At 61.7% G+C, this 115,343-nt stretch carries 95 protein-coding genes, 3 tRNA genes, 1 other RNA gene and 2 pseudogenes (1 of these 101 only partly in view); 42 read left to right on the top strand and 59 right to left on the bottom strand.

Translation table 11 applies throughout. The features are described from left to right. The 3 genes from BLV20_RS18495 to kdgD all read right to left on the bottom strand — a co-directional run. A protein-coding gene (locus BLV20_RS18495) for an MFS transporter (protein WP_092303882.1) crosses the window boundary here: on the bottom strand, positions 1-142 show its start. It extends 1,220 nt beyond the left edge of the window; the window shows 142 of its 1,362 coding nt (coding positions 1-142); the start codon lies at positions 140-142; the stop codon falls past the left edge of the window. A gap of 99 nt (positions 143-241) precedes the next feature. Further along, complete coding sequence (locus BLV20_RS18490) at positions 242-1,687, bottom strand: aldehyde dehydrogenase family protein (protein WP_092303880.1); 1,446 nt, start codon at positions 1,685-1,687, stop codon at positions 242-244. A gap of 66 nt (positions 1,688-1,753) precedes the next feature. Further along, positions 1,754-2,665, bottom strand: coding sequence for a 5-dehydro-4-deoxyglucarate dehydratase (kdgD, locus tag BLV20_RS18485; protein ID WP_009046979.1), 912 nt, complete (start codon positions 2,663-2,665; stop codon positions 1,754-1,756). 235 nt (positions 2,666-2,900) lie between these two features. Here kdgD and BLV20_RS18480 point away from each other — a divergent pair, with 235 nt between their 5' ends. Continuing rightward, positions 2,901-4,538, top strand: a complete 1,638-nt coding sequence (locus tag BLV20_RS18480; RefSeq protein WP_092303878.1) for a phospholipase — start codon at positions 2,901-2,903, stop codon at positions 4,536-4,538. 13 nt (positions 4,539-4,551) lie between these two features. Then, complete coding sequence (locus tag BLV20_RS18475; protein WP_092303876.1) at positions 4,552-4,743, top strand: hypothetical protein; 192 nt, start codon at positions 4,552-4,554, stop codon at positions 4,741-4,743. A 347-nt stretch (positions 4,744-5,090) separates the two neighbouring features. Here the strand turns inward: BLV20_RS18475 and BLV20_RS18470 are convergent, their stop codons facing one another. From BLV20_RS18470 to BLV20_RS18455, 4 genes are all read right to left on the bottom strand, one after another. Beyond that, complete coding sequence (locus tag BLV20_RS18470; RefSeq protein ID WP_092303874.1) at positions 5,091-5,840, bottom strand: FadR/GntR family transcriptional regulator; 750 nt, start codon at positions 5,838-5,840, stop codon at positions 5,091-5,093. Between the two features lie 67 nt (positions 5,841-5,907). Next, entirely contained in the window at positions 5,908-7,635 is a 1,728-nt protein-coding gene (locus tag BLV20_RS18465) for an ABC transporter ATP-binding protein/permease (RefSeq protein WP_092303872.1), read from the bottom strand. Between the two features lie 96 nt (positions 7,636-7,731). Further along, positions 7,732-8,292 carry a response regulator transcription factor gene (locus tag BLV20_RS18460; RefSeq protein ID WP_009046975.1) on the bottom strand — a complete coding sequence of 187 codons (561 nt, stop codon included), beginning with the start codon at positions 8,290-8,292 and terminating at the stop codon, positions 7,732-7,734. Then, positions 8,285-9,547, bottom strand: a complete 1,263-nt coding sequence (locus BLV20_RS18455; protein ID WP_092303870.1) for an ATP-binding protein — start codon at positions 9,545-9,547, stop codon at positions 8,285-8,287. Before BLV20_RS18455 ends, BLV20_RS18460 begins: the two co-directional genes overlap by 8 nt. Positions 9,548-9,944: 397 nt before the next feature. Here BLV20_RS18455 and BLV20_RS18450 point away from each other — a divergent pair, with 397 nt between their 5' ends. From BLV20_RS18450 to BLV20_RS18400, 11 genes are all read left to right on the top strand, one after another. Further along, the gene (locus BLV20_RS18450) at positions 9,945-10,661 is read left to right on the top strand and encodes an SIMPL domain-containing protein (protein WP_092303868.1); all 717 of its coding nucleotides are present in this window, start codon (positions 9,945-9,947) and stop codon (positions 10,659-10,661) included. A gap of 242 nt (positions 10,662-10,903) precedes the next feature. Continuing rightward, positions 10,904-11,467, top strand: coding sequence for a helix-turn-helix domain-containing protein (locus BLV20_RS18445; RefSeq protein ID WP_092303866.1), 564 nt, complete (start codon positions 10,904-10,906; stop codon positions 11,465-11,467). Positions 11,468-11,736: 269 nt separating this feature from the next. Next, positions 11,737-12,174, top strand: coding sequence for a hypothetical protein (locus BLV20_RS18440; RefSeq protein WP_092303864.1), 438 nt, complete (start codon positions 11,737-11,739; stop codon positions 12,172-12,174). A gap of 113 nt (positions 12,175-12,287) precedes the next feature. After that, the gene (locus BLV20_RS18435) at positions 12,288-13,913 is read left to right on the top strand and encodes an ABC transporter substrate-binding protein (RefSeq protein WP_092303862.1); all 1,626 of its coding nucleotides are present in this window, start codon (positions 12,288-12,290) and stop codon (positions 13,911-13,913) included. 306 nt (positions 13,914-14,219) lie between these two features. Continuing rightward, the gene (locus tag BLV20_RS18430) at positions 14,220-15,821 is read left to right on the top strand and encodes an ABC transporter substrate-binding protein (RefSeq protein WP_092303860.1); all 1,602 of its coding nucleotides are present in this window, start codon (positions 14,220-14,222) and stop codon (positions 15,819-15,821) included. A gap of 173 nt (positions 15,822-15,994) precedes the next feature. Further along, a complete protein-coding gene (locus tag BLV20_RS18425) occupies positions 15,995-17,413 on the top strand; it encodes an OprD family porin (RefSeq protein ID WP_092303858.1) in 1,419 nt (472 codons plus the stop codon). 81 nt (positions 17,414-17,494) lie between these two features. Then, on the top strand, positions 17,495-19,090 hold the full coding sequence (locus BLV20_RS18420; protein WP_092303856.1) for an ABC transporter substrate-binding protein: 1,596 nt from the start codon (positions 17,495-17,497) through the stop codon (positions 19,088-19,090). A 73-nt stretch (positions 19,091-19,163) separates the two neighbouring features. Continuing rightward, positions 19,164-20,174, top strand: a complete 1,011-nt coding sequence (locus BLV20_RS18415; RefSeq protein WP_092303854.1) for an ABC transporter permease subunit — start codon at positions 19,164-19,166, stop codon at positions 20,172-20,174. 11 nt (positions 20,175-20,185) lie between these two features. Further along, a complete protein-coding gene (locus BLV20_RS18410) occupies positions 20,186-21,112 on the top strand; it encodes an ABC transporter permease subunit (protein ID WP_092303852.1) in 927 nt (308 codons plus the stop codon). 10 nt (positions 21,113-21,122) lie between these two features. Continuing rightward, positions 21,123-22,091, top strand: coding sequence for an ABC transporter ATP-binding protein (locus BLV20_RS18405; RefSeq protein ID WP_092303850.1), 969 nt, complete (start codon positions 21,123-21,125; stop codon positions 22,089-22,091). Beyond that, on the top strand, positions 22,091-23,062 hold the full coding sequence (locus BLV20_RS18400) for a peptide ABC transporter ATP-binding protein (protein WP_009042157.1): 972 nt from the start codon (positions 22,091-22,093) through the stop codon (positions 23,060-23,062). Before BLV20_RS18405 ends, BLV20_RS18400 begins: the two co-directional genes overlap by 1 nt. A 117-nt stretch (positions 23,063-23,179) precedes the next feature. Here the strand turns inward: BLV20_RS18400 and BLV20_RS18395 are convergent, their stop codons facing one another. Then, positions 23,180-23,440, bottom strand: a complete 261-nt coding sequence (locus BLV20_RS18395) for a hypothetical protein (RefSeq protein WP_092303848.1) — start codon at positions 23,438-23,440, stop codon at positions 23,180-23,182. 314 nt (positions 23,441-23,754) lie between these two features. Next, entirely contained in the window at positions 23,755-25,338 is a 1,584-nt protein-coding gene (locus BLV20_RS18390; protein WP_092303846.1) for a peptide chain release factor 3, read from the bottom strand. A gap of 522 nt (positions 25,339-25,860) precedes the next feature. Between BLV20_RS18390 and BLV20_RS18385 the strand changes: the two genes are divergently transcribed. From BLV20_RS18385 to BLV20_RS18365, 5 genes are all read left to right on the top strand, one after another. Further along, a complete protein-coding gene (locus BLV20_RS18385; RefSeq protein WP_009042154.1) occupies positions 25,861-26,577 on the top strand; it encodes an ABC transporter permease in 717 nt (238 codons plus the stop codon). A 20-nt stretch (positions 26,578-26,597) separates the two neighbouring features. After that, a complete protein-coding gene (locus BLV20_RS18380; protein ID WP_092303844.1) occupies positions 26,598-27,491 on the top strand; it encodes a glycine betaine ABC transporter substrate-binding protein in 894 nt (297 codons plus the stop codon). A gap of 12 nt (positions 27,492-27,503) precedes the next feature. Beyond that, entirely contained in the window at positions 27,504-28,157 is a 654-nt protein-coding gene (locus BLV20_RS18375; protein ID WP_092303842.1) for an ABC transporter permease, read from the top strand. Further along, positions 28,154-29,311, top strand: a complete 1,158-nt coding sequence (locus BLV20_RS18370; RefSeq protein WP_092303840.1) for an osmoprotectant ABC transporter ATP-binding protein OsmV — start codon at positions 28,154-28,156, stop codon at positions 29,309-29,311. Before BLV20_RS18375 ends, BLV20_RS18370 begins: the two co-directional genes overlap by 4 nt. Before the next feature lie 725 nt (positions 29,312-30,036). Further along, the gene (locus BLV20_RS18365; protein ID WP_092303838.1) at positions 30,037-31,200 is read left to right on the top strand and encodes a type III PLP-dependent enzyme; all 1,164 of its coding nucleotides are present in this window, start codon (positions 30,037-30,039) and stop codon (positions 31,198-31,200) included. A 466-nt stretch (positions 31,201-31,666) separates the two neighbouring features. On the opposite strand, the gene BLV20_RS18360 is transcribed toward BLV20_RS18365, so the two are convergent. Then, complete coding sequence (locus BLV20_RS18360) at positions 31,667-32,455, bottom strand: tetratricopeptide repeat protein (protein ID WP_092303836.1); 789 nt, start codon at positions 32,453-32,455, stop codon at positions 31,667-31,669. Positions 32,456-32,458: 3 nt separating this feature from the next. After that, the gene (locus tag BLV20_RS18355; RefSeq protein WP_092303834.1) at positions 32,459-33,139 is read right to left on the bottom strand and encodes a Fe2+-dependent dioxygenase; all 681 of its coding nucleotides are present in this window, start codon (positions 33,137-33,139) and stop codon (positions 32,459-32,461) included. A 207-nt stretch (positions 33,140-33,346) separates the two neighbouring features. Here BLV20_RS18355 and BLV20_RS18350 point away from each other — a divergent pair, with 207 nt between their 5' ends. Together BLV20_RS18350 and BLV20_RS18345 are read left to right on the top strand one after the other, a co-directional pair. Beyond that, positions 33,347-35,620 (top strand): TonB-dependent receptor, encoded by a 2,274-nt coding sequence (locus BLV20_RS18350; protein WP_092303832.1) that lies wholly within the window; start codon positions 33,347-33,349, stop codon positions 35,618-35,620. A gap of 375 nt (positions 35,621-35,995) precedes the next feature. Beyond that, a complete protein-coding gene (locus BLV20_RS18345; RefSeq protein WP_092303830.1) occupies positions 35,996-38,521 on the top strand; it encodes a PepSY domain-containing protein in 2,526 nt (841 codons plus the stop codon). 101 nt (positions 38,522-38,622) lie between these two features. Here BLV20_RS18345 and BLV20_RS18340 read toward each other — a convergent pair whose 3' ends face one another. From BLV20_RS18340 to ptsP, 5 genes are all read right to left on the bottom strand, one after another. Next, positions 38,623-40,164, bottom strand: coding sequence for an alkaline phosphatase D family protein (locus BLV20_RS18340; protein ID WP_092303828.1), 1,542 nt, complete (start codon positions 40,162-40,164; stop codon positions 38,623-38,625). 221 nt (positions 40,165-40,385) lie between these two features. Continuing rightward, complete coding sequence (locus BLV20_RS18335; protein WP_092303826.1) at positions 40,386-40,769, bottom strand: hypothetical protein; 384 nt, start codon at positions 40,767-40,769, stop codon at positions 40,386-40,388. 1,029 nt (positions 40,770-41,798) lie between these two features. Beyond that, positions 41,799-43,541 (bottom strand): PTS fructose-like transporter subunit IIB, encoded by a 1,743-nt coding sequence (locus BLV20_RS18330; RefSeq protein WP_092303824.1) that lies wholly within the window; start codon positions 43,539-43,541, stop codon positions 41,799-41,801. An 11-nt stretch (positions 43,542-43,552) separates the two neighbouring features. Next, positions 43,553-44,494 carry a 1-phosphofructokinase gene (pfkB, locus tag BLV20_RS18325; RefSeq protein ID WP_092303822.1) on the bottom strand — a complete coding sequence of 314 codons (942 nt, stop codon included), beginning with the start codon at positions 44,492-44,494 and terminating at the stop codon, positions 43,553-43,555. Next, positions 44,494-47,355 (bottom strand): phosphoenolpyruvate--protein phosphotransferase, encoded by a 2,862-nt coding sequence (ptsP, locus tag BLV20_RS18320; RefSeq protein ID WP_092303820.1) that lies wholly within the window; start codon positions 47,353-47,355, stop codon positions 44,494-44,496. Before ptsP ends, pfkB begins: the two co-directional genes overlap by 1 nt. Positions 47,356-47,651: 296 nt before the next feature. Here ptsP and cra point away from each other — a divergent pair, with 296 nt between their 5' ends. Continuing rightward, positions 47,652-48,647, top strand: a complete 996-nt coding sequence (gene cra, locus BLV20_RS18315; protein WP_092303818.1) for a catabolite repressor/activator — start codon at positions 47,652-47,654, stop codon at positions 48,645-48,647. A 2-nt stretch (positions 48,648-48,649) separates the two neighbouring features. Further along, positions 48,650-49,438 carry a TatD family hydrolase gene (locus tag BLV20_RS18310; protein WP_092303816.1) on the top strand — a complete coding sequence of 263 codons (789 nt, stop codon included), beginning with the start codon at positions 48,650-48,652 and terminating at the stop codon, positions 49,436-49,438. A 1-nt stretch (position 49,439) separates the two neighbouring features. Here the strand turns inward: BLV20_RS18310 and BLV20_RS32100 are convergent, their stop codons facing one another. The 4 genes from BLV20_RS32100 to BLV20_RS18290 all read right to left on the bottom strand — a co-directional run bounded on the left by BLV20_RS32100 (position 49,440) and on the right by BLV20_RS18290 (position 55,346). Further along, positions 49,440-50,144, bottom strand: a complete 705-nt coding sequence (locus BLV20_RS32100; RefSeq protein ID WP_371914327.1) for a methyl-accepting chemotaxis protein — start codon at positions 50,142-50,144, stop codon at positions 49,440-49,442. A gap of 1,541 nt (positions 50,145-51,685) precedes the next feature. Continuing rightward, on the bottom strand, positions 51,686-52,522 hold the full coding sequence (ampE, locus tag BLV20_RS18300; protein ID WP_092303812.1) for a regulatory signaling modulator protein AmpE: 837 nt from the start codon (positions 52,520-52,522) through the stop codon (positions 51,686-51,688). Continuing rightward, positions 52,519-53,079, bottom strand: coding sequence for a 1,6-anhydro-N-acetylmuramyl-L-alanine amidase AmpD (ampD, locus tag BLV20_RS18295; RefSeq protein WP_092303810.1), 561 nt, complete (start codon positions 53,077-53,079; stop codon positions 52,519-52,521). The genes ampE and ampD overlap by 4 nt, the downstream gene beginning before the upstream one ends. Before the next feature lie 62 nt (positions 53,080-53,141). Next, the gene (locus BLV20_RS18290; protein ID WP_092303808.1) at positions 53,142-55,346 is read right to left on the bottom strand and encodes a DUF1631 domain-containing protein; all 2,205 of its coding nucleotides are present in this window, start codon (positions 55,344-55,346) and stop codon (positions 53,142-53,144) included. A 349-nt stretch (positions 55,347-55,695) separates the two neighbouring features. On the opposite strand from BLV20_RS18290, the gene nadC reads away from it, so the two are divergent. Then, on the top strand, positions 55,696-56,544 hold the full coding sequence (gene nadC, locus BLV20_RS18285; protein ID WP_092303806.1) for a carboxylating nicotinate-nucleotide diphosphorylase: 849 nt from the start codon (positions 55,696-55,698) through the stop codon (positions 56,542-56,544). Between the two features lie 58 nt (positions 56,545-56,602). Here the strand turns inward: nadC and BLV20_RS18280 are convergent, their stop codons facing one another. Then, positions 56,603-56,899 carry a DUF6388 family protein gene (locus tag BLV20_RS18280; protein ID WP_037005092.1) on the bottom strand — a complete coding sequence of 99 codons (297 nt, stop codon included), beginning with the start codon at positions 56,897-56,899 and terminating at the stop codon, positions 56,603-56,605. A 338-nt stretch (positions 56,900-57,237) separates the two neighbouring features. Between BLV20_RS18280 and BLV20_RS18275 the strand changes: the two genes are divergently transcribed. Continuing rightward, complete coding sequence (locus BLV20_RS18275) at positions 57,238-58,251, top strand: hypothetical protein (RefSeq protein ID WP_092303804.1); 1,014 nt, start codon at positions 57,238-57,240, stop codon at positions 58,249-58,251. A 103-nt stretch (positions 58,252-58,354) separates the two neighbouring features. Here the strand turns inward: BLV20_RS18275 and BLV20_RS18270 are convergent, their stop codons facing one another. The 4 genes from BLV20_RS18270 to BLV20_RS18255 all read right to left on the bottom strand — a co-directional run bounded on the left by BLV20_RS18270 (position 58,355) and on the right by BLV20_RS18255 (position 62,630). Further along, complete coding sequence (locus BLV20_RS18270) at positions 58,355-59,479, bottom strand: agmatine deiminase family protein (RefSeq protein ID WP_092303802.1); 1,125 nt, start codon at positions 59,477-59,479, stop codon at positions 58,355-58,357. Positions 59,480-59,561: 82 nt separating this feature from the next. Further along, positions 59,562-60,665 carry an extracellular solute-binding protein gene (locus BLV20_RS18265; protein ID WP_092303800.1) on the bottom strand — a complete coding sequence of 368 codons (1,104 nt, stop codon included), beginning with the start codon at positions 60,663-60,665 and terminating at the stop codon, positions 59,562-59,564. A gap of 2 nt (positions 60,666-60,667) precedes the next feature. Next, positions 60,668-61,576 (bottom strand): N-carbamoylputrescine amidase, encoded by a 909-nt coding sequence (aguB, locus tag BLV20_RS18260; protein ID WP_092303798.1) that lies wholly within the window; start codon positions 61,574-61,576, stop codon positions 60,668-60,670. Between the two features lie 4 nt (positions 61,577-61,580). After that, on the bottom strand, positions 61,581-62,630 hold the full coding sequence (locus tag BLV20_RS18255; RefSeq protein ID WP_092303796.1) for an agmatine deiminase family protein: 1,050 nt from the start codon (positions 62,628-62,630) through the stop codon (positions 61,581-61,583). A gap of 133 nt (positions 62,631-62,763) precedes the next feature. Here BLV20_RS18255 and BLV20_RS18250 point away from each other — a divergent pair, with 133 nt between their 5' ends. Beyond that, a complete protein-coding gene (locus BLV20_RS18250; protein WP_092303794.1) occupies positions 62,764-63,624 on the top strand; it encodes a LysR substrate-binding domain-containing protein in 861 nt (286 codons plus the stop codon). A 136-nt stretch (positions 63,625-63,760) separates the two neighbouring features. On the opposite strand, the gene BLV20_RS18245 is transcribed toward BLV20_RS18250, so the two are convergent. From BLV20_RS18245 to rlmE, 16 genes are all read right to left on the bottom strand, one after another. After that, positions 63,761-63,836: transfer RNA gene (locus BLV20_RS18245), tRNA-Thr, on the bottom strand. Between the two features lie 137 nt (positions 63,837-63,973). After that, entirely contained in the window at positions 63,974-66,079 is a 2,106-nt protein-coding gene (gene pnp, locus BLV20_RS18240) for a polyribonucleotide nucleotidyltransferase (protein WP_092303792.1), read from the bottom strand. A gap of 195 nt (positions 66,080-66,274) precedes the next feature. Next, positions 66,275-66,544: a 30S ribosomal protein S15 gene (gene rpsO / locus BLV20_RS18235; protein WP_009042128.1), complete on the bottom strand. Its 270-nt coding sequence runs from the start codon at positions 66,542-66,544 to the stop codon at positions 66,275-66,277. A gap of 140 nt (positions 66,545-66,684) precedes the next feature. Continuing rightward, positions 66,685-67,602, bottom strand: coding sequence for a tRNA pseudouridine(55) synthase TruB (gene truB / locus BLV20_RS18230; protein ID WP_007920884.1), 918 nt, complete (start codon positions 67,600-67,602; stop codon positions 66,685-66,687). A 3-nt stretch (positions 67,603-67,605) separates the two neighbouring features. After that, complete coding sequence (gene rbfA, locus BLV20_RS18225) at positions 67,606-68,001, bottom strand: 30S ribosome-binding factor RbfA (protein ID WP_007920881.1); 396 nt, start codon at positions 67,999-68,001, stop codon at positions 67,606-67,608. Positions 68,002-68,160: 159 nt separating this feature from the next. After that, entirely contained in the window at positions 68,161-70,674 is a 2,514-nt protein-coding gene (infB, locus tag BLV20_RS18220; RefSeq protein ID WP_092303790.1) for a translation initiation factor IF-2, read from the bottom strand. Between the two features lie 26 nt (positions 70,675-70,700). Next, positions 70,701-72,182: a transcription termination factor NusA gene (gene nusA, locus BLV20_RS18215; protein WP_007920878.1), complete on the bottom strand. Its 1,482-nt coding sequence runs from the start codon at positions 72,180-72,182 to the stop codon at positions 70,701-70,703. A 47-nt stretch (positions 72,183-72,229) separates the two neighbouring features. Continuing rightward, positions 72,230-72,688 carry a ribosome maturation factor RimP gene (gene rimP, locus BLV20_RS18210; protein WP_007920877.1) on the bottom strand — a complete coding sequence of 153 codons (459 nt, stop codon included), beginning with the start codon at positions 72,686-72,688 and terminating at the stop codon, positions 72,230-72,232. Positions 72,689-72,818: 130 nt separating this feature from the next. Then, a tRNA-Met gene (locus tag BLV20_RS18205) sits at positions 72,819-72,895 on the bottom strand. 96 nt (positions 72,896-72,991) lie between these two features. Then, a tRNA-Leu gene (locus BLV20_RS18200) sits at positions 72,992-73,077 on the bottom strand. 29 nt (positions 73,078-73,106) lie between these two features. Further along, entirely contained in the window at positions 73,107-73,490 is a 384-nt protein-coding gene (secG, locus tag BLV20_RS18195; protein ID WP_009042126.1) for a preprotein translocase subunit SecG, read from the bottom strand. Positions 73,491-73,494: 4 nt separating this feature from the next. Further along, complete coding sequence (tpiA, locus tag BLV20_RS18190) at positions 73,495-74,250, bottom strand: triose-phosphate isomerase (protein WP_063428307.1); 756 nt, start codon at positions 74,248-74,250, stop codon at positions 73,495-73,497. Between the two features lie 66 nt (positions 74,251-74,316). Beyond that, the gene (gene glmM / locus BLV20_RS18185) at positions 74,317-75,654 is read right to left on the bottom strand and encodes a phosphoglucosamine mutase (RefSeq protein ID WP_092303788.1); all 1,338 of its coding nucleotides are present in this window, start codon (positions 75,652-75,654) and stop codon (positions 74,317-74,319) included. A 16-nt stretch (positions 75,655-75,670) separates the two neighbouring features. Beyond that, positions 75,671-76,522, bottom strand: coding sequence for a dihydropteroate synthase (folP, locus tag BLV20_RS18180; protein ID WP_092303786.1), 852 nt, complete (start codon positions 76,520-76,522; stop codon positions 75,671-75,673). A gap of 8 nt (positions 76,523-76,530) precedes the next feature. Next, positions 76,531-78,435 (bottom strand): ATP-dependent zinc metalloprotease FtsH, encoded by a 1,905-nt coding sequence (gene ftsH, locus BLV20_RS18175; protein ID WP_092303784.1) that lies wholly within the window; start codon positions 78,433-78,435, stop codon positions 76,531-76,533. A gap of 202 nt (positions 78,436-78,637) precedes the next feature. After that, positions 78,638-79,267, bottom strand: coding sequence for a 23S rRNA (uridine(2552)-2'-O)-methyltransferase RlmE (gene rlmE / locus BLV20_RS18170; protein ID WP_007920869.1), 630 nt, complete (start codon positions 79,265-79,267; stop codon positions 78,638-78,640). A gap of 106 nt (positions 79,268-79,373) precedes the next feature. Here rlmE and BLV20_RS18165 point away from each other — a divergent pair, with 106 nt between their 5' ends. Further along, positions 79,374-79,682 (top strand): YhbY family RNA-binding protein, encoded by a 309-nt coding sequence (locus tag BLV20_RS18165; protein ID WP_007920867.1) that lies wholly within the window; start codon positions 79,374-79,376, stop codon positions 79,680-79,682. Positions 79,683-79,694: 12 nt separating this feature from the next. On the opposite strand, the gene BLV20_RS18160 is transcribed toward BLV20_RS18165, so the two are convergent. The 8 genes from BLV20_RS18160 to grpE all read right to left on the bottom strand — a co-directional run bounded on the left by BLV20_RS18160 (position 79,695) and on the right by grpE (position 90,173). Continuing rightward, positions 79,695-80,099: an MFS transporter gene (locus BLV20_RS18160; protein WP_092303782.1), complete on the bottom strand. Its 405-nt coding sequence runs from the start codon at positions 80,097-80,099 to the stop codon at positions 79,695-79,697. A gap of 28 nt (positions 80,100-80,127) precedes the next feature. Continuing rightward, entirely contained in the window at positions 80,128-80,604 is a 477-nt protein-coding gene (greA, locus tag BLV20_RS18155; RefSeq protein WP_092303780.1) for a transcription elongation factor GreA, read from the bottom strand. After that, positions 80,601-83,822 carry a carbamoyl-phosphate synthase large subunit gene (gene carB / locus BLV20_RS18150; protein WP_092303778.1) on the bottom strand — a complete coding sequence of 1,074 codons (3,222 nt, stop codon included), beginning with the start codon at positions 83,820-83,822 and terminating at the stop codon, positions 80,601-80,603. Before carB ends, greA begins: the two co-directional genes overlap by 4 nt. 104 nt (positions 83,823-83,926) lie before the next feature. Further along, positions 83,927-85,063: a glutamine-hydrolyzing carbamoyl-phosphate synthase small subunit gene (gene carA, locus BLV20_RS18145; RefSeq protein ID WP_092303776.1), complete on the bottom strand. Its 1,137-nt coding sequence runs from the start codon at positions 85,061-85,063 to the stop codon at positions 83,927-83,929. A gap of 258 nt (positions 85,064-85,321) precedes the next feature. Next, a complete protein-coding gene (gene dapB, locus BLV20_RS18140) occupies positions 85,322-86,128 on the bottom strand; it encodes a 4-hydroxy-tetrahydrodipicolinate reductase (RefSeq protein ID WP_092303774.1) in 807 nt (268 codons plus the stop codon). A 10-nt stretch (positions 86,129-86,138) separates the two neighbouring features. After that, the gene (gene dnaJ / locus BLV20_RS18135; RefSeq protein WP_009042118.1) at positions 86,139-87,263 is read right to left on the bottom strand and encodes a molecular chaperone DnaJ; all 1,125 of its coding nucleotides are present in this window, start codon (positions 87,261-87,263) and stop codon (positions 86,139-86,141) included. Positions 87,264-87,587: 324 nt separating this feature from the next. Further along, positions 87,588-89,504: a molecular chaperone DnaK gene (gene dnaK / locus BLV20_RS18130; protein ID WP_092303772.1), complete on the bottom strand. Its 1,917-nt coding sequence runs from the start codon at positions 89,502-89,504 to the stop codon at positions 87,588-87,590. Positions 89,505-89,606: 102 nt separating this feature from the next. Beyond that, positions 89,607-90,173: a nucleotide exchange factor GrpE gene (gene grpE, locus BLV20_RS18125; RefSeq protein WP_007920848.1), complete on the bottom strand. Its 567-nt coding sequence runs from the start codon at positions 90,171-90,173 to the stop codon at positions 89,607-89,609. 254 nt (positions 90,174-90,427) lie between these two features. Here grpE and recN point away from each other — a divergent pair, with 254 nt between their 5' ends. Next, entirely contained in the window at positions 90,428-92,101 is a 1,674-nt protein-coding gene (gene recN / locus BLV20_RS18120; RefSeq protein WP_092303770.1) for a DNA repair protein RecN, read from the top strand. Between the two features lie 90 nt (positions 92,102-92,191). On the opposite strand, the gene fur is transcribed toward recN, so the two are convergent. Next, a complete protein-coding gene (gene fur, locus BLV20_RS18115) occupies positions 92,192-92,596 on the bottom strand; it encodes a ferric iron uptake transcriptional regulator (protein ID WP_007920840.1) in 405 nt (134 codons plus the stop codon). A 98-nt stretch (positions 92,597-92,694) separates the two neighbouring features. Here fur and BLV20_RS18110 point away from each other — a divergent pair, with 98 nt between their 5' ends. Continuing rightward, the gene (locus tag BLV20_RS18110; RefSeq protein WP_007920839.1) at positions 92,695-93,222 is read left to right on the top strand and encodes an outer membrane protein assembly factor BamE; all 528 of its coding nucleotides are present in this window, start codon (positions 92,695-92,697) and stop codon (positions 93,220-93,222) included. A 58-nt stretch (positions 93,223-93,280) separates the two neighbouring features. Here BLV20_RS18110 and BLV20_RS18105 read toward each other — a convergent pair whose 3' ends face one another. From BLV20_RS18105 to BLV20_RS18095, 3 genes are read right to left on the bottom strand one after another with little or no spacing between them, the layout of a single operon-like run. Continuing rightward, entirely contained in the window at positions 93,281-93,601 is a 321-nt protein-coding gene (locus tag BLV20_RS18105; protein WP_175540227.1) for an RnfH family protein, read from the bottom strand. Further along, positions 93,594-94,028, bottom strand: a complete 435-nt coding sequence (locus BLV20_RS18100; RefSeq protein WP_092303768.1) for a type II toxin-antitoxin system RatA family toxin — start codon at positions 94,026-94,028, stop codon at positions 93,594-93,596. The genes BLV20_RS18105 and BLV20_RS18100 overlap by 8 nt, the downstream gene beginning before the upstream one ends. A 7-nt stretch (positions 94,029-94,035) precedes the next feature. Further along, positions 94,036-95,439: a sodium-dependent transporter gene (locus tag BLV20_RS18095; protein WP_092303766.1), complete on the bottom strand. Its 1,404-nt coding sequence runs from the start codon at positions 95,437-95,439 to the stop codon at positions 94,036-94,038. Between the two features lie 116 nt (positions 95,440-95,555). Here BLV20_RS18095 and smpB point away from each other — a divergent pair, with 116 nt between their 5' ends. Then, positions 95,556-96,038, top strand: coding sequence for an SsrA-binding protein SmpB (smpB, locus tag BLV20_RS18090; RefSeq protein ID WP_009042112.1), 483 nt, complete (start codon positions 95,556-95,558; stop codon positions 96,036-96,038). Between the two features lie 82 nt (positions 96,039-96,120). On the opposite strand, the gene BLV20_RS18085 is transcribed toward smpB, so the two are convergent. Beyond that, entirely contained in the window at positions 96,121-96,888 is a 768-nt protein-coding gene (locus BLV20_RS18085) for an FCD domain-containing protein (protein ID WP_092303764.1), read from the bottom strand. Positions 96,889-97,149: 261 nt separating this feature from the next. Between BLV20_RS18085 and BLV20_RS18080 the strand changes: the two genes are divergently transcribed. The 8 genes and pseudogenes from BLV20_RS18080 to BLV20_RS31780 all read left to right on the top strand — a co-directional run. Beyond that, on the top strand, positions 97,150-98,835 hold the full coding sequence (locus BLV20_RS18080; RefSeq protein WP_092303762.1) for a lactate permease LctP family transporter: 1,686 nt from the start codon (positions 97,150-97,152) through the stop codon (positions 98,833-98,835). A 144-nt stretch (positions 98,836-98,979) separates the two neighbouring features. Further along, positions 98,980-99,804: a (Fe-S)-binding protein gene (locus BLV20_RS18075; RefSeq protein WP_092303760.1), complete on the top strand. Its 825-nt coding sequence runs from the start codon at positions 98,980-98,982 to the stop codon at positions 99,802-99,804. Continuing rightward, positions 99,801-101,255, top strand: coding sequence for a LutB/LldF family L-lactate oxidation iron-sulfur protein (locus BLV20_RS18070; RefSeq protein WP_092303758.1), 1,455 nt, complete (start codon positions 99,801-99,803; stop codon positions 101,253-101,255). Before BLV20_RS18075 ends, BLV20_RS18070 begins: the two co-directional genes overlap by 4 nt. Beyond that, on the top strand, positions 101,255-101,926 hold the full coding sequence (locus BLV20_RS18065; protein ID WP_092303756.1) for a LutC/YkgG family protein: 672 nt from the start codon (positions 101,255-101,257) through the stop codon (positions 101,924-101,926). Before BLV20_RS18070 ends, BLV20_RS18065 begins: the two co-directional genes overlap by 1 nt. Then, entirely contained in the window at positions 101,923-104,733 is a 2,811-nt protein-coding gene (locus tag BLV20_RS18060) for an FAD-binding and (Fe-S)-binding domain-containing protein (protein ID WP_092303754.1), read from the top strand. The genes BLV20_RS18065 and BLV20_RS18060 overlap by 4 nt, the downstream gene beginning before the upstream one ends. A 273-nt stretch (positions 104,734-105,006) precedes the next feature. Next, entirely contained in the window at positions 105,007-105,294 is a 288-nt protein-coding gene (locus tag BLV20_RS18055; RefSeq protein WP_092303752.1) for a hypothetical protein, read from the top strand. 79 nt (positions 105,295-105,373) lie between these two features. After that, positions 105,374-105,765: a transfer-messenger RNA gene (gene ssrA / locus BLV20_RS18050) on the top strand. Between the two features lie 112 nt (positions 105,766-105,877). Continuing rightward, positions 105,878-106,046 (top strand): annotated as a pseudogene (locus tag BLV20_RS31780) (integrase); the annotation flags it as partial. Positions 106,047-106,115: 69 nt separating this feature from the next. On the opposite strand, the gene BLV20_RS18045 reads toward BLV20_RS31780, so the two are convergent. After that, positions 106,116-106,814 (bottom strand): hypothetical protein, encoded by a 699-nt coding sequence (locus BLV20_RS18045; protein ID WP_092303751.1) that lies wholly within the window; start codon positions 106,812-106,814, stop codon positions 106,116-106,118. 291 nt (positions 106,815-107,105) lie between these two features. Here BLV20_RS18045 and BLV20_RS31775 point away from each other — a divergent pair. Both BLV20_RS31775 and BLV20_RS18035 read left to right on the top strand, forming a co-directional pair. Next, positions 107,106-107,327, top strand: a pseudogene (locus BLV20_RS31775) (hypothetical protein); the annotation flags it as partial. Positions 107,328-107,875: 548 nt separating this feature from the next. Beyond that, positions 107,876-108,259 carry a DUF6124 family protein gene (locus BLV20_RS18035; RefSeq protein WP_092303749.1) on the top strand — a complete coding sequence of 128 codons (384 nt, stop codon included), beginning with the start codon at positions 107,876-107,878 and terminating at the stop codon, positions 108,257-108,259. Between the two features lie 141 nt (positions 108,260-108,400). On the opposite strand, the gene BLV20_RS18030 is transcribed toward BLV20_RS18035, so the two are convergent. Then, positions 108,401-109,639, bottom strand: a complete 1,239-nt coding sequence (locus BLV20_RS18030) for an SGNH/GDSL hydrolase family protein (RefSeq protein ID WP_092303747.1) — start codon at positions 109,637-109,639, stop codon at positions 108,401-108,403. A gap of 106 nt (positions 109,640-109,745) precedes the next feature. Between BLV20_RS18030 and BLV20_RS18025 the strand changes: the two genes are divergently transcribed. Both BLV20_RS18025 and BLV20_RS18020 read left to right on the top strand, forming a co-directional pair. Further along, positions 109,746-110,651, top strand: coding sequence for a LysR family transcriptional regulator (locus BLV20_RS18025; protein WP_092303745.1), 906 nt, complete (start codon positions 109,746-109,748; stop codon positions 110,649-110,651). A gap of 288 nt (positions 110,652-110,939) precedes the next feature. Beyond that, the gene (locus tag BLV20_RS18020; protein WP_092303743.1) at positions 110,940-112,040 is read left to right on the top strand and encodes a polyamine ABC transporter substrate-binding protein; all 1,101 of its coding nucleotides are present in this window, start codon (positions 110,940-110,942) and stop codon (positions 112,038-112,040) included. 56 nt (positions 112,041-112,096) lie between these two features. Here BLV20_RS18020 and BLV20_RS18015 read toward each other — a convergent pair whose 3' ends face one another. Together BLV20_RS18015 and BLV20_RS18010 are read right to left on the bottom strand one after the other, a co-directional pair. Continuing rightward, a complete protein-coding gene (locus BLV20_RS18015) occupies positions 112,097-112,978 on the bottom strand; it encodes an alpha/beta fold hydrolase (RefSeq protein ID WP_092303741.1) in 882 nt (293 codons plus the stop codon). A gap of 2 nt (positions 112,979-112,980) precedes the next feature. Then, positions 112,981-114,057, bottom strand: coding sequence for a sugar phosphate isomerase/epimerase family protein (locus BLV20_RS18010; protein ID WP_092303739.1), 1,077 nt, complete (start codon positions 114,055-114,057; stop codon positions 112,981-112,983). 131 nt (positions 114,058-114,188) lie between these two features. On the opposite strand from BLV20_RS18010, the gene BLV20_RS18005 reads away from it, so the two are divergent. Further along, the gene (locus BLV20_RS18005; RefSeq protein WP_092303736.1) at positions 114,189-114,794 is read left to right on the top strand and encodes a TetR/AcrR family transcriptional regulator; all 606 of its coding nucleotides are present in this window, start codon (positions 114,189-114,191) and stop codon (positions 114,792-114,794) included. Between the two features lie 99 nt (positions 114,795-114,893). Here BLV20_RS18005 and BLV20_RS18000 read toward each other — a convergent pair whose 3' ends face one another. Then, a complete protein-coding gene (locus BLV20_RS18000) occupies positions 114,894-115,238 on the bottom strand; it encodes a hypothetical protein (protein WP_092303734.1) in 345 nt (114 codons plus the stop codon). Between the last annotated feature and the right edge of the window lie 105 nt (positions 115,239-115,343).

Here is a 115,343-nt window from a genome sequence, read left to right as displayed (position 1 = left end):
TGACGGCGTCGATGCCGAGGTCTTTTTGCAGGCTGGAGCCCGCGATGGCGATGGTAGCGCGGTCGGCATAGTTGATCGTGGTCACCAAAAACAGCATGAACAGGATCAGGTAGCGGACGCGAGTCGGCTTGGTCGCTTGCATATGGATGTACTCCCACTAGTTATTTTTATGCGGGTAAAACATGCGTTTTCATCGCCCCCGCCGAGCCTCAGGCACAGGCTGGCGGGGGTACAGCGGGGTTTACGATCCGATGTAGGAAGTCTTCACCACGGTGTAGAACTCCTGCGCGTAGCGACCTTGCTCGCGGGAACCATAGGATGACCCTTTGCGACCACCAAAAGGTACGTGGTAATCGACGCCGGCCGTCGGCAGGTTGACCATGACCATCCCCGCCTGGGAATGGCGCTTGAAGTGGTTGGCGTATTTCAGCGACGTGGTGGCGATGCCCGCCGACAGGCCGAATTCGGTGTCGTTGGCCATGACCAGCGCCGTCTCGTAGTCGGCAACCCGCACCACGTTGGCCACCGGGCCGAAGATCTCCTCGCGGCTGATGCGCATCGAGGCCTGGCTGTCGGCGAACAGGGTCGGTGCGAGGAAATAACCTTCGGTATCGCATGTCACCAGGCCACCGCCGCTAACCAGCCGCGCGCCTTCGGACTGGCCGATATCGATGTACTTCAGGTCCTGCTCGAGCTGCGCCTGGGACACCACCGGGCCGATATCGGTCCCGGCCCGCAGCGCATGGCCGACCTTGATCGAGCGCATGCGCTCGGCCATGGCCTCGACGAACCGGTCGTGGATGCCCGCCGTGACGATCAGGCGGCTGGAGGCAGTGCAGCGCTGCCCGGTGGAATAGAAGGCACTCTGTACCGCCAGCTCCACCGCCTGCTTGAGGTCGGCATCGTCGAGGATGATCTGCGGGTTCTTGCCGCCCATCTCCAGCTGCACCTTGGCCTGGCGCGAGACACAGCTGACGGCGATCTGCCGGCCCACGCCCACCGAACCGGTGAAGCTGATGCCGTCGACTTTCGGGCTGTTGACCAGGGCCTCGCCGACCAGCCGGCCGCTGCCCATCACCAGGTTGAACACACCCGCCGGGAAGCCGGCACGGGAGATGATTTCCGCCAGGGCCCAGGCACAGCCCGGAACCAGCTCGGCGGGCTTGAGCACCACGCAGTTGCCATAGGCCAGGGCCGGGGCGATCTTCCACGCTGGGATGGCGATCGGGAAGTTCCATGGGGTGATCAGCCCGACCACGCCCAGGGCTTCGCGGGTCACTTCGACGTTGACGCCCGGGCGCACCGACGGCAGGTAATCCCCCGACAAGCGCAGGCATTCGCCGGCGAAGAACTTGAAGATGTTCCCGGCACGCGTCACCTCGCCGATGGCTTCAGGCAGGGTCTTGCCCTCCTCCCGGGCCAGCAGGTTGCCGAGTTCCTCGCGACGGGCGAGGATCTCGCTGCCGACCTTGTCCAGGGCATCGCTGCGCGCCTGGATACCGGAGGTCGACCAGGCCGGGAAAGCGGCTCGCGCCGCGTCGATCGCCGCATGCACCTGCGCCAGGTCGGCCTTGGCGTATTCGCCAATGACATCGGACAACTCGGACGGGTTGATATTGGTCGAGTAGTCGGCACCGGCCAGCCACTGGCCACCGATGTAGTTATCGAAGCGTTTTACCTCTGCCACGCGCCCTCTCCTTATACAAAAGCCTTACGCAAAAGGCCGCTGATTGCTCAGCGGCCCCGCAATGGATTACTGCGCGCCCTGGGCGTCGATCAACGCCGCCAGCGCTTCATATTCTTCTGGCAACAAGTCGGTCAGCGGCGCCCGCACCGGGCCTGCGTCATGGCCGACAATGCGGGCCCCGGCCTTGACGATGCTCACGGCATAACCGGCCTTGCGGTTGCGAATGTCCAGGTAGGGCAAGAAGAAGTCGTCGATGATCTTGCCGACCGTGGCGTGATCTTCGCGGGCGATGGCGTGGTAGAAATCCATCGCGGTCTTGGGGATGAAGTTGAACACCGCCGACGAATACACCGGCACACCCAGGGCCTTGTAGGCCGCCGCATAGACTTCGGCGGTCGGCAGGCCGCCCAGGTAGCTGAAGCGATCGCCCAGGCGGCGACGGATCGACACCATCAACTCGATGTCGCCCAGGCCATCCTTGTAGCCGATCAGGTTCGGGCAGCGCTCGGCTAGGCGTTCCAGCAACGGCGCGGTCAGACGGCAGACGTTGCGGTTATAGACCACCACCCCGATCTTCACCGATTTGCACACGGCCTCCACATGAGCGGCGACCCCATCCTGGCTCGCCTCGGTCAGGTAGTGCGGCAACAACAGCAAACCCTTGGCGCCCAGGCGCTCGGCCTCCTGGGCGTACTCGATGGCCTGGCGGGTCGAACCGCCGACGCCGGCCAGGATCGGCACGCTGGTGGCGCAGGTGTCGACTGCGGTCTTGATGATTTCCGAATACTCGCTGGCCGCCAGGGAGAAAAACTCACCGGTGCCGCCCGCGGCGAACAGTGCCGAGGCGCCGTAAGGGGCCAGCCATTCCAGGCGCTTGATATAGCCCGCGCGATGGAAATCGCCCTGGGCATTGAAATCGGTCACCGGGAAAGACAGCAGGCCGGAGGAGAGGATGGACTTCAGTTCTTGTGGATTCATTATTCGAACACCCTGGACGCACATTGTGATGAAAAACACATCAGCCTTGGCCGAAGTTATAAGTCATCGTACAACTTAAAAAACAATCGTCAACCGCAATTCGTCAGCCACCACAAAAAATGCGCGGCAAAAAATGCCTGCTTGACGCTTCGAGATTTTGCTTTATGCTCAAAAACAACTGTATATGCATACAGTTAATTATCCGAACTACCTACGACATATCAAGGAGCTAGAAATGTCAGGTCTACCTACTCAGCAGCGGGAACAGCTGCAACACAAAAGCCAGGTCGTAGCCGATCTGGACAGCCTTTTCAGCGAACGCGGCATTGCCATTGCCGGTGATGGCGATCACCTGGTGCTGATCGCCGACGGTCATCACACCATCAAGTACCACAAGCCCGGGATCTTCCCCGCAGCACCGCAGAAAAACCTCAACACCTTGCCCCAGCTGCGTTTCGAGGGCGGTGAACACACTGCTATCGGCGACGCCACCTTGTTGCGCTTCGTCAAGGACGCCCCGGGGATTCCCGCCTGGCAGGTCGAATTGCACCTGCCCAACGGCCTGGCCCTGACCTATGGCCAGGTGGTGGCGCTGGGTGGCGATTTCTATGGCATCCCCGACCAGCCGATCTGCGAAGGCGCGACGCCGACGGAACGTTTGCAGCGTTTTACCGCCGCGTTCAACTCGCTCGCCGTGCTACCGACGGCCAGGGACGAGGCGAAACAGATTCTCGCAGTAATGCAGAAGGAAATCGCCGCCGCTAACCAGGCACTCAAGGACGGCAGGCAACCCCACGAGGCTTATGACGCCTTGGGAGATACGTTGTCCGAAGAGTGGAACCGGATCACCGGTGGCGGCAGTTTCGCCTCGGCGCTGTTCCCCTTGGGGCGCTACCTGAAGCTGGCGGCCAACAATGCCGACCACTTCGGCGAATGGGCGTTGCTGGCCTATGTCGCCGGGCACACCGCAGCCCTGGAGCAAGCGGTGCTGGCGCACAAGAATGCCGACGAAAAGCAGCTGGAGCTGGCCTACGCGATGAACGCCTTCGCCGACCACTTCCTTACCGACCTGTTCTCCGCCGGCCATGTGCGGGTGCCGCGCAAGCAACTGGCGGCGGTGGTCACGCCGAGCGATCTCGGTTCGCTGATCACCCGCTTCATGCATGACGAAGACAGCAAGTTCGGCCTCGATGTCAGCAATGCCCAGGGCGATCGCTGGCATGCCTATGGCGACAAGCGTTACTTCGACACCATCGACAGCGCCAACCGCAAGCAGGTGAAACTGGCGGTTCAACGTTCCGCGGACGAGATTTTCGAAAGCTACCTCAGCGGCGCGGCCCCGGCGCCCGGCAGCTTCGCGGCACTGAAGCTGCTGCCAGACCTGAACGCAGCGAAGAGCGGCAACTTTTCACCGCTGTTCGTCATGCAGGGCGACAAGGTGCTGCGACGCAGCGACGTGAACAACCTGAACGATACGAAAACCATCGATAACTGGTGGGGTTGGAGCACCTACCTGTTGCTCAAGGACTACACGCCCAACAAACCGGCGGGCTACCTGGAAGCACCGACGCTTGCTCCCGGCATCCAGGCCGACGGCTGGCAGAGCCAGACACCCAGCGAGCCCAACTGGCTGCCGGGCAATGCCGTACGTTATGCCTTCAGCTACACCAATGGCTTGAATGAGTCGTACATCGGCCCCTGGTCGGCGTATGCCGAACTGAACGAACGCTTCCAGCCAACGCTGAATGTGCCGGTGGACACCAGCAGCGCTTCCAGCGGGCGCAATATCTTCCGCCAGTTCCGCGGCGGCTCGCCGGAACTGATCGCCTCGATCGACAAGACCGCCACCACTTACATCGACCGCAATGCCTGATAAGGACATCGACATGGCTATCAAACTGACTCTTGAACTGGCCTCGGGCCAATCCCTGCAGGGCGCGCCCCTGGAACTGCTGGTCAACGGCGCTCCCGTCGCGCGGGCAACCGTCGACAAGCAAGGGCGCGTGGCCTTCGATGCCAAGCCCGGTGCCGGGCAATTGGCTGTGAGGGTGGATCGCTCGATTCTCAACGCCCGCTAAAAGCATCGCGAGCAAGCTTCGCTCCTACAGAAACATCACCAGCCTTCCGTAGGAGCGAGGCTTGCCCGCGATAACGCAACCACAGCCGCCAAACCTCCCCGGCCTGGCGCCAATTACATTCACCCGCGCAACCTACCCCACAAAAAACACCACCAGCCCTCCGTAGGAGCGAGGCTTGCCCGCGATCACGCAACCACAGCCGCCAAACCTCCCCGGCCTGGCGCCCATTACATTCACCCGCGCAACCTACCCCACAAAAAACACCGCCAGCCCTCCGTAGGAGCGAGGCTTGCCCGCGATCACGCAACCACAGCCGCCACCCCTCCCCGGCCTGGCCCCCATTACATTCAGCCGCGCTGAGCCTGGGCCTCTTCATGGGCATGGCGCAGCCGTTCGCGGCTGTTGGTCAGGTGCAGGCGCATGGCCGCTCGGGCTGCATCCGAATCCTGGCGGGCAATGGCTTCATAGATTTCTTCGTGCTCACGGCTCAGGCGGCTCATGTAATGCTGCTGATCGTCGTGGGCCAGGCGCGCCGAATTCAGGCGGGTGCGCGGAATGATGCTGGTTCCCAGATGGGTCATGATGTCGGTGAAATAGCGGTTGCCCGTAGCCAGGGCGATCTGCAGGTGGAACTGGAAATCCGAAGCCACCGCATCGCTGTCGTGGGCCGCGCTCTCATTGAGGGCATCCAGTGCCGCGCGCATTGCCGCCAGTTGCTCCGTACTGCGTCGCTGCGCGGCCAGCCCGGCCGACTCCACTTCCAGGCTGATACGCAACTCCAGGATCGCCAGCACATCGCGCAAGGTCACCACGGTCGCCGGGTCGATCCGGAAACCGCTCGGGCTCGGCGTGTCGAGCACAAAGGTGCCGATGCCGTGGCGGGTTTCCACCTGGCCGGCGGCCTGCAACCGGGAAATGGCCTCGCGCACCACCGTCCGGCTGACGCCATGGGCCTCCATGATCGCCGACTCGGTGGGCAACTTGTCACCGCGCTTGAGCTGACCGTCGCGGATCTGCTCCGAGAGCACGGTCACCAGTTCCTGGGCGAGGCTACGACGCTTGCGTGGAAGGCGGGGCGCCGTGTTCTGGTTGTCCATGGTGAAGATCTTTCTCCGAAAACTGATGACGCATCATAGCTCAGCCGAGTTGTACGATCACTGTTGACTACACCGTCACCGCCTGGTCGACCAGATGCCCGCGCTCGATGCGGATGTGCCGCGGGTGGAAGCGCTTGAGGCTGCTGCGATGCCCGACACTGACGATGCTCAGCCCTGGAAGCTGGTCGATCAGCGCCTGGTACAAGGACGCTTCGTCCTCTTCGTCCATGGCCGAGGTGGCTTCATCCATGTACAGCCATTGCGGTGCGTAGAGCAGCGCCCGGGCAAAGGCCAGGCGCTGCTGCTCACCCGGCGACAGCATGCGCTGCCAGTGATTGCTTTCATCCAGGCGAGCCACCAGATGCGGCAGACGGCAGGTTTCCAGCACCTGTGCATAACGCTCCTGCGGGTAGGTATCGCCCGACTGTGGATAACTCAAGGCCTCGCGCAGGCTGCCGATCGGCAGGTAAGGCTTCTGCGGCAGGAACAGATAACGCTCGGCAGGCATGCGAATGCTGCCATGGCCGGCCGGCCAGAGCCGGCCCATCGCCCGCAGCAGGGTACTTTTGCCACTGCCGGAACGGCCGCTGAGCATCAGCCGCTCACCGGGGTTCACAGTCATTTCGGCCCCCGCCAGCAGGTGCCGACCGTCCGCCAGGTCCAGGCCGAGGTTATGCACTTGCAGGGTTTCGCCTTGGCTCTGCACGTCGATGGCCGGCGCGCGCTCTTCGTTTTCATCCATGGCCTGGCGGAAGCTCAGCAGACGGTCACAGGTGGCGCGCCATGCTGCGAGGTCGGAATAGGCGGTGATGAACCAGCTGAAGTTCTCCTGGACGTTGCCGAAAGCCGAGTTGATTTGCATCAGCTCGCCCAGCTCGATCTTGCCGGTCAGGTAACGGGGAGCCGCGACGATAAACGGGAAGATGATCGCGATCTGGCCATAGCCCGAGGTGAAGAAAGTCAGGCGCTTGGACACTTTCATGATGTCCCAGAAGTTGTGCCAGACCATGCCGAAGCGACCGCTCAGGCGCTTGTTCTCGTTCGGCTCGCCGTTGTACAGGGCAATGCTCTCGGCGTTTTCCCGGACCCGGACCATGGAGAAACGCAGGTCTGCCTCAAAACGTTGCTGGTTGTTGTTCAGGCCGATCAGGCGCCGACCGATCAGGTGCGTCAGCCAGCTGCCGACAGCGGCATAAATCAAGGCGCACCAGAACATGTAGCCGGGAATGGTATAGCCCAAGACTTCGATGCTGCCCGACACGCCCCACAGGATGATCGAGAACGACACCAGGCTGACCACGGTACGCAGCAGGCCCAGGGCGAGCCCCAGGGTATTGCTGGTGAAGCTGTTGAGGTCTTCGGAAATCCGCTGGTCCGGGTTATCGGTGTAGCCGCCCTGCTCCAGCTGGTAGTAATTCTTGTTGCCCAGCCAGCGGGCGAAGTGCTTTTCGGTGAGCCAGGCCCGCCAGCGGATGGTCAGCATCTGGGTCAGGTAAAGCCGATAGACCGCGGCCAGGATGGCCACCGCGGCAATCCCGCAGAAATACAGGATCAATTGCCAGAACGCCGCCTCGTCCTTCTTTTGCAGGGCGTTGTAGAAATCCTTGTACCAGCTGTTGATCCACACCGAGATCGCCACGCTAAACAGGGTCAGGGCGATCACCGCGAACAGCAGCAACCAGGCCTTGCCCTTCTCCTCACTGCGCCAATAAGGCGTGGTCATGTCCCAGACACGACGGAAAAACTGCCCGCGCACAGTATCGTTGACCGCGGAATATTCAGCGTTCTGATTCATCATCAAGGCTCGATTGGAATGGGGACAAGCTCGAGCCGATCATAGTGGATCGGCTCGCTTTTTCACTCGTCCCGAGGACATTCGTTCAGTCGCGGTTCAGCGACGGACGGGGCGCTTCTGCAACTTGCGCTGCAGGGTTCGGCGGTGCATGCCCAGGGCGCGGGCCGTGGCGGAGATATTGCCTTCGTGTTCGGTCAGCACCCGCTGGATGTGCTCCCATTGCAGGCGGTCCACCGACATCGGGTTTTCCGGCACCAGGGTGTCGAGGTCGGCGTGTTCGGAGAGCAGCGCGGCCAGCACGTCATCGGCGTCGGCCGGTTTGCACAGGTAGTTGCAGGCGCCGCGCTTGATCGCTTCGACGGCGGTAGCGATGCTCGAATAACCGGTGAGGATCACCACGCGCATTTCCGGATCGAGCTCGAGCAACTTGGGCAGCAGCACCAGGCCGGAATCGCCGTCCATCTTCAGGTCCAGCGCGGCGAAGTCGGGCAGGTCCTGCTGGGCGAGGGCCAGGCCTTCCTCGGCGGAGCCGGCGGTACTGACGCGAAAACCGCGCCGGCTCATGGCACGCGCCATCACCCGGGTGAAGGTGGCGTCGTCGTCCACCAGCAGCAAATGCGGCAGTTCTTCGCCTTCGACTTGGATTTCGTCACTCATGTTGGTCTCCTCGGGCGCCGTGGGGCAGGCGCAGCTCGGTGAGCGTGCCGCCTTCCTCATGACTGTAGAGTTTCACTGAGCCGCCCGCGCGTGTCACGCTGGCTTTGCTCAAAAACAGGCCCAGGCCGAAACCTTTGCCCTTGGTGGTAAAAAACGGTTTGCCGATCTGCTCGGCGATGGCCAGCGGCACACCGGCGCCGTGGTCGCGAATACTGATGGTCAGGTTCTCGGCATCCCAATCCAGCTGCACTTCCAGCCCTTCCGGACACGCATCTGCGGCATTGTTCAGCAGGTTGAGCAATGCCTGGGTCAAGTCCGGCGGCGGTGCCAGCCGCGGCATCGGGCCCTTGCCCAGCAGTTGGAAGCGGTAACTGGCTTCGGGACGCATCAGGTGCCAGCGGTTCAGCGCTTCGTCGAGCCAGACGGTGACGTCCTGCATCTCCACCGCCAGCCGGCGATTGGCCTCGGCGGCGCGCACCAGCTGTTGCAGGGTTTCCTTGCACAGCTTGACCTGGTCCTGGAGCACGCTCAGATCGTCCTGCAGCATCGGGTCGAGATGGTCCTGGCGCATTTCCTTGAGCAGCACGCTCATGGTCGCCAGGGGAGTACCCAGTTCGTGGGCCGCGCCAGCAGCCTGGGTCGCGACAGCCAGCAACTGCTGGTCGCGCAGGCCTTCTTCACGGCGGATCGCCCGCAACTCTTCCTGCCGCCGCAGCTCCTCGGCCATTCTCGCGGCGAAGAAGGTAATTACCGCCGCGGCCAGGGCAAAACTCAGCCACATCCCGTAGATCTGCAGGTTTTCCCGGGCGATGGGGAAAGTCTGCAACGGGTAGAACTGCGCCAGCAGCAAGGTGTACATGGTCAGCGCGATGCCGGAAAGGACCACCGAATAGCGCCATGGCAAGGTCACGGCGGCGATGGTCAGCGGCACCAGGTAATAGGAAACGAAGGGGTTGGTCGAACCACCCGAGAAATACAGCAGGGCGCTGTGGATAAACAAATCGCAAGCCAGCTGCACGGCATATTCCAGCTCGGTGACCGGCCACGAGGTGCGCAGGCGAATGGCGGTGAAGGCGCAAAGGATCAGCGACAGGCCCAGAGTGACGGCCAGTTGCAGCCAGGGCAGCGGCAGCAGGTCGAACCAGTAGGCGAGCCCCACCGAACCAGCCTGAGCGGCCAGAACCAGGATGCGGATGAAAGTCAGACGCCAGAGGTTCTGGCGAGTGGCGGAAAGCAGTTGTACGGGGGCGAGCATGAGCTCTCCTGATGAGCGCTCCAGGCGGATCGCGACGAGTATAACCAAGCAGCGGCCCAGACAGGCAAAACTGCGGCAAACCGCCACAGTTTTGGCCAATGGCCCATCACGGGCAAGCCTTGCCTACAAAACACCACCTGCCTGTAGGAGCGAGGCTTGCCCGCGCTAGAGCGCACAGCGCTGCCATCCCATCTCAGAGTCTGGCTCGAGAACAGATTACGCCTGCTGCGCAGTCGGGCGCAGGCTTCGCCAGCGGCTACAGAAGCCCCCGCAGTTGGCGTTGGGTAATAGATGTATAGAAGTTGTTAACGGGCCGAACCGGACAATAAAAGCTAGAGTCTGATGGTTTCACGCAGGCTCGGAACCCACACCTGCGGACCGCACCCAAGGAGTTTTCATGCATACATTCAGTCGCAGCGCCGCCCTTCTCGCCCTCAGCGTCGGCACCCTCGCCAGCCTGCCGGCCCTGGCCGCCGATGCGCTTCATTACAACCAGATCTCCCTGCGCGCCGAAGTCAGCCAGGAAGTGGCGCGCGACCTGATGATCGTCACCCTCTACAGCGAGTCGCAAAACGCCGACCCGGCCAAGCTCGCCGCAGAAATCACCACCACCATGAACAAGGCCCTGGGCCAGGCACGCCAGGTCAAGGGCATCACCTTGCGCCAGGGCAGCCGTAACAGTTACCCGATCTACGACACCAAGGGCCAGAAAATCACCGGCTGGCGTGAACGCGCCGAACTGCGCCTGGAAAGCTCGGACTTCGCCGCGCTGTCCAAGCTCACCGGCGAACTGCTGACCGACCTGAAGATGGGCGGCATGGATTTCGCCATCGCCGACCCGACCCGCAAGGCCAGCGAAGACAAGCTGCTCAAGGAAGCAGTCGACGCCTTCAAGGCGCGCGCGCAGCTGACCACCGAGGCGCTGGGCGGCAAGGGCTACAAGATCGTCAACCTGAACCTCAACAGCAACGGTTATCCACAACCGTATCTGCGCGGACCGGTGATGATGAAAGCCGCGGGCATGGATGCGGCGCCGGTCACCCCGGAAATCGAAGCCGGCACCAGCCAGGTCAGCCTAACTGCCGATGGCTCGATCGAAGTCCTGATGCCGTAACGCTTTCCCTACCAGCCCCCTCCAAAAAGAAAGCGGCGGTAACCTCCAGCACAAATGAGGTTACCGCTTTTTTTTGCTACCCACTCTTTCACCCGGCCTGAGGGGCTCGTGCTTTTTGGGGGGTGGAGGGGTGAGCTCGGCCATGTCGGTAATGCTAAAGTTCCGACATCGGTATTGCGCCTGGCAAACGTCAATGACGTCCACCGGCGTTATACTGCGCCTTTCCTATAAGAGTCTCTCCAATGACCGCAGACCGCATCGGCGAACGCCTGCGTCGCTATCGCCGCGCCGCCAAGAAAACCCTGCGCCAGATTGCCAGCGAATCCGGTCTGACCGCCAGTTTCCTCTCCCAAGCGGAACGCAATCTCACCGGCGTTTCGATCTCCTCCCTGGTCAACATTGCCAAGTCCCTGAACGTTCCGCTGAACGCCCTGTTCGACCAGCCGACCCAGGCACAACCCGATTCCCATGACGGCAAGCGGGTGCGCTACACCATCGAAGGCCAGCCCCTGGCCTACGAGCGGCTGTCCAGTTCCTTTCCCGGCAACCTGATCAACGCGGTGAAGATGAACATACCGGTGGGCTACCAGTCGGAACTGATTTCCCATGATGGCGCCGAGTTTTCCTACGTTCTTTCGGGGCAGATCGTCTACACCATCGAGGGGCGCCAGTATCCCCTCGACCCCGGCGATTCGGTACATTTCGACTCGACCAAACCTCACAACCTGGCTAACGCCGGCAACAGCCCGGCAGAAGTATTGACCGTCACGACCATGGGCCTGTTCGACGACCATTCAGCGACCTGAATCCGGCCCCATGGCCGCCTGCGCAACCTTGCAGACACCCGGTGCGCAAGAGAAATGTTAGTCACGCTTAATTTTCGTTGACCACAATTTCAGCATGACTTAATTTCGGCATCGGCGAATCGTCAATCAACTACACAACAAGCGATCGCCGTCGCCGCACAGGGTTCATGGGGGCCGCATCCACTCCCCATAGAAGGGCAAGTTGCCCCGGCCCGGCCCACAAGGCCAATCCTCAGATACGCCCTAAAAAAAGAAAAAATGAGGTTTGCATGCGTAAGACCTTTCTGCTCCAGGTTTGGCAGACAGCGGGGCTGATCCTCGGCATCCCGATGTCACACGCCACCGGCAACCTCCACAGTGACAACCTCACTGCGAGCCACAATTCCAATGCCGCCGACGATGCGCTGTTCACCCGCCATCGCCTGCAAAGTCCCGGGCATCCGTTCTCCACGGCCTCCCCCAGCCAACCGTCCGACTTCATCCGGTCAGTCAAATGCGCCAAACATTTGCGCCAGGCAGGCAAGGCCCAGTGGCTCAATCAGAAGCCGGCCGACACTCGCCCCGACAACGCACCAAACGCAAGCACGACCCGCTCTGGCTGCCCCGCAAGAAGGCGGCAGATGCACCAGAAAAAACCGGCGCACACGATCAAATGCATCAATATTTATACAAATGCGTCATTCCTGTACGTTCGTTCCACTCCTTGATACTTGTGACGGTCCCGCATCTTGCATTGGGTATGGGGCCTGCATAAGTATCGGCGGGTCGACTCATAAGGTCGCCCTCAACACCAAAAATGACAACAAATCATGAGGCAACCATGTTCAAACAAGCAGTCATTCCGCTTTTAGTCAGCGCCGGCTTGCTCGCCAGCGCACCCTTCGCCCAAGCGGCGACTAACCTGGTGTTCTGCTCCGAAGGGAGCCCGGCCGGTTTCGACCCAGGCCAGTACACCACCGGAACCGACTTCGACGCCTCAGCAGAAACCATGTTCAACCGTCTCAGCCAGTTCGAGCGTGGCGGCACCGCCGTCGTTCCTGGCCTGGCGACCAGTTGGGACATTTCCGACGATGGCCTGACCTACACCTTCCATCTGCGCGATGGAGTGAAGTTCCACACCACGCCGTACTTCAAGCCGACTCGTGACTTCAACGCCGACGACGTGCTCTTCACGTTCAACCGCATGCTCGACAAGGACATGCCGTTCCGCAAGGCGTACCCCACCGAATTCCCTTACTTCACCGACATGGGGATGGACACCAACATCACCAAGGTCGAGAAAGTCGACGACAAGACCGTCAAGTTCACCCTGAAAACCGTAGACGCCGCGTTCATCCAGAACCTGGCAATGAGCTTTGCCTCCATCCAGTCCGCCGAGTACGCCGACCAGCTGCTCAAGGAAGGCAAGCCGGGCGACATCAACCAGAAGCCGATCGGCACTGGCCCGTTCGTGTTCAAGAGCTACCAGAAAGACTCCAACATCCGTTACACCGGCAACAAGGAATACTGGAAGCCTGAAGACGTGAAGATCGACAACCTGATCTTCGCCATCACCACCGACCCGTCGGTGCGCATCCAGAAGCTGAAAAAGAACGAATGCCAGGTCACCCTGTTCCCACGCCCGGCCGACCTCAAGGCCCTGGGCGAGGACAAGAGCCTCAAGCTGCCGCAACAGGCCGGCTTCAACCTGGGCTACATCGCCTACAACGTGATGCCGGTGCTCAAGGGCCGTACCGACGCCAACCCGCTGGCCGACCTCAAGGTCCGTCAGGCGCTGGACATGGCAGTGAACAAGCAGCAGATCATCGACTCGGTGTACCAGGGCGCCGGCCAACTGGCGGTCAACGCCATGCCACCGACCCAATGGTCCTATGACGACACCATCAAGGATGCCAAGTACGACCCTGAGAAAGCCAAGGCGCTGCTCAAGGAAGCCGGCATCAAGGAAGGCACGCAGATCACCCTGTGGGCCATGCCCGTGCAGCGTCCGTACAACCCGAACGCCAAGCTGATGGCTGAAATGCTGCAGTCCGACTGGGCCAAGATCGGCCTCAAGGTCAATATCGTCAGCTACGAATGGGGCGAATACATCAAGCGCTCCAAGGGCGGCGAGAACCAGGCGATGATCATCGGCTGGAGCGGCGACAATGGTGACCCGGACAACTGGCTCGGCACCCTGTTCGGCTGCGACGCCATGAACGGCAACAACTTCTCCAAATGGTGCGACAAACCTTACGACGCACTGATCAAACAAGCCAAGGCCACCCCGGACGTGGCTAAACGCACCGAGCTGTACAAGCAGGCGCAACATCTCCTCAAAGACCAGGTCCCGATGACACCTATCGCGCACTCGACGGTGTTCCAACCCATGCGCGCCAATGTCCAGGATTTCAAGATCAGCCCCTTTGGCCTGAACTCCTTCTACGGCGTCAGCATTAGCAAATAAAGGTCTGCACTGGCGACGTCGGTTGACGTCGCCAGTGCCTTACCCGCCAGGACTGCCGGAAACCGAACGCCCTTCTTTTGCTGCGCCCCATCGCGGTGAGTACGGACATTTCGGAAGTTCCCTACATGTCTTTCAGGCTCGTATGCATTTACTACCCATGCGGCAGCTTTTACCGTCGAAACAGGGAGTGGTGCATTCGTTGCCCCGGCATTTGCTGCAAGCAAGGACTTGGGATCAATGACCTGACCGCCTCCGGATGAGACGGCTGTTCATCGATCAAAACAATAAAAGACAAGAGGGATCGTCATGCGTCATTCCCTGGTTTTATCCGCCCTGCTGGGCACCGGACTCTTGGCCGCAACCTCCGCCAGCCTGGCGGCCAGCAACAGCCTGGTGTTCTGCTCCGAAGGCAGCCCGGCCGGTTTCGACACCGCGCAATACACCACCGCCACCGACAACGACGCGGCAGAGCCGCTGTACAACCGCCTGGCGGAGTTCGAAAAAGGCGCTACCAATGTGGTGCCTGGCCTGGCCACCCGTTGGGATATTTCCGCGGACGGCCTGCAATACACCTTCCACCTGCGCGAAGGGGTGAAGTTCCACACCACGCCGTATTTCAAGCCAACGCGTGATTTCAACGCCGACGACGTGCTCTTCACCTTCAACCGCATGCTCGATCCCGAGCAGCCCTTCCGCAAGGCCTACCCCACCGAGTTTCCCTACTTCAACGGGATGAGCCTGAACAAGAACATCGCCAAGGTCGAGAAGACCGGGCCGTTGACCGTGGTGATGACCCTGAACTCGGTGGATGCGGCGTTCATCCAGAACATCGCCATGAGCTTCGCGGCGATTCTCTCGGCCGAATATGCCGACCAGTTGCTCAAGGCCGGCAAGCCCAGCGACATCAACCAGAAGCCGATCGGCACCGGGCCGTTCGTGTTCAAGAGCTACCAGAAAGACTCGAACATTCGCTACATCGCCAACAAGCAGTACTGGGACCCAAGCCGGGTCAAGCTCGACCAGCTGATTTTCGCCATCAATACCGATGCCTCGGTGCGCGTGCAGAAACTCAAGGCCGGCGAATGCCAGGTCACCCTGCACCCGCGGCCGGCCGACGTCGACGCGCTGAAAAAAGACCCGAAGCTGCAACTGATCGAAAAGCCCGGCTTCAACCTCGGCTACATCGCCTACAACGTGCGCCACAAGCCCTTCGACCAGCTCGAAGTGCGCCAGGCGCTGGACATGGCGGTGAACAAGCAGGGCATCCTCAATGCCGTGTACCAGGGCGCAGGCCAGTTGGCGGTCAACGCCATGCCTCCCACCCAGTGGTCCTACGACAGCAGCATCAAGGACGCCGCCTACAACCCGGAAAAGGCCCGTGAGCTGCTCAAGGCCGCCGGGGTCAAGGAAGGCACGGAAATCACCCTGTGGGCCATGCCCGTGCAACGCCCCTACAACCCCAACGCCAAGCTGATGGCCGAAATGCTCCAGTCCGACTGGGGCAAGATCGGCCTGAAAGTGAAGATCGTCAGCTACGAATGGGGCGAGTACATCAAGCGCACCAAGAATGGCGAGCACGACATCAGCCTGATCGGCTGGACCGGCGACAACGGTGACCCGGACAACTGGCTCGGCACCCTGTACAGCTGCGACGCCATCGGCGGCAATAACTACTCCATGTGGTGCGACCCGCAATACGACAAGCTGATCAAGCAGGCCAAGATCGTCACCGATCGCGAACAGCGCACGGTGCTCTACCAACAGGCCCAGCAGTTGCTCAAGCAGCAGGTGCCGATCACCCCTGTCGCCCACTCGACGGTCAACCAGCCGTTGAGCGCCAAAGTCGAAGGCTTCAAGGTCAGCCCCTTCGGCCGCAACGTGTTCTCGGGCGTCAGCGTCGACCAATAAATGATTAACCAGGCCGCTGGGGGCGATATTCGCCCCCAACGCAAACCTGTTGCCTGAATTCGGTGATCCGACCTCATGCAAACGTTTGCGATGCCTGAATGGGCTGTAAACCAATAGCCGGTCAACCTAAAAAGGCCGGCATAAAAATAAAGAAAACAAAGGAGCTTCATCCCATGAAACCGAGCAACACCGCGTTACTGGCCATGGCCATCAGCAGTATCACGGCCATGGCCCATGCGGAGTCCCAAAGCCAGGCGTTCACCCCGGTAACCGTCAATACCGCCAACGCTCAGTCTGAGGCCACCGGCTTTATCGAAGGTCAATCCATCACAGGCAGCACCCGTAACTGGTACGCCAACGAACAACTGAAACGCGGTAGCAAGTTTCGCTACAACAAAAACGGCTCGTTGCACGACACCGATCGTCGTATCAACTGGGTTCAAGGCACCATCCTCAAGTACAACTCGGGCTTCACCGAAGGCACCGTCGGTATCAGCACCGAAGTGGCCGCGTACAATGCGATTGCCCTTGAGCGTGACCGCGAGAATCTTGCCTCTGGCAACGGCGGCGCCCCCATTCCAGGCATTGGCGGCCGCGGCAACAACCGCACCCTGACCAACGACGGTGGCGATGCCGAGGGCCAGTGGACCAAACTGGGCCTGGCCAATATCAAGGCACGCATCTCCAACACCACCCTGACTGCCGGTCGCCAGAACTTCAGCAGCCCGCAGGTCGATGTCATCGGCAACCGTGCGCTGCCTTCGAGCTTCCAAGGGGTTTCGATCCACAGCGAAGAACTGAACAACCTGAGCTTCGACGTTGCAACCTTTGACCGGGTATCGCCACGTTCCGAACAAAGCCTCAGCAAATTCCGTAGCGAATACACCGATACGCTTATCGAGGTTGACCACGTAAACACCCTCGGCGTCTCTTACCAGCCGTTCGCCAGCCTGAAAACCAGCCTTTGGGCAACCCAGGCAGAAGACATCTGGAAACAGTACTACTTCGGCGCTACCCATGAGCTGGGCGACAGCCAGGTACTGAGCCTGACCACCGGTCTGAACTACTACAAGACCGTGGACGAAGGCAAAGCCAAAATGGGCGAAATCGACAACGACACCTACTCGCTGTCGCTGGGCTTGACCCACCAGGCCCACGGCCTGACCTTCTCCTACCAGGAAATCAACGGTAACGAGTACTTCGACTACCTGCACGAGACCAACGGCATCTACCTGGCCAACTCCCTGCTCTCGGACTTCAACGGTCCGAACGAGAAGTCCTTCCAGATCGCCTACGGCCTGAACATGGCCGAATACGGTGTGCCAGGCCTGAAGTTCAACATCTACCAGGCCCGTGGCTGGGGTATCGACGGCACCCACTACAAGGGCGGCGCCTACGATAGCGTGAAGGGAATGGACGGCGAACATCACTACGAATACGGCATCGGTGCTTCGTATGCGGTCCAGAGCGGCCCGCTGAAAGCGACCGCGATCCGGGCAACCTACACTGCCCACCGCGCCAGCGAAAACCAGGCCGACGGCAGCATCAACGAATTCCGCCTGGTCACCACCATCCCGTTCAACATTCTCTAAAAACACACCGGCTGGTTGGCGAATTCATGACGAATTCGCCATTCCAGCTACTCTGGTTCAACCGATTGCAGAGGGTTCTAGATGAAAATGCTTCCCCTGAAAGCGGCCATCGCCGCCGCAGTGCTGAGCGCCGCCGCAGGCGTCTCGGCCAAACCCTTGGTGGTCTGTACCGAAGCCAGCCCGGAAGGCTTCGATATGGTCCAGTACACGACTGCAGTCACTGCCGACGCGGTGGCGGAAACCATCTTCAACCGCCTGGTGGACTTCAAGCCCGGCACCACGGACATCGAGCCTGCCCTGGCCGAGTCCTGGGAAATCAGCCCGGACGGCCTGACCTACACCTTCCACCTGCGCAAAGGCGTCAAGTTCCACAGCACCGACTACTTCAAGCCGACCCGCGAGATGAATGCCGACGACGTGGTCTGGAGTTTCCAGCGCCAGCTGGACCCGAAACACCCGTGGCATGACAAGTCCAGCGTGGGCTTCCCCTATTTCGAGAGCATGGGCTTCAAGGAGCTGCTCAAAAGCGTCGAGAAAACCGACGACCACACCGTGGTCTTCACCCTGACCCGCCGCGAAGCACCGTTCCTGGCCGACGTGGCCATGGCGTTTTCCTCGATCTTCCCGGCCGAATACGCCGACCAGTTGCTCAAGGCCGGCAAGACCGGCGACCTCAACAACAAGCCGATCGGCACCGGCCCGTTCATCTTCCAGCGCTACGCCAAGGACGCCCAGGTGCGCTTCAAGGCCAACCCGGACTACTTCCGCGGCAAGCCACCGGCCGACGCGCTGATCCTGGCGATCACCACCGATAACAACGTGCGCCTGCAGAAACTCAAGGCCAACGAGTGCCAGGTCGCCCTGTATCCGAAGCCCGACGACATCCCGAGCATCAAGGCCGACGCCAACCTGAGAGTCGACGACCTGGCCGCCATGACCGTGGGCTACACCGCCCTGAACACCTCCAGGAAGTACATGAGCGACCCGCGTGTGCGGCACGCCATCAACATCGCTTTCGACAAGGAAGCCTACGTCAACAGCCTGTACGGCAAGGGCAACGCAGTGGTCGGCACCGGTCCGTACCCGCCGACCCTGCTGGGCTTCAACAGCAAGCTGGGCAACCCGGCCCGCGACCTGGACAAGGCCCGCGCCCTGCTCAAGGAAGCCGGGGTGCCGGAAGGCACGGTGTTCACCCTGTTCACCCGCAACGGCGGTGGCCCGACCAACCCCAACCCGCTGCTTGGCGCACAGATGATGCAGGCGGACCTGGCGAAGATCGGCCTCAAGATCGATATCCGCGTCATGGAATGGGGCGAAATGCTCAAGCGCGCCAAGAATGGCGAGCACGACATGGTTTCCGCCGGCTGGGCCGGGGACAACGGCGACCCGGACAACTTCCTGACCCCCAACCTCAGTTGCGAGGCCGCCAAAAACGGCGAAAACTACGCACGTTGGTGTAACAAAGAGTTTCAGAGCCTGATCGACCAGGCCCGTGCCGAATCCGAACCGGCAAAACGGACCGCGCTCTATGAACAGGCCCAGGACATTTTCGACAAGGAACAACCGTGGATCCCCATGGCCTATCCGAAAATGTTCACTGCAATGCGCAACAACGTCGAGGGTTACCACCAGAGCCCGCTGACCACCAACAACTTCGCTACCACCCAGGTGAAGTAGATAAGAAACGCCCGGCATCCTTGACCCCAGGGATGCCGGACACGCCTAACCGGCTGATGAGGTACACCAGAAGATGTTTAGTTTTATTGCCCGCCGTGTGGGGTTGTTGATCCCCACATTCTTCGGCATCACCTTGCTGACGTTCGCATTGATTCGCATGATTCCCGGCGATCCCGTGGAAGTCATGATGGGCGAGCGCCGGGTCGACCCCGAGATGCATGCCCAGGCAATGGAACGCCTTGGTCTGAACAAACCGCTGTACGCCCAGTACCTGGACTACATCGGCAAACTGGCCCAGGGCGATCTGGGTGAATCCCTGCGTACTCGCGAGAGTGTGTGGACCGAGTTCACCTCCCTGTTCCCGGCGACCCTGGAACTGTCCATGGCCGCCCTGCTGTTCGCCGGCATTCTTGGCCTGCTGGCCGGGGTAATCGCGGCGCTCAAGCGCGGTTCGCTGTTCGACCACGGGGTCATGGGCGTCTCCCTCGCCGGCTATTCGATGCCGATCTTCTGGTGGGGCCTGATCCTGATCATGTTCTTCTCGGTAAGCCTGGGCTGGACCCCGGTTTCCGGGCGCCTCGACCTGCTCTACGACATCGAGCCGAAAACCGGCTTCATGCTCATCGACACCCTGCTGGCCGATGACACCGGCGCCTTTCTCGACGCCCTGCACCACCTGATCCTGCCGGCCATCGTGCTAGGCACCATTCCGCTGGCGGTAATCGCGCGGATGACCCGCTCCTCGATGCTTGAAGTGCTGCGCGAAGACTACATCCGCACCGCCAAGGCCAAGGGCCTGTCGCCCGCCCGCGTGGTATTCGTGCACGGCCTGCGCAATGCGCTGATCCCGGTCCTGACCGTGGTCGGCCTGCAAGTCGGCACCCTGCTGGCCGGCGCGGTCCTGACCGAAACCATCTTCTCCTGGCCCGGCATCGGCAAATGGCTGATCGAAGCCATCGGCGCCCGGGACTACCCCGTGGTGCAGAACGGCATCCTGTTGATCGCCTGCCTGGTGATCCTGGTCAACTTCGTGGTGGACATCCTCTACGGCTTTGCCAACCCACGCATTCGTCACCAGCGCTGAGGACAAAACTCATGAGCATTCCAACATCCTCAGTAGCCGTATCCGCTGTGGCCGTGGATCAAAGCCTGCTGTACCCGTCGCCCTACAAGGAATTCTGGCAAGCCTTCTCGCGCAACAAGGGCGCGGTGGCCGGCCTGCTGTTCATGCTGCTGGTGGTCTTCTGCGCGATCTTCGCGCCCTGGGTCGCCCCGCATAACCCGAGCGAGCAATACCGCGACTTCCTGCTGACCCCGCCGGTCTGGCTCGAAGGCGGGCAATGGCAATTCATCCTCGGCACCGACGAACTGGGCCGCGACCTGCTGTCGCGACTGATCCAGGGTTCGCGCCTGTCGCTGCTGATCGGCCTGTCGTCGGTGGTCATGTCGCTGATCCCGGGCATCCTCCTGGGCCTGTTCGCCGGGTTCTTCCCGCGTCTGCTCGGCCCGACCATCATGCGCCTGATGGACATCATGCTGGCCCTGCCGTCCCTGCTGCTGGCCGTGGCGATCGTCGCCATCCTCGGCCCAGGCCTGATCAACACCGTGATCGCCATCGCCGTGGTGTCCCTGCCGTCCTACGTGCGCCTGACCCGCGCCGCCGTGATGGGCGAGCTCAACCGCGACTACGTGACCGCCGCGCGCCTGGCCGGTGCCGGCCTGCCACGCCTGATGTTCATCACCGTGCTGCCCAACTGCATGGCGCCGCTGATCGTCCAGGCGACCCTGAGCTTCTCCTCGGCGATTCTCGATGCCGCGGCCCTGGGCTTCCTCGGCCTTGGCGTCCAGCCGCCTACCCCTGAGTGGGGCACCATGCTGGCCTCGGCCCGCGACTACATCGAACGCGCCTGGTGGGTCGTGAGCCTGCCCGGCCTGACCATTTTGCTCAGCGTGCTGGCAATCAACCTGATGGGCGACGGCCTGCGCGATGCGCTGGACCCGAAACTCAAGAATGCCGCCTGAGGAGATTCCCATGTCACTGCTAGAAATCAAGAATCTCAACGTGCGCTTCGGCGACGCCAAGGCCGTTCCCGTGGTGGATGGCCTGGACCTGAACGTGGACAAGGGCGAAGTGCTGGCCATCGTTGGCGAGTCCGGCTCGGGCAAGTCCGTGACCATGATGGCGCTGATGGGGCTGATCGAGCATCCCGGCATCGTCACCGCCGACGCCCTCAGCTTCGACGGCAAGGACATGCTCAAGCTCAGCGCCCGGCAACGCCGGCAGATCGTCGGCAAGGACCTGGCCATGGTGTTCCAGGACCCGATGACCGCGCTGAACCCGAGCTACACCGTAGGCTTCCAGATCGAGGAAGTGCTGCGCCTGCACCTGAAGATGTCCGGCAAGGCGGCGCGCAAGCGCGCCATCGAACTGCTGGAAAAAGTCGAGATCCCGGGCGCCGCCAGCCGCATGGACGCCTACCCGCACCAACTGTCCGGCGGCATGAGCCAGCGCGTGGCGATTGCCATGGCCATTGCCGGCGAGCCGAAACTGCTGATCGCCGACGAACCGACCACCGCCCTGGACGTGACCATCCAGGCGCAGATCATGGAACTGCTGCTCAACCTGCAACGCGAGCAGAACATGGGCCTGGTGCTGATCACCCACGACCTGGCCGTGGTTGCCGAAACCGCCCAGCGCGTGTGCGTGATGTACGCCGGGCAAGCGGTGGAAGTGGGCCAGGTGCCGGAGCTGTTCGACATTCCCGCGCACCCTTACAGCGAAGCGCTGCTGGCGGCCATTCCCGAGCACAGCATGGGCGCCGCGCGCCTGTCGACCTTGCCGGGCATCGTTCCCGGTCGCTATGACCGTCCGCAAGGCTGCCTGCTCTCGCCGCGCTGCCCGTACGTGCAGGAAAACTGCCGCCAGCAGCGTCCAAGCCTCGATCCGAAAGCCGCCAGCCTCGCCCGCTGCTTCTACCCGCTGAATCAGGAGGTGGCGTAATGGCCGTCGTTCTTACCGCCCGCAACCTGACCCGTCACTACGAAGTGTCTCGCGGCCTGTTCAAGGGCCATGCGACCGTGCGCGCCCTCAACGGCGTGTCGTTCGAACTGGAAGCCGGCAAGACCCTGGCTGTGGTCGGTGAATCCGGCTGCGGCAAATCCACCCTGGCCCGCGCCCTGACGCTGATCGAAGAGCCGTCTTCCGGGTCCTTGAAAATCGCCGGCCAGGAAGTCGCCGGCGCCGACAAGGCTCAGCGCAAGCAACTGCGCAAAGACGTGCAGATGGTGTTCCAGAGCCCCTATGCCTCCCTCAACCCTCGGCAGAAGATCGGCGATCAACTGGCCGAGCCGCTGCTGATCAACACCCAGCTGTCGGCCAGCGAACGGCGGGAAAAGGTCCAGGCGATGATGAAGCAGGTGGGCCTGCGCCCCGAGCATTATCAGCGCTACCCGCATATGTTCTCCGGCGGCCAGCGCCAGCGTATCGCCCTGGCGCGGGCGATGATGCTGCAACCGAAAGTGCTGGTGGCGGACGAACCGACCTCGGCCCTCGACGTGTCGATCCAGGCCCAGGTGCTGAACCTGTTCATGGACCTGCAGCAGGAGTTCAACACCGCCTACGTGTTCATCTCCCACAACCTGGCGGTGGTGCGCCACGTCGCCGACCATGTGATGGTGATGTACCTCGGCCGGCCGGTGGAAATGGGCCCGAAAGAGGACATCTACACCCGTCCGCTGCACCCGTACACCCAGGCGTTGTTGTCGGCCACGCCGACCATTCACCCGGACCCGGACAAGCCGAAGATCAAGATCGTCGGCGAATTGCCCAACCCGCTGAACCCGCCATCCGGCTGTGCGTTCCACAAGCGCTGCCCATACGCCACCGAGCGTTGCAGCAGCGAAGAGCCGGCTCTGCGCCTGCTCGACACCCGCCAGGTGGCCTGCCACTACGCCGAGCAGTTCCTCGGCTGAACCGGCAAAAAAAAGCGCCGCGGTGATTCGCGGCGCCTCGCCTGTGTTGACCCAACCCCTTCTGCGGATTGCGCATCAGTCCGTCGGGAGGGGTTTTCTTTTTCCGCCGGCCTGGGCTCAGCCCTGGCCAGCCTCATCCTCGCTGTCGGTATCCGGCTCGTCGGTGGTCGCATCGTCATCGCCTTCGCTGCCACCCTGCCCCAGATCGCCCGGTTCGGATTCCGATTGGGCAATCATCTGCACGCCGTTCTGCACATGCCCCGGCACCCAGAAACCCGGCACCCGCGTGGCCTGGTCGCTGGCCCAGGCCGCGGACACTCCCAGCGACATCAGCGCCAGCACCTTGAGCAACAGCACAACCCGTTGGAAGACGTTCATGTTGATTCCGTCCTTTATGTAGGTGAATCAATGATGGCCACAGCCGGATTTGCAAGGCACGGCCTCGTATGAACCTAGCCCCGAAGCCGACGCTTTTCCAGACAACAAGCCCGCGATTCGCCCACTGGCTAGACGGCTTTCGACTAGCCCCTAAAACCAGCGGTTATGCACTCTCCTTACACACCTGACCTCGCGTTCTGCCGGGAGAAAATCGTTGCCCGACCCAGTGATTTCGCGGGCAAGCCTCGCTCCTACGGGCATAAAAAAGCCCCGCTGTTGGCAGCGGGGCTTTGGGGTGGGGCGTTGCTCAGACCTTAGTGATGCTCGCGGGTCGCGCGGAATTTCACGTCGGGCCAGCGCTCTTCCATCAGCGCCAGGTTGACCCGGGTCGGGGCCAGGTAGGTCAGGTGACCGCCACCGTCCAGCGCCAGGTTTTCCACGGCCTTGTTGGAGAATTCCTCGAGCTTCTTCTTGTCGCTGCAATCGATCCAGCGCGCGGACCACACGGTGATCGGCTCGTAGGAGCACTCCACCTTGTATTCCTCTTTCAGGCGGCTGGCGACCACATCGAACTGCAGCACACCGACGGCGCCAAGGATGATGTCGTTGCTGCGCTCGGGGAAGAACACCTGGGTCGCGCCTTCCTCGGCCAGCTGTTGCAGGCCCTGGCGCAGTTGCTTGGATTTCAGCGGGTCCTTCAGGCGCACGCGACGGAACAGTTCCGGGGCGAAGTGCGGGATACCGGTGAACCCCAGGGCCTCGCCTTCGGTAAAGGTGTCGCCGATCTGGATGGTGCCGTGGTTGTGCAGGCCGATGATGTCGCCGGCGTAGGCTTCCTCGAGCTGTTCACGCTCGGAGGAGAAGAAGGTCAGCGCATCGCCGATGCGCACGTCCTTGCCGGTGCGCACGTGACGCATCTTCATGCCCTTCTCGTACTTGCCCGAGCAGATGCGCATGAAGGCGATACGGTCGCGGTGCTTGGGGTCCATGTTCGCCTGGATCTTGAACACGAAGCCGCTGAACTTCTCTTCCTGCGGTTCCACGGTGCGCTCGTTGGCCATGCGCGCCAGCGGCAGCGGCGCCCAATCGACGACTGCATCGAGCACATGGTCGACACCGAAGTTGCCCAGGGCGGTACCGAAGAACACCGGGGTCAGCTGGCCGTCCATGAACTCCTGCTGGTCGAACTCGTGGCAGGCGCCCTGCACCAGCTCCAGCTGCTCGATGAAACGCTCGTACTCGTCGCCCAGGTGGGCACGGGCTTCATCGGAGTCGAGCTTCTCGATGATCTTGGTTTCGGTGCGCTCGTGGCCGTGGCCGGCGGTGTAGACAATGATGTAGTCGCCCGCCAGGTGGTACACACCCTTGAAATCGCGGTAGCAACCGATCGGCCAGGTGATAGGAGCTGCCTTGATCTTCAGGACCGCTTCGATTTCGTCGAGCAGCTCGATCGGGTCGCGGATGTCGCGGTCGAGTTTGTTGATGAAGCTGACGATCGGCGTGTCGCGCAGACGGCAGACGTCCATCAGGGCGATGGTCCGTGGCTCTACGCCCTTACCGCCGTCGAGCACCATCAGCGCCGAGTCCACCGCGGTCAGGGTGCGGTAGGTGTCTTCGGAGAAGTCTTCGTGGCCCGGGGTGTCGAGCAGGTTGATCATGTGTTCGCGATAAGGGAACTGCATGACCGACGTGGTAATGGAAATACCCCGCTGCTTCTCCATTTCCATCCAGTCGGACGTGGCATGGCGGTCGGACTTGCGGGATTTCACCGTACCGGCAACGGCAATCGCCTTGCCCATCAGCAAGAGCTTCTCGGTGATGGTGGTTTTACCCGCATCCGGGTGGGAAATAATGGCGAAAGTGCGGCGTTTCGCGACTTCGGCGGCCTGTTTGGTCATGGGAAATCGCCTGGCAGGTGATTCAAAAAAAGGGCGGCGAGTATAGCGCAAAGCAAGCCCCACGGACCACCGTTCGGCCCTGGGCTGCTGGAATTCCAGCCTGTAGCCGCTGCGCAGCTGCGATCGACTGCGCAGCAGTCGCAAAGCCAGGCGACGCGTTGTTTCAGTCGCCCCCCGTGCTCCGTGTTTGCGAGCGCTGCGCGCTCGATCGCAGCCCCGCTGCGCTCGGCAGCGGCTATAGGCGGCCAGGCATTAGAGATATCGAAGTTATGGAATTGAGGGTGGCCAAACGCCGTCAACTATGGAACCTTTTAAAAGGTGGAGGCGTCCACTCCTCTGTTACGAGTTTTCGTCAGGGGTAGAAAAATCAGCAAGTTAGCCTGACGAGGCTATGCGTATGGCTCGGTTCCGCGCTGTTTCCAGCGTCGCGACGAGCTGCTTCTCGCGACCCTTCTTTTGGCAGCCAGGCATGGCCCTCGCCACACGAAAGAACGTTCGCCGACATAAAAAAGGAGTCCGCCTGTGGCTATTCGCTATGGCAAAGGGCTGATAGGAGGCGCGGCGGTCATCGCTCTCCTGGCCCTGCTGGTCCACTGGATCGGCATCAGTACGATCGAACACTACCGCGACGATCTGTTGTTTTACCTGCAAGCCCATCTGTACCTGGTACTCGCTTCAATGTTCGCCGCCCTCGTGGTGGGGATACCCGCCGGCATCTTCCTCAGCCGACCGCAAATGGTCGGGCGTGCCGAACGCTTCATGCAGGTGTTCAATATCGGTAACACCGTTCCTCCCCTGGCCGTCCTGGCCATCGCCCTGGGGATCCTCGGCATCGGCAGCGGGCCGGCCATCTTCGCCTTGTTCCTCGCCTCCTTGCTGCCCATCGTGCGCAACACCTATGAAGGCCTGAAAAACGTCCAGGGTTCCCTCAAGGAAGCCGCCGTCGGCATCGGCATGACGCCGCGCCAGGTGCTGTGGAAAGTCGAGTTGCCCAACGCCGTGCCGATCATCATCGGCGGCGTGCGCGTGGCCCTGGCGATCAACGTCGGTACCGCGCCGCTGGCGTTCCTGATCGGCGCCAACAGCCTCGGCAGCCTGATCTTCCCGGGCATTGCCCTGAACAATCAGCCGCAACTGCTGCTCGGCGCGGCCTGCACCGCCCTGCTGGCGCTGCTGCTCGACGGCCTGGTGACACTGGCCAGCCGCCTCTGGCTGGAACGCGGCCTGCGCCCGTCTTAAGCCTGCGCGAAGGAACTCACATGAAAAAAATAGCTTTGATCATAGGCTGCGTCCTGCTGTGCGCAGGAATTGCCCAAGCCGCGCAAAAGCCGCTGATCCGCATCGGCGCCCGGGTCTTCACCGAGCAGACGCTGCTGGCGGAAATCACCTCGCAGTACCTGCGCAGCAAGGGTTACGACACCCAGGTCACCGGTGGCCTGGGCAGCAACCTGGCCCGCAGCGCCCACGAAAGCGGGCAGCTGGACATGCTCTGGGAATACACCGGCGTGTCCCTGGTGGCCTACAACCACGTGACGGAAAAACTCGACAGCCAGCAGTCCTACGACCGGGTCAAGGCGCTGGACGGGAAAAAAGGCCTGGTCTGGCTGACCCCGTCGAAATTCAGCAATACCTACGCCCTGGCCCTGCCGAAAAAGGTCGCCGAGGAATATCCGCAGATCAGCAACATCAGTCAGTTGAACGACGTGCTGCGCGCCGAAGCCAAGACCAATCACCTGGTGGCGCTGGACACCGAGTTCGCCAACCGCTCCGACGGCCTGGACGGCATGGTCAAGCTCTACGACATGAACCTGACCCGCAAGAACATCCGCCAGATGGATGCGGGCCTGGTCTACACCGCGCTGCGTAACGGCCAGGTGTTCGCCGGCCTGGTCTACACCACGGACGGCCGCTTGAATGCCTTCGGCCTGAAGCTGCTGGAAGACGACAAGCACTACTTCCCCGACTACACCGCCGCGCCGGTGGTGCGCCAAGCCTACCTGGACGCCCATCCGCAACTGGCCGAGCAACTCAAGCCGCTGGCCGAACTGTTCGACGACGAAACCATGCGCCAGCTCAACGCGCGGGTCGATGTCGATCACGAGAGCCCATCGAAAGTGGCCGCCGATTTCCTGCGCCAGCATCCACTCAACTAAGGAGGAAAAGTCATGGAATTGCTCAACGCCTTTTCCCATCTCGACTGGCAGCAGGTGATACACCTGACCTGGCAGCACATCACGCTGGTGGGCATCGCCGTGACCCTGGCGATTCTCTTCGGCGTGCCGCTGGGCATCCTGATGACGCGCTTCCCGACCCTGGCCGGGCCGTTGCAGGCCGGCGCCACGGTGCTGCTGACCGTGCCGTCGATTGCGCTGTTCGGCCTGTTGCTGCCGTTCTATTCCAAGTTCGGCCAGGGCCTGGGACCACTGCCGGCAATCACTGCGGTGTTTCTCTACTCCCTGCTGCCGATCATGCGTAACACCTACCTGGCGCTGACCGGCGTCGAGCCGGGGATTCGCGAAGCCGCACGTGGCATCGGCATGACCTTCGGCCAGCGCCTGCGCATGGTCGAACTGCCGATCGCCGTGCCGGTAATCCTCGCCGGCGTGCGCACCGCCGTGGTGATGAACATCGGCGTCATGACCATCGCCGCCACCATCGGCGCCGGCGGCCTGGGCGTGCTCATCCTTGCTTCCATCAGCCGCAGCGACATGTCGATGCTGATCGTCGGCGCGCTGCTGGTCAGCCTCCTGGCCATCTTCGCCGACCTGCTTCTCCAATGGCTGCAACGCTCGTTGACTCCAAAAGGGCTCCTCAAATGATCGAACTTCAAAACCTCAGCAAGACCTTCCAAAGCAACGGCAAAGACGTCAAAGCCGTGGACTCGGTGAGCCTGACCGTCAACGAAGGCGAAATCTGCGTGTTCCTCGGGCCATCGGGTTGCGGCAAAAGCACCACGCTGAAAATGATCAACCGCCTGATCAAACCGACCTCGGGCAAGATCCTGATCAACGGCGAAGACACCACCGATCTGGACGAAGTGACCCTGCGCCGCAACATCGGTTACGTGATCCAGCAGATCGGCCTGTTCCCCAACATGACCATCGAGGAAAACATCGTGGTGGTGCCGAAACTGCTCGGCTGGGACAAGCAGAAATGCCACGACCGCGCCCGCGAGCTGATGAGCATGATCAAGCTCGAGCCCAAGCAATACCTGCACCGTTACCCGCGCGAGCTGTCCGGCGGCCAGCAACAGCGCATCGGCGTGATCCGCGCGCTGGCGGCCGATGCGCCGCTGCTGTTGATGGACGAACCCTTCGGCGCGGTCGACCCGATCAACCGCGAGATGATCCAGAACGAATTCTTCGAAATGCAGCGGGCGCTGAACAAGACCGTGATCATGGTCAGCCACGACATCGACGAAGCCATCAAGCTCGGTGACAAGATCGCCATTTTCCGCGCCGGCAAGCTGTTGCAGATCGACCACCCGGACACCCTGCTGGCGCACCCGGCGGACGACTTCGTCAGCAACTTCGTCGGCCAGGACAGCACCCTCAAGCGCCTGCTGCTGGTGAAGGCCGAAGACGCGGCGGACAACGCGCCGTCGGTCAGCCCGGAAACCCCGGTGGCCGACGCCCTGGAACTGATGGACGAACACGACCGCCGCTACGTGGTGGTGACCTGCGCCGCCAACAAGGCCCTGGGCTACGTGCGCCGCCGCGACCTGCACCGCCAGGCCGGCACCTGCGCCCAGTACCTGCGCGAGTTCAATGCCACCGCGGCCTACGACGAACACCTGCGGATCCTGCTGTCGCGGATGTACGAGTTCAACCGTTCGTGGCTGCCGGTGCTGGATGCCGAGCGGGTGTTCCTCGGCGAGGTGACCCAGGAATCGATTGCCGCCTACCTCAGCTCCGGGCGTTCGCGCGGCATGAAGACCAACATCGTCTCACCGGCCGAGACCGCCCTGGCCTGACCTGCCTCACGGACGGCCCGGTGGTGTAGCCGCTGCCGAAGAATGAGGCTGCGATCGACTGCGAAGCAGTCGCAGGCCCGGCACCTCGATATATCAGAGCACCGAGGACAGGGGCACGACCGCTTCGCGGCCGATCGCAGCCTCATTCTTCGGCAGCGGCTACAGCGTCTACGGATTTGTAGGAGCGAGGCTTGCCCGCGATGGCGCCCTACCGGCCGGGAACCGGGCCGCTCATGCCATGAACTGCCCACCCAGGGGAACATCAGCCTGTCATCTGGGTCGGTTACATAAATGACAGGCTCGGAGCACGCGACGAACGCGTGCAAAAACGCGACATTTTTTGTTGATCTCAGGCCCCTCACGCCCTAAAGTTCGCGCCGAACGTCCATGCTGGAAACGATCCATCCGGCTCAAGTACTGACGACGAGACAGCAAGGCCATAGGACAACCTTTTCCAGATCGTTTGAGAGCGTAGCGAGCGCAGGCAAGACAAGGCGAGGAAGCGGAGTTTACTGGTTGTAAATGAGCATTCCGAGCCTCTTCCCAACGCAGTATTGCTCGCGTAGCGCCGAAGGCGCACAGCACGCGGTAGCTCTCAAACGATCTGGTGGCCTTTTTGCTTTCGGCGGCAATGCCTTGGGAAGTAGGCGAACCAAAGTGGGGATACGGAGGACGTTCATTTGCACCCATTGTTTTTACCCGTTTGCCATTAGGAGCTCCCAGGTATGTCGATTCAGGTCGAAGACTATTTCGCGCGCGAAACCTTTCAGAAAATGAAGGCGTTCGCCGACAAGCAAGAAACCCCGTTCGTGGTCATCGACACCCAGATGATCGCCCAGGCCTACGATGACCTGCGCGCGGGCTTCGAGTTCGCCAAGGTCTACTACGCGGTAAAGGCCAACCCGGCCGTCGAAATCATCGACCTGCTTCGTGAAAAAGGCTCGAACTTCGACATCGCTTCGATCTACGAGCTGGACAAGGTGCTGGGCCGCGGCGTCAGCCCCGACCAGATCAGCTACGGCAACACCATCAAGAAATCCAAGGACATCCGCTACTTCTACGACAAGGGCGTGCGTCTGTACGCCACCGACTCCGAAGCCGACCTGCGCAACATCGCCAAGGCCGCACCGGGCTCGAAAGTCTATGTGCGCATCCTCACCGAAGGCTCGACCACCGCTGACTGGCCGCTGTCGCGCAAGTTCGGCTGCCAGACCGACATGGCCATGGACCTGCTGATCCTCGCCCGCGACCTGGGCCTGGTGCCTTACGGCGTGTCGTTCCACGTGGGTTCGCAACAGCGCGACATCAGCGTCTGGGACGCGGCGATCGCCAAGGTCAAGGTGATCTTCGAACGCCTGAAGGAAGAAGACGGCATTCACCTCAAACTGATCAACATGGGTGGCGGCTTCCCGGCCAACTACATCACCCGGACCAACAGCCTGGAAACCTACGCCGAGGAAATCATCCGCTTCCTCAAGGAAGACTTCGGCGACGACCTGCCGGAAATCATCCTCGAGCCAGGCCGTTCGCTGATCGCCAACGCCGGCATCCTGGTCAGCGAAGTGGTGCTGGTGGCGCGTAAATCGCGTACCGCCGTCGAGCGCTGGGTCTACACCGACGTGGGCAAGTTCTCCGGCCTGATCGAAACCATGGACGAGTCCATCAAGTTCCCGATCTGGACCGAGAAGAAAGGCGAGATGGAAGAAGTGGTGATCGCAGGCCCTACCTGCGACAGCGCCGACATCATGTACGAGCACTACAAGTACGGCCTGCCGCTGAACCTGGCCATCGGCGACCGCCTGTACTGGCTGTCGACCGGCGCCTACACCACCAGCTACAGCGCGGTGGAATTCAACGGCTTCCCGCCGCTGAAGTCCTTCTACGTGTAAACACCACGCCGCACCGAAAAAGCCCATGACCTGTCATGGGCTTTTTTATGCCTGCCACCCTGCCCCCGTGCCCGTAGGAGCGAAGCTTGCTCGCGAAAAGGCCAAAGGCCGGTGGTGGCCGCGATGCAGCCTTCGCGGGCAAGCCTCGCTCCTACAGCCCATGCCAATACACCGCACACGTAGGAGCGAAGCTTGCTCGCGAAAGGCCGAAGGCCGGTGGTCGCCGCGATGCCGCCTTCGCGGGCGAGCCTCGCTCCTACAGCCCATACCTGTACACCGCGCACGTAGGAGCGAAGCTTGCTCGCGAAAGGCCAAAGGCCGGTGGTGTCTGCGATGCCGCCTTCGCGGGCAAGCCTCGCTCCTACAGCCCATGCCTATACACCGCGCACGTAGGAGCGAAGCTTGCTCGCGAAAGGCCGAAGGCCGGTGGCCGCCGTGATGCCGCCTTCGCGAGCGAGCCTCGCTCCTACGGAAGCTGTTGGGCCAGTGCCTGGCGGTCGGTTTCGTCGCCCAATTGCGCCGCGCGCTGGTGATACGCCAGGGCCAGGCCGCGAATCTGTGGATGAGCGGCTTGCAGCAAGGCGCTGCGGGCGACCCGCAGGAAATTCAGGTTGCCGCCTTGCAGCGCCTTGTCCAGCCAGCCCAGCGCGTCATCGACGCGACCGGCATCGGCAAGCACCGCGGCATGGCTGAACTGGCCGCGGAAATCCCCACCTTCGGCGGAACGGCGATACCAGTCGCAGGCCGCTGCGACATCCCGGGCGCAGTGCCGGCCTTCCTCAAGATAGCGCCCCAGCAGGTTCATCGACTTGGCATGGCCCAGCGCCGCCGCGCGGCGGTAGCAGCTCAGGGCCAGGGCCGGGTTCTCGGCGACCCCGCGGCCGGTGGCCAGCAGGTTGGCGTAGTTGTACAGCGCCCAGTCCAGCCCGGCTTTGGCAGCCTGGCGATAATGCCCGGCAGCGGCCTTGGCATCGGCCTCGCAGCCCCAGCCATGCTCGCAGCAACGCCCCAGCATGTTGCGCGCCATCAGGTGCCCGCCCTTGGCGGCGATGGTGAACCAGCGCAGCGCCAACGGCGGGTCGCGCTCGATGCCCAGGCCGTCGAGCAGGATCTGCCCGAGCAGCGCCTGGGCATCGAGCAGGCCGTCGCCGGCCGCCAGCAGGATCGCCTGGGCGGCCCGGGCCGGGCTCTGCTCGAGCATGGCGCGCAGTTGCTCGCCGTCGAGGACTTCCTCGCGGCGTAACTGGAAACTCACGGCTTACACCTCGACCCAGCGGCGCAGCAGGTTGTGGTAAGTGCCGGTCAGGCGGATCAGCGATGGATGGTCCGGCAGGTCGCGGGTCAGTTGCTGGATCGCCTCATCCATCTCGAACAGCAGGGCGCGCTGGCTGTCTTCGCGCACCAGGCTCTGGGTCCAGAAGAACGACGCGTAACGGGTGCCGCGGGTGACCGCATTGACTTTATGCAGGCTGGTGCCGGGGTACAGCACCATGTCGCCGGCCGGCAGCTTCACCCGCTGGGTACCGAAGGTGTCCTGGATTTCCAGCTCGCCGCCGTCGTATTCCTCCGGGTCGCTGAAAAACAGGGTCGACGACAGGTCGGTGCGCACCCGCTCGATGCTGCCCTTGGGCTGGCGCACGGCATTGTCGATATGGAAGTCGAAACTGCCGCCGGCGGTGTAGCAATTGAGCAGCGGCGGAAAGACCTTGTGCGGCAACGCCGCCGACATGAAGCGCGGGTGCTGCCACAGGCGTTCGAGCATCGCCGCGCCAATTTCCTGGGCCAGCGGATGGCCTTCGGGCAGTTGCAGGTTGTGCTTGGCCTTGGCCGACTGGTAACCGGCCGTGATCTTGCCGTCGGCCCAATCGGCCTGCTCCAGGGCCTCGCGAATACGCAGGACTTCTTCACGGGAGAACAGACCAGGAATGTGCAGCAACATGGCGCGGATACCTGAAAGCGAAAGGATCGCCAATGGTATTGATTCTTATTGACGATGTAAAACGCCTAGACGAACGAAAGCGTAAAAACCGTAAAGGGAAAATGTAAAGAATGTAAATTCCTCGCGAATAGCAATATTTCGCAATTGATACATAGACTTGTTCGCCTTATATTCCGCCGCCTCAAATCCTTGGGGAGGGGAATCACCATGTCACGCCAACAACCACAATTACCGCTGGGTTCACCACGCCTGCTGGCGTCTGCAATTGGCGTGGCGATCACCGCCGGCTCCGCAGCCCATATGGCTTTTGCCGCTGAAAATACCGAGAAGAAAGCCGCCGGCAATGCCATTTCCCTGGACGCCACCAGCATCACCGGCGAAGCCCAGGACCAGACCTCCTACCAGGTCGAGAAAGCCTCGTCGCAAAAGTACACCGCTCCGCTGGTCAACACCCCGCGCTCGGTCACCGTGGTGCCCCAGCAAGTGCTCAAGGACACCGCCGCCACCTCGTTGCAGGACGCGCTGCGCACCGTGCCGGGCATTACCTTCGGCGCCGGTGAAGGCGGCAACCCGCAGGGCGACCGTCCGTTCATCCGCGGCTTCGACGCCCAGGGCGACACTTACCTCGACGGCGTGCGCGATACCGGCGGCCAGACCCGCGAAATCTTCGACATCGAGTCGATCGAAGTCAGCAAGGGCCCCAACTCCTCCTTTGGCGGTCGCGGCTCGGCCGGTGGCAGCCTCAACCTGGTGAGCAAGACGCCCAAGCAGCAAGACTTCCTCAACGGCGGCTTCACCTACGGTTCCGACCAGACCCGCCGCTACGTGCTGGACGTGAACCGCCAGTTCCTCGACAGCGCCGCCTTCCGCCTGAACCTGATGAGCCACGAGCAGAACGTGGCCGGTCGCGACGCCGTCAACTACGACCGCTGGGGCGTGGCACCGTCCCTGACCTTCGGCCTGGGCACCCCGACCCGCGTCAACTTCAGCTACTACCACATGGAAAGCGACGACCTGCCGGATTCGGGCATTCCCTACGGCTACAGCTCGGCCACCGCCACGACCCACAAAAACGACAAACCCACCGACGGCGGCGACAGCGACAACTTCTACGGCTTGAAGGACCGTGACTTCCGCAAGACCCGCGCGGACATCAGCACCATCTCCATCGAGCACGACCTGAACGACAACATGACGCTGAAAAACACCCTGCGTCATGGCAACACCGGCCAGGACTACATCCTCACCCAGCCGGACGACAGCAAGCTCAACGTCAACAAGTTCGGCACCGTGTGGCGTCGCGCCAACTCGCGGGTGTCGACCACCGAAACCACCACCAACCAGACCGACCTGTTCGGCGAATTCCAGGCCCTGGGCTTCAAGCACAACTATTCCACGGGCCTTGAGTTCACCGGTGAAGAGACGCGCGTCAGCAGCTACAACATCGCCGGCAATACCGCGAAAGTCTGTAATCCGGGCAGCATCCCGACCTGCACCTCGCTGAGCAACCCGAACCCGAACGACGACTGGACCGGCGCCATCAGCCGCAACTACAACGGCACCAACACCCGTGCCACCAGCCGCGCGGCCTACGTGTTCGACACCATCGAGCTTGATCCGCAATGGCTGCTGAACGTCGGCCTGCGCTACGACACCTTCGACACCGAGGCCAATACCAACGCGGCTTCCGGGCGCACCAAGATCAAGGACGACAGCCAGTTCTGGAACTGGCAGGCCGGCCTGGTGTGGAAACCGGCGGACAACGGCAGCATCTATGCCTCCTACGCCACTTCGGCATCGCCAGCCGGCGGCCTGGTCGGCGAAGGCGCGGACGGCAACCCGCTGTCGGCCGGCGCCAGCGTCAGCGACCTGCAACCGGAAGAAACCGTCAACTACGAGCTGGGCACCAAGTGGGACGTGTTCAACGACCGCCTGTCCCTGACCGCCGCGGTGTTCCGTACCGAAAAGAAAAACACCCGCATCCTGGTCGACGCCCTGACCTACCAGAACGCCGGCGAGTCCCGCGTCGACGGCCTCGAGCTATCGGCCAGCGGCAAGATCACCGACAAGTGGCAAGTCTTCGCCGGCTACAGCTACCTGAAAAGCGAGCTGGTGGACCCTGGCTTCAACGGTCGCAACGGGGTGATCAGCGCCGGTTCGAACAAAGGCAATGAAATGCCGAACACGCCGAAAAACAGCTTCAGCCTGTGGACCACCTATGAAGTGATGCCGAAGCTGACCGTCGGCGGCGGCGCGTTCTATGTCGACGACGTGTATGGCGATGCCGGCAACACCGTGTATGTGCCGTCCTACACCCGCTACGACGCCATGGCCAGCTACAAGCTGAGCAAGAACGTCGACCTGCAGCTGAACGTGCAGAACCTGACCAACGAAACCTACTACGACAAAGCCTACTCGGCGCACTTTGCCAACCAGGCCGCCGGACGTACCGCCTTGTTCACCACCAACTTCCACTTCTGACGGGTTTCACCTGTAGCCGCTGCCGCAGGCTGCGATCGGGGCGCAGCCCCGCAAAGCTGGCGCTGCGGTATGCCTGACCTGTACAGGCGTCGGGTTTGGCGACTCCTGCGTCGGAATGCCGCCCAAGCCGATCGCTGCCTCGCCAGGGCTCGGCAGCGGCTACACGGTGGACCTGTAGCCACTGCCGCAGGGGGCGGATCTCAAGATTGCTGGAGGACCTGCGGTCCTATCGCAGCCTTCGGCAGCGGCTACAAACGCATGAGCCCCACCTGTTTCGGCAAGTGGGGCTTTTGTGCGTAAGAAAGAATGTTTCTCGACAACTCACGGCATAATGCGCGCCGTGGCACAGACTTAAGAACCAACGAGGCGGTCGATGTGTTGAAGAAAACCCTGTTCCAGTTGCACTGGTTTTTCGGCATCAGCGCCGGTCTGGTCCTGGCCTTGATGGGCATTACCGGGGCGACCGTGTCGTTCCAGGACGAAATCCTGCGGGCCCTCAACCCCTCGACGCTGCAGGTGCAAAAGCAGCCGGCCGGGGTCCTGCCGCCCGCCGAGCTGGTGGAAAAAATCCAGGCCGCCTCGGGCAAGACCGTGTCGATGCTCACGGTGGAAGCCGACAGCGGCAACGCCGCCCGCGTGTGGTTCACCCCGCCACCGGGCCAGCGCCGCGGCGAAATGCGCTATTTCGACCCCTACACCGGCGAATTCATGGGCACCGCCCTGGGCCAGGATTTCTTCGGCCTGATGCTGCAACTGCACCGCTTCCTGGCCATGGGCGACAGCGGCCGGCAGATCACCGGCGCCTGCACCCTGATCCTGATTTTCTTCTGCCTGTCCGGCCTGTACCTGCGCTGGCCGCGCCAGGTGGCCAGCTGGCGTGCCTGGCTGACCCTGGACTGGGCGAAAAAAGGCCGCGGCTTCAACTGGGACCTGCACGCCGTGGCCGGTACCTGGTGCCTGCTGTTCTATCTGTTGGCGGCGCTGACCGGCTTGTCCTGGTCCTACGAGTGGTACAACAAGGGCCTGAACAAACTGCTGTCCGACTCGCCGCAAGGCCAGCGCATGAAGAACCGGGGCGCGCCGCCCAAGGGCCCGGCGCCGACCGCCGACTACAACGCCATGTGGCTGGGCATCTACAGCACCGCCGGCAAGGACCTGAGCAGCTACAACATCCGCATGCCCGCGGTGGCCGGTCAGCCGGCGACTGTGTTCTACCTGCTGAAGAACTCGCCCCACGACCGGGCGCTGAACCAGATCACCATCGACCCCAACAGCGGCGCGGTCAGCCGCCATGACCGCTACAGCGACAAGAGCTTCAAGGCGCAGTTGCTGACCAGCATCTATGCCCTGCACGTGGGCAGCTACTTCGGCATCGTCGGGCGCATCCTGGTGACCCTCGCTTCGCTGGCCATGCCGCTGTTCTTCATCACCGGCTGGCTGCTGTACCTGGATCGCCGGCGCAAGAAACGCCAGATCAAGGACGCGCGCCAGGGCCTGAGCGCCAACACCGGCGACGCCTCGGCCTGGCTGATCGGCTTCGCCAGCCAGAGCGGTTTCGCCGAACAACTGGCCTGGCAGACCGCCGGGCAATTGCAGGCCGCGGGCGTGCCGGCCAAGGTCCAGCCGCTGGCCAGCGTCAGCGAGCAGGACCTGCTCAATACCCGCAACGCATTGTTCGTGGTCAGCACCTTCGGCGACGGCGAAGCGCCGGACAGCGCCCGGGGCTTCGAGCGCAAGGTGCTGGGCCGCGCCCTGTCCCTGGGCAACCTCAAATACGCCGTGCTGGGCCTGGGCGACCGGCAATACCCGCACTTCTGCGGCTTTGCCAAGCGCCTGCATGGCTGGCTGGCCGAGCATGGCGGCAACACCCTGTTCGCCCCGGTGGAAGTCGACAGCGGCGACAGCTACGCCCTGCGCCACTGGCAACAACAGCTGGGCCAGTTGATCGGCCAGGCGCCGGTGGACCTGTGGCAGGCCCCCGCCTACGACAACTGGACCCTCAGCCAGCGTGTGCTGCTCAACCCCGACAGCAACGGCTCCGGCGTGTACCTGCTGGGCCTCACCCCACCGCAGCCGAGCAGTTGGCTGGCCGGCGACCTGGTGGAAGTGCTGCCGCGCAACTGCGCATGGGCCATCGAGTTCTTCCTCGACGGCCTGGGCCTGGACGGCAGGGCCACGGTGCAGCTGGACGGCCTCACGGAAACCCTGACCCAGGCCCTGGCCAGCCGCCAGCTCCCGGAAAACCGCGCCCACCTGGTGGGCCTGCACGCCCAGGCGCTGGTCGATGCCCTGGTGCCGCTGGCCATGCGCGAATATTCCATCGCCTCGATTGCCAGCGACGGCCAGCTGGAGTTGCTGGTGCGCCAGGAGCGTCACCCCGACGGCAGCCTGGGCATCGGCTCCGGCTGGCTCACCGAGCACGCGCCGGTCGGCTCCAGCATCAGCCTGCGGGTTCGGCGCAACAGCGGCTTTCACCTGCCGGCCGAGCCTTGCCCGCTGATCCTCTTGGGCAACGGCACCGGCCTGGCCGGTTTGCGCAGCCTGCTGAAAGCGCGCATCGCCGACAGCCAGCAAGACAACTGGCTGATCTTTGGCGAGCGCAATGCCGAGCATGATTTCTACTGCAAGGACGAACTGCAGGAATGGCTGACCGCCGGCGACCTGCGCCGCCTGGACCTGGCCTTCTCCCGCGATCAGGCCGAGAAGATCTACGTCCAGGATCGCCTGCGCCAACAGGCCGAACGCCTCAAGCAATGGCTGGCCGACGGCGCCTCGATCTACATCTGCGGCAGCCTGCAAGGCATGGCCTCGGGCGTGGATCAGGTGCTCGACGAAGTGCTGGGCGCCGAGGTGGTCGAACGGCTGATCGAGCAAGGCCGCTATCGCCGCGACGTGTATTGACCCACTCCACGCTTCTGTAGGAGCGAAGCTTGCTCGCGATAGGCCAAAGGCCGGTAGCGGCCTTGATACCGCCATCGCGGGCAAGCCTCGCTCCTACATGACTACGCCGGCTGTAACTTGCGCTCGAACACCGCCACCCCGTCCAGGTCCCGCAGCGTCACCTTCAACTCACCGCCCTGCCCTTCGATCTGCACCTCGCCGAAGAACTGGAACCCGGCGAACGGCGAGGTGTTCTGCACCGCTGGCGCCTTCTGGAACACCACCTCGGGGCCGAAGGTCCGGTCCAGCGCGTTGGGCCCGAAACTGCCGGCATTCAAAGGCCCGGCGACAAATTCCCAGAACGGTTCGAAATCCTGGAACGCCGCGCGATCCGGGTGGTAATGGTGCGCCGCGCAGTAGTGCACGTCCGCCGTCAGCCACACGTGGTTGCGCACCTTGTGCTTGCGCAGGAACGCCAGCAACTCGGCGATCTCCAGCTCGCGGCCCTGGGCCGGGCCCGGGTCGCCGTTGGCAATCGCCTCCCAGCGCGGCACGCCGGGGCTGACCTCGCCGTCCGGCACGGCGAGGCCGATGGGCATGTCGGCCGCCACCACCTTCCACTGCGCGCGGGAATGCTTGAGCCCCTGCTTGAGCCAGTCCAGCTGTTCGCGGCCGAGGAACGGCTTGGCCGCGCCGAGGTTGTCGTCGTTGCCGCCGCGATAGCTGCGCATGTCCAGCACGAACACATCCAGCAGCGGCCCGTAGCTCAGCTTGCGGTAGATCCGCCCGCCCTGGTCGGCGCTCTGCAAGCGCATCGGCGCATATTCCAGCCAAGCCTGCCGCGCGCGCCCCACCAGGGTGTGGATATCTTTGTTGATGTAGCGCTCATCCAGCACCTTGCTCGGCGACCAGTTGTTGACCACCTCATGGTCGTCCCACTGCCAGATCTGCGGCACCTCGGCGTTGAAGCGCCGCACGTTCTCGTCCAGCAGGTTGTAGCGGTAGTTGCCGCGGTATTCGTCGAGGGTCTCGGCGACCTTGCTCTTGGCCTCGGTGGTGATATTGCGCCACACCCGGCCATTCTCGGCGGTCAGCTGCGCCGGCACCGGGCCGTCGGCATAAATGGTGTCGCCGCTGTGGATAAAAAAGTCCGGCAGGCGCCGGCGCATGGCCTCGTAGATACGCATGCCGCCAATGTCCGGGTTGATGCCGAAACCTTGGCCGACGGTGTCGCCGCTCCACACAAAACGGATATCGCGGCGGGTCTGCGGCACGCTGCGCAAATGGCCGAACCAGGGCTTGCTGCGCACGCCGGTCTGCGCATCCTCGAAATACACCCGATAAAAAATCGCCTGATCGGTGGGCAACCCGCCCAGCTCGACGCGCGCAGTGAAGTCGGTGCGGGCATCGGCCAGGGGTGAGACAAACTTGCGCGGGTTGCTGAACAGGCTGCGGGTGTCCCACTCCACCACCATCCGCGCCGGCCGGTCGGTACGGCTCCAGACCATCGCCCGGTCACCCAGCAAATCGCCGGACTGCACGCCATCGACCATCTTCGGCCGGTCCTTGGGCGAAGCGATCACCGCCGGCGCCAACCCCGGCAACAACAACCCCGCCCCCGCCACCTGAATCAAACGCCGCCGACCGAGAGTGAAATCGCCCATCGTGGATCCCTCCAACCCAAAGTGAAAAAGCAACCTTAGCCAGCGGCGATGAACTCCGTATGACACGCCCCAAAGATGGCACGCCCTGTAGCCGCTGCCGAGCCCGCGAGGCTGCGATAGGACCGAAGGTCCTCCTGCGGTCTCAAGACCTTTGCGTCCGCTGCGCGGCCGATCGCAGCCTCGCGGGCTCGGCAGCGGCTACAGCGTTCAGGGTCCGGGGTTCAGGCCTGCGTTGGCGGGCGGCTGCCGTCGAGCAAGGCGTCCACCACGCCTCGTGCCATTTCCACGTTATGGATCAGCGACCAGATCAGCCCACGCTCCACGCCGCTGGCCCGCTCGGTGATCTCATCGGACACCTCCTCGGCCGCCTTGAGCAGGATCGAAACGTGAAGCAACGCCTCCTCGGCGCTGATGCCTTCACGCACGCAAAACAACGAGTCATCGCCCACCGCACGCTCTACGGTGGGCCCCAATGATTGCAGGAAAACCACCTCTGCCGAACCGTTGGCCAATGAATGCAGGACCGCTTTATTGGTCAGCTCATGCTCTGGATTGCGACGTGCGGAAGAGAGAGAAACGGGGGGATCGGGGACGAGCTTTTTCATGATGTGGCTCCTTGACATGAAGCCACCACCTATCGCTGCTAGACGATGAGAAAGGTGGCGGCTGTACGCGGGCTAGCAGACCGGGTCAAGGAAACCGGCGCGCCCGAAGGCGCTCCCACGCACAGCCGCCATAACAAGGCACTGCAAATAGAAAATGCAGGGCTGATGTGCGGCTTGCGGCTTGACCTGGGCTGCTAGACCCGATCACCGAAAAGTCAGTGACGAACCCGAGGCTAGATAGCGCAGTTACCAGACGCAAGCGGCCCGGAGTTTCTCGGAAAAGCCTTACAAAAGAAAGCGAAGAACCTCACTTTCAGACAGCCCCTTACACGACAAAACCCGCCCCAAAGATGCGCACAATCCCTGTAGCCGCTGCCGCAGGCTGCGATAGGACCGAAGGTCCTCCAGCGCTCTCAAGACCCTGCGGCCGCTTCGCGGCCGATCGCAGCCTCGCAGGCTCGGCAGCGGCTACAGGGTTTAGCGCCGACCGGTAGGTCGCGCATGGCGTAGCGTTGGCTTTGGCTTTGGCTTTGGCTTTGGCTTTTGATCTTGATCCACCCGCCCCATCGGGAGGCCGAGTGGAGGCGTTCATCAGGGGGATGGCGCGCAGCGCCCCTCGACGCAGTCGAGGACATCGTATGGAGGTTGAAGCGAAGCCAACCGGAGTCGATGCCCCCTGAGGGACGCCGGAGCGAGGGAACCTGAGCGCAGCGAAGGCCGTACGCAGGGGCAAGCCCTTTTGGTTACTTTTACGGCGTTTGGTAAAAGTGACCCGCCGTAAGGGCGGAACCCTAAGCGGCCGTGACCGCAGGAATGGATATGTACCCCGTCCGAAAAATGCAGCGCCAGAACGGGCGCCATCGCGGGCAAGCCTCGCTCCTACGGAGGCTGACAAAACGTCCCCCCCCATAAGTGGCCGTGACCGCAGCAACGGATATGTACACCATCCAAAAAAATGCAGCGCCAGAACCGGCGCCATCGCGGGCAAGCCTCGCTCCTACGGAAACGAAGCTTGCCCGCCTGAGGCACTCAGGCCTTGGCCGGCTCCAGCGCCATCTCAACCGCCTCAGGGCGCTTGACCACCGCATACACCAGCGCCGTCACCAGACTCCCCGCCACAATCGCCAGCAAATACAACAACGCATGGTTGATCGCATTCGGGATCAGCATCACAAACAACCCACCGTGGGGCGCCATCAGTTTGCAGCCGAAATACATCGACAACGCCCCGGTCAGCGCGCCGCCGGCGATGCTCGCCGGGATCACCCGCAACGGGTCCTTGGCGGCGAACGGAATCGCCCCTTCGGAGATAAAGCACAGCCCCAGCACCAGCGCCGCCTTGCCGGCTTCACGTTCGCTCTGGGCAAACTTGCGCCGAGCGATAAAGGTCGCGATCCCGAGGCCAATCGGCGGCACCATGCCGGCGGCCATGGTCGCCGCCATCGGTGCATAACTCTGCGACGCCAGCAGCCCCACGGAGAAGGCATAGGCCGCCTTGTTGATCGGCCCGCCCAGGTCGACGCACATCATGCCGCCGAGCAATACGCCGAGCAGGATGGCGTTGGTGGTGCCCATGCTGTCGAGGAAGTGGGTCAGGCCGGCGAGCATTCCCGCCACCGGCTTGCCGACCACGTAGATCATCACCAGGCCGGTGAACAGGCTGGCCAGCAACGGGATGATCAGGATCGGCTTCAACGCCTCCAGGCTTTGCGGCAAGCGCGCGTATTTGCTGATGGCCTTGGCCGCATAGCCGGCGATAAAACCGGCGATGATCCCGCCGATAAAGCCCGCGCCCAGGGTGCTGGCGAGCATGCCACCGATCATCCCCGGCGCCAGGCCCGGGCGGTCGGCGATCGAATAGGCGATGTAGCCGGCGAGCAGCGGCACCATCAGCTTGAACGCGGTGTCGCCGCCGATCTGCATCAGGGCGGCGGCCAGCGTGCCCTCCTCCTTGAACGCGGTGATGCCGAAGACGAAGGACAGGGCGATCATCAAGCCCCCCGCCACCACCATCGGCAGCATGAACGACACGCCGGTCAGCAGGTGCTTGTAGACCCCGGTTTTCTCCTGCTTGGTCGGCGCCGCGCCAGCACCCGCCGCTGCCGATTCCACCTGGCCTTCGGCCAGGGCCTTGTTCAGGGTCGCCTCCGATTGCTTGAGGGCGATGCCGGTGCCGCAGCGGTAGATCTTTTTGCCGGCGAAGCGCTCGGTGGGCACCTCGATGTCCGCCGCCAGCAGCACCACGTCCGCCGCGGCGATGGCTTCGGCGCTCAACGGGTTGCGCGCGCCGACCGAGCCCTGGGTTTCCACTTGCAGCTCGTAACCCAGGCGCTTGGCGGTCTGCTGCAAGGCCTCGGCCGCCATGAAAGTGTGGGCCACACCGGTCGGGCAGGCGGTGACCGCCACCAGCCGGGGCGCATTCTTGCTGGCCGGGGCCGGCTCGGCCACGGCGTCGGTCGCGACATACACCTGGGCCTCCTCGGCGCCACGGCGCAGCACGCCGTCGACGTCCTGCAGGGCCACGGCTGGCGAACTCTGGAACACCCGCTTGCCGACAAAACGCGACATGTCCAGCGGCCCGGTGCTGACCACCAGCACCCACTCGGCCGCTTCGAGGGTGGCGGCCGACAATTGCCGTTCGGGATGCGCCTCGTCATGCACTTCGACGCTGGTGCTCCAACCCTGGCGCTGGGCCGCGGCGTCCAGCAACCGGGCGCACAGCACACTGGTGACCATGCCGTTCGGGCAGGCGGTAACAATGGCTAACTTCATGACCAACCCTCTTATTGTTCTATGAGGGGATGAACGCGCACCCCCTGTTCAAGCTGTGCCAGCTGCGCGGCATCGGTGATGCCGAAACCGATCTGGGTCACGGCCATGGCGGCGATGGCCGTGGCGGTGCGCAGGGTCTGTTCGAAACCATGGGCGCTGAGCAGGCCATGGAGCATGCCGGCCAGCAGCGAGTCGCCGGCGCCGACGGTGCTGGCCACGCTGACCTTGGGCGGCAGCGCCTGCAAGGCCGGCGCGGCACTGAACCAGTTCACGCCTTCGGCGCCGTGGGAAATCACCAGGTGCTCGACGCCCTGGGCGTGCAGGCGCCGGGCGGCTGCGGCCTGGGTCGCCAGCGACAGCAGCGGGCAGTCCAGGGCCTCGGCCAACTCTTCGGTGTTCGGCTTGACCAGCCAGGGCCCGGCGGCCAGGCCGGCGCGCAGGGCTTCGCCGCTGGTGTCCAGCGCCACCTTGAGCCCCAGCGCCTTGAGGCGCGTGAGTAAGGCTTGCAGCCATTGCGGGCTGACGCCGCGCGGCAGGCTGCCGGCCACCACCACGGCGTCATGCCCCGGGGCGATCCGTTCCAGGCATTCGAGCAGCGCCTGCTGCGCCGCCGCGTCGACCTCCGGGCCCGGGCCATTGAGGTCGGTGATGCGCCCATCCTGTTCGGCCAGCTTGATGTTACTGCGGGTTTCCCCCGGCACGCGGACAAAGGCGTCGACAAACCCACGGCGGGCGAACAACGCCTCGAATGCCTGGGGGTTGTCTGCGCCGAGAAAACCGCTGACGGTCAGCTGGTGGCCAAGGTCGGCCAGCACCTGGGCCACGTTCACGCCCTTGCCAGCGGCGTGAGTGTGCATGGCTTCGCTGCGGTTGACCTGCCCCGGTTCCAGGCGCGTCAGCTGGACGGTGAGGTCCAGCGCCGGGTTCAGGGTCAGGGTAAGAATCTTTGCCATTACATGGCCTCCACAAGGGCGCGCACATCGTTCGCGCTGCCGACGGCCAGGGCCTGTTTAGCAAGGGTTTGCGCCTGGGTCAGGCTGAGTTCGCGAATGCGCGCCTTGACCTCGGCAATGCTGCGTCCGGAGACGCTCAATTCGTCCACACCCAGGCCGACCAGCACCGGCACCGCCAGCGGATCGGCCGCCAGCTCGCCGCACACGCCGACCCACTTGCCGTGGGCATGGGCCGCGCGCACGGTGATGTCGATCAGTTGCAGCACCGCCGGGTGCAGGCCGTCGGCCTGGGCCGACAGGGTCGGGTGACCGCGGTCGATGGCCAGGGTGTATTGGGTCAGGTCGTTGGTGCCGACGCTGAAGAAGTCCACTTCCTTGGCCAGCACCGGCGCCAGCAAGGCGGCGGACGGCACTTCGATCATGATCCCCAGTTGCAGGTCGGCCACCGGGATCTCCAGGCGCAGGCGCTCGGTCATCTCGCGGGCGGCGCGCCATTCGTCGACGCTGCCGACCATGGGAAACATGATCCGCAGCGGGCGGTTGTCCGCCGAACGCAGCAGCGCGCGCAGCTGGGCTTCCATGATCAGCGGGCGTTGCAGGGTCAGGCGGATGCCGCGCACGCCGAGGAAGGGGTTTTCTTCCTTGGCGATCGGCCAGTACGGCAGCGGCTTGTCACCGCCCACATCCAGGGTGCGCACCACCAGCGGCCGCCCGGCCAGGCCATCGAGCACGCGGCGGTATTCGGCTTCCTGGGTGGCTTCGTCCGGCGCTTGCGGGTGGGCCATGAAAATCAGTTCGGTACGCAGCAGGCCGATGCCTTCGGCGCCGTTTTCCACGGCGCTGGCGACCCCGGCGCTTTCACCGATATTGGCAAAGACTTCGACATGATGGCCGTCGGTGGTATGCGCCAGTTGATGGCGTTGCTCGGCGGCGGCCTTGAGCCGTTGCTCGCGGGTATCGCGCTCTTCGGTGGCCCGTTGCAGGGTGCTGGCATCGGCGTCCACATGCAGGCGACCGCGCTGGCCATCGAGCAGCAGCGGTGTGCCCGGCTTGAGCAGCAGCACGCCAGCCCCGGCGCCGACCAGCGCCGGAATCCCCAGGGCGCGGGCGACGATCGCGCTGTGGGCGGTGGCGCCGCCACGGGCGGTGAGAATGCCGGCCACCCGCGCCGGATCCAGGCGCGCCACGTCCGAGGGACCGACTTCATCCATCACCAGGATGTAGGGCTCATCCGGCTCGACCGGGGTCTGCACCCCGCACAGCTGGGCCAGCACCCGCCGGCCGATGTCCCGCAGGTCGGCGGCGCGCTCGGCCAGCAGGGCGTCGTGCAAGGCTTCCTGCTGTTTCGCGGCGGCTTCGATCACCGACATCCAGGCCGCCGCGGCGCTTTCGCCCTGCTTGAGGCGGGTGTCGACTTCGTCGGTCAGTTCCGGGTCGTCGAGCATTTCCTGGTGGGTGACGAAGATTTCGCGAATGGCCTTGGCCTTGCTGCGCTGGATCAGGCCGTCGATGTCCTGGCGCACTTCGGCCAGGGCCTGTTGCAGGCGCTCGCGCTCGATGGCGGTGGACTCGCCGCGCAACGGGTAGTCGAACGGCTGGATTACCTGAATATGCGCCGGGCCGATGGCGATGCCGGGAGCCGCCGCAATGGCCTGGACCAGGCTGCCGGAAGCCGGCGCGCTGATGGGCACTTCGATTTCTTCCGGCACCTCCTGGGGCGCGCTGGCTTCTGGAACCGGCTCGACCTCTTCCCCCAACCCTTCGGCGATGGCCGCCAGCAAGGCTGGCAAGGCGTCGGCGGCGATACTTGGCTCGGCAATCAGCTCCAGGGTCTGGCCACGGCGGGCGCCGAGGCTCAGCAATTTGCTCAGGCTCTTCACCGAGACGGCGGAGCCCGGTGTGTCAACGATGCGAACGCGAACCTCGCCGTCGAAGCTTTTCGCCAACTGCGCGAGGATTTTCGCCGGGCGCGCATGCAGGCCGTGGGCGTTGGCCAGCACGATGCGCGCGCTCGGCCAGTCGGCCGGCAGCTCGCCGCCGAGCACTTCCAGCACCGCGCGGCTGCTGGTGGCCCGGCCCAGTTCATGGCCGCGGCCTTCGATCAACAGCGCGCACAGGCGCTCCAGCAGGGCCTGGTGGGCCTCGCCCAGGCTGGCCAGGCAGAACAGCCCGGCCAGGGGCTGGCCGAGGTAACGAATAGGTTTGTCGGGGGTGACGAAGGCCAGGCCCGGGCGCTTGACGGTCTGCTCGCTGTGCAGCCACCACAGGCCATCGCCCAGGGGCAGCGCCTCGACCTGTTGCAGCACGGCGGCAAAACCGTTGCTGACGCAGTCGGCCTGGCGCAGCAACCGTGCGCCGCGCCATACCAGTTCTTCGAAATCTTCGGCGGCCACGCTCAGGCCGATCATCTGGGCATCCAGCGCCAGTTCCTGCGGCGCGCCTTGCAGCAGTTTCAGCAAGGCTTCGGGCGAGCTGGCGCGGCGCAGGGCCTGGCCCAGGTCGGTTTCGCCGAGGGCGCGGGTCAAGAGTTGCAGCAGGCGCAGGTGTTCGTCGGATTTGGCGGCGATGCCGATCGCCAGGTAGACGATCTGGCCATCGCCCCAGTCCACGCCTTCGGGAAATTGCAGCAGGCGCACGCCAGTGGCGAACACCTGGTCGCGGGTTTCCGGGGTACCGTGGGGAATGGCAATACCTTGACCGAGAAAGGTCGAGCCCTGGGCTTCACGGGCCTGCAGGCCCGCCAGATAACCCTCGGCGACCAGGCCGTCGGCCACCAGTTTGTCGGCGAGCAGGTGCAGTGCAGCGGACTTATCCACAGCCGACTGGCCCATGGATATCTGCTCAATAGTGAGCTCGAGCATGCTTTCTCCTATTTAGCGCCGGGGGCGCTAGGTATTGTTTTGAGTGAATCAGTTAGGCGGCTTTAATGCCACAAACGGGACCGCTGGCTTGGCAAGGCTCGATTCCCGATTGCTTATTCACCTAGAAAATACGCGTGCTGAAACGTTTAATCTAGAATATTGGGCACGTTACTCGATAATCGATCATCCTTGAAGTCCTACCTGTCGGCTGCTGTTGCGACATTGGTCGCCTGCCTATATCGGTTAGGATTGGCGAAAATGTCGGGGCAAGCTCCAGAAAACAAGGAAAACCCGGGTTGAAACTCAGTGATATCGCCAGACTGGCCGGTGTGTCCGTCACCACCGCCAGCTACGTCATCAACGGCAAGGCCGAACAGCAACGCATCAGCAACGCGACCGTCGAACGAGTCCGGGCGGTGGTCGAGGAACATGGCTTCACGCCCAACCCTCAGGCCGCCGGGCTGCGCAGCCGGCGTACCCGGACCCTGGGTTTCATCCTGCCGGACCTGGAAAACCCCAGCTACGCGCGCATCGCCAAGTTGCTGGAACAAGGCGCGCGCGCCCATGGCTACCAGCTACTGATCGCCAGCTCCGACGACGCCCCGGACAGCGAGCGGCAATTGCTGCAACTGTTCCGCGCACGCCGCTGCGATGCGCTGTTCGTCGCCAGTTGCCTACCGCCCGAAGATGACACCTATCGCCTGTTGCAGGCCCACGGCCTGCCGATCATCGCCATCGACCGGGTGATGGAGCCGGAGTTTTTCTGCTCGGTGATCAGCGACGATCAACAAGCCAGCCTGCAATTGACCCGCAGCCTGCTGCAGCCCCAGCCGCGGCAAATCGCCCTGATCGGCGCCCGCCCCGAGCTGGGCATCAGCCGCGAACGCGCCGCCGGCTTCAAGCAGGCGCTGGAAGGTTTCGACGGCCAGGTGCTGATCGAACAAGGTGAAGCCTTCAGCCGCGACTGCGGTCGCCAACTGATGGAAGCGTTGCTCGAGCGCCTGGGCCATCTGCCGGATGCCCTGGTGACCACTTCCTATGTGCTGCTGCAAGGGGTGTTCGACGCGCTGCACGACTTCCCGCTCAAGTCGCGGCCGCTGCGCCTGGGCACCTTCGGCGATACCCAGCTGCTGGACTTTTTGCCGCTGCCGGTCAATGCCATGGCCCAGCAGCACCAGCTGATTGCCGACAAGGCCCTGCAACTGGCCCTGGCCGCCATTGAGGAAGCCCATTACCAGCCCGGCGTGAACGCCATCGCCCGGACCTTCAAGCAGCGCATTCACGAGGCGTGAACGTGGAGCTGATCGACAGCCACACCCATCTGGATTTTCCGGATTTCGACGCCGATCGTCAGGCAGTGCTGGCCACCAGCCGCAGCCTGGGCGTGCGAAGGATGGTGGTGCTGGGGGTTTATCAGCGCAATTGGCAGCGGCTCTGGGAGCTGGTGCAAAGCGATGCGCAGCTGTATGCCGCTTTCGGCCTGCACCCGGTTTATCTCGACGAGCACCAGCCGGCCGATCTGCTCGAGCTGGGCGACTGGCTGAGCCGCCTGGCGGGCCATCCGCAGCTGTGCGCGGTGGGTGAAATCGGCCTGGATTATTTTATCGAACAGCTGGACCGCCAGCGCCAGCAGCAGCTGTTCGAAGCGCAACTGCAACTGGCCGCGGACTTTCAGCTGCCGGCGCTGCTCCACGTGCGGCGCAGCCATGCCGCGGTGATTGCCACCCTCAAGCGCTTCAAGCTCAAGCGAGCCGGCATCATCCATGCCTTCGCCGGCAGCCGCGAGGAGGCCCGCGAATACCTCAAGCTGGGGTTCAAGCTGGGCCTGGGCGGTGCGGCGACCTGGCCGCAGGCGCTGCGCCTGCGCAAGGTCATCGCCGGCTTGCCGCTGGACGCGGTGGTGCTGGAAACCGACTCGCCGGACATGGCGCCCGCCATGTACCCCGGCCAGCGCAACAGCCCGCAGCACCTGCCCGATATCTGCGCGGCCCTGGCCGAGCTCATGGCCATCAGCCCCGAACAACTGGCCGCGGCCAGCACGGCCAATGCCTGCGAGTTGTTCGGCTGGCCGCAACGCGCCTGAATCAGACCCGGAAGGCGCTGATCAACTGCTTCAACTGCACCACCTGCGCGGACAACTGGCGGCTGGCGTTTTCGGTCTGGTACGCGCCTTCGGCGGTGCGCTCGCCGGCGCGGTTGATCTCGACGATGTTCTGATCGATGTCGTGGGCCACCGCGGTCTGCTGTTCCACCGCCGCGGCGATCTGCTGGTTCTGGTCGACGATCATGCCCACCGCCCCGAGGATGTTCTCCAGCGCCTGCTGGACTTTCTCCGACTGCCCGACCGTGCCATTGGCCATCGCGTGGCTGACGCCCATGGCCTTGACCGCCGCGCCCACGCCACCGTGGAGCTTGACGATCATCTGCTCGATTTCCTCGGTCGATTGCTGGGTGCGCTTGGCCAGGGTCCGCACTTCGTCGGCCACCACCGCGAAGCCGCGCCCCTGCTCGCCGGCACGGGCCGCTTCGATGGCGGCGTTGAGCGCCAGCAGGTTGGTCTGTTCGGCGATGCTCTTGATGACTTCCAGCACCCGGCTGATGGCCTGGCTATCGCTGGCCAGCTGATTGATCACCAGCACCGATTGGTCGATCTCGCTAGCCAGTTGGGCGATGCTGCCTTGCTGGGACTCCACCAGCCCGCGCCCGCTTATCGTCTCGTCGTTGACGCTGTGGGCGCTGCTGACGGCCGCCGCGGCGCTGCGCGCGACTTCCTGGGAAGTGGCGGACATCTGGTTCATCGCCGTCGCCACCTGCTCGATCTGGCTGCGCTGCCCGGCCACCGCCTGGTTGCTCTGGGCCGACACGGCTTCCACCTGCCCGGCCTGGCGCTCGACCTCGCCCACGGTCTTGCCCACCAGTTCGATCAGGTCGTGGATCTTCGCCACAGTGCCGTTGAATACCGTGCCCAGCTCCCCCAGTTCGTCGCGGCTCTGGGCATTGAAGGTGACGGTCATGTCGCCGGCCGCCACCTTGTCCATCATCGCCCCCAGGCGCTTGAGGGTGGTGCGGGTCGAGACGTAGAACGCGCCGTAGAGATAGAAAATCAGCACAAACACCGTCGCCAGCGCCACCACCAGCAGCACCATGTGCGTACGGTTCTGCCCCAGCCGCTGTTGCAGCTCTTCACCGAGAAACTCCAGGGTCGCCTCGTTGAGCTGGTAGGTCTGCGCCATCAGCCCGCTGACCTGGTCATAAAAGCCCTGCCACGGCGCATCCAGGGTCTCGGCCATCACCACCTGCTCTTCGAACATCTCGCTGGCTTGCTTGAGGCTGCCCTTGCTGGCACTGGCCAGGGCGTCAAGCGCACCCTGGGCAGCCTTGCTCGAGCCCAGGGCATCCTGCAGCTTGAGGCCGTATTCGGCCTGGAGTTTCTCGATCTGCACCAGCAGCTCGTCGAAACGGGTGCTGGCCGACGAATTGAGAAAACCCTGGCCCAGGGAATAGGCGCCCATCGCCCGCCCTTCGCCGAGAATCTGCGTGACCTGCGGGGTGACGCTGGTGAGCAGTTCGCTCAACTGCCGTACATCGCTCTGGGTGTCACGGCTCAGGCCGGATTGGCTGGCGATGATCTGGCTGAAAATCTGCGCGCTGCCCAGCAGCTTGCCGATCAGCGCACTTTTGCTTTGCAGCGAGCTTTCCGCCTGCTGCGCCTTGAAGGCGGCAATCATTTCGTCGCGCTTGCCGTCGAACACCCCGATCTGCTCCGGGTCCACGGTGACGGCGACCAACCCTTGCAGGCGTTCGAGCACGGACTTTTCCAGGGCGACAATCTTGCTCTCGATATCCCCGGCCTTGCCGGACTGCCCCAACGTCGCGTTGATCTGCACCATGTTGTTCAGGGTTTCCAGGTCCCGGCGCAAGGTCAGGCTGCTGCCCAGCAGGTTCAGGCTTTGCAGCTCGACCTGGGTCCCTTGGAATTCACGGTAGGAATCGCGCACCAGATAAAAATTGGTGACCAGCATCGGCAGGAAAAACAGCACGCTGATCAAGCTGAACTTCATGCCGAAGCTCAGGCGGTTCATCAGGGCAATGGCGGGATAGAGCAAGCTCTTCACAAGAGGTCTCCCTTTTTGCTTTTATTTTTATTGGCAGGTACGCGAAGAAAGCAGATAGCCACTATTCCGGCGCTGCTTCTGTATAGCTCAAATCGGCAAAAGGGTTTGTAACTTAAGGTTAACCGCGCGGATGGCGGACAGAAGGAAGGCGTTCACTACGCCGGCGAAGCCAGGAAGGCTCGCCAGCGCTTATTCGCGGCAGTGTTCGGGTGCCGTCAGGGCAGCACCGTCCACAGGGCGAAACCGGCATACCAGAGCACCGCGGCCCGCAGCAGCAACTCCCAGATCCGGTCCAGGCTGAGAATGCCGTCCGGCCCGGTGATCGGCGCGGGGATTTCCGCGGCGACCAGGCCGACTTTTTCCACCAGTTGCGCGGCACTGATGTTCCAGTTCAGCAGCTCGTGGAGCATCACCCGGCTGACCGCGACGAAGTTGCCGACCAGGGCGAAGCTGGCCGCCAACAGGCGTACCGGCAACCAGTCGAAGGCATGCCGCAACTGCCCGGCGCGCTCGGCGACCGCCGGGTTCTTGCTGTGCTCGGCGGCCAGCGCCAGCAGGCGATAACTCAGCGCCGCCACCGGCCCCAGCAGGAAGTACCAGAAGATCACCGCGAAAAAGCTCTGGTAGGCCTGCCACAGCAGATGCCCCTGGACCTGCTCGAGCAATTGCTCGCCGTTGTCGGCACAGATGTCCAGGTCGCGCTTGGCGACATGCGCCGCGGCTTGCAGGTCTTCACGGCGCCAGGCATCGCGAAACGGCCCGAGGCCGCCCAGCAGGTCGCCGCGCCCCAGGCTGTAGATCACCACCAGCAGATGCACCGGCAATGCCAGCAGGCCATAGGCCAGCGGTTCCAGAAGCAGCAACAGCAAACCCAAGACCGCTACCGGCAGCAGTATCAGCAGGCCCAGCACCCACCAGGGATGCTTGGCCAGGCGTGGGCTGGCCTCGCGCCGGAACAGTTGGTGCAGCCACGGCTCGTCATGCTGAACGCGCTGGCGCAAGGCCGAGAATTTCTCGATCCATACCGCCAGCAACAACACCAGAAAACTCATTGTCCTTCCCCTTCGTTCAGGGCCGCGCGATAGCGTACCCAGTCGAATCCGGGCCCCGGGTCGGTCTTGCGCCCCGGAGCGATATCGCTGTGCCCACAAATCCTCTGTGGCGTGATGGCCTTGAAGGCCTGCTGCAACTGCCGGGTCAAGGCAATCAGCGCGTCATACTGGGCATCGGTGAACGGCAGCTCATCGGTGCCCTCCAGCTCGATCCCCAGGGAAAAGTCATTGCAGCTTTCGCGCCCGTCGAACTTTGACACGCCGGCATGCCAGGCGCGGTCCAGACAGGAGACAAACTGAGTGACGGTTCCGTCACGTTCGATCAGGAAATGCGCGGACACGCGCAGGTCGGCGATCCCGGCAAAATAAGGATGCTCTGTGACATCGAGACGGTTCTGGAAGAATTCCTGCACTTTGCCCGTTGCGAACTGCGCCGGCGGCAGGCTGATGTTGTGGATCACCAGCAGGGAGATTTCATCCGCGGGGCGCGCATTGAAATTGGGTGACGGGCAATGGCGAACGCCGTGACACCAGCCGCTTGCGGGGTCCAACTGCATACCGATTCCTTCAACAAAGCCTGTGACGGCTCAGTATGCCGCGTTCCACGCCCAGGTTGCGATCACTTGCCGCGATTGAGTCGCTGCAAACTGCCGATCACCGATTCCAGCGCCCGGTCGAACAGCAAGGTGTCGTCCAGCTCGCGCACGGCGCCGCGCTGAAACTCCAGGGCCAGGCCGACCCGGGTGCGCTCCAGGACCTTCATGCCGGTGCGGTTGACGAAAATGTACTTGTCGCCGGGCTGGACAATGGCCGCCAGCTTGCAGCGCACGCTGTTGTCTTCGTCCTCGAGGAATTCGACCCAGGCCCCCTGCCGCAGCTGCTCGACCCGCAGCAACCCGGGATGGTTGGCCGCCAGCGCCAGGGGTGCCGCTTGCAGCGGGCCCTCTTCGGCGCTGGGCAGGATGATTTCCTCCTCGACCGCGACCATCGCCGGCTGCTCGCCCGCCAAGCCCGGCCGAGGCTGCCCGGGGCCTTGCCCGAAACGCTCGAATACTTGCAGGTGCAAGGCTTCCAGCTGGCTGAAGAATTCGCTGGTGGCGAATGGATCGAACGCCGCGCCGTTCAAACCGTCGCGCAGCGCCTTGAGCAGGTCGGGCACCAGCGCCAGCAGTTGCATGGCCGCTTGCGGATCGGTGTGGCGCTGCACGCTCCAGATCAGTTGTTCCATGGTCCGCAGCCCCTCGCGCCATTCGCTGGAGTGCTCGCCATGCTTGAGGCAGGCCAGCAGCAGGACCTTGCTCCAGGCCTGTTGCACGAACTCGACCACCGTCAGCGGCAGGACCTTGCCCAGCAGCCCGTCGTTCAACGCCTGCTCGACGCGACGGCGCGCCAGCTCGGCCTTGGCCCGGCCCTCTTCGGCGTCGCGGGTGCGCTGCTCCAGCAGCTCGCTGCGGCGCCGCTCGTCGCTGGTGAAGGCGAGAAACTCGGCGAGCAGCTCGGAAAAGATCGCCGGGTCGTCGACGAAATCGCTCAACAACCGCTGCACCACCTGTTCGATGCGCAGGTACAGGCTGTCGCGCTGATAGTCGTCGCAACTGCCCCAGCCCATGGCCGCCGCCGCGATCTCGTTGAGCAGGCGCCGGGCGGGATGGCTGCTGCGGCTGAAGAAGCTTTTGTCCAGCACCGCGACCTTGAGCATGGGGATTTGCAAACGGCCGATCAGGGTCTTCAAGGATTCCGGCAGGTTGCGGTCGGCCAGGATGAATTCGAAGAGCATGGCCACCAGGTTGATCACATCCTCGTCGGCCACCCCGACCACCCGCGACTTGCCGCTTTTCACGCTGACCCGCGTCAGCAGCTGTTCCAGCTGGTTGCGCAGGTCGAAATCCTCCTGGGTGCTGGCCGGCACGTAGTGCTGCAGGTGAGACAGCAGGCGCAGCAGGTCACGGGTTGAAATGGGCTGGGTTTCGGCACTCGCCTCCAGGGTGGGCACCACACTGCCACGGACATGCAGCAACAGCTCCTGCAAGGCGGCGAACACTTCCTGAACGCTTTCGTCCATCTGCGCCACGCCGGGCTCGGGCGTGGCCTGGATGTTCGCGGCCGCCTGGTCGATGGCCCGGCGGGCCGGTGCCGGCTTCAGATCGGGCAATACGCCAGTGGCGGCCAATAGCTGATTGGCTTCGGCGTACAGCTGGTCGGCCTCGCTGAGCACATAACGCTCGAACAGCTTGAGAACGATCAGCTTGACCTTGATCCCCACCCCCAGGCTGCGCCCGGCCTCGAGGAAATACTCGCAGAGCATGGCCGGGCCCAACGGGTTGCTGCGGTCGTCCAGGCGCTTGCCCAGCAGTGCGCTCAGCCGCGCGGTGAGCTGGCCAAGGGCAAAACCGTCACGGTTGCCGGCCTTGGTGACCATGGCTTCGAGGGCCACGGTGCGCTCCAGGTCATCCTGGCAGGTATCGGCGGGTGGGACGTAGGCGACGGCCTGAGCGATCGCCGGCGCGGGGTCGTACTGGGCCAGGCCGACAAAGGCCTCGCAGAGTTTTTCCAGGAAGCCGCGTTCGATGCTTTTGCGTTTCAGGCGCAGGTCGCGCATGGCTTCGAAAAAGGTGTTCTGGTCGACATTGTTCTGGGCCCGGTCGGCCATCTCGAACAAGGTGTCGTCGGCGTTATCGAACAGTTCCTGCAGGCCATGGCGCAGTTGCTGGGCGGCCTTGTCACGAACCTGAAGCAGAATTACAGGCAGGCGGGCGAGCGGCGAAGCGTTCGCCTGATCCGTAGCCGCCTTGTGCAAAGGCACTACATTCCCGTCGTTGTGCATCCAAGCCTCCTGAAAGGTATTTCTTTGCCGCGCCATGCAGGTCATGACGCGACGACGCTCACAGTCGAATCCCAGCGGGCATTGATGACGCGCCACTGCATTTTCAAGTATCGGGGGGAGCCAGCGACGTCAAAGCTATGACGTCAATTAGAAGTCGGATTATCTGGCAAAAGCCCCTTCTTGTGCCAGCAGACTCTGCTCGGGCGTTGAAACAGCCCTTATCCAGCGACCGCGCTGTTTCACCAAAGGCTCATGCCAGGCGACCAAATGCAGGGACTGGAGAGTGGCCGCCTTGGGTTCGCTTGCGCCATGGCCCTATAATCGGGCCACTTTGTTTGTGGAGCCCGTTATGCCGAATCTACGCCTCGCCGACCTGACCGCCGAAATCGAAGCCAACGTGCGCCGTGCGTTGCTGGAAGACATCGGCAGCGGCGATATCACCGCGCAATTGATCCCGGCCGAACGCCTGGCCAAAGCCACTATCATCACCCGCGAAGCCGCGGTCATCAGTGGCACGGCCTGGGTCGACGCGGTGTTCCGCCAGCTCGACCCGCGGGTTGCCGTGCATTGGCAGGTGCGCGACGGCGAGCGCGTCAGCCCCAACCAGATCCTGTTCCACCTCGAAGGCCCCGCCCGCTCGCTGCTCAGCGGCGAACGCTGCGCCCTGAACTTCCTGCAGTTGCTATCCGGCGTGGCCACCCGCGCGCAGTATTACGCCGACTTCGTCGCTGATACCCAGGTCAAGCTGCTGGATACCCGCAAGACCCTGCCGGGGCTGCGCCTGGCGCAGAAGTACGCGGTGACCTGCGGTGGCTGCCATAACCACCGCATCGGCCTGTACGACGCCTTCCTGATCAAGGAAAACCATATTGCCGCGTGCGGCGGCATCGCCCAGGCGATCAGCGCCGCCCACAAGATCGCTCCGGGCAAGCCGGTGGAAGTCGAAGTGGAAAGCCTGGAAGAACTCAAGGAGGCCCTGGCGGCGGGCGCGGACATCATCATGCTCGACGAGCTGAGCCTGGACGACATGCGCGAAGCGGTTCGCCTGAATGCCGGCAAGGCCAGGCTGGAAGCCAGCGGCGGGATCAATGAAAGCACCTTGCGCCCGATCGCCGAGACCGGTGTCGATTACATTTCGATCGGCGCAATGACCAAGGATGTGAAGGCGGTCGACCTGTCGATGCGCTTGAGCCTCTGAGGCTTTACGCAACGCCGCAAAGCAAAACGCCAGCCTGTGAAAGGCTGGCGTTTTTGCATCAATCGTCGATTTCGTTGAGCTCCAGGTAGTCCTGAAGGTCCATGCCCAGGGCCTCGGCGACTTCCTGGTGAACCTCCAGGCGCATGGCCTTGAGCTCCTCGGGCGACTCGGCGATCAATTCCAGCACAAGCTCCCACGGCTCGATGCCGCGCGACTCGGCTTCGTCCTCGAACGCCCACTGGGCCTGCTGCTTTTGCTCCTGCGGGCTCAGGGCGCTGATCTCTTCCTGCAAGGAAGGCGTGGCAGCCAGGTACTTTTCCAGGGCTACGTCAATTCTGGCTTCTTTAGGAATCATCTCGTTCTCTCTGATCATGGGAATGGAAGATGGATCTGGATCGTTGGGATCTCTTTGCCGCAAAAAAACGCTGTAAAAGCCGATTTATCTGGCCGTGAACCATTCGGGATCATCTGAAAACCATTCAGACAGGCTGCGAATATAGGACCTTTGTCTGCGGATGCATACGAATCCTTACAGCGCACCGACAAAAAACCTGTCCGTTCGCTCAAGGCACTTTCACCAAAAATACGTTGTTACATTCCTCTCCCCGAGCCGCCTTCTTGCCCCTGGAACAAGAAGGCAAGAACGCAGTCATAGCGATGTGCCATATCGGCACTTCACAAGGAAACCCAGTGATGTTCAGCCGCACTCAGCGTTCGTCCGCCTTCCTCGCCACCAGTCTCTCCACCCTGATCCTCAGCAGCCTGTCACTCTCCGCCCAAGCCGTCGAGTTCAACTCCAATACCGCCTCGTACTCGGACAGGATCTCGGCCCTGCACCAGGAAGTAGACCTCAAGTACACCGTCCGCCCCAGCGGCTTCACCGTGGACGACCTGCAAAAGCTGCAGGATGGCCTCAAGAGCAGCAGCGCCGAGCTGGAAAAGCTCAAGGACCTGGTCAACAGCCAGGCGCGCCTGATCGAAGAGCTCAAACGCAACACCGGCAGCAGCTCCAACTCCACTGCCAGCGAGGTGAGCAACCTCAAGAAAACCACCAGCGAACAGGCCAGCCAGCTGAAAAAACTGGAAAGCCAGCTTGAAGACTTCAAGCGCAACAACGGCACAAGCTCAAGTTCCAACGCCAGCGAAGTGAACAACCTCAAGCGCGTGACCAGCGACCAGGCCAGCGAACTGGACAAGTTTGGCAAACAGATCGAGGAGCTCAAGCGCGGCAGCAGTTCAAGCTCCAGCTCGAACTCCAGCGAACTGACCAGCCTCAAGAGCACGGTCGGTAGCCAGGCCAGTGAACTGGACAAGCTCGGCAAGCAGATCGAGGAGCTCAAGCGCGGCAGCAGCTCAAGCTCCAGTTCGAGTTCCAGCGAGCTGTCCAGCCTCAAGAGCACCGTCAGCAATCAAACCAGCACCCTGGATAAGCTGGCCAGTCAGATCGATGACCTCAAGCGCGGCAGCAACTCAAGCTCCAGCTCGAGTTCCAGCGAGCTGTCCAGCCTAAAGAGCACCGTCAGCAATCAAGCCGGTACCCTGGACAAGCTGGAACGGCAGATCGACGACCTCAAGCGCGGCAGCAGCTCAAGTTCCAGTTCAAGCTCCAGCGAGCTGTCCAGCCTCAAGAGCGAGGTCAGCAATCAGGGCCAGAACCTGGACCAACTCAAACGCAGCCTCGAGGACCTGAGAAGCAAGGTGAAGTGATTCAAAGCCAGTAAACACGACAAAGCCCGCTCGATGCGGGCTTTGTTGTGCATGAAGGATCGAGCCAGATCCGCTCCCCAGGTCTTACGCCCCCAAAGCCATCTCACACCCGTGGCAGATGCTTGCTCACGCAATGAATGCCGCCGCCACCCGCGGCGATCGGATCGATATTGACCTGTTCCACCACCCGCCCCGGATAAAGCCTGGCCAGCAGGTCCTTGCAGTGCTGGTCCGCCGTCGCGTCACCAAACTGCGGAGCGATCACCGCGCCGTTGATCGGCAGGAAGTTGATGTAACCCGGCGCGAAATCCGGGTTGTCGCGGGTATACAGGTTGCTGCGTATCCTGGTCGGCGGCGGCAGGCTGTGGACCACCAGCTTGCGGCCATCGGCGTCGGTGGCGGCATTGAGGATTTCCAGGTGCCTGCGCGTCACGGCGTAGTCGTAGGACTCGGGGTCATTGTCCAGGTTGGCGATGACCACGCCGGGCTTGACGAAGCGCGCATAAAAATCGACATGGGCATCGGTGATGTCCTTGTCCTTGATACCCGGCAACCAGATGATCTTGCGCAGGCCGAGGTTGGCCTTCAGCTCGGCTTCGATCTGCGCCTTACCCAGGCCCGGGTTGCGGTTGTCGTTGATCCAGCAACTCTCGGTGATGATCGCGGTGCCATGCCCATCCACCTCGATGCCGCCACCCTCGCCCACTAGCGCGCTACGAACGTAGTCGGCCTCCATCTCCTCGCTCAGGGTATCGGCCACGCGGGTGTCGCTGGCCGAAGTCTGCTTGTCGCCCCAGCCGTTGAAGTTGAAATCCACCAGGCCCAGACCGCCCGCGCCGTCGACCACGAAGCAGCCGCCGTAGTCGCGCACCCAGACGTCGTCCAGCGACAAGGTCAGGAAGTCGATATTGCTGGTGCCACACTTGCTCTTGGCCAATGACAGCTGGTTGGCGCGGCACAGCACGGTCACCGGTTGATACTTGGCGATAGTCCTGGCCAGCAGGGCGATGGTGTCGTTCACCGCGCCCGCCCAGTCCTCCCAGACCCGGGACGACGCGCCGAAGGCCAGGATCACCCGCTCCTGCGGGCCGTGCTCGTCGGGCATGTACCAGTTGCCGGCCGGGGCGGCGGCAATGCGCGGGGCGCCGAAGCCGAGGCCAAGGGACGCGGCGGCACCGACTCCGCTGGCCGCCATCAGCTGCTTGATGAAGTCACGACGTGTAGACATGAGGTGTTCTCTGTTGAGTGAATCTCGAAGGGCGTGGCCACCCGGCTACCGGGTGCCCGCTCTGCTCTGGCGGTTGCTGGCTTCAGTCGTGAAGGCTGGTCTTGAAGGTGGTCCAGGCGCGCATTCGCGCCCGCATGTCGCGCTGCGCAATGTCCTTGCCGGGGATCAGCTGCCCATAGGTGGCCTCGTCCACATAGATATCCGGATTATTGCGCATGTCGGCCGCCACCATCGGCCTGGCCTTGGCGCTGGAGGTGGGATAGCCGGTGGCGTTGCTGATCGCCGCCATGTTTTGCGGGCGCATGATGAAGTTGATCAGCGCATAGGCGTATTCCGGGTGGCGGGCATCGGCCGGGATGGCCATGGTGTCCATCCACACCGTGGTGCCCTCCCGCGGAATACGGTATTGGAAGCGTGTCCCCTTGCCGATCTCGTCGGAGGTACGTTGGGCCTGGGTCATGTCGCCGCTGTAGCCGAGGGACAGGCAGATGTCGCCATTGACCAGCTGGGTCACCGGCTGCGACTGGAACTTGCGAATGTACGGCTTGATGCCCTTGAGCAGCGCCACCGCCTCGGCCAGCTCGTCCGGCTTGCTGCTGCGCGGGTCGTGGCCCAAGTAGTTAAGCACCACGGCCAGCACTTCGTCGGGCGAGTCGATCATGGAGATACCGCAGTCGGCGAACTTCGCCGCGACCTCGGGCTTGAAGATCATATCCAGGCCGTTCACTGGCGCATTATTCAGACGCTTGTCGATCATCGCCTGGTTCCAGGTCAGGCCGATGGTGCCCCAAGTGTAGGGCACGGTGGCATTCCGCGAGTATGGATACCGGGCCTGCAACGTGCGCAAGCCGGGCTCGATGTCATCCAGGTGCTCGAGCTTGCCCTGGTCGAGCTTCTGCAGGGCACCGGCGCGCATCAGGCGTTCGGCCACGGTGTCGCCGGGAAAGATCAGGTCATAACCACTGTGGCCGGACATCATCTTGGCTTCCAGCGTCTCACTGCTGTCCATCACGTCGTAGATAACCTGGATACCGGTCTCGCGAGTGAAGGCAGCCAGGGTCTGTGGGGCGAAGTAGTCCGCCCAGTTGTACAGGCGCAGGACCTTGTCCTCGGCCTGGACGCTGAGCTGCGAACAACCCAGGCCAAGGCCCAACACAAGCACCGACAGTTTCTTGATGAGGTTCATCTTCAGGCTCCCGGGCGCGACCAGTATTCGTGGGTTCGGCAACCGTCCAGGCCCAGCAGCGGGCCATACACTTCCGGGCGGCGATCCCGGTAGATGCCCCAGCTCAGGCGCTCCTCAGCCATGGCCGCAAGATCCAGCCGCTGTACCAGCACGCCCGTAGTGTCACGGTCAGCCTCGGCCAGCAGCTTGCCCTTGTGATCAGTGATGAAGGACGAGCCGTAGAACCTCATCCGCAACTGCGGATCGGTGGTTGCCGTCTCTTGCCCGACACGGTTGGCCGCTATCACCGGCAGGATGTTGGCGGCCGCGTGGCCACGCTGGGTCAGTTGCCAGTGGTCGCGCGAGTCCAGCCCGGCGGCGCCCGGCTCGGAGCCGATGGCCGTGGGATAGAGCAGCACCTCGGCACCCATCAAGGCCAGGCAGCGGGCGGTCTCGGGGAACCACTGGTCCCAGCAGATGCCCACGCCTATGCGGCCGAAAGCGGTATCCCAGACGCGGAAGCCGGTATCGCCGGGGCTGAAGTACTCCTTCTCCTGGTAGCCGATGGCGTTGGGGATGTGGGTCTTGCGGTAGACGCCTAGCAGACGGCCGTCGGCATCGGCCACCGCCAGCGAATTGAAGAAGGCATTGCCGGCACGCTCGAACCAGCTCAGCGGCAGCACCACGCCCAATTCCCGGGCGAGGTCGGCGAAGCGCCGGAGTACGGCGCTTTTGCCATATTCCTGCGCCAGGGCCAGGTGCTTGTGGTCCTGCTCGATGCAGAAGTACGGGGTGGCGAACAGCTCCTGCAGGAGGATCAATTGCGCGCCCTTGGCGGCGGCTTCCCGCACCAGTTGCTCGGCCTGGTCGAGGTTGTCCTCCAGATTCCAGCTGCAGGCGAACTGGGTGGCGGCGACGGTCAGATGAGTCATGGCATTACCCCTTCAGCGGCCAGGCCGGTTGCTGCTGGGTGATGCAATGCACGCCACCGCCGCCGTGGGCCAGCTGGTTGATCCGTACCGGCACCACCTCACGCCCGGGGAAAGCCAAGCGCAGGGTCGCCGCGGCCTCGTCATCGGCTGCGATACCGTAGGCCGGCATGATGATCGCGCCATTGGCGATGTAGAAATTGGTGTAGGAGGCGCAGAACACCTCGGCCTCCTGATCCACGGCATCGCTGGCTTCGAAGAGTTCGAGCATTTCGAAGCGGCGTCCCTGGGCATCGGTGGCCAGTTCCAGGGCGCGGCGGTTCTCGCGCACGACCTCGGCGTACACCGAAGATGAATCCCGGGTCGCGTCCACCAGCAGCACACCGGGCCGGGCGAAGGCGCAGACGCCGTCGACGTGGCCATCGGTCATGTCGCCGGTCACGTAGTCGGGATCGCCGGGCAGCCAGATGGTTTTCTTCACGCCCAGCAGGCGCGCGAAGATCTCCTCCATCTCGGCCTTGCTCATGCCGGGGTTGCGGTTGTCGTTGAGCAGTACCGATTCGGTGGTGATCAGGGTGCCCTGCCCGTCCACATGAATCGCGCCGCCTTCGTTGGTCAGCAATGTGTCGAAGCATTGCAGGCCGAGGTTGTCGAGGATGCGCCGCGCCAGGCTTTGGTCCAGGTCGCAAGCCGACTTGCCGCCCCAGGCGTTGAAGTGCCAGTTGACTCCAGCCGTGCCCAGACGCGGATGGCAGACGAAACTCGGACCGGAGTCGCGGCACCAGCTGTCGTTGATCGCCAGCTCGACCAGCTCGACATTCGCTCCACACAACTCACGGGCTCGCGCCACTGCGCAGGGGTCAACCACCATCTTTACCGGTTCGAAACGGGCGATAGCGTTGGCCACACGGGCAAAGTCGACCTGCACATCGGCCAGGGTCACGCCCCAGCTGTTTTCCCACAGGGCCTGGTTATGGGGAAAAGCCATCCAGGTGGCGGTGTGCTGTACCCATTCGGCGGGCATGAACCAGCCGTTCTGCGCATCGTTGAATTGCATACAAGTGCCTTAAGTTAAGATTTTGTTATCAATGAAAACCGCGACCGCGGCCATGACTTGTATGCTAGGCCTGTAAAAAAGACCGAACAAACGATAGATTTTGTCGAGTTCTGATTAGCCGGGCTTATCGATCATGCTTAAACACTGGCCACCCCTGAATGCCCTGCGCGGCTTCGAAGCCGCCGCCCGCCTGGGCAGCTTCCACAAGGCCGCCGAAGAGCTGCATCTCACCCAGTCGGCCATCAGCCAGCAAATTCGCAACCTGGAAAGCTTCCTCGAACAACCGCTGTTCTTCCGCAACGGCCGCAGCGTGGCCTTGACCGATGCCGGCTTCGACCTGCTCAGCACCACCCAGTCGCTGCTGCAGCAACTGGCCGTGGGCATCCGCCGCCTGGACCAGTACCGCAAACCCAACCAGCTGGTGGTCAACACCACCCCGGCCTTTGCCCGCCACTGGCTGGTGCCGCGCCTGGCGGACTTTCACCGGCTTCATCCGCAGGTTGATCTCTGGCTGCTGACCACCGACGAAACACCCGATATGGCCACCCAGACCATCGACATCGCCGTGCGCGACGACCTCAGCGCCCAGGCCGAATGCAGCTTTCGCGTATTGCTGGAAGACCGCCTGTACCCGGCCTGCCATCCCGCCTTGCTGGAACAGGCAGCGGACGCACGCACCACCCTGCACGGCGAGCGCGAGATGGACTGGAGCCATTGGCAGGTACAGGGCGGCGCCGATGTCGGCCAACACAACCAGGGGCTGAACTTCTCCGACCCCGGCCTGTTGCTGGACGCCGCCAGCCAAGGTTTGGGGATAGCCCTGGTCAGCCAACTGCTGGCCGGCCGCGCCCGGGATCAGGGGCTGCTGGTGGCGCTGGCGGAGCAGACCGTACGCGGCCCGAACTGGAGCTGGCTGGTGCACCGCGACAGCGAAGGCGACGCCCTCACCCGCAGCTTCTGCGACTGGCTGGCCGGGGCCCTTGGAAAGGCTTGAGCAGGTTTCCTGGCGAAGCCGGGACATCCATCAATCGCTCGGGTACACATCACCAACACCAGAAACGACAAAGCCCACACTGGGCGGGCTTTGTAGGTATTTGACAGGCATTCATGGATTGTTTGAAACGGCTGACTGGTGCCCGAGACAGGAATCGAACCTGCGACCTTCGCGTTACGAGTGCGCTGCTCTACCGGCTGAGCTACACGGGCGCTGGGCTAAACCTAGCACCGGGACCGGGGTTTTGCCATGTCACCCGCCCGGCAGGGAGCAAGGCACAAGCGGCAGATAGCAAAACGCCCCGAACCAGTCGGGGCGTTTGCTTGTTCAGCTCAGTGCTGCGGTCGTGTTAAACGCCCGAAGCCTTGGCTGCTGCCACGTCTTTGATGGACAGCTTGATACGGCCGCGGTTGTCCACGTCCAGTACCAGAACTTCCACTTCCTGACCTTCTTTGAGGATGTCGGTCACTTTCTCGACGCGAGCATCGCTCAGCATGGAGATGTGAACCAGACCGTCCTTGCCAGGCAGGATGTTGACGAATGCGCCGAAGTCGACGATGCGTTCAACCTTGCCGACGTAGATCTTGCCGATCTCGGCTTCCGCGGTGATGCCCAGAACGCGCTGACGCGCGGCTTCTGCGGCTTCCTTGGTTTCGCCGAAGATCTTGATCGAACCGTCGTCTTCGATGTCGATCGAAGCCTTGGTCTCTTCGCAGATCGCACGGATGGTCGCGCCGCCTTTACCGATGACATCACGGATTTTGTCGGTGTCGATCTTCATCGCGATCATGGTCGGAGCGTTGGCCGACAGTTCGGTACGCGACTGGCCAATGATCTGGTTCATCTGGCCGAGGATGTTCAGGCGAGCTTCCAGGGCCTGGCCCAGGGCGATCTCCATGATTTCTTCGGTGATGCCTTTGATCTTGATGTCCATCTGCAGCGCGGTGACGCCCTTGGCGGTACCGGCTACCTTGAAGTCCATGTCGCCCAGGTGGTCTTCGTCACCCAGGATGTCGGTCAGGACGGCGAATTTCTCGCCTTCTTTAACCAGGCCCATGGCGATACCGGCAACCGGCGCCTTCATCGGCACGCCAGCGTCCATCAGCGCCAGGGAAGCGCCGCACACGGAAGCCATGGAGCTGGAACCGTTGGACTCGGTGATTTCCGATACTACGCGGATGGTGTACGGGAACACGTCGGCGGCTGGCAGCATGGCCTGAACCGAACGACGGGCCAGACGGCCGTGACCGATTTCACGACGACCAGCGCCGCCCATGCGACCACACTCGCCCACCGAGAACGGAGGGAAGTTGTAGTGCAGCATGAAGGGGTCTTTTTTCTCGCCTTCCAGGGTGTCCAGCAGCTGTGCGTCACGGGCGGTACCCAGGGTCGCGACGACCAGGGCCTGAGTCTCGCCACGGGTGAACAGAGCCGAACCGTGAGTCTTCGGCAGAACGCCGACTTCGATGTTCAGCGGACGTACGGTGCGGGTGTCGCGGCCGTCGATACGCGGCTTGCCGTTGACGATGTTCTCACGAACGGTGCGGTATTCGATCTCACCGAAAGCGGCTTTGACGTCAGCAGCGGAAGGCTGGCCTTCTTCGCCGGACAGCTTGGCAACGACCTGGTCTTTCAGCTCGCCCAGGCGAGCATAACGGTCGGCCTTGACGGTGATGGTGTAGGCCTGGGAGATCGCTTCGCCGAACTCGGCGCGGATGGCGCCCAGCAGAGCGGTAGCTTCTGGAGCAGGAGCCCAGTCCCAGGTTGGCTTGGCGGCTTCGGCAGCCAGCTCCTTGACGGCCTGGATAACGGCCTGGAATTCGTCGTGGGCAAACAGTACGGCGCCCAGCATCTGGTCTTCGGTCAGCTCTTTGGCTTCCGACTCAACCATCAGTACCGCTTCTTCGGTACCGGCTACGACCATGTCCAGACTAGATGCCTGAAGCTGCTCGTAAGTCGGGTTCAGCAGGTAACCGGTGCTTTCGTGGAAAGCAACGCGGGCGGCGCCGATCGGGCCGTCGAAAGGAATGCCGGAGATCGCCAGGGCAGCCGAGGTACCGATCATCGCAGCGATGTCCGGATCAGTCTTCTTGCTGGTGGACACCACGGTGCAGACAACCTGCACTTCGTTCATGAAGCCTTCTGGGAACAGAGGGCGGATCGGACGGTCGATCAGACGCGAGGTCAGGGTTTCTTTCTCGGAAGGACGGCCTTCACGCTTGAAGAAACCGCCAGGGATCTTACCGGCAGCGTAAGTCTTTTCCTGGTAGTGAACAGACAGAGGGAAGAAACCCTTGCCTGGATCGGCTTGCTTGGCGCCAACCACGGTCACCAATACGCTGACGTCGTCGTCAACGGTGACCAATACTGCGCCGGAGGCCTGACGGGCGATACGGCCAGTCTCGAGGGTAACGGTCGACTGACCGAACTGGAATTTTTTGATTACCGGGTTCACGGTGTCCTACCTTCTTTGTGGCTCTTGGGGGAACTGGTTTCTTGCGAAATTCTTGGGCAATTCCGGGAATCGGCCCGGCCTGATTGTCCAGATAAAACTACTGTCCAGATAAAACTTGAGGCTGGGAGCCTGCCATGCGCCTGCGGGAAACCCACTGACGCATGGCAAACAACCAACCTCTAGCGCAATCGCTGATTAGCGACGCAGACCCAGGCGACCGATCAGAGCGCTGTAACGGCTCAGGTCTTTGCCTTTCAGGTAGTCCAGCAGCTTACGACGCTGGTTAACCATGCGGATCAGACCACGACGGGAGTGGTGGTCTTTACCGTTGGCCTTGAAGTGACCTTGCAGTTTGTTGATGTTGGCGGTCAGCAGTGCAACTTGCACTTCTGGCGAACCAGTGTCACCAACAGCTTGCTGGTAGTCGGTTACGATTTGAGCTTTTTCTTCAACGCTGAGTGCCATTTGGCTTTCCTCTTTAAAGGTAACGTTTCGAGAAACGCCACCAACAGGCCAGGGACAAATCCCTGTATCTATAAATGAGCTGTGACCGTGCCTGTTAACAGCCACCCTCTCCAGCCTGCTGTTACGCAGGCTGGTTCCGGTCATTCCGACCGAATCAGTCGACGCGGCGCAATGCGCCCGTCTTCGCTCACTTCACCGATACCGATAAAGCGACCGTTGTGATCCTGTACTCGCACCATGCCGAACTTCGGTGCATCGGGAGCCCGTACCGGCTGGCCGTTGAGCCAATAGAACGCGCTGTGCTCCGAGAACTGTAGCAGCGGCCAATCCAGCAGGCCGCTGTCCGATGGCATCAGGAAGCGGTCGACCGCCTCGTTGCCGCCTTCGGCATGTACCGCTTCAAGCTCTTCCAGCGTGACAGTCTGGGCCAGGCTGAAAGGACCGGCCTGGGTGCGACGCAGTTCCGCGACGTAAGCACCACAACCCAGCTTCTCACCGATATCTTCCACCAGGGTGCGGATATAGGTGCCTTTACTGCAGTCCACCGCCAGCCGCGCAGTATCGCCTTCAAAGGCCAGTAATTCCAAGCGCGCAATAGTAACAGAACGCGCTTCGCGCTCCACTACTTCGCCGGCACGGGCCAGCTTGTAAAGTGGTTGGCCATCACGCTTGAGGGCCGAGTACATAGGCGGTATCTGACTGATTTGCCCACGAAATTCCGGCAGCACCGCTTCAATATCGGCGCGACCAACGGTCACTTCGCGAGTCTGCAGGACTTCACCCTCGGCATCGGCCGTGGTGGTGGTCTTGCCCAACTGCATCAGGGTTTCGTAACCCTTGTCGGAATCGAGCAGGTATTGCGAGAACTTGGTTGCCTCGCCAAAGCACAACGGCAACACGCCAGTGGCCAGGGGGTCGAGGCTACCGGTATGCCCGGCCTTTTCGGCATTGAGCAACCAGCGGACTTTTTGCAGTGCCGCGTTGGAGGTGAACCCCAGCGGTTTGTCGAGCAGGATGATACCGCTGACGTTACGACGGATACGCTTGACCTGAGCCACCGCTTACTCCTTGGCGTCTTCGGGTGTAGCGGCGTGCTGGCTGTCTTCGGCCACGGCGCGCTCGATCAGGGCCGACAGATGCGCACCCCGCACGACGCTTTCGTCGTAGTGGAAATGCAGCTGTGGAACGCTGCGCAATTTCATCTCGCGAGCCAGTTGCATGCGCAGGAAGCCGGCGGCCGAGTTCAGCACCTTGATGCTCTGGGCGATATCGTCGGCGTTGTCCTGGCCCATCACGGTGATGAAGATCTTGGCGTGACCGACGTCACGGCTGACTTCAACGGCGGTAATGGTGACCAGGCCGACGCGCGGATCTTTGACTTCACGACGGATCAGCTGAGCGAGCTCACGCTGCATCTGGTCGCCGATACGTTGGGTGCGGCTGTATTCTTTTGCCATGTCTTGTTACCTGTTGCTGCCTCGCGGTGAAACCCGCAAGGTCTGAAAGCGGCAAACGCCCGGCCTGACAGAAGCCAGACCGGGCGTTGCGTTTAGAGTCCGGACGATGCGCCGTGCATTTGCATGCAGCTGGCCATCATGGCTCTTGAAGTGCGCGAGTTAGAGGCTGCGAGCAACCTGAACCTTCTCGAAGACTTCGATCTTGTCGCCGACTTTGACGTCGTTGTAGCTCTTCACACCGATACCGCATTCCATGCCGGCACGTACTTCGGAAGCGTCATCCTTGAAGCGGCGCAGGGATTCCAGCTCGCCTTCGAAGATAACGATGTCTTCACGCAGTACACGGATTGGACGGTTACGGTGAACGACACCCTCAATCACCATGCAACCGGCAATCGCGCCGAACTTCGGCGAACGGAACACGTCACGAACCTCGGCAACACCCAGGATGTTCTCCCGAACGTCGCTGCCCAACATACCGGTCAGGGCTTTCTTGACGTCTTCGATGATGTCGTAGATCACGTTGTAGTAACGCATATCCAGACCTTCCTGCTCGACGATCTTGCGCGCGCCGGCATCGGCACGCACGTTGAAGCCGAACAGTACAGCGTTGGAAGCCAGGGCCAGGTTGGCGTCGCTTTCGGTGATACCACCGACGCCGCCGCCGACTACGCGCACTTGCACTTCGTCGTTGCCCAGGCCGTTCAGAGCGCCTTGCAGAGCTTCCAGCGAACCACGGACGTCGGATTTGAGGACGATATTGAGCGTCTTCTTCTCTTCCTGGCCCATGCTTTCGAAGATGTTTTCCAGCTTGCCGGCGTGAGCGCGAGCCAGTTTGACTTCGCGGAACTTGCCTTGACGGAACAGAGCCACTTCACGGGCTTTCTTCTCGTCGGCAACCACGCTCATCTCGTCGCCAGCGTCCGGGGTACCGTCCAGGCCGAGGATCTCGACCGGAATGGCCGGACCTGCTTCCTTGATCGGCTTGCCGTTCTCGTCGAGCATGGCGCGCACGCGGCCATAGTTCGAGCCGACCAGCACCATGTCGCCTTGACGCAGGGTACCGTCCTGAACCAGCACGGTCGCTACCGGGCCGCGGCCCTTGTCCAGGCGCGATTCAACCACGACGCCACGGCCAGGAGCCGAAGGAGTGGCGGTCAGTTCGAGAACTTCGGCCTGCAGCAGTACGGCTTCGAGCAATTCATCGACACCGGTACCCATTTTCGCGGAAACCGGAACGAATGGAGTATCGCCACCCCAATCTTCGGAAGTCACGCCGTGAACCGACAGTTCGCTACGGATGCGATCAAGGTCGGCACCCGGCTTGTCGATCTTGTTCACCGCGACAACCAGAGGTACGCCGGCGGCCTGGGCGTGCTGAACGGCTTCAACGGTCTGCGGCATCACGCCGTCGTCCGCTGCGACCACCAGGATCACGATGTCGGTTGCCTTGGCACCACGAGCACGCATTGCAGTAAACGCAGCGTGACCCGGAGTATCGAGGAAGGTGACCATGCCGCGTTCGGTTTCAACGTGGTACGCACCGATGTGCTGGGTGATGCCGCCGGCTTCGCCAGCTGCCACCTTGGCACGACGGATGTAGTCGAGCAGCGAGGTCTTACCGTGGTCAACGTGACCCATTACGGTCACTACTGGCGCACGAGGAACCGCTTCACCTTCGAACTTCAGGGACTCGGCCAGGGAATCTTCCAGGGCGGTGTCGCTGATCAGGGTCACTTTGTGGCCCAGTTCTTCAGCAACCAGCTGGGCAGTTTCCTGGTCCAGTACCTGGTTGATGGTGGCCGGGGTGCCCAGCTTGAACATGAACTTGATGATTTCGGCAGCCTTGACCGACATCTGCTGGGCGAGATCGCCAACAGTGATGGTTTCGCCGATTTTCACTTCACGCACGACCGGGCCGGTTGGGCTCTGGAAACCGTGAGCGTTGCGTTTCTTCAGCTTGGCCTTGCCGCGACCACCACGACGGAAGCCATCGCTTTCTTCGTCGGTAGTACGTGGGGCGACACGTGGAGCCGGGGCCTTTTCCTTTACGGAAGCGCGATGCGGAGCGTTTTTACGCTCGCCATCGCCACCACGACGGTTGTCGTCGTTACGGCTCTTGTCCGGGCGACGCTGCTCGTCCTTCTTGCGCACTTCAGCGACCGGCGCTGGAGCGACAACAGGTACGTCCTCAACAATCGGCGCGGCAACCACCGCAGGCGCGGCGACAGCTTCAACGGCAGCAGATTGCGCAGCAGCAGGCTGGCGACGCGCTTCTTCTTCGGCGCGACGCTTGGCTTCTTCTTCAGCCTTCTGACGTGCAGCATTTTCTACTGCGCGACGTTCTTCCAGTTCACGTTGGCGCTCGGCTTCGATCTCTTCCGGGCTGCGCTGTACGAAGACTTTCTTCTTGCGTACTTCAACGCTGATGCTTTTGCTGCCAGCAACGCGCAGGGTGCTGGTGGTTTTACGCTGCAAAGTGATCTTGCGCGGTTCTTCCACTTTCGCCTTGTGGCTGCTCTTCAAGTGAGTCAGCAACGATTGCTTCTCACTGTCGGTAACATGTTCCTCGGCGGCGGTGTGCGGCAGACCTGCCTCACGCATCTGCTGCAACAGGCGCTCTACCGGTGTTTTGACCTCATCGGCCAGTTGTTTCACCGTGACTTGCGTCATGCACTTCTCTCCTCAGGCCGCGCCTATTACTCGAACCAATGGGCTCGGGCGGCCATGATCAACTTGCCGGCACGATCATCGTCAATGCCGTCGATGTCGAGCAGGTCGTCAATAGACTGCTCGGCCAGGTCTTCGCGGGTAATTACGCCGCGCACCGCCAGTTCCATCGCCAAATCCTTGTCCATACCCTCAAGCGAGAGCAGGTCTTCGGCCGGATGGGCGTCTGCCAGCTTTTCCTCAGTAGCGATGGCTTTAGTCAACAAGCGATCCTTGGCACGAGCGCGAAGCTCGTTGACGATGTCTTCGTCAAAGCCGTCGATGTTGAGCATTTCTTCCAACGGTACGTAGGCAATCTCTTCCAGGCTGGTGAAGCCTTCATCGACCAGCACCTGTGCCAGCTCTTCGTCGACTTCCAGCTCGTCGATGAAGTTGCGCAGGATGTCGCCGGTTTCAGCTTGCTGCTTAGCCTGGATGTCCGATTCGGTCATCACGTTCAGGGTCCAGCCAGTCAACTGGCTAGCCAGACGCACGTTCTGACCACCGCGACCGATGGCCTGAGCCAGATTGTCTGCGCCAACGGCGATGTCCATGGCATGGGCATCTTCGTCGACGATAATTGCCGCGACTTCGGCCGGGGACATGGCGTTGATCACGAACTGCGCCGGGTTGTCATCCCACAGGACGATATCCACACGCTCACCGCCCAACTCACCGGAAACGGCCTGGACGCGCGAACCGCGCATGCCAATGCACGCACCCTGAGGGTCAATGCGCTTGTCTTTGGAACGGACCGCGATCTTGGCGCGCGACCCCGGATCACGGGAGGCAGCCATGACTTCGATCAGACCTTCGGCGATTTCCGGCACTTCGATACGGAACAGCTCGATCAGCATTTCCGGCGCGGTGCGCGACAGGATCAGCTGCGGGCCGCGGTTCTCGGTGCGGATTTCCTTGAGCAGCGCACGCAGACGCACGCCAACCCGGAAAGTCTCGCGGGAAATGATGTCTTCACGGGCCAGCAACGCTTCGGCGTTGTTGCCCAGGTCGACGATCACGTTGTCGCGGGTCACTTTTTTCACGGTGCCGGAGATGATTTCACCCAGGCGCTCGCGGTAAGCATCAACGACTTGAGCGCGCTCGGCTTCGCGGACTTTCTGCACGATGACCTGTTTGGCGGTCTGCGCAGCAATGCGGCCGAATTCGATCGACTCGATCTTCTCTTCGACGACATCACCGACTTTCGCGCCCGGATGGGTTTCCTGGACCTTGCTCGGCCAGGTTTCCACGGCCGGATCGTCCAGATCGGCTTCCTCGACTACCGTCCAGCGACGGAAAGTCTCGTAAGCACCGGTGTGGCGATTGATTTCCACACGCAGATCGACTTCGTCCTCAAAACGCTTCTTGGTAGCAGTGGCCAGAGCCAGCTCCAGCGCTTCAAAAATTACGCTTGCCGGTACACCCTTTTCATTGGATACCGACTCAACAACCAGCAGTACTTCTTTGCTCATCGTACGCCTCGCCTTTCGCAAGCCATTGGATCCGCGGGATCCGCGTCTCAGTCAAAACTGGGAATTATGTGGGCCTTGTCGATCATGTCGATCGGCAACAGGAACTCATGGTCTTCCACTTGCACCACGACATCCTGCTCCTCTACCCCGCGGAGAAGGCCCTGAAAATTACGCCGACCTTCAAAAGGCGAGCGCAGCTTGATCTTCACTTGTTCACCGACATACTTGGCAAACTGTTCAAGGGTGAACAGCGGGCGTTCCATGCCAGGAGAGGAAACTTCAAGGGTATATTCAACGGAGATCGGATCTTCAACATCCAGAACACCGCTGATCTGACGGCTGACGATGGCACAGTCGTCCACCAGCACACCGCCTTCCTTATCGATATAAACGCGCAACAGTGAGTGGCGACCTTGAGCCGAAAACTCGATACCCCAGCATTCATAGCCAAGGGCCACGACCACCGGGGCCAACAAGGCCTGCAACTGTTCTAGCTTGCTCGACACCTGAACCCCCTCGTGCATGCTTGTGCAAATAAAAAATGGGCGAAGCGCCCATCCCGGAAACGCCGTTGAATAGCGGCGTTATAAAGTGTCCAGCTAACAAAAAGCCCCTGAAAAGGGGCTCCGCTAAAACTGGTTGCGGGGGCCGGATTTGAACCGACGACCTTCGGGTTATGAGCCCGACGAGCTACCAGACTGCTCCACCCCGCGACAAAGCTGGGGCGGAAGTATACGACTGATCCCTTTTTGGGTCAATGTAACCTTCCACCTACAAGAAAGCCCGCAACAGCGGGCTCTCCTGATAATTGGTACCGAGAAGGGGACTCGAACCCCTACACCCTATGGGCACAACCACCTCAAGGTTGCGTGTCTACCAATTCCACCACCTCGGCATAGACTACGTTACTGCGTGAAACTCTTCTTACTTCTGCTCTTGAGCTGGAGGTACGTCAGTCGCATTAGTTGCCGACTTTTGCTCTTGGAGCACCGGGACATCATCAGAAGCCGGTTTTTGCTTTGGCGCTTCAAGCACCGCTGGATCTGGCAAACCTACTTGAGTCAGCTCATGAGCTTTCTCTTTAGCAAAGTAACCTAACCCTAAGCTGGTTATGAAAAAACCTGCGGCAAGTATAGCAGTAAACTTACTAAGAAAGGTAGAGGAACCTTGGCTTCCGAACACAGTATTTGAAGCACCTGCTCCGAAAGACGCGCCAGCGTCCGCACCTTTACCCTGCTGCAGCAATACCAGAGCTACTACGCCCAGCGCACCCAGCAGATGAAAAACCACTACGACTGTTTCCAGCATTTTTTCAGTTTCCCGCGGCGCGACAAATCGCACCGAACTCATCTGCATTCAGGGAAGCCCCACCAATGAGCCCCCCATCGATATCCGGCATGCCGAACAGTTCGACCGCATTGGCCGCCTTCACGCTGCCGCCGTATAGAAGCCGCACACCTCGTGCCACTTCAGAATTCTCTGCCGCCAACTGCGCGCGAATGGCTGCGTGCACATCCTGAGCCTGTTGCGGCGAAGCAGTCAGCCCGGTACCAATGGCCCAGACCGGCTCGTAAGCGATAACGGCATTGGCAAACGCGCCAACACCCAACTCTTCGATAATGCTGCCCAGCTGACGCCCGACAACTTCAAGAGTCTTCCCGGCCTCGCGCTGCTCGAGGGTTTCCCCTACACACAAGACCGGCTTCAAGCCGCAGGCCTGTGCTGCTGCGAATTTGCGATTCAGCGTACCGTCACGCTCACCCATCATCAGGCGACGCTCGGAGTGCCCAACCAGCACCAGGGAACAACCTGCATCCACCAGCTGACTCGGAGCAATTTCTCCTGTCAGCGCACCTTGCATGGACTCGACCGCAGAATTCTGCGCACCGACCGAAATCGACTTGCCTTTCAAGCCATCAATCACTTGATTGATATACAAGCAAGGCGGGAATACCGCGACATCAACACCGCTAGGCAAGGCCAGATGACGCAGGCCATTGATCAGCTCAGCGACGCTGGCGCGGGTACCGTGCATTTTCCAGTTACCAGCTACCATAGGGCGACGCATGCTGTACCTCGTCGGTCAAAGTGGGCGCAGATGTTACCCAACCGCATCAACACTGGCAAGCCGAAATCAGGCAGAAACTTCGGCAACCAGTTTTGCCAGCTCGTCAGCATAGCCACGGACCTGAGCTTCATCGTCACCTTCGACCATGACGCGAACCAGCGGTTCGGTACCCGACTTACGCAGCAACACCCGGCCGCGCCCGGCCATAGCTGTAGTGACGCGCGCGCAGGCCTCTTTCACAGCCGGATGCTCGACAGGATTGGCACCACCGCCAAAACGGACATTAACCAGAATTTGCGGACATTTGCGCAGCGCCTGACGCGACTGTGCCAAGCCTTCATCACGCCGCTTCAGCGCCATCAGCACCTGCAGGGCGGCAATGATCGCATCACCCGTGGTGGTGTGCTGGAAGCACACGATATGACCGGAGTTTTCACCGCCTACGAGCCATTGGCGCTCAAGCAGCTCAGCAATGACATAACGGTCACCGACATTGGCGCGCACGAAAGGAATACCCAGATCAGCCAGGGCCAGCTCGAGACCCAGATTGCTCATCAAGGTACCGACCACGCCACCCTGCAGCTTGTTACGCGCGTGCAGGTCCCGGGCAATGATGAACAACAGTTCGTCACCATCGACGACAGCGCCTGTATGGTCGACCATCAGCACCCGATCACCGTCACCATCAAAAGCAATACCCAGGTCAGCGTGCTCGGCCAATACCGCAGCCTGCAACTGCCCCATATGGGTCGAGCCACAATTGTCATTGATGTTCAGACCATTAGGCTGCGCGGAGAGCACCACCACTTCAGCACCCAATTCACGAAAAACGCTTGGCGCCACTTTGTAGGTCGCACCATGGGCACAATCGACAACAATCTTCAGACCCGCGAAACTGGTACTGGTAGGAACACTGCTCTTACAGAACTCGATGTAACGGCCCGAAGCGTCATTAATCCGCGAGACCTTACCCAGCTTGCTCGACTCCACCACGGTCATCGGCGCATCCAGCAGCTCTTCGATCATTAGCTCAACTTCATCCGGAAGCTTGGTCCCCTCCCCCGAAAAGAACTTGATGCCATTGTCATCGTGAGGATTATGCGAGGCGCTGATCACGATCCCTGCCTCAGCATGGAAAGTGCGGGTCAGGTAAGCGATAGCTGGAGTAGGCATTGGCCCCAGCAACATCACATCCGCACCAGCGGCGGACAAACCCGCTTCAAGCGCGGACTCGAACATGTAACCGGAAATGCGTGTGTCTTTGCCCACCAACACGCGGCAGGCGCCCATGCTGCGGAAAGCCATACCCGCGGCCCAGCCCAGCTTGAGCATGAAATCAGGGGTAATAGGGTACACACCCACACGACCGCGAATGCCGTCGGTGCCAAAGTATTTCTTGCTCATAAGTGCTCCATCATTCTTATTCGGCTGATTCCACAGCTGTGATCATCCGTACTACATCCATCGTCTCGGCGACATCGTGAACCCGCAGAATCCTTGCCCCCTTAGTCATTGCCAAAGCAGCAAGAGCTAGGCCGCCGTACAAGCGCTCCCCGACAGGACGACTCAACGCCTGACCTATCATGCTCTTCCGCGAAACTCCAACGAGCAAAGGTCGACCAAGGGCATGTAGGGAATCCATATGCTTGAACAGGCTCAGGTTGTGCTGCAAAGTCTTTGCGAAGCCAAAACCTGGATCCAGGATAATTCGCTCTGCCTCAATGCCTACGGCCGCGCATTGAGCCATACGCTCAGCCAGAAACGCCGCCACTTCCTTGGTTACATCCTGGTATTGCGGATTGTCCTGCATATCGCCAGGCTCACCGAGCATATGCATAAGGCAGACCGGCAAACCTGTGGCCGCCGCCGCATCCAAAGCACCATCCCGACGCAACGAACGAACGTCATTGATCAATCCCGCGCCCAGGCGTGCAGTTTCGCGCATCACCGCAGGCGTGGATGTATCGACAGAAATAATGACATCCAGTTCACGATGGATACGTTCGACGATTGGGGCTACGCGCTCCAGCTCTTCAAGCGGCGATACCGCCCGTGCACCAGGACGAGTAGACTCGCCCCCGACATCGATGAGCGTCGCCCCCGCCCGCACCATGCTTTCAGCATGACGCAAAGCAGCATCCAGCTGGCTGAAGCGCCCACCATCGGAGAAGGAATCAGGAGTTATATTTAATATACCCATGACATGCGTCTGGGCTAAATCAAGAACCCGGTTGCCGCAAGGCAACCGGGTAGAGGATGACGAAGAGGTCATTTCAAGCCTTAGTGGTCGGCAGCAGGGCCGCCGATCGGTGTCTCTGGACGCTCATTCTGCACCACTGGAGGTGTGGTGCCTGAACCGCCCTCCCAATCGCGAGGTTCGCGAGGGGGACGACCAGCCATGATGTCATCGATCTGCTCTGCATCAATGGTTTCATACTTCATCAAGGCATCAGCCATTGCATCCAGCTTGTCACGATTATCCGTAAGGATCTGCTTGGCGGTGCCATAGCACTGGTCAATGATGCTACGAACTTCGGAGTCGATCAGCTTGGCTGTTTCTGCAGACAAGCTGGCATGCTGGCTACCAGCACTGCGTCCCAGAAAAACCTCGCCCTCTTCTTCTGCGTACATCAACGGACCCAGCTTTTCGGAAAGCCCCCACTTGGTCACCATGTTCCGCGCAATCTGGCTGGCGCGCATGATGTCGTTGGAAGCACCGGTGGTTACACCATCAAAGCCCAGTGTCATTTCTTCAGCAATACGACCGCCATAGAGCGAGCAAATCTGACTGATCAGGGCACGCTTGGACAGACTGTAACGATCCTCTTCCGGAAGGAACATGGTAACGCCCAGAGCCCGACCGCGCGGGATGATCGAAACCTTGTAGACCGGATCATGCTCGGGAACTACGCGACCGACGATAGCGTGGCCAGCCTCATGATAAGCAGTGTTCTGCTTTTCCTTCTCGGACATGACCATGGATTTGCGCTCTGCGCCCATCATGATTTTGTCTTTTGCCAGCTCGAACTCTTTCATCTCAACGATGCGCTTGCCGCTACGGGCAGCGAAGAGCGACGCTTCGTTCACCAAGTTGGCGAGATCGGCACCAGAGAAACCAGGCGTACCACGCGCGATCACTGCAGGTGCAACATCCTCACCCATCGGTACTTTGCGCATGTGAACCTTCAGGATCTGCTCACGGCCACGAATATCCGGCAGACCAACCACAACCTGACGGTCGAAGCGGCCAGGACGCAGCAGCGCTGGATCCAATACGTCAGGACGGTTAGTGGCGGCAATAACGATAATGCCGTCATTCATTTCAAAACCATCCATCTCGACCAGCAACTGGTTGAGAGTCTGCTCACGCTCATCGTGACCACCGCCCATGCCAGCACCACGATGGCGACCTACAGCATCGATTTCGTCGATGAAGATGATGCAAGGGGCATGCTTCTTGGCCTGCTCGAACATATCGCGAACGCGGCTAGCACCCACACCGACAAACATTTCCACGAAATCGGAACCGGAAATGGTGAAGAACGGCACCTTGGCCTCACCAGCAATAGCCTTGGCCAACAAGGTCTTACCAGTACCGGGCGGACCAACCATCAGCACACCACGAGGAATACGACCGCCCAGGCGTTGGAATTTTCCTGGATCGCGAAGGAACTCAACCAGTTCACCAACCTCTTCCTTGGCCTCATCGCAGCCCGCAACATCCGCCAGGGTAGTTTTCACTTGATCTTCGGACAGTAGGCGCGCCTTGCTCTTGCCAAAGCTCATCGGCCCACCTTTGCCACCCGCGCCTCCCTGCATCTGTCGCATGAAGAACATGAAAACGGCAATGATCACCAGGATCGGGAAGCTGGCGACCAGCAGCTGGGTCCAGATGCTTTGTTGCTCAGGCTGCTTGCCTTCGACAATTACGTGGTTATCCACCAGATCGCCGATCAGGCCGTTGTCCTGGATCGCAGGGCGAATGGTCTTGAAGCTATCGCCATCATTACGCTTGCCGGTAATCACATAACCATCAACGGCGACGCGCTCGACCTTGCCATCCTTAACTTGCTGGATAAAGTCGGAATAGTTGAGGGTCTGCGGCTCGTTAGGGCTGGAGAAGTTGTTCATCACCGTCACCAGGACAGCCGCGATGATCAACCACAGGATCAGATTCTTTGCCATATCGTTCAATTAACTACCCTCTGAAGCAAGCTCCGCTGTTGGCGCGCGCTTCGCATGATATTCACCGACCTAACTTACTACATTACCTACAGCTCTGGCAGGCGCTGTCTGTAACCCTTTATGTGAAACCCAGATTACACAATATTCGCTTAGCCCCCTGGGGCGAAATACGAAAAAACTATCAACCCGGTCAAAAATACCTTTACTCGATACGTCCGCGAAAACCACGCCCAAGCAGATACTGCTCGCGAGAACGGTCACGGGAAGAACTCGGTTTACGCATCACCACCTTGTCGAACATCTTGCGGACGTTCTTGTGGTATTCGTCGAAACCTTCCCCCTGGAAAATCTTAATCAGGAAGTCGCCACCGGGACGAAGAACCCGCCCCGCCAAATCAAGTGCCAACTCGCATAAAAACATCGCTCGCGGCATATCTACAGCAGGCGTACCACTCATATTGGGGGCCATATCGGAAATCACAAGGTCAACCTGAGAATTTCCGACCGCCTCAAGGATCTGGGCCAACACTGCATCCTCGGTGAAGTCTCCCTGAATAAAGGTCACATCAGGGATGCTATCCATTTCCAGGATGTCGGATGCAATCAGTCGGCCCTGACCACCAATAAGGCGGCTGGTCACCTGCGACCAGCCTCCTGGCGCCGCGCCCAGGTCGATTACACTCATTCCAGGCCGGATCAGGCGATCCTTTTCCTGGATTTCCAACAATTTGTAGCTGGCACGCGAACGGTACCCGTCTTTTTGCGCCATTTTGACGAACGGGTCGTTGAAATGCTCTTTCAGCCAGTTATGGCTTGTCTTGGAACGGGCCACGGGCCACCTCAAAAATAAAACGGGTCGTGATTAACTGGGCGGTCCCGGACGCGCTCGGGTAAACTGGCCGCCGCTTTTTTACAAGATCAGACGCAGGGGTCAGATTATGCCGCTCACTCAAGAGCAGAAGAAACAGTACAAATCCATTGGCCACCATCTGAAACCAGTATTGACTGTGGCTGACAACGGTTTGACCGAAGGTGTGTTAGCCGAACTTGAACGCGCCTTGAGCGATCACGAGCTGATCAAGATCAAGCTCAATATTCTTGAGCGCGAGTCCCGCCTGGAAGCCATCGCAGAACTGTGCAAGGCCGGCAAAGCGGATCTGGTGCAGGTCATCGGGAAAATGGCGTTGATTTATCGCAAGAACGCCAAGGTAAACAAGCAACTGTCCAACGTCCATCGCTTCCATTGACGTCGGCAGGGGTCAAGGGTGCGCTTCGCGCGCCCTGCCACTCCATCCAGGCACCGGCTGCAATACCAGTACCAGACCGGAAAAACCCAGGACAAGATAGCTGAACAACTGCCAGCGTTCGGCATCCGACAGCCCGAAGCGCACCACGAAATACATCGCACACGCATACAACGCCATCAATAGTAACTGCCCGCGCATATCCCGCCACAGGCTCGCCATCCCTTCAGCACGTATCAGTACCAGCATCTGAAGAACGACACATACGACTGAGAACCCCACCAACAGCAGACTCAACGCATTGCCGATCTCTTCGATCAGCAGCGGCGCCAGGCCTATCTGGCCCAGCACCGGCAACAAGCCGACATGCAGCAACCACACACCGCCAACCCACAACATCTGGGTCAGCTGCCAAAGCATGGCACCTGCATTCAGCAGGCGCCTTCGGTCAGATGTGGCGGACTTCGACAATCTCGTACTCGATCACGCCGCTAGGCGTTTTAACGGCAACCACATCCCCCTCTTCCTTGGCAATCAAGGCACGGGCAATGGGCGAACCTACAGAGATCTTTCCGAGCTTGATGTCAGCCTCATCCTCACCAACGATCTGGTAAGTAACGCTTTCATCGGTTTCTACGTTGGCGATCTCAACCGTAGTACCGAAAATCACCTTACCGGTATGAGGAATGCTGGTGACATCAATGATCACCGCATTCTGCATGCGACCTTCAATGTCACGAATCCGCGCCTCGACCATGCCTTGCTGTTCGCGTGCAGCATGGTATTCCGCGTTTTCCTTCAAATCACCCAACTCGCGGGCCGTACCGATGTCCTGGCTGAGTTTTGGACGGACGACCTTGGTCAGGTGAGTCAACTCTTCCTCCAGGGCGCGAGCGCCCTGGACAGTCATTGGGTATTTGATCATGCCTTCAATCCTGCATGTAGATCCTGCAAGCGACGCACGGTCTTTTCCGGACCGAACTTGAGCGCTTCACAGATGGCCTCGCCCGCAGCAATGGTGGTGGTGCAGTAGATCTTGTGCTGCAAGGCGTTACGACGAATGGAATAAGAATCGGCGATCGACTGACGACCTTCGGTGGTATTGATGATCAGCGTGACTTCGTCATTCTTGATCATGTCGACCACGTGCGGACGCCCCTCAGTCACCTTGTTCACGCGGCGCACCTTCAGGCCTGCCGCTTCGATCAGCTTGGCAGTACCGGCAGTAGCGACCACTTCGAAGCCCAAGCTGATCAGATCGCGTGCAACGCCCGCAACCAGTGGCTTGTCATCGTCACGCACACTAATGAATGCAGTACCGCCGGTCGGCAGCACTTCGCTGGCGCCCATCTGTGCCTTGGCGAAGGCTTCGCCGAAGGTGTCACCGACGCCCATCACTTCACCGGTCGACTTCATCTCTGGGCCGAGAATTGGGTCGACGCCCGGGAACTTGGCGAATGGGAACACCGCTTCCTTGACGCTGTAGAAGTTCGGAATGATTTCCTTGGTGAAACCCAGCTCTTTCAGGGTTTTACCCGCCATGACGCGCGCGGCGATCATCGCCAGCGACACACCGATGCATTTGGAAACGAACGGCACGGTACGGGACGCACGCGGGTTTACCTCGATGACGTAGATCTGCTCACCCTGCAGGGCCAGCTGTACGTTCATCAGGCCGACCACGCCCAGCTCCAGGGCCATTTTCTTGACCTGTTCGCGCATCTCGTCCTGGATATGCGCAGGCAGCGAGTAAGGTGGCAGCGAGCAAGCGGAGTCACCGGAGTGCACGCCGGCTTGTTCAATGTGCTGCATGATCGCGCCGATCACCACATCCTTGCCGTCGCAGACCGCGTCCACGTCCATCTCGATGGCGCAGTTGAGGAAGTGGTCCAGCAGCACCGGGCTGTCATTGGATACTTGCACCGCTTCACGCAGATAGCGCTTGAGCTCTTCCTCTTCGTAAACGATCTCCATCGCCCGGCCGCCCAATACATAGGACGGACGCACCACCAGCGGGTAGCCGATCTTGGCCGCAGCACGAATCGCTTCGTCTTCGCTGCGCACGGTGGCGTTTGGTGGCTGGCGCAGGTTCAGGCGCTCGACCATCTGCTGGAAGCGCTCACGGTCTTCGGCACGGTCGATGGCGTCAGGGCTGGTACCGATAATCGGCACACCAGCAGCTTCCAGGGCACGCGCCAGCTTCAGCGGAGTCTGGCCGCCGTACTGGACGATCACGCCTTTTGGCTTCTCGACGCGGACGATTTCCAGCACGTCTTCCAGGGTCACTGGCTCGAAGTACAGGCGATCGGAGGTGTCGTAGTCGGTGGAAACGGTTTCCGGGTTGCAGTTGACCATGATGGTTTCGTAACCATCGTCACGCAGCGCCAGTGCCGCATGCACGCAGCAGTAGTCGAACTCGATGCCCTGGCCGATACGGTTCGGACCGCCGCCCAGGATCATGATCTTGTCGCGACCCGAAGGCGCTGCCTCGCACTCTTCCTCGTAGGTCGAGTACAGGTAAGCGGTATCGGTAGCGAACTCGGCCGCGCAGGTGTCGACGCGCTTGTAGACCGGGAACACTTCCAGCTTGTGGCGATGGGTACGCAGATTCTTTTCGGTCACACCCAGCAGCTTGGCCAGACGCTGGTCGGAGAAACCTTTACGCTTGAGGCGGAACATCAGGTCGCGGTCGATTGCCGACAGGCCCAGGGTCTTGACCTTCTCTTCTTCCTTGATCAGATCTTCGATCTGCACCAGGAACCAAGGATCGATCATGTTCATGCCGAAGATCTGCTCAACGGTCATGCCGGCACGGAAGGCATCAGCCACGTACCAGATACGCTCGGCGCCCGGCACGGTCAGCTCGCGCTTGAGCACGTTCATGCTTTCCGGATTGCTCAGATCAAGTTTCGGATCCAGACCACAGACACCCACTTCCAGGCCGCGCAGCGCTTTCTGCAGGGACTCCTGGAAGGTCCGGCCAATAGCCATCACCTCACCCACCGACTTCATCTGAGTGGTCAGGCGTGCGTCAGCCTTGGCGAATTTCTCGAAGGCGAAACGTGGCAGCTTGGTCACTACGTAGTCGATGGACGGCTCGAAGGACGCCGGGGTCTTGCCGCCGGTGATGTCGTTCGACAGCTCGTCCAAGGTGTAACCCACGGCCAGTTTGGCGGCGACCTTGGCGATCGGGAAACCGGTGGCCTTCGAAGCCAGGGCCGAGGAGCGCGACACACGCGGGTTCATTTCGATCACGACCATACGGCCAGTGTCCGGGCAGATACCGAACTGAACGTTGGAACCGCCAGTCTCGACGCCGATCTCGCGCAGCACCGCCAACGAGGCGTTGCGCAGGATCTGATATTCCTTGTCAGTCAGGGTCTGAGCCGGGGCAACGGTGATCGAGTCACCGGTGTGCACGCCCATCGGGTCGAAGTTTTCGATCGAGCAAACGATGATGCAGTTGTCCTTTTTGTCGCGGACAACTTCCATCTCATATTCTTTCCAGCCGATCAGCGATTCGTCGATCAGCAGCTCTTTGGTCGGCGACAGGTCCAGACCGCGGGCGCAGATTTCTTCGAACTCTTCACGGTTGTAAGCGATACCACCACCGGTGCCGCCCATGGTGAAGGACGGACGGATGATGCACGGGAAGCCCAGCTTCTCGAGGACCGCATTGGCCTCGTCCATGCTGTGGGCGATACCGGAGCGCGGGCACTCCAGGCCGATTGCCTTCATTGCGGTGTCGAAGCGCGAACGGTCTTCAGCTTTGTCGATGGTGTCAGCGTTGGCGCCGATCATTTCCACGCCGAACTTTTCCAGAACGCCTTCGCGCTCCAGGTCCAGGGCGCAGTTCAGTGCGGTCTGGCCACCCATGGTCGGCAGCAAGGCGTCCGGACGCTCTTTCTCGATGATCTTGGCAACGGTCTGCCACTTGATCGGCTCGATGTAGGTGGCGTCGGCCATGGCCGGGTCGGTCATGATGGTCGCCGGGTTGGAGTTCACCAGGATGACCCGGTAGCCCTCTTCGCGCAGGGCCTTGCAGGCCTGGGCGCCGGAGTAGTCGAATTCGCAGGCCTGGCCGATCACGATCGGGCCAGCGCCGAGAATCAGGATGCTTTTAATGTCTGTACGTTTTGGCATGGGTTGTCACTCAAATCCGCAGGTCAGTCGGCAAGCCGTCTTGATCAAATCTCTGAAGCGCTGAAGGGGCCGCCGAGGCCGGGGCCACCTTCAGGGGCGGGCACTCAGCGTCGCTTGGCCATCTCGTTGATGAAACGATCGAACAGCGGCGCCACATCGTTCGGGCCCGGGCTCGCTTCAGGGTGGCCCTGGAAGCTGAATGCGCTCTTGTCGGTACGCTCGATGCCTTGCAGGGTGCCGTCGAACAGCGACTTGTGGATCGCCCGCACGTTGCCCGGCAGAGTGGTTTCATCCACCGCAAAACCGTGGTTCTGGCTGGTGATCATCACCACGCCGCTGTCCAGGTCCTGGACCGGGTGGTTGGCACCGTGGTGGCCGTGGCCCATCTTCACCGTCTTGGCGCCAGAGGCCAGAGCCAGCAGTTGGTGACCCAGGCAGATACCGAAGACCGGGATTTCGGTTTCCAGCACGTCCTTGATCGCCTGGATGGCGTAATCGCAAGGCTCGGGGTCGCCAGGACCGTTGGACAGGAACACGCCATCAGGCTTGAGCGCCAGGGCTTCGCTGGCCGGGGTTTGCGCAGGCACCACGGTCACGCGGCAACCGCGCTCGACCAGCATGCGCAGGATGTTCAGCTTGACGCCGTAGTCGTAGGCGACCACGTGGTACGGCAGCTCGGAAGCCTCGATGGTCGGATGACTGTCGGTCTTCAAGCTCCAGACGCTGGAGCGCCACTCGTAGCTTTCCTTGGTGCTGACGACCTTCGCCAGATCCATGCCTTTGAGGCCCGGGAAGCCACGCGCTGCGGCAATCGCCGCTTCGTCGGAAATATTGTCGCCGGCCATGATGCAGCCGTTCTGTGCGCCCTTCTCGCGCAGGATGCGCGTCAGGCGACGAGTGTCGATACCGGCGATCGCCACAACGTTGTTGGCTTTCAGGTAGTCGGACAGAGACAAGGTGTTACGCCAGTTGCTCGCAACCAGTGGCAGGTCGCGAATGACCAGACCGGCCGACCAGACACGATCGGACTCGGCGTCTTCCGGCGTGGTGCCGGTATTGCCGATATGCGGGTAAGTCAGGGTAACGATCTGCTGGGCGTAGGAAGGATCGGTAAGGATTTCCTGATAGCCGGTCATTGCGGTGTTGAACACCACCTCACCAACGGTTTGACCGTCGGCTCCAATGGCTTCGCCGCGAAAAATGCTGCCATCAGCAAGGGCGAGTATGGCTGGCTTAGTCAAGAAGACCTCCCGTAAATAAAGCCTGAAAGGGCGATCGCAGGTTGTAAAAAAGCGGAGTGACGTATGGACACGTCACCCCGCTTCTTCACTGAATTATTCTGCGCGCTTTTAGTGGACACACTAAAGCTGTAGCTTACAGAAAAAGGCTTTTTTGGTCCACCGCTAAAGAGCCTTAAAGGCAGAGGAATGCGACAGAACATCGCTTAGCGGAGTAAAACAGGGCTCAAGCGCGAAGCCGAGCCCTGTTTTGGATGCATCTCAACGCAGATCCAGCACATCCTGCATGTCATAAAGACCCGCCGGACGACCGTCCAGCCACAACGCAGCACGTACCGCACCCTTGGCGAAAGTCATGCGGCTGGAAGCCTTGTGGGTGATTTCCAGGCGCTCGCCCTCAGCAGCGAACAACACCGTGTGATCGCCAACCACATCGCCGCCACGAACCGTGGCGAAACCAATGGTTTCGCGCTCGCGAGCACCGGTATGCCCCTCACGGCCATACACCGCGACTTTCTGCAGGTCACGCCCCAGCGCGTCGGCAATTACCTCGCCCATGCGCAGAGCAGTACCTGAAGGCGCGTCGATTTTGTGCCGGTGATGCGCCTCGATGATTTCGATGTCCGCATCGTCACCCAGCACCCGGGCCGCCATATCGAGCAGCTTCAGCGACAAATTGACGCCAACGCTGAAGTTGGCGGCGAACACGATCGGAATATCCTTGCCCGCCTCGACCAGTAATTGCTTTTCCTTGGCGCCAAGCCCCGTGGTACCGATCACCATGGCCTTGCCCGCCTTGCGACAGAACGCCAGGTTCTTCAGCATCACTTCCGGCAGGGTGAAATCGATCAACACATCGAATTCATCAGCCACTTTTTCCAGGCTGTCGGACATCGGCACACCAATGCGCCCCAGCGAAGCCAGCTCGCCAGCATCCGCGCCAACCAAAGAACTGCCTGGCCGCACGATCGCTGCGGTAAGCCCGGAGAGCGGCGAGCGCTGCTGCACGGCCTCGACCAGGTTCTTGCCCATGCGCCCCGCAGCGCCCATCACAGCTATACGTCGCATGCCGTGCTCCTTACAGGTCGCCGAAGAAGCGCTTCACGCCTTCGAACCAGCCAGTGGTTTTCGGCGAATGGGTATTGTCGTCCGCCAAGGAACCACGCAACTCCTCAAGCAGCTCACGCTGACGGCGGCTCAGGTTCACCGGTGTTTCCACCGCAACGCGGCACATCAAGTCGCCAGCACCGCCGCCACGCACCGGGGCCACGCCCTTGCCGCGCACGCGGAACTGCTTGCCGGTCTGGGTGCCCTCTGGAATCTTCAGCTTGACCCGACCATCCAGCGTCGGGATCTCCAGCTCGCCACCCAGCGCCGCATCAACGAAGCTGATAGGCACTTCGCAGAACAGGTGTTTGCCGTCGCGCTGGAAGATCGCGTGCTCACGCACATTGATCACCACATACAGGTCGCCCGTCGGGCCACCCTGAGTACCCGCTTCTCCTTCGCCGGACAGACGAATACGGTCACCGGTATCGACCCCCGCCGGCACTTTCACCGACAGCGTCTTGTACTCTTCGACGCGACCTTCGCCGTGGCAGGAATCGCATGGATCGGAAATGATCTTGCCCTGGCCATGACAACGCGGGCAGGTCTGCTGCACCGAGAAGAAGCCTTGCTGCATGCGCACCTGGCCAATGCCGCCACAGGTCGGACAGGTCACGGGCGAGGAGCCCTTCTTGGCACCCGAGCCGTCGCAAGGCTTGCAGTTGACCAGTGTCGGAACACGGATGTTCACGGTGGTACCGCGCACCGCCTCTTCCAGGTTCAGCTCCAGGGTGTAGCGCAAATCGCTGCCACGCTGGGCCCCGCCACGGGAGCCGCCACGACCGCCACCAAAGAAATCACTGAAGACATCGCCAAAGATATCGGAGAAGTTCTGGCCACCGAAGCCGGCGCCGCCACCTCCCATGCTCGGATCGACACCGGCATGACCGTACTGGTCATAAGCCGCGCGCTTGCTCGAGTCAGACAATACTTCGTAGGCCTCGTTGGCCTCCTTGAACATATCTTCCGACGCTTTGTCGCCGGGATTACGGTCCGGGTGATGCTTCATCGCCAGGCGGCGGTAAGCCTTTTTCAGGTCGGCTTCGCTCGAGCCTCGCTCCACACCCAATACTTCGTAATAGTCACGCTTTGCCATAAGTCTTCGCACTCTTAAGGACGTTCGACAACGCTCTCCTGAGCCTCGTCAAACTCGTTGAGCCCCAATACAGGCCCGGACCCAACTCACGTCAATTCAACGATCCTGGTCTTGGATAGACGACCAACAGACTGGCCGACAATTGCGGCAATCCCGAACGGAAAGCAGGAGCATTTCCGACCGTACCGCCAGCGCGCGAACAGAGCCGCACGCCGTAAAAATTTCGCTTGCTCCAGACACGCCAACGCGGGAGCAAGCTCCCGCGCGGCGACATCCTACCAGTCACCGCACAAAGGCAGTCAACCGGCCGACCAACAAGCAGTCTTACTTGTGGTCTTTTACTTCTTCGAACTCGGCGTCGACGACGTCGTCGGCTTTCTCGGCCGATTCACCCTGCGAAGCCGCGCCTTCAGCTGGCTGAGCCTGCTCGGCGTACATCTTCTGGGCAACCGGAGCCGACACTTTCGACAGCTCTTCGACCTTGGCGTCGATAGCAGCCTTGTCGTCGCCTTTGATAGCGGCTTCAAGGGCAACCACGGCGGCCTCGATCGCAGTCTTTTCTTCTGCGGTCACTTTGTCGCCCGCATCAGCGATCATCTTGCGAGTCGAGTGAACCAGGGCATCGCCTTGGTTACGCGCGCTGGCCAGCTCTTCGAACTTGCGGTCTTCTTCGGCGTTGACTTCAGCATCACGAACCATCTGCTGAATTTCTTCCTCGGACAGACCGGAGTTGGCCTTGATCACGATCGACTGGGTCTTGCCGGTCGCCTTGTCCTTCGCACCTACGTGCAGGATGCCATTGGCGTCGATGTCGAAGGTCACTTCGATTTGTGGCACGCCACGTGGAGCCGGTGGAATTTCAGCCAGGTCGAACTTGCCCAGGGACTTGTTCTGCGCGGCTTGCTTACGCTCACCCTGCAGCACGTGAATGGTCACTGCGCCCTGGTTGTCGTCGGCAGTCGAGAACACTTGCGACTTCTTGGTAGGAATCGTGGTGTTCTTCTCGATCAGCGCGGTCATCACGCCACCCATGGTTTCGATACCCAGGGTCAGCGGGCTGACGTCCAGCAGCAGCACGTCCTTCACGTCACCGGCCAGTACCGCACCCTGGATGGCAGCACCCATGGCAACAGCTTCGTCCGGGTTCACGTCCTTGCGGGCTTCTTTACCGAAGAAATCGGTCACCAGCTTCTGCACCAGCGGCATACGGGTCTGACCGCCGACCAGGATCACGTCGTTGATCTTGCTGACGTCGATACCAGCGTCTTTCATGGCGATGCGGCAAGGCTCGATGGTGCGCTGAACCAGGTCTTCAACCAGCGATTCCAGCTTGGCGCGGGAGATCTTCACGTTCAGGTGCTTAGGACCGGTGGCATCTGCAGTGATGTACGGCAGGTTGACGTCGGTCTGCTGGCTCGAGGACAGCTCGATCTTGGCTTTTTCAGCGGCTTCTTTCAGGCGCTGCATGGCCAGCGGGTCACCCTTGAGGTTCATGCCGCTTTCTTTCTTGAACTCGTCCACGAGGTAGTCGATCAGACGGATGTCGAAGTCTTCACCACCGAGGAAAGTGTCACCGTTGGTTGCCAGTACTTCGAACTGGTGCTCGCCATCGACTTCAGCGATTTCGATCACGGAAACGTCGAAGGTACCGCCACCCAGGTCATAAACGATCACGGTGTGATCGCCCTTGGCCTTGTCCATGCCGTAAGCCAGAGCGGCCGCGGTAGGTTCGTTGATGATGCGCTTTACATCCAGGCCCGCGATGCGGCCGGCGTCTTTGGTCGCCTGGCGCTGGCTGTCGTTGAAGTAGGCCGGAACGGTGATCACCGCCTCGGTCACAGGCTCGCCGAGGTAGTCTTCGGCGGTTTTCTTCATTTTCTTGAGGATTTCAGCCGAGATCTGTGGCGGAGCCATTTTCTGGCCGTTCACTTCAACCCAGGCGTCGTTGTTGTCAGCCTTGACGATCTTGTAAGGGACCATCTGGATGTCTTTCTGTACGACTTCTTCGTCAAAACGACGACCGATCAGACGCTTCACCGCGTACAGGGTGTTATGCGGATTGGTCACGGCCTGACGCTTGGCCGACTGGCCAACCAGGATTTCGCCATCGTTGGCGTAGGCGATGATGGACGGCGTAGTACGCGCACCCTCAGCGTTTTCGATAACTTTTACGTTGCCGTTTTCAAGAATGGAGACGCAGGAGTTGGTAGTCCCCAGGTCGATACCGATAATTTTGCCCATGTTAACTCTCCCGAAACTTTAGATTTTGTTGCCGCAGCAGTGGTGGCCGACTGCGGTAGCACTTAAACGCTTGGCTTATAAATGGGGGCCCTGTGCGCGATTTCAAGCCTTCTCGTCAATCGAAGGCGAAACCGGTGCAGGTGCCTTGCTGACCACGACCATCGCCGGGCGCAGCAGGCGGCCATTGAGCTGATAGCCCTTCTGGAACACCTTGAGAACGCTGTTCGGCTCGACGTCGGCACTTTCCTGCATGGCCATCGCCTGATGCTGCTCAGCATTGAACGGCTCGCCATGAGGATCGATCGCTTCCAGCTGATAACGCTTCAGGGTGTCCTGGAACATCTTCAGGGTCAGTTCGATACCTTCACGCATCGGGCGAATGCTCTCGTCGTCCGGGCTGGACAACTCGAGACCGCGCTCAAGGCTGTCGATCACTGGCAGCAGGTCGCCAGCAAAGCGCTCGAGGGCGAACTTGTGAGCCTTTTCTACATCCTGCTCGGCACGGCGGCGGACGTTCTGCAGATCGGCTGCAACACGCAATGCCTGATCTTGAGCGCCAGCCAGCTGCTCCTCGAGCACTTGTACACGAGCCGCCAGATCTTCGCCCGAAGCCTCGGGGGCCTGATTGGCGTCGAGATTTTGCGTATCCAGCGTCTGTTCGTCAGCCATAAAATTCTCCTTTCAATATCGTCCGCGAGCTCAACTCACGCTTCTGCCCGGGTATATGGGGCCGTGTTTTTCAGGTTTCAAGGGCTGCTCCTTCGGCAAAAATCCTGACGAGAGCCAAAACGCCAGTAGCCAGTCATTCCCGAACACGATAAAAAAATCCGCCAGGCAAGCGAATCGAGCTAAGTACGGGCATTGTCAGCCCAAAACAAAACACTGTATAAATAACCAGACCTAAAGCCTTGGGAGCGGCCTTTATGCTGGTGCACCTGTCCGTACACAACTACGCCATCGTTGAACATCTCGATCTTGAACTGGATCGCGGGATGAGCGTCATCACGGGTGAAACCGGCGCCGGCAAATCGATCATGCTCGACGCCCTGGGCCTGACACTGGGTGATCGCGCCGACAGCGGCGTGGTACGCCCAGGCGCCGACAAGGCCGACATTCTTGCCACTTTCGACCTGGAAGACATTCCCGAGGCCCGCACCTGGCTCGCCGAACGCGACCTGGATAACGACAGCCCATGCATTCTGCGCCGAGTCATTACCGCCGAGGGTCGCTCCCGCGGCTACATCAACGGCTCCCCCTGCCCGCTCGGCGATCTCAAGGCCCTCGGCGAATTGCTGATCGATATTCACAGCCAGCATGAGCATCAATCGCTGCTGAAAACCGATACCCATCGCCGCCTCCTCGATGAATACACCGGCGCGACCGACCTGGCCCGCCAGGTATCGCTGGCCGCCCAGCGTTGGCGCCAGACCCGCCAGGAACTGGAGCGCCTGTCCAATTCCGGGGACGAGCAGCGGGCTCGCCACCAGCTCCTCAGCTACCAACTGGAGGAATTGGAGAACCTCGCCCTGGGCGAAAACGAACTGGAACAACTGGAACTCGAACACAAGAACCTGACCAACGCCGAAAGCCTGCTAGGCATCTGCCGGCAGGTCGTCGAGCATTGCAGCGAAAGTGATTCGGGCAACGTTTTAAGCGCCCTGACTGTGAGCCTTAATCGCCTGTCGAGCATCGGCAACACCTCCGGCGCCCTGGCGGAAGCCACCAACCTGCTGGCCAGCGCGCAGATCCAGGTCGAAGAAGCCGTCGGCGAACTGAACCGCTTCGTCGACCACTTCGACGCGGACCCGGCGCGCCTGCAACAGTTGGAGGAGCGGCTGGATGCCATCTATACCCTGGCCCGCAAACACCGGATCCAGCCCACCGAGGTGGCGGCCATGCAGCAGAAGCTGCTGGAGGAAATCGAAACCCTGGATGCCAATGACGAGTCCATCGAGCGCCTGGGAGACGAGCTGAAATCCTATGCCCGGCACTATCACGAAAAAGCCAGGGAGTTGAGCACGCTGCGCCAACAGGCAGCAACCAGCCTGGCCAGCGCCGTCGAACAGGAAATCCAGCGCCTGGGCATGCCTGGCGGCCGCTTCACTATCGAGCTGCGCGCCAACAGCGGCGACGAACTGCAGCCCAACGGCCTCGAGCAGGTCGAACTGCTAGTCAGCGCCAACCCCGGCCAACCGCTCAAGGCCCTGGCCAAAGTGGCCTCCGGGGGCGAGTTGTCACGGATCAGCCTGGCAATCCAGGTGATTACTGCGCAAACCTCTCGTGTCCCCACCCTGGTATTCGACGAAGTGGACGTCGGCATCGGCGGCCCGACCGCGGAAATCGTCGGTCAGTTGTTGCGCCGCCTCGGCGAACGCGGGCAAGTCCTGACCGTCACCCACTTGCCGCAAGTGGCTGCCCAGGGCCATCAGCATCTTTTTGTACACAAGGTCCGGGGCAGCGATGCGACTCACACCGCAGTCTCCAAATTGGGCAAGACCGAGCGGATCGAAGAAGTGGCCCGCATGCTGGGCGGCATCGACCTGACGAAGGAGTCGCTGGCCCATGCGAAAAAGATGGTGGTTACCGCCAAGGCTTGAGCACCTGCCACTTTAATAAGAAGCAGAAAGCACGAAGGCGACCCTTGGGTCGCCTTCGATCGTTTCGCGGACTATGTCCGCGCGACATGCTTATTTCTTCGTGCGTACGTACAGCACCAAGTTGTGATCCACCAACTCGAAGCCATGCTTCTCGACAATCGCCTTCTGAAGCTTCTCGATTTCTTCGTCGAAGAATTCGATGACCTCACCGGAATCCACGTTGACCATGTGGTCGTGGTGACCGCCGTCAGCCAGTTCGAACACAGCGTGGCCGCCATCAAAGTTGTGGCGCACCACAAGGCCTGCTGCTTCAAACTGGGTCAGGACACGGTAAACCGTGGCCAGACCGACATCCTCGCCAGCTTCCATCAGCGCCTTGTAAACATCCTCGGCGCTCATGTGTCGCTGCTCGGCGGAATCGAGCATTTGTAGAATTTTGACCCGTGGCAGAGTCACTTTAAGGCCGGCTTTACGTAGTTCGCTATTTTCAACCATGGTCAGCTTTCTCGCGGATGCTGCTTCGCAGCTTCTCTTAATGCGGGTATGATCGGGGTTTACGTTGTCCCAGCCAAGATAGTGGAAGTCGCCCACCGATGCAAAACACCAAGCTCTTGCTAACCAGTTTCACCTTCGTGGGACTGCTCGCACTCGCCGGTTGTTCATTCCCCGGGGTTTACAAAATCGACATCCAGCAGGGCAATGTCGTCACGCAGGACATGATAGACCAGTTACGCCCGGGAATGACCCGCCGGCAAGTACGGTTTATCATGGGCAACCCTCTGTTGACCGACACGTTCCACGCCGATCGCTGGGATTATCTGTACAGCCTGCAACCCGGTGGCGGTGAACGCCAACAGGAGCGCGTCAGCGTTATCTTCAATGGTAACGACCAACTGGTCAGCCTTTCCGGCGACTTCATGCCGGGCGTAAGCCGCGACGAAGCCATCCTGGGCAAGGACAGCGGCACTACCGTGACCGCCCCAACCGAAAACGCCGAGCAGCCAAAACCGGAAAAACCAGCCAAGCCTGGCTCCTTGCTCGACCAGATCCAAAAGGACGTCGACAACGTCGAGACCGTTCCGGTGCCGACACCAGAGCCTCTGGACACCTCGCCGCAATAATTTGTGGCGAAATGAAAAAGCCCGGCGAGTCCGGGCTTTTTGTTGCCTATCGATTTGTTCAGGACTCTGGAGTACGAGCCCGAGCCTGTGCCGCTTTTGCCGCACGCAGACGCCGAACCTCTTTAGGGTCGGCCAGCAACGGGCGGTAGATTTCGATCCGATCTCCTTCCTGGACCAATTGCACCGCGGGATCGGCAACCGCTTTGCCGAAAATCCCCAATGGGCAACTGTCCAGGTCCAGCTCCGGAAAGTGCGCACCTATTCCGCTGCCTTTCACTGCCGCACGAACGGTAGCTCCGGACGGCACAGCAACCCTGAGCAATACCTGGCGATCGACCGCGGCATACACCACCTCGACCTCAATCATTGACTCAAGCATGCAACTGCTTGGCTCGCTGACAAAACGCATCGACCAAGGTATTGGCGGCTTGATTGAACAAAGGCCCCAAGGTTGCACGAACCAGTGGACCGGCGTAGTCGAACGACAGATCCAGGCTGATCTTGCAGGCCTTGTCACCCAGCGACTTGAACGTCCACACACCGTGCAACTGGTTGAACGGCCCTTCCTCCAGATTCATCTCGATCGACTGGCCCGGCACCAGGGTATTGCGCGTCACGAAATGCTGGCTGAGCCCGCCCTTGGCAACGGCCAGGCTGGCGCGCATCTGCACCTCGCTGCTCTCCAGCACCTCGGTCGACGAGCACCAGGGCAAAAACTCCGGATAACGCGCCACGTCATTGACCAGGTCGTACAAAAACTGCGCCGGATAAGGCAACAGGGCCGAGCGTTGAATATGTGTCGTCATATCAGCGTCATTTCCACAACTGGGCGGCAAACACTATAAGAATGCCGATGGGCGCCACATAGCGCATCAAAAACAGGGCCAGGGTAAAAAGCAGCGGATTGCGAATCGACAGCTCGTCTCGAACCGCCTCGCGCCCCATTACCCAACCCGCAAACACCACAAAACAGAGGCCACCCAAAGGCAACATGATCCGCGAGGTGAAGAAATCGATCACCCCAAAGAAATCCAGACCACCCGCTGCCCCCCACTGATAGAGGTGGAAAGCGTCTCCTTCGTTCACGAAAAACTTGGCCTGCTGCCAGATATTGAAGGAGAACACCGTTCCCAACCCAACGAACCAGCAGGTAAACGCCAGCCAGAATGTCACCCAGCCGCGACGGATTCGAGTCCGCTCCACCAGATAAGCCACCATCGGCTCCAGCAGCGAAATCGCCGAACTCCAGGCGGCAATAGCCACCAGGACAAAAAACACCACGCCCATCAACTGGCCGAACGCCACATTACCAAAGGCAAACGGCAAACTGACAAACATCAGCCCCGGACCTTCACTCGGGTTCAACCCGGCGGCGAATACGATCGGGAACAGTGCCAGCCCCGCCAGCAGCGAAACAAAGGTATCCAGCAGCGCCACGCCGACAATAGTGCCGGAAATGGACGAATGCTTCGGCATGTAAGCGCCGTAGATCATGATGGAACCGACACCGACGCTCAGGGAAAAGAACGCATGCCCCATGGCCGGCAACAGGCCGTCGAGCAGCTTGTCGGTGCTGAAGTCGAACATGAAATGCACGCCTTCCATGAAATGTCCGGTGGTCAGGCTGTAACCCAGCAGGATCACCAGCATCACGAACAACAGCGGCATCATGATCCGCAGACTGCGCTCAAGCCCGGCCACCACACCCTTGGCGATGACGGCCGCCGATAACAGCATGAACAGCGTATGCCACAACGTCAGCCGCCAGGGGTCGGCAATCACCGTGGCGAAATAGGCGCCGACCTGATCCGCCGTCACGCCCTGGAAATCGCCACGCCCCATATCGATGATGTAGTCCAGCGACCAACCGCCGACCACGCTATAAAAGGACAGAATCAACAAGGCCGTGATCATCCCGGCGAACGCGCCCCAGGACCACTTGGCCGAATGCCCGGCCTCCAGGGCCAGCGCCTTCAAGGCATTGGCCGGGCTTTGCCGGGCGCGACGGCCAATCAGGGTTTCGGCCAGCATCACCGGTACGCCGATCAGCGCGATACAGGCCAGAAACACCAGGACAAAGGCGCCGCCACCGTAGACGCCGACCATGTAAGGGAATTTCCAGATACTTCCCAGGCCCACGGCCGAACCAGTCGCAGCGAGTATGAAAACCCAGCGACTGGCCCAGCCGCCGTGGACAGAAACCTTGTCCGTCGACATCAATACGCGCCCAACCGAGAAAAAAGAGCGCGCATTGTCCGGGATTCACTCAACCTGCTCAAGCACGCTGCTTCACCGTAGCCGACACGCGTGCAACTGCCTATAATGCCGCCCCTATGGCTAAACAGAAGAAACACCCAACAGGGACCATCGCGCAAAATAAAAAGGCGCGTCACGATTACTTCATCGAACATCGGTTCGAGGCTGGCATGGTCCTGGCCGGCTGGGAAGTAAAGAGTCTGCGTGCGGGCAAGGCACAACTGGTCGACAGTTACGTGCTGCTCAAGGACGGCGAAGCCTGGCTGCTGGGCAGCCACTTCACGCCACTGACCACCGCCAGCACCCATGTGATCGCCGACCCCGTGCGCTCGCGCAAACTGCTGCTCAACAAGCGCGAGCTGGAGAAGCTGTTTGCTGCCGTGCAGCAGAAGGGTTATGCCTGCGTGTGCCTGTCGCTCTACTGGAGCAAGCACATGGTCAAGTGCGAGATCGCACTGGGCAAGGGCAAGAAGGAATACGACAAGCGTCATACCGAACGCGAGCGCGACTCCGATCGTGAGCTGCATCGCGCGGTGCGCAACAAGGGCAAGGAAGAGTAACGCTCTTCTGCCTTGATGCCATGATCGCCAGCCAGCGCGCTCCTGCCCGGAGCGCGCTGGCCTGCGATGAACTCCCCACCGACTAAATCCCCTTGCGCCGCTCCGCCCGAGCCACGCGCTGCACTTCCTGACGTACCTCTTCCAGCACTTCCTGCACATACAGAATGTGCCGGCTGGAGACCTCACGCGCCTGCTCGGCACGCCCTTCGATAATCGCCTGGTACAGATCGCGGTGCTGGCTGATCAGCATGTCGCGGGTTTCGGTGCGCTGCTTGTACATGCCGCCGATGTTGGTCACCACGTTGCGCTTGAGCAGATCGAACAGCCCGCGAATGGTGTGCAGCAACACAGCGTTGTGACTGGCCTCGGCAATCGCCAGGTGAAATTGCGCGTCTGCCGCCCCCTCTTCCGCCCGGCTCACATCCCCGGCCCGGGAATAGCAATCCTGCAGCGCTTCGAAAGCCGCGGTGAGGCGCTCGCGATCCACCTCGGTGGCACGCAACGCCGCGTAATAAGCGCATGAGGCTTCCAGCGTGTGACGAAACTCCAGCAAGTCACGCTGGGCTTCAGGGTTGCTTTCCAACAACTGCAGCAGCGGATCGCTGAAGGTCGAGCCCAGTGACTCCACCACATAGTTGCCGCCACCCTGGCGACTGACCAGCAAGCCCTTGGCCGTCAGCTTCTGGATTGCCTCGCGCAACGAAGGCCGCGAGACACCAAACTGCTCCGCCAACGCACGCTCCGCCGGCAGGCGCTCACCGGACTTCAGCGTGCCCTCGAGAATCATCCCCTCGAGCCGCTCGACAATGTCGTCAGACAAACGGCGCTGACGAATCTGATCAAACCCCATAACTCACTCTCCACCATCCCGACCGTGCGCCGGGCTCTCTATTCTGGCCTATCGGGGCTCCGCCAGCACCTATCAGAACGACTGTCGGCGAGCGGATCAGATGCCATCTGCACCGCAACTTCGACAAAAGTTTTAGGGCGACAAATTGACACACCGCTCACAAGGCTTTTACCCTAGCCAACAGCGATTGTAAATTGGTCTTACCAATTAACCAAATACGCTGACCAGTGCCTGACCAACAACAATTAGGGGCCACCCCATATGCAAACCTGGCAACAGCTTTACAGCCCGCTCGGCAGCCTCGGCCTGTCCGCCCTCGCCGCCGTCATCCCGATCGTCTTCTTCTTCCTCGCTCTGGCCGTGTTCCGTCTCAAAGGACACATCGCCGGCAGCATCACCCTGGCGTTGTCGATTCTGGTGGCGATCTTTGCCTTCCAGATGCCTGCCGACATGGCACTCGCGGCCGCTGGCTATGGATTTGCCTACGGCCTGTGGCCCATCGCCTGGATCATCGTCGCCGCCGTATTCCTCTACAAACTGACGGTCAAGAGCGGCCAGTTCGAGGTCATCCGCAGCTCCGTGCTGTCGATCACCGACGACCAGCGCCTGCAGGTGCTGCTGATCGGCTTCTGCTTCGGCGCCTTTCTCGAAGGTGCCGCCGGTTTCGGCGCCCCGGTGGCCATTACCGCCGCGCTGCTGGTGGGCCTGGGCTTCAACCCGCTGTACGCCGCCGGCCTATGCCTGATCGCTAACACCGCGCCAGTGGCCTTTGGCGCCCTGGGCATCCCGATCATCGTGGCCGGCCAGGTAACCGGCATCGACGCCTTCAAGATCGGCGCCATGACCGGTCGCCAACTGCCGCTGCTGTCGCTGTTCGTGCCGTTCTGGCTGGTGTTCATGATGGACGGCCTGCGCGGCGTCAAAGAGACCTGGCCTGCGGCGCTGGTGGCCGGCCTGAGCTTTGCCGTGACCCAATACTTCACCTCGAACTTCATCGGCCCGGAGCTGCCGGACATCACCTCGGCCCTGGCCAGCCTGATTTCCCTGACCCTGTTCCTCAAGGTCTGGCAACCCAAGCGTTCGTTCGCCGCGGCCACCGTCAGCGTCGGCGCCGCTGCCGTGCGCAACGGTGGTTTCGGCCAGCCGCGCACCACCCAGCCTTCGCCCTACAGCTTCGGTGAAATCTTCAAGGCCTGGTCGCCGTTCCTGATCCTCACCGTGCTGGTCACCATCTGGACCCTCAAGCCGTTCAAGGCGATGTTCGCCGCCGGCGGCTCGATGTACAGCTGGGTATTCAACTTCGCGATCCCGCACCTGGATCAACTGGTGATCAAGAGCGCCCCGATCGTCGCCGCGCCAACCGCGATTCCGGCGGTGTTCAAGCTCGACCCGATTTCCGCGACCGGCACGGCGATTTTCTTCTCCGCACTGATCTCGATGCTGGTGCTGAAAATCAATTTCAAAATTGGTCTGACCACTTTCAAAGAGACCTTCTACGAACTGCGCTGGCCGATCTTGTCCATCGGCATGGTGCTGGCCTTCGCCTTCGTCACCAACTATTCCGGCATGTCCTCGACCATGGCCCTGGTGCTGGCCGGCACGGGCGCGGCATTCCCGTTCTTCTCGCCATTCCTCGGCTGGCTGGGCGTGTTCCTGACCGGGTCGGATACCTCCTCCAACGCCCTGTTCAGCTCGCTGCAAGCCACCACCGCGCACCAGATCGGCGTCAACGACACCCTGCTGGTAGCGGCCAACACCAGCGGCGGCGTGACCGGCAAGATGATCTCGCCGCAATCGATCGCCGTGGCCTGCGCCGCCACCGGCCTGGTAGGCAAGGAATCGGACCTGTTCCGCTTCACCCTCAAGCACAGCCTGTTCTTCGCCACTATCGTCGGCCTGATCACCCTGGCCCAGGCCTACTGGTTCACTGGCATGCTGGTGCACTGATCGCGACACCGAAAGAACCGACGCCGGCCCATAAGCCCGGCGTCTGCAACTCACAACCCGGTCTGCAAGGCTGCTGAAAGCTTGTCTCTCTATATTCAGCAGCCGCCGCAGACGGATAACCGGGACCACCCGGAGACACGCCTGATGAGCGAGCTTTTTTACAACGCCGTGCCTAACGCGACCCGTGTCGCACCGCCCTTGGCCGAGCCGCGCCAGTACCCCTGCGAGAAACCGTCGCGGGTCTACCTGTTCGGTACCTGTGTGGTCGACCTGTTCTATCCCGAAGCCGGGATGGATGCGATCCACCTGCTCGAGCGCGAAGGCATTCGCGTGGAGTACCCGCAAGGGCAAAGCTGCTGCGGGCAACCGGCCTACACCTCGGGTTACACCGAGCAGGCGCGCACGGTAGCCCGCTCGCAACTGGCGCTGTTCGCCGGCGATTATCCGGTGGTGGTGCCGTCGGGTTCCTGCGCGGGCATGATCCGCGAGCATTACAGCGACTTGTTCAAGGACGAGCCGCAAACCCTGGAACAGGTGCAGGCCCTGGCGGCCCGTACCTATGAGCTGGCCGAGTTCCTGCTGCATGTGTGCAAGGTGCAGCTCAAGGACCAGGGCGAGCCGGTCAAGGTGGCGCTGCACACCTCCTGCTCGGCACGGCGCGAGATGAACACCCACCTGCACGGCCGTGAGTTGCTGTCACAGCTGGGCAACGTGGAGCGGGTAGAACACAGCCACGAAAGCGAATGCTGTGGCTTTGGCGGGACTTTCAGCGTCCGAATGCCAGACATCTCCGGTGCGATGGTCACGGACAAGACCCGCGCACTGAAAGAGTCCGGCGCCCACAAGGTGCTGAGCGCCGACTGCGGCTGCTTGATGAACATCAACGGTTCGCTGGAGAAACAACAAGAAGCGCTGCGCGGCCAACACCTGGCCAGCTTCCTCTGGCAACGCACCGGAGGTGCCCGATGAGCACCCCGGAGCTTATTCCGACCCTGGCCGTGTCGGACGATTTTCGCACCCGGGCCCACCAGGCCCTGGGCGACCAACAACTGCGAAACAACTTTCGCAGCGCCATGGATTCCCTCATGGCCAAGCGTGCGGCGTCGTTCAGCGATGCCCACGAGCGCGAACACCTGCGGGCCCTGGGCAATGCGATCAAGGCCCGTGCGTTATCCAAGCTGCCCGACCTGCTCGAGCAGCTTGAACAGAACCTGACCCGCAACGGTGTGACAGTGCACTGGGCGGAAACGGTGGACGAGGCCAATGGCATCGTCCTCTCGATCATCCGCGCTCACGAGGCGCGGCAAGTGATCAAGGGCAAATCGATGGTCAGCGAAGAGATGGAAATGAACCATGTCCTCGCTGAACAAGGCATTGAATGCCTTGAGTCGGACATGGGCGAGTTCATCGTCCAGCTCGACCACGAGAAGCCTTCACACATCATTATGCCGGCGATCCACAAGAATGCCGGTCAGGTCGCGTCCTTGTTCCACGACAAACTCGGCGTGGAGTACACCAAGGACGTTGACCAACTCATTCAGATCGGTCGCAGGGTCCTGCGGCAGAAATTCTTCGAAGCAGACATCGGCGTCTCCGGCGTCAACTTCGCCGTGGCCGAGACCGGCACCCTGCTGTTGGTGGAAAACGAAGGCAACGGCCGCATGTCCACCACGGTGCCACCCGTGCACATCGCCGTCACCGGTATCGAGAAAGTCGTCGAAAACCTGCGCGACGTGGTGCCGCTGCTGTCACTGCTGACCCGCTCGGCGCTGGGCCAGCCGATCACCACCTACGTCAACATGATCTCCGGCCCGCGCAAGGAGCATGAGCTGGACGGCCCGCAGCAAGTGCACCTGGTGCTGCTCGACAACGGCCGCAGCCAGGCCTTCGCCGACAGCGAATTGCGCCAGACCCTGAACTGCATCCGCTGCGGCGCCTGCATGAACCATTGCCCGGTCTACACCCGCATCGGCGGCCACGCCTACGGCGAGGTCTACCCCGGCCCCATCGGCAAAATCATCACCCCGCACATGGTCGGCCTGGCCAAGGTGCCGGACCACCCGAGCGCGTCTTCGCTGTGCGGGGCCTGCGGCGAAGTGTGCCCGGTGAAGATCCCGATCCCGAGCCTGCTGCGTCGCCTGCGCGAAGAGAACGTCAAGGCTCCGGACAGCCCGCACCAGGTGATGCGCGGCCAGGGCAGCAAGTATTCGCGCAAGGAACGCTTTATCTGGAACGCCTGGGCCAAACTCAACAGCTCGCCGGCGCTGTATCGCCTGTTTACGCTGGCGGCCACCCGCCTGCGCGCGCTGACCCCGAGCAACGTCGGCCCGTGGACACAAAACCACAGCGCCCCCAAACCCGCCGCCCGGTCCCTGCACGACCTGGCCCGCGAGCATCTGGCCAAACAGGGAGAACGTTGATGAGTGCCAAACAGAACATCCTCGCCAAGCTGCGCACCAGCCTGACCGGCACCACGCCGCTTGTGGATAACTTCGATGAGGCACTGGTCACCCAGCCTTATACCTACAGCCCAGAACAACGCATCCCGCAGTTGCGCAAGCAGATGGAAGCGGTGCACACCGAAATCCACCAGACCAGCGGCCAGGACTGGCCGGCGCTGCTCGCCCGCCTGCTGGGCGAACGCCAATTGCCGAGCCTGCTGATCGCGCCGACCACGCCCCACGGCCAGCGCGTCAGCCAATACTGGGCCGAGCATCCCGGGTTGCCGGCGTTGAAGGCCTACGATCGGCCCGTCGAAGAGTGGAAAGCCGAGCTGTTCAACGACACCCCGGCCAGCCTCACCACCACCCTCGGCGCCATCGCCGCCACCGGCAGCCTGATCCTTTGGCCGACCCGCGAAGAACCGCGGCTGATGAGCCTGGTGCCGCCGGTGCATTTCGCCCTGCTCAAGGCCAGCGAGATCCGCGACAACTTCTATCAGGTCCAGCAGGAATACAGCTGGGCCCAAGGCATGCCGACCAACGCGCTGCTGGTGTCCGGGCCGTCGAAGACGGCCGACATCGAGCAAGTCCTGGCCTACGGCGCCCATGGCCCGAAAGACCTGGTGGTGCTGATCCTGGAGGACCAATGAGTCTACCGACGGCTTTTCTGCGTGATGCCCAACAACTGATCCCCCAGGAACGGCGTTTCGACGACCCGCTCTCCACCCTGGCCTTCGGCACCGATGCGAGCTTTTATCGGTTGATTCCGCAACTGGTGATCCGCGTCGAGTCCGAAGACGAAGTGGTGGCCCTGCTCAAACTGGCCCAGCGTGACCGCGTGCCGGTGACCTTCCGCGCCGCCGGCACCAGCCTGTCGGGGCAGGCCATCAGCGATTCGGTGCTGCTGGTGCTCGGCGACAACTGGAATGCCCGCGAGATCCGCGACCAGGGCCAGCAGATCCGCCTGCAACCGGGGGTGATCGGCGCCCAAGCCAACGCCTGGCTGGCGCCGTTCGGGCGCAAGATCGGCCCCGATCCGGCCTCGATCAACGCCTGCAAGATCGGCGGCATCGTCGCCAACAATGCCAGCGGCATGTGCTGCGGCACCGCGCAAAACACCTACCACACCCTGGCCGGCCTGCGCCTGGTGCTGGCCGACGGCACCCGCCTGGACACCGAAGACGCCGCCAGCGTCGCGGCCTTTCGCAGCAGCCATGGCGAGCTGCTCGAGCGCCTGGCGACCCTCGGCCGCGAGACCCGCGCCAACAGCGAACTGGCGGCCAAGATCCGCCACAAATACCGGCTGAAAAACACCACCGGCCTGTCGCTCAACGCCCTGGTGGATTTCGATGAGCCGCTGGACATCCTCAGCCACCTGCTGGTGGGCTCCGAAGGCACCCTGGGCTTTATCAGCGCAGTGACCTACGACACCGTGATCGACCACCCGAACAAAGCCTCGGCGCTGATCGTCTTCCCGGACGTGGAAACCTGCTGCAACGCGGTAACCGTGCTGAAAAGCCAGCCCGTCTCCGCCGTGGAACTGCTGGACCGCCGCAGCCTGCGCTCGGTGCAGGACAAACCCGGGATGCCGGCCTTCGTCCAGCAACTGTCCGCCAATGCCTGCGCACTGCTGATCGAATCCCGCGCGGCATCTTGCGCGCTGCTCCAGGAACAACTGGCGCAGATCATGGCGTCGCTGGCGTCTTTCCCGGTGGAAAAACAGGTCGATTTCACCGAAGACCCGAAGGAAAACGCCAAGCTCTGGGCGATCCGCAAAGACACCTTCCCCGCCGTCGGCGCAGTGCGCAAGACCGGCACCACGGTGATCATCGAAGACGTGACCTTCCCGGTGGAACAACTGGCCATCGGCGTCAACCGCCTGATCGAGCTGTTCGACAAACACCACTACGACGAGGCGATCCTGTTCGGCCATGCGCTGGAGGGCAACCTGCATTTCGTCTTCACCCAGGGCTTCAACAGCGCCGAAGAAGTGGCGCGCTACCAGGCCTTCATGGATGACGTGGCGCAACTGGTGGCGGTGGAATTCGGCGGCTCGCTCAAGGCCGAACACGGCACCGGGCGCAACATGGCGCCCTTCGTCGAGCTGGAATGGGGCAGCGATGCCTACCAGCTGATGTGGCAACTCAAGCGCCTGCTCGACCCCAACGGCATCCTCAACCCGGACGTGGTGCTCAGCGAAGACCCGCAGATCCACCTCAAGCACCTCAAGCCGCTGCCGGCGGCCGACGAGATTGTGGATAAGTGCATCGAGTGCGGTTTCTGCGAACCGGTGTGCCCGTCCAAGGGGCTGACCCTGAGCCCGCGCCAGCGCATCGTGATCTGGCGCGATATCCAGGCCCGCAAGCGCGCCGGCATCGACACCACGGAACTGGAAGCGGCCTATCAATACCAGGGCGTCGACACCTGCGCCGCCACTGGCCTGTGCGCCCAGCGCTGCCCGGTGGGCATCAACACCGGCGAGCTGGTGAAAAAACTGCGCAGCCGGCACGCCAGCCACACCAAGGCGGCCGATTGGCTGGGCTCGCACTTCGCCACCACCTTGCAAGGCGCGCGTTTCACCCTGCATGTGGCCAACGGTGCGCGGATGCTGCTGGGGGCACCGCGCCTGGCCAGGGTTTCGGCGGCGCTGAGCAAACTGTCCAAGGGCCAGGTGCCGCAATGGACCAGCGCCATGCCGCAGCCGGAACGCGCCATTCGCTTCAGCCCGGCGGTCAGCGACCAGCGGCCACGGGTGGTCTACCTGGCGGCCTGCGTGTCGCGGGTCATGGGCCCGGCAGCCGGCGACCAGGAGCAAAGCTCGCTCTACGACAAGACCCGCGGCCTGCTGGAGAAAGCCGGCTATCAGGTGGTGATCCCCGACAACGTCGAAAGCCTGTGCTGCGGCCAGCCGTTCGCCTCCAAGGGCTACGCGGAACAGGCCGAGCACAAGCGCCAGGAACTGATCGGCGCCCTGCTCCACGCCAGCCGCGGCGGCCTCGACCCGATCTACTGCGACACCAGCCCCTGCACCCTGCGCCTGGTGCAAGACCTGGGCGATGTGCGCCTGGACCTGTACGACCCGGTGCGCTTCATCCGCACCCACCTGATGGACAAGCTGGAGTTCACCCCCCAGCAAGCGCCGGTCGCCGTACATGTCACCTGCAGCACCCAGCACCTGGGCGAAAGCCAGGCGCTGATCGACCTGGCGCGGCGTTGCAGCACCAATGTGGTGATCCCGGAAGGCATCCATTGCTGCGGCTTCGCCGGGGATAAAGGCTTCACCACACCGGAGCTCAACGCCCATTCCCTGCGCAGCCTCAAGGACGCGGTGCAATATTGCAGCGAGGGCATTTCCACCAGCCGCACCTGTGAAATCGGCCTGAGCCAGCATGGCGGGATCGACTACCACGGGCTGGTCTACCTGGTGGACCGAGTAACGCGGGCCAGGCCAGCCTGATCGGTATGCCCCCCCCGTAGGAGCGAACCTTGCTCGCGATGAACTGCACCGCAGTTAGCCAGTAACTGCGCGATACCGTTAACGAGCATGGCGAGCTCCTACAGGTTTCTTGCACCTGCAGGCTCAGTGGTCGTGCCCCCGGGCAGAAAAATAGAACCCTGGCGAACCACCGCAGTCCACCGATCAAGCCCCCGCCAACGGGAGCTTCCTGAAAATTCGGCAGTTCGTGCTGATGGCCAGCGGCGCCTGGCCCTTCAGTTCAAGGAGACGCCCATGAAACGCTCTGTACTGTTAGGCCTGTTCGTCACCGCTTCGGTCCTGGCTTCCCCCAGCTTCGCCGGGAACCAGGAAGACCTGTGCGAGGCGAACCTGCAAACCATTCGTGATGCCCGGACCACCATCCAATCCCAGGACTTGAAAACCAACATGGAGGCCACCATGCAACAAGCCCAGGCGGCCCAGGCGAAAAACACCGAGGAAGGCACCAAGGAATGCATCGCCCTGACCACCCGCGCGATCCAGACCATCCAGAACAGCACCAAGGGTGAAGGCGGCGGCTAACGGGCCCCGCCTTCGGGATGGCCTTGCGGGCCATTTTGGCGTAGACTGTACAAACCTGCTGGTAATGCACAGCAGGTTCGGGGCCGTTTAGGATTCGACGCCGGTTGCGAAACTTTAGGTGCATGCCGAGTTGGTAACAGAACTCGTAAATCCACTGTTGCAACTTCCTATAGTTGCCAATGACGAAACCTACGGGGAATACGCTCTCGCTGCGTAAGCGGCGCTAGCCTTCCTTCTGGTACCTTCGGGTCCAGCAATCATCAGGGGATGTCTGTAAACCCGAAATGATTGTCATACAGAACAGAATCGCCGTGCAGTACGTTGTGGACGAAGCGGCTAAAACTTACACAACTCGCCCAAAGCACCCTGCCCGTCGGGTCGCTGAGGGTTAACTCAATAGACACGGCTACGCATGTAGTACCGACAGCGGAGTACTGGCGGACGGGGGTTCAAATCCCCCCGGCTCCACCAAATGATCAAAAAAAGACGTCCACGGACGTCTTTTTTTGTGCCTGAAATTCAGTAAATGTAGGATTTTTCAGCGTCATCACGATCCGATAGCGTCCAGCACAATCCATGAAATTCGAAGAATAGGATCAATATGGACCTCGAGACCTTCTTCCAAGGTTTCATTTCCGCAAGCACGCAAGAGAACCATTGAAGCACGTGGATTCCTCACCCACGGCATTGATCCTAAAGAGAAACGGGACGCCGTGGAGCGAACCAAGAAAGCGGCAACCGAACACATCTTCTAGAACGTGGCGACGGCCTGGGCTTCGGTGTCAGGGGGCAAAGGGCTGGCGGTCGCCTTAAGCCCTGTTTTACTCACCCAGCCTTCGCCAGCTCCCGGCCCACTGGAGCACTTTACCCTCATGATCTTTTTCGGCGGGGCGGAAAATCCGGATATAACGCGCACCGTCCAGTTCGACCTCATCCCGACTGCTGGCGAAGGGGAACTTCTCGTCCAGCGCCTGCCAGGCTTTTTCTTCTTCCGTCAGTGGCAGCAATCCAAGCGCTTTCAATCTTCCTTCGATTAGAAGCACTCTATCCTGGCGTCTTTGCAATTCGTCCTGAATGCTTTTCTCGGACAACCGCCCCATGGAGGCTTTGAGGTATTCGAGAAGTTCTTCTCTGGCCCATTCCAAGTCGAATTCGGAGAACTCGCTCGTATAGTTCTCGCGCTCCAGGATATCCAGCCCTTCCCGCTCCGAGAGCACATTCAGGTTGATCAGCGCGTATGCAAAAGCCCCTGTAGGGCATATTCCGCCTTTATTGGTGGCGATACAGTACAGGCTGATGGTGTTCAGTCGGCCGGGATAGAAGAAGCCGAAGAGCTCGTCGAACTCTTCCTGGCTAAGCACTTCCATGTGACTGGAACACAGTCCAGCGCCCTCGGGAAAATCGACTTCGGTGATATAGCCTTTCTCACTCAGCGCGCCCACCAAGGCAGAGAAATCGATATCCCCCGTATGGACTCTGAACTTGAGATAACCAGAAAAATTGAAATCGTCAGGATACATCTGCCCTCCCGGTCTCTTCGGTTGAGACACAAAAATGAGTGATCTTAGATCATCGTTACCAATGTGGTAACGACGGCCTTTTTTCAACAATATCCTTTCGATTTCAGTGACTGAAATTTCAGTAAGCTGGAGGCCCCTCCACTACCCAGACCCCGCGGGTTTCCGACCCCGTATCCGCTGTAATTCCTCGGGGGCCCCCGCGCAGTTTCAGTATCCCGACCGCTCTAGCACTTCAGCCCACCCTACGCTAGCCTCGCGTAGCAGGCCAAGGAGTGTTGACCCAACGAAGAGCTGTTCAAGGAATGTCAGTCGGATGAAAACAAACAAACAAACAAACGCATCACACGGGCTTACTGTGTCGAGCTTGAAAAGGAGTTATCGATTGTCGCTGCAAGGCGTGAATATCTCTCCCTAGAACCACCACGCGCACGTTTCACATTCCTCTGCACTAATGAGGAATGCAGAAAGCTCGACGCCAAGATCACGGGCGTCAACTACGATGTGAATCCCCAAGTGCAGCAGCTCAGACTCTGTATCCCTGCTTGTATCCCGAAGAATGAAACCTCAAAAGCAACCCCATGTTTTCAAGGACATTTACTAGCAAGTTCAAATGCCCCCGGCCCGCCAAACAAAGCACCAACAAAGCCCGCCTTGTGCGGGCTTTGTTGTTCCTGGCCTTAACGTTCCGCCACCATCGCCAACCGCCCCCTCCCCGCCATTGCAGCCCGAGCCTTCCTTCCCCCGAAGCAGCGTTAAGTCTCTTTCTATTGTGCGAATTTTCCTAGAAACTCCCAGCCGCTTGCGCCTACCGCCCTGCACTGGCTAGCCTCGATCTGTCACTGCAAATTCAGTGACCGGGTTTAGCAGCTCGACGTGTAACTAGGCGCATGGCGCCCCCATTACGTGGCGCTTTTCTTGGCTCCGCTTTATGGCGGCCGTGCGCAGGGCACCTTTGGGTGCGCCGGGGTCCTAGTCACCGGTCTGCTAACCTGCGAACGGCCGCCACCCTATCGTTTAGCAGCGACGGTGATGGCTCCTATTTCTGTACTAGGAGTTACGCCATGAAAAAGCTCGTCCCCGATCCGCCCAGCACTGCCCGCCGCGTCAGGAATCTCGAACACGATCTGGCCAATCAGCACATCCGGCAGAAGCTGTCAGTTCAGCCTGCTGATGTGTCTCTGATTCAGTCGCTCAAAAAAACCGTCAGTATCCCGGTGAGCCGCGATTCCTTGTTCTCAGTCCGGGAAGGCATCAACGCCGAAGAAGCCCTGCTCCACGTCTCCCTGCTGCTGAAAAGCGCCGAGGAGGTTTCCGATGAAATCACTGAGCGCGGCAGTGGCATCGAGCGCGGTTTGATCTGGTCTATGGTGCACTCGGTGGAGATGGCGCGAGCCGTGGTAGACGCCTTGCTCGATGGCAGTCGCCACACGCCATCGCTGAAGTAGAACCCCACGTGAAAGCACGGCGCGGCAGCACGACCTGCCGCGCTGTTCCTTAATGACAAACCTGCGCAGGTGGAAAACAGACACGGCCTGAACCGGCCTGGAATGCTGGGCGCATTCGAATTCAACGCACCTGCCAAACACTCAAAACAGCACCCCCAACTCCACCCCCTCCGCCATCACCCTATTCCCCTCATCCCCCGGATGCAGGTGATCGCCCGAATCCACCCGTGGCGACAACCGAGTCGGATGCCGCGGATCGCGAGTCATTCGGTCGAAATCAATCACCGCATCAAATGCCCGACTGGTGCGAATCCATTGATTGAGCGCCTGGCGCAGTTGTTCCTTTTGCGGGCTGTGGTAGTGCTCGATGCTGCTGCCTTCCAGGGCGCCTTCGAAGGGCAGCAATGTGGTGCCGATGATGCGGACGTTGTGGCGATGCGCCTGGTCGATCAGTTGCCGGTAGCCGGCGATCAGGCCATCCAGAGAAGGCAACGGCGCGTTGGGCGCGAAAGCGGTGCCCGGCCAGCTGATGTCGTTGATTCCCAGCATCAGCACCACGCTTTTCACCCCGGGTTTGCTCAGCACGTCGCGCTCGAAACGCGCCAGCGCGCTGGCGCCCATGCCGTGTTCGAGCAGGCGCGCGCCGGATATGCCGCCGTTGAGCACGGCGATGTTCTTGGCGGCCAGGCGCTGGGCGAGGAAGTCCGGCCAGCGGTGGTTGCTGTCCAGGGTCGAGCCGTTGCCGTCGGTAATGGAGTCGCCGAGCACCACCAGGGCGCGGCTGTCGGGCGCGGCGTCCACCAGGATGTCGCTGAGGAACAGCCGCGCTTGCACTTGCCGCTCCCCCGCTAGCTGCTGGGCGTCGACCTGGTTGCCCGCAGCGATGAAGGCGGTTTGCTTGCCGTCCCAATGGAAGGTGCTCAGCGGCGTGGGCTGCGGCAGGTACAGCGAGACCAGCAGCTCGCCGAGGGCCGGCACCACCAGGGCGACCGGGTCGCTGGTACGGGTCTCGCCCGGCGCGATGCTGACTTGCGGCGCGCCGCCAAACGTCAGGACTTGTCCGGAACCTGCGCGACCAGACTCGCCCTTCTCCACGGCCACGACCCGCGCCGCGCCAACCAGCAGCGGCTGCTGGCCGTATTCGTTGGAAACTACCACCCGCACCCGGCTGCCACCGATGCTGACGCGCAGCTTCTGCTGGACGGTGCTATCGGCCAGGGTTGCGGGAATCCGCGTGGGCAGCGGCAGCTCGTTGCCCCAGGTCGGCTGCGGGCTGGCCATCCAACTGGTAAGCCAGTTGTCCCGGGCCAGCACCGGGTTCGCGGCCAGCAGGGCCGTTATCACCAGCGGCAGTGAGAATTGCGTGTGCAGGGCTTTCATCCGGTCGTTCCTTGAGACAAAGGCTGAGGCGAGCCAGATTGCTCCATTCGAAATAATCGTGATAGAAGGCATAACTTCATACAGCCCATTCCGATATCGAATACCCATGGACAGCCTCAAAGCGATGCACTGTTTCGTCCGCGCCGTCGAGCTGGGCAGCCTGTCGTCGGCCGCCCGGGAGCTGGGCAGCACCCAGCCCACCGTCAGCAAGCTGGTGGCGGCCCTGGAAAAACAGCTGGGCGCCCGCCTGCTCACCCGCGGCACCAGCGGGCTGACGCCCACCGAGCAGGGCAAGCGCTTCTATGAACGAGCGAAGGCGGTGCTGGAGGAATACACCGAGGCGGTGGCCGAGGTGCGCGGCCTGACCGAGCGCCCCGAGGGCGTGCTGCGGGTCAATGTGCCGGTGAGCCTGGGCGTGCTGCACCTGAATACGCTGCTGCTGGCGTTCATGGCGCAATACCCGGACATCGAAGTGGAGCTGATCTTCAACGATCGATTCGTCGACCTCACCGAAGAGAACGTCGACCTGGCCCTGCGCCTGGGCGGGGATCTGCCGCCCAACGCCATCGCCCGGCGCATCGCCACATCGCCGCGCTACCTGGTGGCGGCGCCGGAATACCTGCGCCAGCATGCGCCCCTGAGCTGCCCGGCCGACCTGGGCGGCCACTACTTCCTGCGCTTTGCCTGGCTGGCCGCGGGCGACCGCCTGGAGCTGAGCGGCCCGGGCGGCGAGAAGGCCAGCGTCACCCCGCAAGGGCGCTACCGGAGCAACAGCTCGCTGGCCATTCGCGATGGCGTGTTGCAAGGCGCCGGGCTCTGCATCACCCCGGCGTGGCTGGTCAGCGACCTGCTGGACAGCGGCCGCTTGGTGCGGGTGCTGCCCGACTGGAGCGGGCCGCCGAACGAGGCGTTCCTGATCTACCCCGAGCGCCGTTATCGCCCCCTGCGCGTGCGCTTGCTCATGGCCTACCTGGCCGAGCAGGTGCCGCGGTTGCCAGGCTTTATTGCGTAACCGGCCCCAGGCCAGCCGTGCCGCCGTAAGCCCATCGACCTTGGCCAGGTCGGCACGCGAAGCCTGCGCCGGCCACGATCAATGGCCATTACGATCCCCTTTTGGCCAACCCCGTGCTGTGAATCCCCGGGGCCGTCGGCAAGAATCAAACCCGGACCGCTGACTCGAGCGACCCGCGCGGTCGCCAGAACCGCCCTTGTGAACCTGACCCTCTTCGTCCTTTGCCCGTTAAGGACCGCCTGTCGTGTACAGAACATAAAAACCATCGCCACGCTGGGGAAACCATTCATGGCCACTATGAAACGCATACTGAGTGCCACCGTTTGTGGGCTGTCGCTGCTGGCCAGCGCGGCACAGGCCGAGCAGCGCGAGCTGCGGGTGTACAACTGGGCCGACTACATCCTGCCGTCGGTGCCCAAGGACTTCGCCAAGAACAGCGGCATCAAGGTCACCTGGGACACCTTCGACACCAACGAATCCCTCGAGGCCAAGTTGCTGACCGGCAACTCGGGCTACGACCTGGTGGTGCCGTCGAACCAGTTCCTCGACACCCAGATCAAGGCCGGGGTGTTCCAGAAGCTCGACAAGTCCAAGCTGCCCAACTGGAAGCACCAGGACCCCGCGCTGCTCAAGCTGCTGGACAGCAACGACCCCGGCAACCAGTACGGCGTGCCCTACATGTACGGCACGGTGCTGATCGGCTTCAATCCGGCCAAGGTCAAGGCCGCGCTGGGCGACAACGCGCCGGTGGACAGCTGGGACCTGGTGTTCAAGCCGGAGAACATGCAGAAGCTCAAATCCTGCGGCGTAGCCATGCTCGACTCGCCGTCGGAAATCCTCCCGCTGGCCCTGCACTACCTGGGCCTGGACCCCAACAGCCAGAACCCGCAGGACTATGAAAAAGCCAAGGAACTGATGCTGAAAATCCGCCCCTACGTCACCTACTTCAACTCGGCCAAGTACATGACCGATATCGCCAACGGCGACATTTGCGTGGCCATCGGCTACTCCGGCAGCTTCTACCAGTTCGGCAACCGCGCCAAAGAGGCCGGCAACGGCGTGGTGGTGGACTGGCGCCTGCCCAAGGAAGGCGCGCCGATCTGGTTCGACACCTTCGCCATTCCCAAGAGCGCGAAGAACGTCGCCGAGGCCCATGAGTTCCTCAACACCCTGCTGGACCCGAAAGTCATCGCGCCCATCAGTGACTTCCTCGGTTACCCCAACGCCAACAAGGATTCGATTGCGCTGATCAACAAGGAAATCACCGGCAATACCGACCTCACGCCCACCCCCGAAGCCCTGAAGAAGCTTTACGTGGTGCAGCCGCTGCCGCAGAAGCTGGAGCGCGTGCGCACCCGGGCCTGGACCAGCATCAAGTCGGATAAATGACCCACCCTTCGGACAGCCTGGCCCTGGGCTGTCCGAGCACCGGCAAGCGTGGCGTGTCAGCCCTCGCGCCGAAGAAACGGCAGCAGATGAGCAATAAACGCCTCGGGCGCCTCCTCGGTAATGAAGTGGCCACACCCCGGCACGATGGCCCCCTGAAGATGCAGCGCATTGCCCTTCATCGTCAGCAACGGCGCATCGTTGGTGGCGTGTTCGGCGCCAATCGCCAGGACCGGCATTTCCAGCGGGCGGCTGGCGCGCTCGCGGTTCTGCCGGATGCTTTCGGGGATGGCCCGGTAATAGGCGAACCCACCCCGCAGCCCACCGGGTACCGAATAGGCTTTGACATAGGCCTGGACCGCGACCCGCTCCTGATGCACCGACCATTTCTCGAACATGTAGGCCAGGTACTGCGCCTCCCGCCCGGCGATCAGCATCTCTGGCAAGTCCTGCAACTGGTTGAACATGAAGTGCCAGAGAAAAATGTTCTGCCCCGGCGGCGCGAAGATCGTCGGCGCCTCGGCCAGCCCGGGAATCACCGCCTCCGTCAGGGCCAGTTTCTCCACCGCCTGCGGATAGTCGCAGGCCAGGGCATAGGCCACCCACATGCCGACATCGTGCCCCACCACCGAGTATTGGCTGTAACCCAGCGCCAGCATCAAGGCCTGCAGGCGAGACGCCGTGGTGCCGGTGTCGTAGCCCTGCTCGGGACGATCGGACAAGCCCATGCCGGGCAGGTCCACCGCAATCGCCCGGTAACCCTGCCCGGCCAGCGCCTGCATGACGTGGCGCCAGGTAAACCAGGTCTGCGGCCACCCGGGAATCAACAACACTGGCTTGCCCTGGCCCTCGCTGACATAGTGAATGCGCCCGCCGTCCACCTGTACGTAGCCATGGCGGTAGTCACGCCCGGCAAAAGCCTGCTGTTCGAAAAGATCCATGGTCAGCGTCCTTGAGGAGCGGGCTGGGCAATGCCCAGCAGTCGGTTGATCTGCGCCTGGTCCAGCGGTGCGCCGGCGAAGTCGTCGAAGACTTTGTCGGTCACCTGGATGATGTGCTCATTGATAAAGGCCACGCCCTCGCGCGCGCCCTGTTCCTGGTCTTTCAGGCAGCACTCCCATTCCAGGGTCGCCCAGCCGGCATAGTCATAGAGCGCCAGCTTGGAAAAGATCCCCTTGAAATCCACCTGCCCATCGCCCAGCGACCGGAACCGCCCGGCCCGCTCGGCCCACGGCTGATAACCGCCGTAAATGCCCTGTCGGCCGGTGGGATTGAACTCGGCGTCCTTCACATGAAACATGCGAATGAACTCGTGGTAGATATCCAGGTAATCCAGGTAATTGAGTTGCTGCAGCACAAAATGGCTGGGGTCGAAGAGCATCTTGCAGCGCGGGTGGTTGCCGACCCGCTCCAGGAACATCTCGAAGCTCACGCCGTCATGCAGGTCCTCGCCAGGGTGGATCTCGTAGCACAGGTTCACCCCCGCCTCGTCACAGGCGTCGAGAATCGGCAGCCAGCGCTTGGCCAGTTCATTGAACGCCGAGTCGACCAAGCCTTGCGGGTGCTGTGGAAAGGGAAAGAAATAGGGCCAGGCGAACGAGCCGGAAAAGGTCCCCATGTCGCTGAGGCCCAGCCTGCGCGACGCTTTGGCGGACAGTTTCAGCTGTTCGAGGGCCCACTGGGTCTTGGCGGCGCTGTCGCCGCGCAGTGCTGGCGGGGCGAAGCCGTCGCACAAGCTGTCGTAGGCGGGATGCACGGCCACCAACTGGCCGAACAGGTGGGTGGTCAGTTCGCTGATCACCAGCCCGTGTTCGGCCAGGGTGCCGCTGACCTCATCGCAATAATCCTGGCTGCTGGCCGCCAGGCGGACATTGAACAGTCGCTCATCCCAGGCCGGCACCTGAAGCGCCTTGAAGCCCAGCCCCGCCGCCCATTCGGCAATGGCGGGCAAGGTATGGAATGGCGCCGTCGCAGCACTGAATTGAGCCAGGTGCAGGCTCGGTCCCTTGAGGGTTTTCATCGTTCACGCCCTATTGTTTGTCGGTCGACAAACAATAGGGCTCCCCTCGACACCCCGTCAATACGACGGCTTGATTTTTTTGTCGATCGACCAATAATTGGCACCACTCCCCTTTGCACCGAGAACTGGACATGGCTGGCAGACCCCGCGAATTCGACCGAAAGCAGGCCCTGTACAAGGCGCGCGATGTGTTCTGGCAGCGCGGCTTCGAGGCCACCTCCATGTCCGACCTGGTGGACGCGCTGGGCATTGCCTCGGCGCGCATCTATGCGGCCTTCGGTTCCAAGGAAGCGTTATTCCGCGAGGCCATCGAACTTTATGAATCGGGCGACGGCGCCTTTGCCGACACCGCCCTGGGCGACGACATCAGCGCCCGCGACGCCATCGAACGCATGCTCAGGGAGGCCGTCGAGCTCTACACCCAGCCCGACCGCCCCCTGGGCTGCATGGTGGTGTCTTCCGCCACCAACTGCTCGACGGACAACGACGGCATCAGGGAATGGCTGGCCGAACACCGCCGCGACCGGACCCGCTCCATCATCGAGCGACTGGAGCAGGCCGTGCGCTCAGGCGAGCTGCCCAAGCGCACCGACGTGATGTCCCTCGGCGACTGCTATGCCACGGTGCTGCATGGGCTGTCGGTGCAGGCCCGGGATGGCATCGGCCGGGCGCGACTAATGGCGATGATTCCCATGGCCATGGCGGCCTTCGATGCGCAGACCGAAGCGGCCACTTAACCCTCGCCCGGCAGCCAACCGCGAATAAAAAAACGGCCCGGCGGATCGCCGCCAGGCCGCTTCGCTGTCGATGGCGCGGAGCTCGCCCCGCCCCATCAGCTACTCGGAGCGGAAGTTCCAGACGATCTCCACCACCCGCACGGCCAGGACCAGATACAGCAGGAACAGGGTGATTTGCAGCACCCAGTGGTTAGGCAGCTTGGCCAGGCGGCGCAAGCCGTCGCTGATGTTGAGCAGCATCAGCAGCGCCGACAGGCCGATCAGCCCCCAGCCGGTCAGGCTGGAGCCGAACAGACCCATGAACAGATGATGGTCGCTGTGCAGCGCATTGCTCCCGGCGGCGAACAGCAAGGCGCAGACCAGCAGGTTCTTGATGTTGTCGAAAATCCGCGTGGTCAGGTCGTCGTCCAGCAGCTGCAGATACTTTCGCCACAGTTTGCGCATGTTCAAGGCACCTGTTTTGCCGCAGGAAAAGAAAGGCCCGGTTAGCCAGGGCCGGAAGATCCGCCGGGCGCACCACCCAGCGTAGTGACGATCGGCGCAACGTGC

Source organism: Pseudomonas sp. NFIX28 (assembly GCF_900107395.1).
Taxonomy (GTDB): Bacteria; Pseudomonadota; Gammaproteobacteria; order Pseudomonadales; family Pseudomonadaceae; genus Aquipseudomonas.
This window is presented reverse-complemented; position numbering and strand designations above follow the sequence as displayed.

Bases quoted from the DNA above. Each gene is read 5' to 3' on its own strand.
- BLV20_RS18265 (WP_092303800.1), bottom strand. From the start codon at position 60,665: ATGAACCTCATCAAGAAACTGTCGGTGCTTGTGTTGGGCCTTGGCCTG.
- BLV20_RS18450 (WP_092303868.1), top strand. From the start codon at position 9,945: ATGCATACATTCAGTCGCAGCGCCGCCCTTCTCGCCCTCAGCGTCGGC.
- BLV20_RS18005 (WP_092303736.1), top strand. From the start codon at position 114,189: ATGGCTGGCAGACCCCGCGAATTCGACCGAAAGCAGGCCCTGTACAAG.
- BLV20_RS18340 (WP_092303828.1), bottom strand. From the start codon at position 40,164: ATGGGCGATTTCACTCTCGGTCGGCGGCGTTTGATTCAGGTGGCGGGG.
- nusA (WP_007920878.1), bottom strand. From the start codon at position 72,182: ATGAGCAAAGAAGTACTGCTGGTTGTTGAGTCGGTATCCAATGAAAAG.
- BLV20_RS18290 (WP_092303808.1), bottom strand. From the start codon at position 55,346: ATGCACAACGACGGGAATGTAGTGCCTTTGCACAAGGCGGCTACGGAT.
- BLV20_RS18045 (WP_092303751.1), bottom strand. From the start codon at position 106,814: ATGTATCCTGACGATTTCAATTTTTCTGGTTATCTCAAGTTCAGAGTC.
- BLV20_RS18055 (WP_092303752.1), top strand. From the start codon at position 105,007: ATGAAACGCTCTGTACTGTTAGGCCTGTTCGTCACCGCTTCGGTCCTG.
- BLV20_RS18280 (WP_037005092.1), bottom strand. From the start codon at position 56,899: ATGATTCCTAAAGAAGCCAGAATTGACGTAGCCCTGGAAAAGTACCTG.
- BLV20_RS18250 (WP_092303794.1), top strand. From the start codon at position 62,764: ATGCTTAAACACTGGCCACCCCTGAATGCCCTGCGCGGCTTCGAAGCC.
- BLV20_RS18110 (WP_007920839.1), top strand. From the start codon at position 92,695: ATGCAAAACACCAAGCTCTTGCTAACCAGTTTCACCTTCGTGGGACTG.
- ftsH (WP_092303784.1), bottom strand. From the start codon at position 78,435: ATGGCAAAGAATCTGATCCTGTGGTTGATCATCGCGGCTGTCCTGGTG.
- BLV20_RS18430 (WP_092303860.1), top strand. From the start codon at position 14,220: ATGCGTCATTCCCTGGTTTTATCCGCCCTGCTGGGCACCGGACTCTTG.
- ampD (WP_092303810.1), bottom strand. From the start codon at position 53,079: ATGCAGTTGGACCCCGCAAGCGGCTGGTGTCACGGCGTTCGCCATTGC.
- BLV20_RS18025 (WP_092303745.1), top strand. From the start codon at position 109,746: ATGGACAGCCTCAAAGCGATGCACTGTTTCGTCCGCGCCGTCGAGCTG.
- rbfA (WP_007920881.1), bottom strand. From the start codon at position 68,001: ATGGCAAAAGAATACAGCCGCACCCAACGTATCGGCGACCAGATGCAG.
- dapB (WP_092303774.1), bottom strand. From the start codon at position 86,128: ATGCGACGTATAGCTGTGATGGGCGCTGCGGGGCGCATGGGCAAGAAC.
- BLV20_RS18410 (WP_092303852.1), top strand. From the start codon at position 20,186: ATGAGCATTCCAACATCCTCAGTAGCCGTATCCGCTGTGGCCGTGGAT.
- BLV20_RS18270 (WP_092303802.1), bottom strand. From the start codon at position 59,479: ATGTCTACACGTCGTGACTTCATCAAGCAGCTGATGGCGGCCAGCGGA.
- BLV20_RS18380 (WP_092303844.1), top strand. From the start codon at position 26,598: ATGAAAAAAATAGCTTTGATCATAGGCTGCGTCCTGCTGTGCGCAGGA.
- secG (WP_009042126.1), bottom strand. From the start codon at position 73,490: ATGCTGGAAACAGTCGTAGTGGTTTTTCATCTGCTGGGTGCGCTGGGC.
- nadC (WP_092303806.1), top strand. From the start codon at position 55,696: ATGCCGAATCTACGCCTCGCCGACCTGACCGCCGAAATCGAAGCCAAC.
- BLV20_RS18330 (WP_092303824.1), bottom strand. From the start codon at position 43,541: ATGAAGTTAGCCATTGTTACCGCCTGCCCGAACGGCATGGTCACCAGT.
- BLV20_RS18460 (WP_009046975.1), bottom strand. From the start codon at position 8,292: ATGAGTGACGAAATCCAAGTCGAAGGCGAAGAACTGCCGCATTTGCTG.
- ampE (WP_092303812.1), bottom strand. From the start codon at position 52,522: ATGAGTTTTCTGGTGTTGTTGCTGGCGGTATGGATCGAGAAATTCTCG.
- grpE (WP_007920848.1), bottom strand. From the start codon at position 90,173: ATGGCTGACGAACAGACGCTGGATACGCAAAATCTCGACGCCAATCAG.
- BLV20_RS18165 (WP_007920867.1), top strand. From the start codon at position 79,374: ATGCCGCTCACTCAAGAGCAGAAGAAACAGTACAAATCCATTGGCCAC.
- BLV20_RS18425 (WP_092303858.1), top strand. From the start codon at position 15,995: ATGAAACCGAGCAACACCGCGTTACTGGCCATGGCCATCAGCAGTATC.
- BLV20_RS18375 (WP_092303842.1), top strand. From the start codon at position 27,504: ATGGAATTGCTCAACGCCTTTTCCCATCTCGACTGGCAGCAGGTGATA.
- infB (WP_092303790.1), bottom strand. From the start codon at position 70,674: ATGACGCAAGTCACGGTGAAACAACTGGCCGATGAGGTCAAAACACCG.
- BLV20_RS18365 (WP_092303838.1), top strand. From the start codon at position 30,037: ATGTCGATTCAGGTCGAAGACTATTTCGCGCGCGAAACCTTTCAGAAA.
- BLV20_RS18335 (WP_092303826.1), bottom strand. From the start codon at position 40,769: ATGAAAAAGCTCGTCCCCGATCCCCCCGTTTCTCTCTCTTCCGCACGT.
- greA (WP_092303780.1), bottom strand. From the start codon at position 80,604: ATGATCAAATACCCAATGACTGTCCAGGGCGCTCGCGCCCTGGAGGAA.
- BLV20_RS18060 (WP_092303754.1), top strand. From the start codon at position 101,923: ATGAGTCTACCGACGGCTTTTCTGCGTGATGCCCAACAACTGATCCCC.
- BLV20_RS18105 (WP_175540227.1), bottom strand. From the start codon at position 93,601: ATGCTTGAGTCAATGATTGAGGTCGAGGTGGTGTATGCCGCGGTCGAT.
- BLV20_RS18350 (WP_092303832.1), top strand. From the start codon at position 33,347: ATGTCACGCCAACAACCACAATTACCGCTGGGTTCACCACGCCTGCTG.
- BLV20_RS18085 (WP_092303764.1), bottom strand. From the start codon at position 96,888: ATGGGGTTTGATCAGATTCGTCAGCGCCGTTTGTCTGACGACATTGTC.
- carB (WP_092303778.1), bottom strand. From the start codon at position 83,822: ATGCCAAAACGTACAGACATTAAAAGCATCCTGATTCTCGGCGCTGGC.
- BLV20_RS18160 (WP_092303782.1), bottom strand. From the start codon at position 80,099: ATGCTTTGGCAGCTGACCCAGATGTTGTGGGTTGGCGGTGTGTGGTTG.
- BLV20_RS18455 (WP_092303870.1), bottom strand. From the start codon at position 9,547: ATGCTCGCCCCCGTACAACTGCTTTCCGCCACTCGCCAGAACCTCTGG.
- tpiA (WP_063428307.1), bottom strand. From the start codon at position 74,250: ATGCGTCGCCCTATGGTAGCTGGTAACTGGAAAATGCACGGTACCCGC.
- BLV20_RS18445 (WP_092303866.1), top strand. From the start codon at position 10,904: ATGACCGCAGACCGCATCGGCGAACGCCTGCGTCGCTATCGCCGCGCC.
- BLV20_RS18000 (WP_092303734.1), bottom strand. From the start codon at position 115,238: ATGCGCAAACTGTGGCGAAAGTATCTGCAGCTGCTGGACGACGACCTG.
- BLV20_RS18435 (WP_092303862.1), top strand. From the start codon at position 12,288: ATGTTCAAACAAGCAGTCATTCCGCTTTTAGTCAGCGCCGGCTTGCTC.
- BLV20_RS18480 (WP_092303878.1), top strand. From the start codon at position 2,901: ATGTCAGGTCTACCTACTCAGCAGCGGGAACAGCTGCAACACAAAAGC.
- BLV20_RS18095 (WP_092303766.1), bottom strand. From the start codon at position 95,439: ATGTCGACGGACAAGGTTTCTGTCCACGGCGGCTGGGCCAGTCGCTGG.
- dnaJ (WP_009042118.1), bottom strand. From the start codon at position 87,263: ATGGCAAAGCGTGACTATTACGAAGTATTGGGTGTGGAGCGAGGCTCG.
- BLV20_RS18070 (WP_092303758.1), top strand. From the start codon at position 99,801: ATGAGCACCCCGGAGCTTATTCCGACCCTGGCCGTGTCGGACGATTTT.
- BLV20_RS18010 (WP_092303739.1), bottom strand. From the start codon at position 114,057: ATGAAAACCCTCAAGGGACCGAGCCTGCACCTGGCTCAATTCAGTGCT.
- BLV20_RS18475 (WP_092303876.1), top strand. From the start codon at position 4,552: ATGGCTATCAAACTGACTCTTGAACTGGCCTCGGGCCAATCCCTGCAG.
- ptsP (WP_092303820.1), bottom strand. From the start codon at position 47,355: ATGCTCGAGCTCACTATTGAGCAGATATCCATGGGCCAGTCGGCTGTG.
- BLV20_RS18405 (WP_092303850.1), top strand. From the start codon at position 21,123: ATGTCACTGCTAGAAATCAAGAATCTCAACGTGCGCTTCGGCGACGCC.
- folP (WP_092303786.1), bottom strand. From the start codon at position 76,522: ATGACCTCTTCGTCATCCTCTACCCGGTTGCCTTGCGGCAACCGGGTT.
- pfkB (WP_092303822.1), bottom strand. From the start codon at position 44,494: ATGGCAAAGATTCTTACCCTGACCCTGAACCCGGCGCTGGACCTCACC.
- BLV20_RS18020 (WP_092303743.1), top strand. From the start codon at position 110,940: ATGGCCACTATGAAACGCATACTGAGTGCCACCGTTTGTGGGCTGTCG.
- kdgD (WP_009046979.1), bottom strand. From the start codon at position 2,665: ATGAATCCACAAGAACTGAAGTCCATCCTCTCCTCCGGCCTGCTGTCT.
- BLV20_RS18370 (WP_092303840.1), top strand. From the start codon at position 28,154: ATGATCGAACTTCAAAACCTCAGCAAGACCTTCCAAAGCAACGGCAAA.
- recN (WP_092303770.1), top strand. From the start codon at position 90,428: ATGCTGGTGCACCTGTCCGTACACAACTACGCCATCGTTGAACATCTC.
- BLV20_RS18035 (WP_092303749.1), top strand. From the start codon at position 107,876: ATGAAAAAGCTCGTCCCCGATCCGCCCAGCACTGCCCGCCGCGTCAGG.
- BLV20_RS18465 (WP_092303872.1), bottom strand. From the start codon at position 7,635: ATGAATCAGAACGCTGAATATTCCGCGGTCAACGATACTGTGCGCGGG.
- BLV20_RS18390 (WP_092303846.1), bottom strand. From the start codon at position 25,338: ATGACCAAACAGGCCGCCGAAGTCGCGAAACGCCGCACTTTCGCCATT.
- BLV20_RS18100 (WP_092303768.1), bottom strand. From the start codon at position 94,028: ATGACGACACATATTCAACGCTCGGCCCTGTTGCCTTATCCGGCGCAG.
- BLV20_RS18030 (WP_092303747.1), bottom strand. From the start codon at position 109,639: ATGAAAGCCCTGCACACGCAATTCTCACTGCCGCTGGTGATAACGGCC.
- BLV20_RS18395 (WP_092303848.1), bottom strand. From the start codon at position 23,440: ATGAACGTCTTCCAACGGGTTGTGCTGTTGCTCAAGGTGCTGGCGCTG.
- dnaK (WP_092303772.1), bottom strand. From the start codon at position 89,504: ATGGGCAAAATTATCGGTATCGACCTGGGGACTACCAACTCCTGCGTC.
- BLV20_RS18255 (WP_092303796.1), bottom strand. From the start codon at position 62,630: ATGCAATTCAACGATGCGCAGAACGGCTGGTTCATGCCCGCCGAATGG.
- rpsO (WP_009042128.1), bottom strand. From the start codon at position 66,544: ATGGCACTCAGCGTTGAAGAAAAAGCTCAAATCGTAACCGACTACCAG.
- BLV20_RS18400 (WP_009042157.1), top strand. From the start codon at position 22,091: ATGGCCGTCGTTCTTACCGCCCGCAACCTGACCCGTCACTACGAAGTG.
- BLV20_RS18355 (WP_092303834.1), bottom strand. From the start codon at position 33,139: ATGTTGCTGCACATTCCTGGTCTGTTCTCCCGTGAAGAAGTCCTGCGT.
- BLV20_RS18065 (WP_092303756.1), top strand. From the start codon at position 101,255: ATGAGTGCCAAACAGAACATCCTCGCCAAGCTGCGCACCAGCCTGACC.
- BLV20_RS18440 (WP_092303864.1), top strand. From the start codon at position 11,737: ATGCGTAAGACCTTTCTGCTCCAGGTTTGGCAGACAGCGGGGCTGATC.
- BLV20_RS18470 (WP_092303874.1), bottom strand. From the start codon at position 5,840: ATGGACAACCAGAACACGGCGCCCCGCCTTCCACGCAAGCGTCGTAGC.
- BLV20_RS32100 (WP_371914327.1), bottom strand. From the start codon at position 50,144: ATGTCCGCCACTTCCCAGGAAGTCGCGCGCAGCGCCGCGGCGGCCGTC.
- fur (WP_007920840.1), bottom strand. From the start codon at position 92,596: ATGGTTGAAAATAGCGAACTACGTAAAGCCGGCCTTAAAGTGACTCTG.
- aguB (WP_092303798.1), bottom strand. From the start codon at position 61,576: ATGACTCATCTGACCGTCGCCGCCACCCAGTTCGCCTGCAGCTGGAAT.
- BLV20_RS18080 (WP_092303762.1), top strand. From the start codon at position 97,150: ATGCAAACCTGGCAACAGCTTTACAGCCCGCTCGGCAGCCTCGGCCTG.
- BLV20_RS18275 (WP_092303804.1), top strand. From the start codon at position 57,238: ATGTTCAGCCGCACTCAGCGTTCGTCCGCCTTCCTCGCCACCAGTCTC.
- BLV20_RS18015 (WP_092303741.1), bottom strand. From the start codon at position 112,978: ATGGATCTTTTCGAACAGCAGGCTTTTGCCGGGCGTGACTACCGCCAT.
- BLV20_RS18075 (WP_092303760.1), top strand. From the start codon at position 98,980: ATGAGCGAGCTTTTTTACAACGCCGTGCCTAACGCGACCCGTGTCGCA.
- BLV20_RS18415 (WP_092303854.1), top strand. From the start codon at position 19,164: ATGTTTAGTTTTATTGCCCGCCGTGTGGGGTTGTTGATCCCCACATTC.
- BLV20_RS18420 (WP_092303856.1), top strand. From the start codon at position 17,495: ATGAAAATGCTTCCCCTGAAAGCGGCCATCGCCGCCGCAGTGCTGAGC.
- glmM (WP_092303788.1), bottom strand. From the start codon at position 75,654: ATGAGCAAGAAATACTTTGGCACCGACGGCATTCGCGGTCGTGTGGGT.
- smpB (WP_009042112.1), top strand. From the start codon at position 95,556: ATGGCTAAACAGAAGAAACACCCAACAGGGACCATCGCGCAAAATAAA.